The 115343-nt window shown below is 41.4% G+C and carries 104 protein-coding genes and 1 other RNA gene (2 of these 105 running past the window's edge); 57 read left to right on the top strand and 48 right to left on the bottom strand.

The features are described 5' to 3' along the window. Together sspA and NYF15_RS19490 are read left to right on the top strand one after the other, a co-directional pair. Nucleotides 1–427: the 3' portion of a stringent starvation protein SspA gene (gene sspA, locus NYF15_RS19485; protein ID WP_062568578.1), read on the top strand. 200 nt of this gene lie to the left of the window's left edge; 427 of the gene's 627 nt are visible here — the last part of the coding sequence; its start codon lies off the left edge, out of view; its stop codon occupies nt 425–427. Then, nucleotides 427–867, top strand: a complete 441-nt coding sequence (locus NYF15_RS19490) for a ClpXP protease specificity-enhancing factor (RefSeq protein WP_062568579.1) — start codon at nt 427–429, stop codon at nt 865–867. The genes sspA and NYF15_RS19490 overlap by 1 nt, the downstream gene beginning before the upstream one ends. Before the next feature lie 59 nt (nt 868–926). On the opposite strand, the gene dolP is transcribed toward NYF15_RS19490, so the two are convergent. The 4 genes from dolP to NYF15_RS19510 are packed head-to-tail and all read right to left on the bottom strand — an operon-like array spanning nt 927 to nt 4385. Continuing rightward, entirely contained in the window at nt 927–1493 is a 567-nt protein-coding gene (gene dolP / locus NYF15_RS19495; protein ID WP_062568580.1) for a division/outer membrane stress-associated lipid-binding lipoprotein, read from the bottom strand. Further along, complete coding sequence (locus tag NYF15_RS19500; protein ID WP_130149371.1) at nt 1486–2079, bottom strand: SIS domain-containing protein; 594 nt, start codon at nt 2077–2079, stop codon at nt 1486–1488. Before NYF15_RS19500 ends, dolP begins: the two co-directional genes overlap by 8 nt. Nucleotides 2080–2111: 32 nt before the next feature. After that, the gene (locus NYF15_RS19505; RefSeq protein ID WP_237120040.1) at nt 2112–2483 is read right to left on the bottom strand and encodes a YraN family protein; all 372 of its coding nucleotides are present in this window, start codon (nt 2481–2483) and stop codon (nt 2112–2114) included. A 24-nt stretch (nt 2484–2507) separates the two neighbouring features. After that, nucleotides 2508–4385, bottom strand: a complete 1878-nt coding sequence (locus tag NYF15_RS19510; protein ID WP_371354408.1) for a penicillin-binding protein activator — start codon at nt 4383–4385, stop codon at nt 2508–2510. A 61-nt stretch (nt 4386–4446) separates the two neighbouring features. Here NYF15_RS19510 and rsmI point away from each other — a divergent pair, with 61 nt between their 5' ends. From rsmI to NYF15_RS19530, 4 genes are all read left to right on the top strand, one after another. Then, nucleotides 4447–5304 (top strand): 16S rRNA (cytidine(1402)-2'-O)-methyltransferase, encoded by an 858-nt coding sequence (gene rsmI, locus NYF15_RS19515; protein ID WP_237120038.1) that lies wholly within the window; start codon nt 4447–4449, stop codon nt 5302–5304. A gap of 42 nt (nt 5305–5346) precedes the next feature. Continuing rightward, an RNA gene (gene rnpB / locus NYF15_RS19520) (RNase P RNA component class A) lies at nt 5347–5712 on the top strand. 355 nt (nt 5713–6067) lie between these two features. Beyond that, nucleotides 6068–6310, top strand: coding sequence for a YdcH family protein (locus NYF15_RS19525; protein ID WP_371354409.1), 243 nt, complete (start codon nt 6068–6070; stop codon nt 6308–6310). Between the two features lie 169 nt (nt 6311–6479). After that, complete coding sequence (locus NYF15_RS19530; RefSeq protein WP_371354410.1) at nt 6480–9164, top strand: M14 family metallopeptidase; 2685 nt, start codon at nt 6480–6482, stop codon at nt 9162–9164. Between the two features lie 28 nt (nt 9165–9192). Here NYF15_RS19530 and NYF15_RS19535 read toward each other — a convergent pair whose 3' ends face one another. Continuing rightward, nucleotides 9193–11037 carry a metallophosphoesterase gene (locus NYF15_RS19535; protein WP_371354411.1) on the bottom strand — a complete coding sequence of 615 codons (1845 nt, stop codon included), beginning with the start codon at nt 11035–11037 and terminating at the stop codon, nt 9193–9195. A 49-nt stretch (nt 11038–11086) separates the two neighbouring features. Then, a complete protein-coding gene (locus NYF15_RS19540) occupies nt 11087–13843 on the bottom strand; it encodes a TonB-dependent receptor (RefSeq protein ID WP_371354412.1) in 2757 nt (918 codons plus the stop codon). 244 nt (nt 13844–14087) lie between these two features. Here NYF15_RS19540 and NYF15_RS19545 point away from each other — a divergent pair, with 244 nt between their 5' ends. The 4 genes from NYF15_RS19545 to NYF15_RS19560 all read left to right on the top strand — a co-directional run bounded on the left by NYF15_RS19545 (nt 14088) and on the right by NYF15_RS19560 (nt 19501). Continuing rightward, the gene (locus NYF15_RS19545; protein ID WP_371354413.1) at nt 14088–14615 is read left to right on the top strand and encodes an RNA polymerase sigma factor; all 528 of its coding nucleotides are present in this window, start codon (nt 14088–14090) and stop codon (nt 14613–14615) included. Nucleotides 14616–14660: 45 nt separating this feature from the next. After that, complete coding sequence (locus NYF15_RS19550) at nt 14661–15545, top strand: FecR family protein (protein WP_371354414.1); 885 nt, start codon at nt 14661–14663, stop codon at nt 15543–15545. 71 nt (nt 15546–15616) lie between these two features. After that, nucleotides 15617–18481, top strand: a complete 2865-nt coding sequence (locus NYF15_RS19555; protein ID WP_371354415.1) for a TonB-dependent receptor — start codon at nt 15617–15619, stop codon at nt 18479–18481. A 99-nt stretch (nt 18482–18580) separates the two neighbouring features. Continuing rightward, nucleotides 18581–19501 (top strand): NPP1 family protein, encoded by a 921-nt coding sequence (locus NYF15_RS19560; RefSeq protein ID WP_371354416.1) that lies wholly within the window; start codon nt 18581–18583, stop codon nt 19499–19501. Nucleotides 19502–19562: 61 nt separating this feature from the next. On the opposite strand, the gene NYF15_RS19565 is transcribed toward NYF15_RS19560, so the two are convergent. Both NYF15_RS19565 and NYF15_RS19570 read right to left on the bottom strand, forming a co-directional pair. Continuing rightward, nucleotides 19563–21023 carry a Gfo/Idh/MocA family protein gene (locus NYF15_RS19565; RefSeq protein WP_371354417.1) on the bottom strand — a complete coding sequence of 487 codons (1461 nt, stop codon included), beginning with the start codon at nt 21021–21023 and terminating at the stop codon, nt 19563–19565. A 181-nt stretch (nt 21024–21204) separates the two neighbouring features. Then, nucleotides 21205–22278, bottom strand: coding sequence for a mechanosensitive ion channel family protein (locus NYF15_RS19570; protein WP_371354418.1), 1074 nt, complete (start codon nt 22276–22278; stop codon nt 21205–21207). Nucleotides 22279–22402: 124 nt separating this feature from the next. Between NYF15_RS19570 and NYF15_RS19575 the strand changes: the two genes are divergently transcribed. The 3 genes from NYF15_RS19575 to NYF15_RS19585 all read left to right on the top strand — a co-directional run bounded on the left by NYF15_RS19575 (nt 22403) and on the right by NYF15_RS19585 (nt 25277). Beyond that, complete coding sequence (locus tag NYF15_RS19575) at nt 22403–23371, top strand: YihY/virulence factor BrkB family protein (RefSeq protein ID WP_130149387.1); 969 nt, start codon at nt 22403–22405, stop codon at nt 23369–23371. Nucleotides 23372–23453: 82 nt separating this feature from the next. Then, nucleotides 23454–24296: a pirin family protein gene (locus tag NYF15_RS19580; RefSeq protein ID WP_371354419.1), complete on the top strand. Its 843-nt coding sequence runs from the start codon at nt 23454–23456 to the stop codon at nt 24294–24296. 9 nt (nt 24297–24305) lie between these two features. Continuing rightward, on the top strand, nt 24306–25277 hold the full coding sequence (locus tag NYF15_RS19585) for a glutathione S-transferase family protein (protein ID WP_371354420.1): 972 nt from the start codon (nt 24306–24308) through the stop codon (nt 25275–25277). Nucleotides 25278–25308: 31 nt separating this feature from the next. Here the strand turns inward: NYF15_RS19585 and NYF15_RS19590 are convergent, their stop codons facing one another. The 4 genes from NYF15_RS19590 to NYF15_RS19605 form a co-directional block, all read right to left on the bottom strand. Continuing rightward, complete coding sequence (locus NYF15_RS19590; RefSeq protein ID WP_371354421.1) at nt 25309–25884, bottom strand: AAA family ATPase; 576 nt, start codon at nt 25882–25884, stop codon at nt 25309–25311. A 94-nt stretch (nt 25885–25978) separates the two neighbouring features. Beyond that, a complete protein-coding gene (locus NYF15_RS19595) occupies nt 25979–26236 on the bottom strand; it encodes a hypothetical protein (protein WP_062568607.1) in 258 nt (85 codons plus the stop codon). Further along, nucleotides 26233–26682: a hypothetical protein gene (locus NYF15_RS19600; protein WP_130149391.1), complete on the bottom strand. Its 450-nt coding sequence runs from the start codon at nt 26680–26682 to the stop codon at nt 26233–26235. The genes NYF15_RS19595 and NYF15_RS19600 overlap by 4 nt, the downstream gene beginning before the upstream one ends. Before the next feature lie 5 nt (nt 26683–26687). After that, the gene (locus NYF15_RS19605; RefSeq protein WP_130149392.1) at nt 26688–27029 is read right to left on the bottom strand and encodes a DUF883 domain-containing protein; all 342 of its coding nucleotides are present in this window, start codon (nt 27027–27029) and stop codon (nt 26688–26690) included. A gap of 459 nt (nt 27030–27488) precedes the next feature. On the opposite strand from NYF15_RS19605, the gene mraZ reads away from it, so the two are divergent. The 16 genes from mraZ (at nt 27489) to lpxC (ending at nt 45214) form a co-directional block, all read left to right on the top strand. Next, nucleotides 27489–27947 carry a division/cell wall cluster transcriptional repressor MraZ gene (gene mraZ / locus NYF15_RS19610; protein ID WP_036971213.1) on the top strand — a complete coding sequence of 153 codons (459 nt, stop codon included), beginning with the start codon at nt 27489–27491 and terminating at the stop codon, nt 27945–27947. Between the two features lie 30 nt (nt 27948–27977). Next, the gene (rsmH, locus tag NYF15_RS19615; protein ID WP_371354422.1) at nt 27978–28913 is read left to right on the top strand and encodes a 16S rRNA (cytosine(1402)-N(4))-methyltransferase RsmH; all 936 of its coding nucleotides are present in this window, start codon (nt 27978–27980) and stop codon (nt 28911–28913) included. Continuing rightward, nucleotides 28913–29239: a cell division protein FtsL gene (gene ftsL / locus NYF15_RS19620; protein WP_130149393.1), complete on the top strand. Its 327-nt coding sequence runs from the start codon at nt 28913–28915 to the stop codon at nt 29237–29239. The genes rsmH and ftsL overlap by 1 nt, the downstream gene beginning before the upstream one ends. Next, complete coding sequence (locus NYF15_RS19625; protein ID WP_371354423.1) at nt 29236–31053, top strand: penicillin-binding transpeptidase domain-containing protein; 1818 nt, start codon at nt 29236–29238, stop codon at nt 31051–31053. The genes ftsL and NYF15_RS19625 overlap by 4 nt, the downstream gene beginning before the upstream one ends. Next, nucleotides 31046–32524, top strand: a complete 1479-nt coding sequence (gene murE / locus NYF15_RS19630; protein WP_371354424.1) for a UDP-N-acetylmuramoyl-L-alanyl-D-glutamate--2,6-diaminopimelate ligase — start codon at nt 31046–31048, stop codon at nt 32522–32524. The genes NYF15_RS19625 and murE overlap by 8 nt, the downstream gene beginning before the upstream one ends. Further along, entirely contained in the window at nt 32521–33909 is a 1389-nt protein-coding gene (murF, locus tag NYF15_RS19635) for a UDP-N-acetylmuramoyl-tripeptide--D-alanyl-D-alanine ligase (protein ID WP_371354425.1), read from the top strand. Before murE ends, murF begins: the two co-directional genes overlap by 4 nt. Continuing rightward, entirely contained in the window at nt 33903–34985 is a 1083-nt protein-coding gene (gene mraY / locus NYF15_RS19640) for a phospho-N-acetylmuramoyl-pentapeptide-transferase (protein WP_193987822.1), read from the top strand. Before murF ends, mraY begins: the two co-directional genes overlap by 7 nt. Then, nucleotides 34986–36311, top strand: a complete 1326-nt coding sequence (gene murD / locus NYF15_RS19645; protein ID WP_371354426.1) for a UDP-N-acetylmuramoyl-L-alanine--D-glutamate ligase — start codon at nt 34986–34988, stop codon at nt 36309–36311. Beyond that, nucleotides 36308–37480 carry a cell division protein FtsW gene (ftsW, locus tag NYF15_RS19650; RefSeq protein ID WP_062568617.1) on the top strand — a complete coding sequence of 391 codons (1173 nt, stop codon included), beginning with the start codon at nt 36308–36310 and terminating at the stop codon, nt 37478–37480. Before murD ends, ftsW begins: the two co-directional genes overlap by 4 nt. Then, nucleotides 37477–38553, top strand: coding sequence for an undecaprenyldiphospho-muramoylpentapeptide beta-N-acetylglucosaminyltransferase (gene murG, locus NYF15_RS19655; protein WP_371354427.1), 1077 nt, complete (start codon nt 37477–37479; stop codon nt 38551–38553). Before ftsW ends, murG begins: the two co-directional genes overlap by 4 nt. Nucleotides 38554–38567: 14 nt before the next feature. Further along, nucleotides 38568–40004 (top strand): UDP-N-acetylmuramate--L-alanine ligase, encoded by a 1437-nt coding sequence (gene murC / locus NYF15_RS19660; RefSeq protein ID WP_371354518.1) that lies wholly within the window; start codon nt 38568–38570, stop codon nt 40002–40004. Next, nucleotides 40001–40921: a D-alanine--D-alanine ligase gene (locus NYF15_RS19665; protein ID WP_130149400.1), complete on the top strand. Its 921-nt coding sequence runs from the start codon at nt 40001–40003 to the stop codon at nt 40919–40921. Before murC ends, NYF15_RS19665 begins: the two co-directional genes overlap by 4 nt. A 1-nt stretch (nt 40922) precedes the next feature. Continuing rightward, a complete protein-coding gene (locus tag NYF15_RS19670) occupies nt 40923–41702 on the top strand; it encodes a cell division protein FtsQ/DivIB (RefSeq protein ID WP_130149401.1) in 780 nt (259 codons plus the stop codon). After that, nucleotides 41699–42931, top strand: a complete 1233-nt coding sequence (gene ftsA, locus NYF15_RS19675) for a cell division protein FtsA (RefSeq protein WP_062568622.1) — start codon at nt 41699–41701, stop codon at nt 42929–42931. Before NYF15_RS19670 ends, ftsA begins: the two co-directional genes overlap by 4 nt. 21 nt (nt 42932–42952) lie before the next feature. After that, nucleotides 42953–44200, top strand: coding sequence for a cell division protein FtsZ (ftsZ, locus tag NYF15_RS19680; protein ID WP_130149402.1), 1248 nt, complete (start codon nt 42953–42955; stop codon nt 44198–44200). 102 nt (nt 44201–44302) lie between these two features. After that, on the top strand, nt 44303–45214 hold the full coding sequence (gene lpxC / locus NYF15_RS19685; RefSeq protein ID WP_062568624.1) for a UDP-3-O-acyl-N-acetylglucosamine deacetylase: 912 nt from the start codon (nt 44303–44305) through the stop codon (nt 45212–45214). A 59-nt stretch (nt 45215–45273) separates the two neighbouring features. Here lpxC and yjjG read toward each other — a convergent pair whose 3' ends face one another. From yjjG to NYF15_RS19700, 3 genes are read right to left on the bottom strand one after another with little or no spacing between them, the layout of a single operon-like run. Next, nucleotides 45274–45948, bottom strand: coding sequence for a pyrimidine 5'-nucleotidase (yjjG, locus tag NYF15_RS19690; protein ID WP_371354428.1), 675 nt, complete (start codon nt 45946–45948; stop codon nt 45274–45276). Between the two features lie 11 nt (nt 45949–45959). Next, nucleotides 45960–46499 carry an inosine/xanthosine triphosphatase gene (gene yjjX / locus NYF15_RS19695; RefSeq protein ID WP_371354429.1) on the bottom strand — a complete coding sequence of 180 codons (540 nt, stop codon included), beginning with the start codon at nt 46497–46499 and terminating at the stop codon, nt 45960–45962. A 49-nt stretch (nt 46500–46548) separates the two neighbouring features. Beyond that, nucleotides 46549–47448 carry a phosphoribulokinase gene (locus NYF15_RS19700; RefSeq protein WP_062568627.1) on the bottom strand — a complete coding sequence of 300 codons (900 nt, stop codon included), beginning with the start codon at nt 47446–47448 and terminating at the stop codon, nt 46549–46551. A gap of 166 nt (nt 47449–47614) precedes the next feature. Between NYF15_RS19700 and NYF15_RS19705 the strand changes: the two genes are divergently transcribed. After that, nucleotides 47615–48484, top strand: a complete 870-nt coding sequence (locus NYF15_RS19705) for a hypothetical protein (protein ID WP_371354430.1) — start codon at nt 47615–47617, stop codon at nt 48482–48484. 64 nt (nt 48485–48548) lie between these two features. Then, entirely contained in the window at nt 48549–48914 is a 366-nt protein-coding gene (locus NYF15_RS19710; RefSeq protein ID WP_062568629.1) for a hypothetical protein, read from the top strand. Nucleotides 48915–48955: 41 nt separating this feature from the next. Here NYF15_RS19710 and NYF15_RS19715 read toward each other — a convergent pair whose 3' ends face one another. The 6 genes from NYF15_RS19715 to NYF15_RS19740 all read right to left on the bottom strand — a co-directional run bounded on the left by NYF15_RS19715 (nt 48956) and on the right by NYF15_RS19740 (nt 54352). Continuing rightward, nucleotides 48956–51526, bottom strand: coding sequence for a M1 family metallopeptidase (locus NYF15_RS19715; RefSeq protein WP_371354431.1), 2571 nt, complete (start codon nt 51524–51526; stop codon nt 48956–48958). A 112-nt stretch (nt 51527–51638) separates the two neighbouring features. Continuing rightward, nucleotides 51639–52316 (bottom strand): hypothetical protein, encoded by a 678-nt coding sequence (locus NYF15_RS19720; protein WP_371354432.1) that lies wholly within the window; start codon nt 52314–52316, stop codon nt 51639–51641. A gap of 102 nt (nt 52317–52418) precedes the next feature. Next, on the bottom strand, nt 52419–52769 hold the full coding sequence (locus NYF15_RS19725) for a DUF2750 domain-containing protein (RefSeq protein WP_062568632.1): 351 nt from the start codon (nt 52767–52769) through the stop codon (nt 52419–52421). A gap of 16 nt (nt 52770–52785) precedes the next feature. Then, entirely contained in the window at nt 52786–53364 is a 579-nt protein-coding gene (locus NYF15_RS19730; RefSeq protein ID WP_237120006.1) for a glutathione S-transferase family protein, read from the bottom strand. 59 nt (nt 53365–53423) lie between these two features. Then, the gene (locus NYF15_RS19735; RefSeq protein WP_062568634.1) at nt 53424–53705 is read right to left on the bottom strand and encodes a peptidylprolyl isomerase; all 282 of its coding nucleotides are present in this window, start codon (nt 53703–53705) and stop codon (nt 53424–53426) included. 77 nt (nt 53706–53782) lie between these two features. Continuing rightward, nucleotides 53783–54352, bottom strand: coding sequence for a glutathione peroxidase (locus NYF15_RS19740; RefSeq protein WP_130149410.1), 570 nt, complete (start codon nt 54350–54352; stop codon nt 53783–53785). A gap of 73 nt (nt 54353–54425) precedes the next feature. On the opposite strand from NYF15_RS19740, the gene NYF15_RS19745 reads away from it, so the two are divergent. The 3 genes from NYF15_RS19745 (at nt 54426) to NYF15_RS19755 (ending at nt 58165) form a co-directional block, all read left to right on the top strand. Continuing rightward, nucleotides 54426–54917: an N-acetyltransferase family protein gene (locus NYF15_RS19745; RefSeq protein ID WP_371354433.1), complete on the top strand. Its 492-nt coding sequence runs from the start codon at nt 54426–54428 to the stop codon at nt 54915–54917. 143 nt (nt 54918–55060) lie between these two features. Next, a complete protein-coding gene (locus tag NYF15_RS19750; RefSeq protein ID WP_130149633.1) occupies nt 55061–57016 on the top strand; it encodes an ATP-binding protein in 1956 nt (651 codons plus the stop codon). Nucleotides 57017–57037: 21 nt separating this feature from the next. Continuing rightward, nucleotides 57038–58165: a PleD family two-component system response regulator gene (locus NYF15_RS19755; protein ID WP_130149412.1), complete on the top strand. Its 1128-nt coding sequence runs from the start codon at nt 57038–57040 to the stop codon at nt 58163–58165. A gap of 18 nt (nt 58166–58183) precedes the next feature. On the opposite strand, the gene queG is transcribed toward NYF15_RS19755, so the two are convergent. The 7 genes from queG to NYF15_RS19790 form a co-directional block, all read right to left on the bottom strand. Then, complete coding sequence (queG, locus tag NYF15_RS19760) at nt 58184–59317, bottom strand: tRNA epoxyqueuosine(34) reductase QueG (RefSeq protein ID WP_371354519.1); 1134 nt, start codon at nt 59315–59317, stop codon at nt 58184–58186. Nucleotides 59318–59391: 74 nt separating this feature from the next. Then, on the bottom strand, nt 59392–60609 hold the full coding sequence (locus NYF15_RS19765) for a methyl-accepting chemotaxis protein (protein ID WP_130149635.1): 1218 nt from the start codon (nt 60607–60609) through the stop codon (nt 59392–59394). An 84-nt stretch (nt 60610–60693) separates the two neighbouring features. Next, nucleotides 60694–61392 carry a glycerophosphodiester phosphodiesterase family protein gene (locus tag NYF15_RS19770; RefSeq protein ID WP_237120004.1) on the bottom strand — a complete coding sequence of 233 codons (699 nt, stop codon included), beginning with the start codon at nt 61390–61392 and terminating at the stop codon, nt 60694–60696. Further along, nucleotides 61389–62255, bottom strand: coding sequence for a DMT family transporter (locus NYF15_RS19775; RefSeq protein WP_371354434.1), 867 nt, complete (start codon nt 62253–62255; stop codon nt 61389–61391). The genes NYF15_RS19770 and NYF15_RS19775 overlap by 4 nt, the downstream gene beginning before the upstream one ends. Before the next feature lie 87 nt (nt 62256–62342). Beyond that, nucleotides 62343–63869 (bottom strand): polyamine aminopropyltransferase, encoded by a 1527-nt coding sequence (locus tag NYF15_RS19780; protein WP_371354435.1) that lies wholly within the window; start codon nt 63867–63869, stop codon nt 62343–62345. Then, nucleotides 63859–64593, bottom strand: a complete 735-nt coding sequence (locus NYF15_RS19785) for a hypothetical protein (RefSeq protein WP_371354436.1) — start codon at nt 64591–64593, stop codon at nt 63859–63861. Before NYF15_RS19785 ends, NYF15_RS19780 begins: the two co-directional genes overlap by 11 nt. 104 nt (nt 64594–64697) lie before the next feature. Further along, a complete protein-coding gene (locus NYF15_RS19790; RefSeq protein ID WP_371354437.1) occupies nt 64698–65546 on the bottom strand; it encodes a DUF350 domain-containing protein in 849 nt (282 codons plus the stop codon). A 181-nt stretch (nt 65547–65727) separates the two neighbouring features. Here NYF15_RS19790 and rnr point away from each other — a divergent pair, with 181 nt between their 5' ends. From rnr to NYF15_RS19805, 3 genes are all read left to right on the top strand, one after another. Continuing rightward, the gene (gene rnr, locus NYF15_RS19795; protein ID WP_371354438.1) at nt 65728–68211 is read left to right on the top strand and encodes a ribonuclease R; all 2484 of its coding nucleotides are present in this window, start codon (nt 65728–65730) and stop codon (nt 68209–68211) included. Next, complete coding sequence (gene rlmB / locus NYF15_RS19800) at nt 68208–68954, top strand: 23S rRNA (guanosine(2251)-2'-O)-methyltransferase RlmB (RefSeq protein ID WP_062568643.1); 747 nt, start codon at nt 68208–68210, stop codon at nt 68952–68954. The genes rnr and rlmB overlap by 4 nt, the downstream gene beginning before the upstream one ends. Nucleotides 68955–69123: 169 nt before the next feature. Next, a complete protein-coding gene (locus NYF15_RS19805; protein WP_371354439.1) occupies nt 69124–71028 on the top strand; it encodes an alpha/beta hydrolase family protein in 1905 nt (634 codons plus the stop codon). Between the two features lie 103 nt (nt 71029–71131). Here the strand turns inward: NYF15_RS19805 and NYF15_RS19810 are convergent, their stop codons facing one another. Continuing rightward, nucleotides 71132–72058 (bottom strand): manganese-dependent inorganic pyrophosphatase, encoded by a 927-nt coding sequence (locus NYF15_RS19810; RefSeq protein WP_371354440.1) that lies wholly within the window; start codon nt 72056–72058, stop codon nt 71132–71134. Nucleotides 72059–72208: 150 nt separating this feature from the next. On the opposite strand from NYF15_RS19810, the gene NYF15_RS19815 reads away from it, so the two are divergent. Beyond that, entirely contained in the window at nt 72209–72700 is a 492-nt protein-coding gene (locus NYF15_RS19815) for a hypothetical protein (protein WP_371354441.1), read from the top strand. A gap of 11 nt (nt 72701–72711) precedes the next feature. After that, a complete protein-coding gene (gene mutM / locus NYF15_RS19820; RefSeq protein WP_130149419.1) occupies nt 72712–73521 on the top strand; it encodes a bifunctional DNA-formamidopyrimidine glycosylase/DNA-(apurinic or apyrimidinic site) lyase in 810 nt (269 codons plus the stop codon). A 46-nt stretch (nt 73522–73567) separates the two neighbouring features. On the opposite strand, the gene NYF15_RS19825 is transcribed toward mutM, so the two are convergent. The 4 genes from NYF15_RS19825 to NYF15_RS19840 are packed head-to-tail and all read right to left on the bottom strand — an operon-like array spanning nt 73568 to nt 77114. Continuing rightward, nucleotides 73568–74056 (bottom strand): DUF3299 domain-containing protein, encoded by a 489-nt coding sequence (locus NYF15_RS19825; RefSeq protein WP_371354442.1) that lies wholly within the window; start codon nt 74054–74056, stop codon nt 73568–73570. Between the two features lie 8 nt (nt 74057–74064). Continuing rightward, a complete protein-coding gene (locus NYF15_RS19830) occupies nt 74065–75339 on the bottom strand; it encodes an ABC transporter permease (protein WP_371354443.1) in 1275 nt (424 codons plus the stop codon). Further along, complete coding sequence (locus NYF15_RS19835) at nt 75326–76024, bottom strand: ABC transporter ATP-binding protein (protein WP_371354444.1); 699 nt, start codon at nt 76022–76024, stop codon at nt 75326–75328. Before NYF15_RS19835 ends, NYF15_RS19830 begins: the two co-directional genes overlap by 14 nt. A gap of 16 nt (nt 76025–76040) precedes the next feature. Continuing rightward, nucleotides 76041–77114: a CDP-glycerol glycerophosphotransferase family protein gene (locus tag NYF15_RS19840; protein WP_371354445.1), complete on the bottom strand. Its 1074-nt coding sequence runs from the start codon at nt 77112–77114 to the stop codon at nt 76041–76043. A 217-nt stretch (nt 77115–77331) separates the two neighbouring features. Here NYF15_RS19840 and NYF15_RS19845 point away from each other — a divergent pair, with 217 nt between their 5' ends. From NYF15_RS19845 to NYF15_RS19865, 5 genes are all read left to right on the top strand, one after another. After that, on the top strand, nt 77332–78438 hold the full coding sequence (locus NYF15_RS19845; RefSeq protein WP_371354446.1) for a phosphoribosylaminoimidazolesuccinocarboxamide synthase: 1107 nt from the start codon (nt 77332–77334) through the stop codon (nt 78436–78438). 171 nt (nt 78439–78609) lie between these two features. Then, complete coding sequence (locus NYF15_RS19850) at nt 78610–79263, top strand: methylamine utilization protein (protein ID WP_371354447.1); 654 nt, start codon at nt 78610–78612, stop codon at nt 79261–79263. Further along, nucleotides 79256–81571 carry an EAL domain-containing protein gene (locus NYF15_RS19855; protein ID WP_371354448.1) on the top strand — a complete coding sequence of 772 codons (2316 nt, stop codon included), beginning with the start codon at nt 79256–79258 and terminating at the stop codon, nt 81569–81571. Before NYF15_RS19850 ends, NYF15_RS19855 begins: the two co-directional genes overlap by 8 nt. Further along, complete coding sequence (locus tag NYF15_RS19860) at nt 81558–82391, top strand: DUF3034 family protein (RefSeq protein WP_130149426.1); 834 nt, start codon at nt 81558–81560, stop codon at nt 82389–82391. The genes NYF15_RS19855 and NYF15_RS19860 overlap by 14 nt, the downstream gene beginning before the upstream one ends. Then, complete coding sequence (locus NYF15_RS19865; protein ID WP_371354449.1) at nt 82391–82810, top strand: group 1 truncated hemoglobin; 420 nt, start codon at nt 82391–82393, stop codon at nt 82808–82810. Before NYF15_RS19860 ends, NYF15_RS19865 begins: the two co-directional genes overlap by 1 nt. Here NYF15_RS19865 and NYF15_RS19870 read toward each other — a convergent pair. Beyond that, nucleotides 82807–83811 carry a glycosyltransferase family 9 protein gene (locus tag NYF15_RS19870; RefSeq protein ID WP_130149428.1) on the bottom strand — a complete coding sequence of 335 codons (1005 nt, stop codon included), beginning with the start codon at nt 83809–83811 and terminating at the stop codon, nt 82807–82809. The two genes, NYF15_RS19865 and NYF15_RS19870, sit on opposite strands and share 4 nt — an antisense overlap. Nucleotides 83812–84194: 383 nt before the next feature. Here NYF15_RS19870 and NYF15_RS19875 point away from each other — a divergent pair, with 383 nt between their 5' ends. Continuing rightward, a complete protein-coding gene (locus NYF15_RS19875; RefSeq protein ID WP_371354450.1) occupies nt 84195–85034 on the top strand; it encodes a sulfurtransferase in 840 nt (279 codons plus the stop codon). On the opposite strand, the gene NYF15_RS19880 is transcribed toward NYF15_RS19875, so the two are convergent. The 3 genes from NYF15_RS19880 to NYF15_RS19890 form a co-directional block, all read right to left on the bottom strand. Further along, the gene (locus NYF15_RS19880; RefSeq protein WP_371354451.1) at nt 85009–86547 is read right to left on the bottom strand and encodes a sulfotransferase; all 1539 of its coding nucleotides are present in this window, start codon (nt 86545–86547) and stop codon (nt 85009–85011) included. The genes NYF15_RS19875 and NYF15_RS19880 overlap by 26 nt on opposite strands. Before the next feature lie 108 nt (nt 86548–86655). Beyond that, a complete protein-coding gene (locus tag NYF15_RS19885; RefSeq protein WP_371354452.1) occupies nt 86656–89088 on the bottom strand; it encodes a TonB-dependent receptor in 2433 nt (810 codons plus the stop codon). 181 nt (nt 89089–89269) lie between these two features. Further along, the gene (locus NYF15_RS19890) at nt 89270–89626 is read right to left on the bottom strand and encodes a DUF5522 domain-containing protein (RefSeq protein ID WP_371354453.1); all 357 of its coding nucleotides are present in this window, start codon (nt 89624–89626) and stop codon (nt 89270–89272) included. A 43-nt stretch (nt 89627–89669) separates the two neighbouring features. Here NYF15_RS19890 and NYF15_RS19895 point away from each other — a divergent pair, with 43 nt between their 5' ends. Next, nucleotides 89670–89993 (top strand): hypothetical protein, encoded by a 324-nt coding sequence (locus tag NYF15_RS19895; protein WP_371354454.1) that lies wholly within the window; start codon nt 89670–89672, stop codon nt 89991–89993. Between the two features lie 40 nt (nt 89994–90033). Here NYF15_RS19895 and NYF15_RS19900 read toward each other — a convergent pair whose 3' ends face one another. Next, nucleotides 90034–91002, bottom strand: coding sequence for a class 1 fructose-bisphosphatase (locus NYF15_RS19900; protein WP_371354455.1), 969 nt, complete (start codon nt 91000–91002; stop codon nt 90034–90036). Between the two features lie 161 nt (nt 91003–91163). Between NYF15_RS19900 and NYF15_RS19905 the strand changes: the two genes are divergently transcribed. Next, complete coding sequence (locus tag NYF15_RS19905; protein WP_371354456.1) at nt 91164–93593, top strand: zinc-dependent metalloprotease; 2430 nt, start codon at nt 91164–91166, stop codon at nt 93591–93593. A 104-nt stretch (nt 93594–93697) separates the two neighbouring features. Continuing rightward, nucleotides 93698–94480 (top strand): YggN family protein, encoded by a 783-nt coding sequence (locus NYF15_RS19910; RefSeq protein ID WP_062568663.1) that lies wholly within the window; start codon nt 93698–93700, stop codon nt 94478–94480. A 230-nt stretch (nt 94481–94710) separates the two neighbouring features. Here NYF15_RS19910 and NYF15_RS19915 read toward each other — a convergent pair whose 3' ends face one another. The 4 genes from NYF15_RS19915 to rsuA form a co-directional block, all read right to left on the bottom strand. Continuing rightward, nucleotides 94711–95301, bottom strand: coding sequence for an imm11 family protein (locus tag NYF15_RS19915; protein WP_371354457.1), 591 nt, complete (start codon nt 95299–95301; stop codon nt 94711–94713). 19 nt (nt 95302–95320) lie between these two features. Further along, nucleotides 95321–95917, bottom strand: coding sequence for an AHH domain-containing protein (locus tag NYF15_RS19920; RefSeq protein WP_371354458.1), 597 nt, complete (start codon nt 95915–95917; stop codon nt 95321–95323). 137 nt (nt 95918–96054) lie between these two features. Then, nucleotides 96055–97680: a methyl-accepting chemotaxis protein gene (locus NYF15_RS19925; RefSeq protein WP_371354459.1), complete on the bottom strand. Its 1626-nt coding sequence runs from the start codon at nt 97678–97680 to the stop codon at nt 96055–96057. A gap of 115 nt (nt 97681–97795) precedes the next feature. After that, nucleotides 97796–98494, bottom strand: coding sequence for a 16S rRNA pseudouridine(516) synthase RsuA (rsuA, locus tag NYF15_RS19930; RefSeq protein ID WP_130149436.1), 699 nt, complete (start codon nt 98492–98494; stop codon nt 97796–97798). Between the two features lie 58 nt (nt 98495–98552). On the opposite strand from rsuA, the gene zapE reads away from it, so the two are divergent. Continuing rightward, nucleotides 98553–99665 carry a cell division protein ZapE gene (zapE, locus tag NYF15_RS19935; RefSeq protein WP_371354460.1) on the top strand — a complete coding sequence of 371 codons (1113 nt, stop codon included), beginning with the start codon at nt 98553–98555 and terminating at the stop codon, nt 99663–99665. Between the two features lie 58 nt (nt 99666–99723). On the opposite strand, the gene NYF15_RS19940 is transcribed toward zapE, so the two are convergent. Continuing rightward, on the bottom strand, nt 99724–102744 hold the full coding sequence (locus NYF15_RS19940) for a TonB-dependent receptor domain-containing protein (protein WP_371354461.1): 3021 nt from the start codon (nt 102742–102744) through the stop codon (nt 99724–99726). A 336-nt stretch (nt 102745–103080) separates the two neighbouring features. On the opposite strand from NYF15_RS19940, the gene NYF15_RS19945 reads away from it, so the two are divergent. After that, nucleotides 103081–105210 carry a winged helix-turn-helix domain-containing protein gene (locus NYF15_RS19945; protein WP_371354462.1) on the top strand — a complete coding sequence of 710 codons (2130 nt, stop codon included), beginning with the start codon at nt 103081–103083 and terminating at the stop codon, nt 105208–105210. 2 nt (nt 105211–105212) lie between these two features. Here the strand turns inward: NYF15_RS19945 and NYF15_RS19950 are convergent, their stop codons facing one another. Both NYF15_RS19950 and NYF15_RS19955 read right to left on the bottom strand, forming a co-directional pair. Beyond that, nucleotides 105213–105542 carry a 5-carboxymethyl-2-hydroxymuconate Delta-isomerase gene (locus NYF15_RS19950; protein ID WP_130149440.1) on the bottom strand — a complete coding sequence of 110 codons (330 nt, stop codon included), beginning with the start codon at nt 105540–105542 and terminating at the stop codon, nt 105213–105215. A gap of 12 nt (nt 105543–105554) precedes the next feature. Beyond that, nucleotides 105555–106142: a hypothetical protein gene (locus NYF15_RS19955; RefSeq protein ID WP_371354463.1), complete on the bottom strand. Its 588-nt coding sequence runs from the start codon at nt 106140–106142 to the stop codon at nt 105555–105557. 103 nt (nt 106143–106245) lie between these two features. On the opposite strand from NYF15_RS19955, the gene NYF15_RS19960 reads away from it, so the two are divergent. From NYF15_RS19960 to NYF15_RS19985, 6 genes are all read left to right on the top strand, one after another. Continuing rightward, the gene (locus NYF15_RS19960) at nt 106246–106716 is read left to right on the top strand and encodes a CreA family protein (RefSeq protein WP_371354464.1); all 471 of its coding nucleotides are present in this window, start codon (nt 106246–106248) and stop codon (nt 106714–106716) included. Between the two features lie 3 nt (nt 106717–106719). Further along, complete coding sequence (locus tag NYF15_RS19965) at nt 106720–107502, top strand: hypothetical protein (protein ID WP_130149443.1); 783 nt, start codon at nt 106720–106722, stop codon at nt 107500–107502. Between the two features lie 7 nt (nt 107503–107509). Next, the gene (locus NYF15_RS19970; protein WP_130149444.1) at nt 107510–108130 is read left to right on the top strand and encodes a LysE family translocator; all 621 of its coding nucleotides are present in this window, start codon (nt 107510–107512) and stop codon (nt 108128–108130) included. Nucleotides 108131–108138: 8 nt separating this feature from the next. Next, a complete protein-coding gene (locus NYF15_RS19975; protein ID WP_130149445.1) occupies nt 108139–108654 on the top strand; it encodes a gamma-glutamylcyclotransferase family protein in 516 nt (171 codons plus the stop codon). Then, nucleotides 108651–110198: a serine hydrolase gene (locus NYF15_RS19980; protein WP_371354465.1), complete on the top strand. Its 1548-nt coding sequence runs from the start codon at nt 108651–108653 to the stop codon at nt 110196–110198. The genes NYF15_RS19975 and NYF15_RS19980 overlap by 4 nt, the downstream gene beginning before the upstream one ends. A 70-nt stretch (nt 110199–110268) precedes the next feature. Then, nucleotides 110269–111189 carry a histone deacetylase family protein gene (locus tag NYF15_RS19985; protein WP_371354466.1) on the top strand — a complete coding sequence of 307 codons (921 nt, stop codon included), beginning with the start codon at nt 110269–110271 and terminating at the stop codon, nt 111187–111189. Here NYF15_RS19985 and NYF15_RS19990 read toward each other — a convergent pair. Continuing rightward, nucleotides 111186–111479 (bottom strand): hypothetical protein, encoded by a 294-nt coding sequence (locus tag NYF15_RS19990; protein ID WP_371354467.1) that lies wholly within the window; start codon nt 111477–111479, stop codon nt 111186–111188. The genes NYF15_RS19985 and NYF15_RS19990 overlap by 4 nt on opposite strands. Nucleotides 111480–111557: 78 nt before the next feature. On the opposite strand from NYF15_RS19990, the gene NYF15_RS19995 reads away from it, so the two are divergent. Beyond that, nucleotides 111558–114056 (top strand): EAL domain-containing protein, encoded by a 2499-nt coding sequence (locus NYF15_RS19995; RefSeq protein ID WP_237119971.1) that lies wholly within the window; start codon nt 111558–111560, stop codon nt 114054–114056. A gap of 1 nt (nt 114057) precedes the next feature. Here the strand turns inward: NYF15_RS19995 and NYF15_RS20000 are convergent, their stop codons facing one another. Both NYF15_RS20000 and NYF15_RS20005 read right to left on the bottom strand, forming a co-directional pair. Next, nucleotides 114058–114867 carry a DUF2797 domain-containing protein gene (locus NYF15_RS20000; RefSeq protein ID WP_371354468.1) on the bottom strand — a complete coding sequence of 270 codons (810 nt, stop codon included), beginning with the start codon at nt 114865–114867 and terminating at the stop codon, nt 114058–114060. Between the two features lie 45 nt (nt 114868–114912). Beyond that, nucleotides 114913–115343, bottom strand: partial view of an EAL domain-containing protein gene (locus NYF15_RS20005; protein ID WP_371354469.1) — the 3' portion only. It continues 2068 nt past the right edge of the window; the window shows 431 of its 2499 coding nt (coding positions 2069–2499); the start codon falls outside the window, past its right edge; it ends in the stop codon at nt 114913–114915.

A 115343-nucleotide genomic window follows, 5' to 3' on the forward strand; every position in this document is an offset into this window, starting at 1 on the left:
TGGTTTATATCAGGCAAACATCATCATGGAATACCTTGATGAACGTTTTCCTCATCCTCCACTAATGCCAGTTTATCCGGTTATGCGTGGCCGTAGTCGTCTAATGATGCATCGCATTGATACTGACTGGTATAGCTTAGCTAACAAAATTTCAAGCGGTAGCAGTGAAGCAGCTCAAGCGCGTAAAGAGCTGACAGAAGCATTACTTGCAATTGCTCCTATCTTCTCTGAAGCTCCTTACTTCATGAGTGAAGAGTTCAGCCTAGTTGATTGTTACTTAGCACCACTACTTTGGCGTTTACCAGAACTTGGTATTGAGCTTACTGGTGCAGGCGCGAAAGAGCTTAAAGAATACATGTTGCGTTTATTTGAGCGTGAATCATTCCAAGCTTCACTCACTGAAGCTGAGCGTGAGATCCGTTTATAATGACGCCTAATCGTCCTTATTTACTACGCGCTTTCTTTGATTGGATTGTTGATAATCAATGTACACCACACTTAGTGGTGAATGCTGATTTTCCTGCTGTACAAGTACCAACACAGTTTGTTCAAGACGGCCAGATCGTTTTAAACATTAGCCCATCGGCAGTTACAAATTTTGCTATGGATAACCAACAGCTAAGCTTTAATGCACGCTTTGGTGGACAGCCTATGCAAGTATACGTACCTATGGGCGCTGTACTCGCAATTTACGCACGTGAGAATGGTGAAGGGACTGTATTTACTGCAGAAGAATTCATCGAGGACGAAGAAGAGTTTGCTCCGGTATTAGAAAGTGTTGAAACACCTGACGATATTACGCCAGATGATGAGCCGCCGACTAAACCAGAGAAGAAAAAAGGGTCTCACTTACGAGTGATTAAATAACCTTTCAGACTTACAAAAAACCCGCTTTGAAGCGGGTTTTTTATTATTAGTGGTAAAAGTTATAGGTATTCGAATACTTTAATGACTCGTTCAACACCTGAAACATTACGTGCCACTTCAACGGCTAAATTAGCTTCTGTATTGCTCACTAAGCCCATTAAAAAGACTTCGCCATTCTCTGTGACCACTTTTATATTATTGCTACTGATGTTCTCTGTGGTGAGTAATTGCGTTTTTACTTTTGATGTTAGCCATGAGTCGTGAGTTTGTGTACTCATACCAATATTTGAGCTTATACGAATTTGGTTATGAATTTTACGTATGCCATCCACGCCTTCGATAGCACGTTGTGCTTCGTTTTTCATTTCTTGGTTAGCAACTTGCCCAATCATCAGTACAATGCCATTCACACTGATTACATTTACATTGGCAAATTTGTGCAGGCGCTCATTTTCACTTATAGCAATAGAGCTTTTAATTTCAATGTTGTTGTCATCAATTTGTGAGCCTATTGTACGGCGATCATTGGCTGAGGTGACAGCACCTGCTGTGCCAGCAACGACTGCTGCAGCGCAACCCTGTAGAAGTAATACGGTACTTATGACAATAAGAGACTGTTTAAACATTGTTTTCTTCCTGTGGGAATAAGGTTAAATCAATAAGCTCACCTAGGCAGTGTAAATTAACGAGATGAGATTCAACAATTCGACTTGGGCGTTTTGAAGGGACACGGATCTCTACATCGTTAGGGCCTAATAAACCAACTAACTCTCCGCCATCGTCACCGACTAATACAATGACTTTCATATCGCGAGTTAGCGCAGCCTCTACAGCAGAAATAATTTGCTTCTCATTGCCATTCACTGCAATAGCGAGTAGTAAGTCACCTTCTTGAGCAAAAGCGCGAATTTGTCTCGCAAAAGCTTCATGTTCATCGTTATGATTGCTTTGGCCAAGGTTAACTTGCTCTTGCGCAAGCGCAACAGCGGGTAGGCAAGGGCGTTCAGTTTCATAAAAGTTAATAAGTAAGCCTGCCATATGTTGTGCAAGCATATGACAGTTAGCGGTACCGCAGCAAAGTAACTTATTTCCATTTATAAGACTTTGTGCAATGGTAAATGCTGCAGACTCAAGAGCACTTGGCAAAACTTCACCAGCGGCTATTTGGACTTGAATATTTTCGGTAAAAATCTTTTTAATAGTTTCTTGCATAACCTACCAGTAAGGCTTGTTGGCCTTTGATGTTAATATACATTTCTAAACCAGTTTATTTCACTATCTTGTTCACCTGTTATGGCGACGTAATCAATGCGCATACTCTGGTTGGGTAATTTTTTATCTGCAAGGTAATGGGCGATAGTTCGCCTAAGCCGTTGCTGCTTTTGTTGGCTAAGCGCATAATTTGCGCCACCACGAAGTTTGTTCTTTCTAAACTTCACTTCGACAAATACGAGTGTATTGCCTTCTCGCATAATGAGATCAAGCTCACCATATTGGCATAAGTAATTACACTCAATGGTTTTTAAGCCGTGCTGCTTCAGGTAGCTTTCGGCTTGCTTTTCATAATATAAACCTTTCTCGCGGCTATTTTGCCATAACTCTTTGAACCACGACATGACCTCATCCTTGAATCTTATTGGCTATTCTGCAGAGCTAATTCCTGAAGCTGATTGCATGAATAACGGTATAGGTTGCTCAGTTGCTAAATCAACAGCAATAATTTGTTTATTCTTATATTGCGCCCAATCTAAAGAGCGTGTGACATGGCCATTACTGGCAATGCTCAACTCGCCACTGATGCCATTAAAGCGCTTGCCTGCAACCATACTCAATTGTTTTACGCTTCCCAGCATACTGGTTGCGTCATAGGTCATCGCAAATAAACGCTGGTTAATATCGGCATTTTCAGGCCAAAGGCTCTCATATTGCTGACGTAAGTTATGTTGCTTTATTTGACCTTCGAGCATCCAAGGGAGTTCCGTGAAATAAAGGCCATCAAGGTCACCTTTGTCAGTTCTATCTATTTGCTTACTATGGCTTTTTGAACTAGCGTAAAGCGGAATACGTTCAGCAAAAGTACTGACATTAACATCCAAGTAAGGCTTTATTAGGCGTGTCTCGGTTGCATCTCCAAGAATGTAGATAACATCCACATCGCTACGCGATCGCGTTTCGCTCTCAACCTCTTGCCTAAATAATGACTTAACGACTTTAATGCGCTCTTTACTTTGGTCTACCTCTAATAAGCCTGTAATAGTTTTAGGCATATCATCTTTACTAGCGTAGAAGCCAACTTGTGGTTTAACCTCACTATAGCGTTGCCATTGCGTATTGAAGTATTCAACTAAGCGTTGGCCATTACTATTATTTGGTGCCAGCAGCATTGGCTTTTGGTAACCCGCAGTTAAAAAACGCTCAAGTGCTTGTTGCACTTCATGTTCCGGGTTTAAAGCAAAGAAAAAGTGCTGTTGAGAAACTCGTTCACCATCAAACGTATTTAGGTGCATAACAGGGTAATCAATAAGTGTTTGCGCTGTACTTAATTTTTCAATATTGCTTTTGAGTAAAGGGCCAATAACAAAATCAGCTTTAAATTCACTGAGTTTTAGGGCAATTTCTGCCGCTGACAGCGATTCGTCTATAAATAAGGTTTCTTCTAGCGGATTGTTATCAAGTGCAGCGAGTACACCAGCTTTGAGTGCATCGCCTAAACGTTCATTCGCACCTGACTGTGGAATGAGTACAGCAAGGCGATTAACCGTTAGTGGCTCGACTTCAATTAGTTCGGTCACTTTTTTTGGTAGCACCTCAGCAGCAGGGTGCCCTGGGTAGCGTCTCATCCAATTATTCATTGCTTGGTGCAGCTCGACAGGCGCGCCTAAGTATACTTGATGATAAAGCGCTAAATTAACCCAACCTTGTTGCACAACAGAACCGCGGTTAAAGCGCTCTAGTGCATACGATGAAAGCTGAGTAAGGCTATGCCATAAATCCTGATTTAAATTTGCAACGCTAAAGTTGTTATCATTACTAATTGTTGAAGCCGCAAAATAATAGGGCATGGCTTGTTTTGGCAAACCTTGTGATGCGTAAACTCGACCCGTTAAATACTGATGCCAAGCCTTATGTTCAGGCAGATTCAGCTCAGGCTCAAGTACTCGTAGTTGCTCAAGTGCAAGATCGCTTTTACCTTGCTGCTCTTGTGCTAACGCAATGTAAAGCTTGTTTTGAATTTGGTCTACGCTGGGAGTTGCTTCAAGCTCTAAACAGATATTCTCTAAAAGAGACCAACGCTCTTCACTAATCGCTGCATCTCGGGCTGTATAAAGTAGTTGGATTTTATCAGCACCTTGGCGATTAAGTGCCGTTTGATACATAGATTGTGCGTCGGTTAATTGTGACAGAGCACTACTCGATTGGCTCGATGGATTTTCTGTACTATTTGATGGTTTTTCGGTTGTGCTACAAGCCGATAACCCTGACAATACAATTAATAGACTAACAAGTTTAAGTCGCACAATGATTTCCCAATACGTTAACGCGATTTGCTTATATTACTGACTGACGCAGGAGACCTCAATGTTAAATGAGGACAATTCAGATAAAATCGGCACTCTTTACATTGTTGCCACGCCTATTGGTAACTTTGATGACATTAGCCAGCGTGCCATTCAAACCCTATCTGAGGTTGACTTAATAGCCGCTGAAGATACTCGCCATACGGGGAAGTTGTTAAGTCACTTTAATATCAAAGCAAAAACTTTTGCTTTACATGATCACAACGAAAAACAAAAAGCGCAGCAAATAGTTGACTGGCTTGAGCAGGGAATGAACATTGCCTTGGTATCAGATGCCGGCACACCATTAATTAGTGACCCAGGTTATGCGGTTGTTAATTTATGTCGTGAACAAGGCGCACATGTAACGCCTGTGCCAGGTGCCTGTGCTGCGATCACTGCGGTATGCTGCTCAGGCTTACCAACTGACCGTTTTCAGTTTATTGGTTTTACGCCAGCAAAAAGTAAAGCCAGACAAACTTTTTTTATTGAAGCGGTAAACTCAGGTATAACCAGCATCATGTATGAAAGTACTCACCGCATTATGGCAAGTCTTGATGATTTAGAAGAGGCGCTCGGCTCAGAGCAGCCTGTGGTGTTTGCGAAAGAGCTAACAAAAACCTTCGAAACCTTCTTTAATGGCAGTGTTGCTGAGCTAAAGCAGTTTTTAACAGATGATCCAACTAAGCAGCGCGGCGAAATTGTGCTTATGCTCCCAGGTAAGGTAAAGCAAAGTGATGATATTCCAGAAGATGCGCGCCGTATGCTTGGTTTACTCGAAGCCGAAATGCCACTGAAAAAAGCTTGTGGTGTTGTAGCTGAGTATTTTGGTTTGAAGAAAAACGCACTTTATAAAGCAATTATTGACGAAAAAGACTAATTCTTTACTGCATAGACGTGCGCGCTCAGGTATACTGCGCGCCGAGTCAGCCGAGATAATCGCTGCCTGCAACGAAAATGCGCAGGGGGAGGAAAGTCCGGGCTCCACAGGGCAGGGTGCCAGCTAACGGCTGGGGGGCGCGAGCCTACGACAAGTGCAGCAGAGAGGAGACCGCCAACTTCGGTTGGTAAGGGTGAAAGGGTGCGGTAAGAGCGCACCGGGCCACTGGTAACAGTTGGTTGCAAGGTAAACTCCACTCGGAGCAAGACCAAATAGGGTTCTATCATTTTAAATAATGAACGCGTGGCCCACGTGAGAACCGGGTAGGTTGCTTGAGCCATAGAGCAATTTATGGCCTAGACGAATGATTATCCATGACAGAACCCGGCTTATTGGCTGACTCACCAAATTAGATTAAAGCCCCGCAGCGATGCGGGGCTTTTTGTTTTTTTGGGGGGAGAAAATCCACTCCGCGCATACAAAACAGCGGCTTATTGGCTGACTCTCCAAATTAGATTAAAGCCCGTAGTGAATGCTACTGGCTTTTTGCTTTTTTAATGCCACTTGCTGACTCATTAACTAACACAAGAGCCTCGGTATATGTCGAGGTTTTTAGCTTTCTAAATCACAAGCAATTTTTAACCAGGTACTATCATTCCCTAATCGCCACCATTATTGATCTCGGACAAGGTTGCGACGTTGACTCTATTTTGCACAATGTTACAGTGAATTTGAAATCTAATTCTAGTCAAAGGAGTTGCCCATGCTAGGCGAAAAACACTCGTTATTGAATGAATTCCCAGAGTTTAATGAATTAATCCACAACCTTGCTAAAAGTGATGCGCACTTTAAAAATACCATGCAGCGATATGATGATATGGATAAAGAAATTAGAGAACTTGAGCTCAATAGTTCTCCGATCGATGACAGTGAAATGCATGAAAAGAAACATCAAAGAGCGGCGCTGAAAGATGAGCTGTATGATTTCTTGAAGACCAAAGCATAAAATCAAATCACACCTAATGCCCCTTGCACTTATGACTCTCGCTGACAAGGGGTGTTATTTCCAGTTAACCCTAATTTAGGCCTTTCTAACGCTTTTAATTCCCTTATTTTCAATAGTTTTATATGTTGGTAACTAGTTTATTTACGTTTTTTTAATGGGTGGAATTCATATGTTAGCAAAGGGAGCAATCAAAGCAGTCTCAATGTGCATGATGGCAATGTCTGTCAGTTTTAGTGCCACTGCAAGTATTAACAATACCGAAGTGATGTGGCCTGGTACTGTTTACAATACTGATATACCTACGTTTAAGCAGGTTCTTGGTTATGATGTAGGTGAGCGTATTACTAATTACAACGATATGCGCCGTTACCTCAGTGCCCTTGAAAAGGCGGCACCTAATCGTATTAAAGTGTTTAAGTACGCAAATAGCTGGGAAGGGCGTGAGCTGGTTTATGCGGTGGTTGGCACCGCTGAGCATATTAGTTCATTAGAAACCCTTTCGAATAACACACAAGCCTTGGCTGATCCGCGAATTACTTCTGAAAAAGAAGCTAAGTCGCTGATTAAAAACTTACCGACATCAGTGTGGCTTCAGTATGCGGTACATGGGAATGAAATTAGCTCAACCGATGCCGCATTATTTACAGCGTATCATTTACTAGCAGCTCCTAGTGATGCTGTTAACAGCAAAATTTTAGACAATACAGTGGTCTTTATCGACCCATTACAAAACCCAGATGGTCGTGAGCGATTTGTTACTCGTTACTATGCAACCGTCGGTCTTGAGCACAGTGCCGATCGCTTAAGTGCAGAGCATAATGAGCCGTGGCCAAGAGGGCGAACAAACCATTATTTGTTTGATATGAACCGTGATTGGTTAGCACTTACTCAGCCTGAAACAAAGGGAAGAGTGGCTGCAATCAATAAATATAAACCACAAGTGGTGGTTGATATTCATGAAATGGGCGGCGATCAATCTTACTACTTTGCACCAGCTGCTCAGCCATTTAACCCACATATGACAAAAACACAAATCGCCAACATGGATGCGATTGGCCAAAATCATGCAAAGTATTTTGATGAGTTTGGTTTTGATTATTTTACCCGTGAAATTTTTGATGCCTTTTACCCAGGCTACGGCGATAGCTGGCCAGTATTTTATGGGGCGTCTGCATCAACATATGAAGTAGGCTCAGCTCGTGGTCATGTGTTTGAGAAAAACACCGGTGAACTACTCACTTATTTTAATACCGTAAAACGTCAGTTTGTAGCGTCAATTTCAACCGCCGAAGGGGCTGCCAATCAACGTGAAAAATTACTGAGCGATTTTTATCAATATCAAGTTGATGCGATTGATTCGGGTAAAGATAGCAAAGAGCGTGTTTATATTTTACCTAAACAAAGTAATCGTGAAGGCGCTCACAGACTAGCAACGTTAATGGCTGAACATGGTGTTGAAGTTAAACAAGCAACTGAAGAGTTCAAAGTATGTGGCGTTAAGTATAAAGCGGGTAGCTATTTTATTGATACCGCACAGCCGCGTGGTGTATTTGTGCGCACCACGTTTACAGACCAAGTTGATATGGCTGAGGCATTCGTAAAAGAGCAAGAAAGACGCCGTGCTCGTAACCTTGACGATGAAATATACGATGTCACAGGTTGGTCACTGCCGATGATGTTTAATGTTGATAGCGATAGTTGTGATCGCACTGTTAGCGCAGAAAGCAAAGCGGTTCAGGCCGACGACACACTACTTGGCAAAGTAAATAACCCCGAAGCTTCTGTGGCTTATATCGTTGCTTGGGGTGATACGGCCGCAGCACGCTTTTTAACAGCAGCATTGCAAGCAGGCATTAAACTGAAAAGTGCTGACCAAGCATTTGTATTAGGTGATAAAACTAAGTACCCAGCGGGTAGTTTAGTAATCGAAAAGCGTTTAAATGACAAAGAACTACTTGCTAAAATTAGCAAAATCGCCGAGCAAACAGGTGCAATAGTTGATGGTGTTGATTCAAGTTGGGTGATTGAAGGTCCAAGCTTTGGTAGTAACAAAACAGTGCCCATGGTGGCGCCAAAAGTGGCGATGGCATGGGATGCACCCACCAGTGAGCTAAGTGCCGGTAACACCCGTTTTGTTATCGAAAGGCAGCTAGGTTACCCCGTTACGGCGATTCGTACGCCAATGCTTGCATGGGCTGATTTAAGTGATTACCAAGTGCTTATTTTACCGGAAGGTGATTACGAGCAAGTGCTCGGTAAATCAGGCGCGGCTAATTTAAAAAGCTGGGTTGAAGCAGGTGGCGTGTTGATTGCCCTTGGTAATGCAAACCGCTTTACTAGTAATGCTGATTACGGCTTATTAGAGGTTAAGCGTGAGCAAGCTTACCGAGAAGATAAAGCCGATAGCAGCGATGATAAAAGCAGTAAAGTGGCAGGGCAGTTATTTGCTTCTCGCGATGATTTAAAAGCAGCGAGCATTGAGCCACATACATCGCCAGACTATGTAGCCGGTGTACTTGCTAATGTTGAAGTAGACCAAGAGCATTGGTTAACAGCAGGGGTTGATAAAGACCTTGTTGCGGTGGCTTACGGTAATGATATTTACACGCCAATAAAACTGAACTCAGGTAAAAACTTGGCGTGGTTTACAGGTAAAGACGATGTTTTGGCAAGTGGTTATCTGTGGCAGCAAAATAAAGCACAGCTTGCGTATAAGCCATTATTAGTTCATCAACCGCAAGGTAAAGGCATGGTGATTGGCTTTACACAATCACCAACCTACCGTGCTTACCTTGAAGGTATGAATGTACTGCTAACTAATACAATTTTCCGCGCTGCAGCCCATACTCAGTAATAGCAAAGAATAATAAAACGGCATCGACTTAGATGCCGTTTTTATTTATGGAATCACAGCTTTTTGCTGGCTTATTAGTTTTTAGATTCAGATCAATGACCAAGCAGCGGTCATTTTCACCTGTAGCTAGTTTTTCAAAAATAGTGAGCGCTTTGCTAAGGCCCACTTGTAGAGTACAAACATCAACTGTTTGCGCTATTTTACTCATTTGTCTTGGTAAGCATTGTCCCATAGCATTTAAATACTGTGCTATCAGCTTATAAGTTTTGAAGTGTTCTTTTGAAATATCTTCAAATGCTAATGAACCTGCATTTCGTAGTAGGTAAAAGTCACGAATAAAATCAAATAAAGTGACTTTACTCAACAAAGCATCTGAAGCTTGCGTTATTGGAGGGGGTGTAGGGCTATCGTAAAGTGTTAATAGCTCCTGGAAGCTATATGAGAGTAGCTGGGTTTTAAAACTGTCAGGCCACTCTTTAGGTATAAATCGCCATTTTGCGAGTCCGGCTAGGTGTTGCAAAGTAAATTGTTGATAGTTTTCGCTGCCTAGAATATCCGCAAGCCATTTCTCATCAGGATTATGTTCAGCTAAGTAACTGTATTCCTTTTCATAAGCTGGAAATAATGTATCAAAGTTAGCAATAGAATCAAGTAAAACCGTATCTACTTTCGCTTCTCTCCCTGTAATACTGACAAGCTTGTAAGCAGGGCGGTAAGCGCTTATGGATGGAGCTTGAATATTATAAAGCGTGTTTTTTTTTGCTCGAATTATACTGGTGTCATTCATATGCATATGGCCGCCAATATGCAAACGTAGCCCAGTTTCAGCTAACGCACTTTGCGTCTGATTTGTGGGTTTTCGAGTTAGTTGAAAAGCGTTGTCGCCGAACAAGTCCTTGATTGATTCACTTTGCTGATCGTAAAACTCTCCCATTGGAAAGTGACTAAATGCAACCAGTGTTTTGTGCTGTTCTTTTGCTGCGCTAACAAGCTGTTTTATCCAACTTAATAAGTACGGCTTTTCCGTTAAGACCTTGTTGTATCCTGCATTGCCTGATCCCTTGAAAGTAAGTTGGTTATTCTTAAACTCAGGTAAATAAACATTGGCATCGATAGCTAAAAGCCATAACCCTGCAACAGGTTCAACAAGGTAACTCGTATCAGGGAGCATTACACAGTGCTTATTATCATCAGTGCACTGTTGGTACTGCCGCTCGGATAAAGAGGCGTGATTATTTAAAAAAGGTGTTTGCCATAGCAAGTCTTGGCTCTGTGGCTTTAAACCAAATTCAGACATCGCGTCCATGATTTCTTGATAGCCACCGTGGCTAATAGCATCATCGCAAAACAAGAAATCAGTATGAGGGGTTTTACACATAGCGTGGTCGTTACTAAAAATTGCCACCTCACGGCCTTGCTTATCTAAAAAGTCTGATTTACCAGCAGCACTTCTTATTGGCTTAACAGGATCATGATTGCCTGGAATAGCAAAAAAGCGTATTCCATAGCGTTTGCTGTAATCACTTAAAAGAGTTTTTAATCCCTTTAGGTGAACAGGTTGTCCATCGTCGGTAAAATCCCCTGGTAATGCCACTAATTTCACGCCGCGTGCGGCAATATCATCTAGCGCTGCTATCAGAGCAAAGTAGTTTTCATTAAATAATCGAGTTGAGTGAAGCTGAGATTTCATGCTGCGAATAGAGACAGACTTCGATTGGTTATCGAGCTTAATGCCAGCGAAGCCAGCTTGGCTAAAATCAGCGTAAATATCGTGAAAATGTATATCTGGTATAAAAGCGATTTGCGTGTTTAGCTCTTTGGCATAGAGTTGAAACGTCGCAAAAAGCAGTGAAAGTAGTGCAAATAATCGCATTAATATAGCCTTACTGAAAAAATCGGGGCGCACCGCCCCGATGATCCGCTTAGAAACTGCCGCGTAAGCCTAATGAGAAGCGACGACCCGAGAACTCATACATAGTTGGGAAAACGGGGGCTATTGTGTAGCCTGTTGTTTCTTCATCTGTAATATTGATGCCCTCAAGGGTAACTTTAAATGTGTCGTTTATTTTATAGCCAAATGAAACATCTGTTTGACCGTAAGCATCGCGGTAAACTGGATACATATCGCGTTCTATGTATTCAACATATTTATCTTTGTAGTTGTAAGAAATACGTGCATCAAAGCTGTCATTCTCAAAATAAAAGGTAAGGTTATAGGTTTCGTCAGCTAAGCCTTCTGGTGGTGTTGGAATCGCTAAATCAGACGAGCCAGTGAGTGAGTTATCAAGCGTAGTGTAGTTAGCATTTATACCAAAACCTTGTAACATTGGGTGGAAGCGGGAAAATGGAATTTGTGCAATAAACTCAAGACCACTCACATCATACGACCCTTCGGCATTTACTTTTTGATAAACGTCAAAATCATACACACCATCGACAGTGCCATTGTCGTTATATTTAGTTACGTCATTTACAACACCTGTTAGGGATTCACGTACTACACCTTCAATTTCTTTTTCGAAGTAAGACACTGCAAGTAAACCACCTTCTTCTAAGTACCACTCTAGACCGGTTTCCCATTGGTCTGCGTAAGTAGGTTTAAGATCAGGGTTACCGTCACGATATTTAAATTCACTTAAGCTAACTGTACGTTTGTAGGCAATATCAGTCAGTGCTGGGCGAATAAATGTTTCTGATGCAGCTGCGCGGAATAATAGGTTGTCTGTAAGCTCTAAACTAAAGTTAATGCTTGGTAGGGTCTCTTTGTAGTTACCTTCTTTTGAAATAGGTGCTGGTGTATAGCCTGTACTACCGTCATCACTTTGTACTTGGTGATACCCAGAAGAATTAACATCGGTATCGATATAACGGACACCCGCGTTTAAAGTAGCTGGTAATGTGCCAATATCAAATACAAAATCAGCCATAGCGTAAATAGCGGTGGTTTTTTCAGTTACTTCGTAGAATTGATCAGGTGCGTAGTCGACACCAAAGCCATCGTAACGTAACTCATTACGCGCGTAGTTATTTGAAATTTGACTCCAATCTTGTTTTGAAGAAACATCAGATAAATACTCACCGCCCGATACTAAATCTGATATAGGGGTTAGCTCGCTATCAGCTAGAGTACGGGTGCCTACCCATGAAGAGTCGCCCGCAGAAGGTCCTGTTATACGGTTGCTACCATAATTACGTTGCTTTGACTTATCCGTATAGCGAGCACCAAATTGTACTTTTGATAATGCAGGGAAGAAGTCTAGTTGAAAATGACGACTAAAATCGAGCTGAGCCGCATATTTGTCGTCTGAGATATCTTCTAGATTCACCTCATAATAATCAAACGTATAAGCTTGTGGTGAATTATACATGTCAAATGTATCTGGATTATCACTGGCAATCGTTTCGCCACCAGTTGATGTGTATCGGCTACGAGTTGGACGGTAAGCTGTGTGCTTTAGGTTGGTAGTTTCTGCCAGTTTATCTGCACCACTATAACCAACGACCCCGTATACTTCCCAATCGCCTAGCATCCAATCAAGGGTTAAGCTGAATTGTTGGTAATCTGTATCGCTGCTATTTTCTTTACTCAAAAATTCATGTTGAGTTGCTGCATAATTAACATCAGTGAGTACGGTGATGCCATAATTAGCTAAAGTTGTATTATCGTAACTGTTTATTTTTTCTAATGAACTGATGCTAGAAGCGGAATAAGCTGCTGCATCATATTCATCTTCATGGTTATCAAAGTTACCAAGTAATGCATCAAACGTGAGGCTAAATTCGCTGCTAGGTTTATATTGCAATGATAAAGTGGCTCCCCATTTTTCTTGTTCTGTTAAGTAAGCGCGGTCTCCTACTTTATCAAGAAAAACAACGCGGCTTGTTTCATCTTTATCAAAGCGATCATTTATAGTGATGCCTGTATCACGCTCTAAAACATCAGCCGCTTGGTCAGATTGCCATTGTGATGATCCCGATTTTTCTAGCCAACGAGACAACGGACGAAAGTTGATTCCTGAATTACTGTCAGTTCGGTTGGTGCGCTCAGAATATGCAAACGAGGCAAGTGCACCCCAGTCGCCAAAAGTATTACTCGCTAAGAATGAAAATTTGGGGTCGCTTTGCTCTGAAATATCATTATAAGCGCCTTCAACAGATGCCACAATTTGGCGTCCATCATAATCAAATGGGCGCGCAGTGGTAATTGCTACAGAACCGGCAATGCCACCTTCTTCATCTGCTGCTGTTGGTGATTTTTTTACAGTGACACTTTGAATTATCTCCGAAGCGAACATATCAAATTCAACATCACGGCCACCACTGCCAGAGGCTGTGGCAAGGTTATTAATAGAAACAAATGTAAACTCAGACGGTAAGCTTCGTACATTGACTTTTTGACCTAGGCCTTTATTACGTTCAATAGTAACACCTGGCATACGTTGTAAAGCTTCCGCTAAATTTTGCTCTGGGAAGTCCGCAATATCAGAGGCCACTATTGAATCTGAGAAGCCAATATTTGTGCGTTTTAAATCAATCGCTTTTTCTAAACTCTTTATGTAGCTGCCAGTGACAACAATTTCTTCAATCGGTTCTTGGTTTTCTTCTGCGTAAGCGGGAGTGATTAATAATGAGCCAACAGCAAGTGCTAAAGGTGATAATGAAAATGCACGGTACGTCATGTGAGTTAATTCCTGTTAATGCAATATTTGGTTTAAATTCGCCTGTAAAGACGCTGCATTAACAAAGAAGGGGACGCCTTTTTTCGTGAAGCTTTCGTGACATTTTTAAGTCGAGAATTACTTAAAACTGTAACCAAATGATCATCAAACTGTTGTCCCCTTTAGGCTAGCATTTGCGTCATACCTAGATAAATAAGCTAGCCTTCATCACTAAATTATGTCTTTACCTTCAATGACTAACGGTTTGAATAATACAGTTACAGCGCATAGCAGAACCTTATTGCAGTGCTTTATAGCCAATCAAGACGCGCTTAAAGGTTTTTTTTGCAAGGCCGTAGCAGAGCGTGCGGATGCGGACGATTTATTTCAAAAGTTACTGCTAAAAGCACTTAACTCTGAGCATTTAGATCCGATAGATAATCCACTGGCATATGGTTATCGAATGGCCCAGCACTTGGTTATTGATCATCATCGTGAGCAAAAGAGAACACCAGAAAGCTTAGAGCATGAGCCGCATTGTGAGGCGCTATCGCTTGAGTCCGCGCTTGAGTATGAGCAGCGTATTGCACTATATCAGCGCATTTTGTCACAAATGCCAGCACTGCGTAGAGACGTGTTTATTCGGCGTCGGATTAAAGGTCAAACTCGTTCTGAGATCGCAAGCAGTTTGGGGATCTCCGAAGAAGCGGTTAAGAAACATATTTCGCGGGCAATGGATATGCTAAAAAATGCTATGACTGAGTATTTTTTAGTGCATGAGTGTCCCCGTTAGGGCGATTAATCCGTCACATTAGTATTACGAGTAATTGAGATAACGATGAACTCTTCACACCAACATGATTACGAATCGGATAATGCATTAGAGAAAGCGATTTGGAATGACCCTGCATTATTAGCCGCACTTGAGCTGGTGGATACGCAACAGAATGAACAACTTGAGCAACAAGCTAAAAAGCGACGTCGTTTAATGCAATACTCTTGGGGCAGCGGTGCTGTAGCAGCGTGCTTTGCTATTTTCATGTGGACTTTAATGCCACTAAATGAACAGCGCTCGATACCAGCCTCTAATCTTGTAGCTGTGCAGCAATTTAGTAGTGATAAAGCACAACAAGTCAGCTTGTCTGACGGCACACAGGTTGCAATGAATGTACATGCTCAACTTGAATTTACTGAAAATAGGCGAACTCGAAAAGCAATATTAAGTAAAGGCGAAGCATACTTTTCTGTGCACCGTGATGAATCGCGCCCATTCACTATAGATGCAGGCAATGCCACGATTGAAGTGCTTGGTACGGCTTTTAATGTCGATAAAACATTGCGTGAAACCTTAGTCGAGGTTTTTCATGGCAAAGTTTCAGTAACCAGTTTAGATGGAAAGCAGCACGTTGAATTAGTGAAAGGGCAGCGTGCCCGAGTGAGCGATTCTGTAATACAAGTATCGCAATTTAATGCTTTACAACCTGATTGGCAGCAAGGCTGGTTGGACTTAGATAACGTGTCTATCAATGATGCTTTATTTCAGTTAAATCGTTATAGCGACAAACCGATAGTATTAAAGAGTGTACCGACTGATATACAAGTGAGTGGGCGTTTTGCGGTTAACGATATACTTGGGTCTGCAAAGCTAATTGCTCAGCTAAATACACTCGATGTCAAGCAGTATCCTGATAGTATTGAGTTAAGTAAAAAGGCTGAAAACTGACATGATTTTGTCATAAACCTTTCATCGAAAATAGGCACAATGTTTTCCTCTAGTAATGAGGATGCAAGTTAATGGGGCGTATTTTCTGCTTTGCTTTGATGCTGTTTGGTGTGTATGCCAAGCAGCTATATGCTGCACAAAGCACCCTAAAAACAGCACTTAATGCACTGGCTGAGCAGTACCAAGTTGCAATCATTTACCCAGATAAGTTAGTGAGTGACGTGGTTTTGCCGTCAGCTGAAGTTCCTGAAGCTAACAGCATTGAGACTCTCTTAGATACACTATTATTAAATAATGGCTTTATTTGGCAACAGACCCCATCGGGAATTGTGGTTTCAAAGCCAGCTCAAATACAAAGTAAAACCCAGTCACAGTTTGTAATGGAAGAAGTAACAGTGACTGGCGATAAACATAACCAAGCCTATACGCGTCTTTATGACCGAAACTACCAACAAAGTGCAGACTATGCGCAACAGCAAAAGCAAAATTACATAGGTGAAGCTGATTTTGCTAATGGCGCAATGCTGTCGCTATTACCCGCAGAAAATTTAGCCGAAGCACTGCAAGCAATTCCAGGTATGAGTATTTCCCGAGATCGCGGCGAAGCACTTAATATCAATGCAATGGGACTTGGGCCAGAGTATCAATCAACGTTATTGAATGGTCACCGGTTAGCGAATACCGAAAACGTTCGTAACTCTAACCAATATGGTCAGCAATATCGTTTTGATACTTTCAGTGCTGAGCTATTTACCAATATTGCAGTGTATAAACTGGCCGATGCGAGATTACCCAGCGGAGCGGCAGGAGCAACAGTTAACTTAATGAGTGATGATCCGTTCTCATTTGATGATGATCATTTTAAAGCAACCTTGACCAGTGCTGCACTTGCGGGAGAGCGTAATTTCCAACCAAGCTTTGGCTTAACAGCGAATACTATTTCAGCTGATGAGGAGTTAGCTGCTGTTGTTAAATTTAATTACGAGAACCGATTACAAAGGCAATTTCAATTTGAAACGTGGCACTGGGGGAATAATGAGGGAGCCCCCGCAGCTTATTATTGGCAGGGGTTAGAGAGTAATAGCTTAGTACCCACTGACACGCTAGCACTGACCATCGAAAATGAAGATAGAACACGAACGAGTTATTATGCAAATATAGCATGGCAACCACACCCGCAGTTTGAGTTAGATATGCTATGGCTTCGTTCAGATACAGATTTTACTTACGATGAACATCGCTTGTCGATTAACCCGTTAAGTAAACAGGCTAAAGCTACTTTAGATGAAAAAAACAATAGTGTTCAAAATGTGCAGTTTGATGCTGCACAAAGTAAATCCTCACGAGAAGAGTCGGGGCTTTATTACCACAATCAGACATTACAAGTTATGCCCACATGGTATTCAGAGGATGAAATAAGTTGGCGAATAAGCCCGTTTTATAGCCATAGTGAATCACTTAGTGCAACCAAAACACCGATTACGCGAACTCATGTTGATTTAAAGCCTGTGCCAGCGAGTGTCTCTATTTTGGGAAATGAACTGACCGAATATGAATTTGCTGCAAATTTATCACTTGTTGATAGTTACTCGCAGTTATCGCAGTTAAGTCGCCGCATGATAGAGGTGAATGATGAAGTAACAGAATGGGGAGTGGATAGCACGTGGCAAGTTTCATCTAGTTGGGGGTTGTCGAGTGTACAGTTTGGCGCCGTAAAGTCAGCACAGTCTCATCAATACCTACGCCAAGATATTAATTTATCTAAGGCACAATTAGCTGCTTTACCTGATCTTGATGGCCGTTGGTTGGAGCCTTTGAATAAGCCATTTAAAGCTGATTTTCTATCTCAGCCAATGCAAGCTTGGTTGATCCCAAAACGTGATCTTTTGCAGCTTTATGATATTGAATTGCCATTTGCTGAGCGACAAGCTAATGATTATTTAAATAGTTATGAAACTAAATTTACTGCCTATGAAAGCTATATCCATAGTCTATGGCAGATATCAGATCTAGAAGGCTTAACGGCTGCTTTTGGACTTAGGTATAGTGATACAAGAAGTGAAACATTAGGGTATCAGCTTAATGAGAATAACCAATTAGAAGAACTTTATGAGCAAGTTAAATTCTCTATGTGGTTACCTTCATTCAATGTTAAATGGCAATTGTCTGAGCATTGGCTTGGTCGATTAGGCTATAGCCGCTCATTGAATCGGCCCAACTATTCTGATTTTAATCCAAAACTCCATGTGAATTCAGGTGGGCTACCTTATGCCGAATTAGGAAACCCAACTCTAGAGCCTGTCGTTGCTAACACCACAAGTTTTTCGCTTAATTGGTTAGCTAAAGAGAATAACCTGCAACTCATGGCATTTAATCATCAACTCGATAATTTTATCGTTGAACAAATCAAAACCGTTACTTATCAACAGCAACAGTACCCAGCTTTACAGGCAACCAATGATGGGCAAGCAACAATAAATGGGCTGCAATTAAGTGCTGATTTGAGTCTGCCTGTGCTATCAAACTCTTTTTTACAAAGTCGTATGATAACGAGTGTAAGTCAGTTGCTGGACGCTAAATTAACGGCTAAGCAAATTTACAACCCTGAGATTGAAGGGGTCTCTGAACTAACAGCAAATCTGCGTTTCGTGATTAATGCTAAGAGATGGCAAAGTGCTGTTAATGTTAATTATCGAAACGAGTTTTTAGAGCAACGAGACTTATCGAATAATGCTGATGTATATATTGATGATTTTACCAGTGTTGATCTCAGCTACAGCTGGTTTTTCTCTGATGCGGTAGCATTGCGTTTTGATATTTTTAATGCCACAGACAAAAATCTTGTTCGAGAGGTGCAAACAAACGATGCTTCATCTCTTATGAAGGTTGAGCAATTTGGTCGCCGTTTTGTACTTAGCCTTTCATTAACTCTGTAAGAAAACTTTCATTGAATTTCTTGTCCACTAAATGGGAAATGTTTCGTCTAAATAGTGGCACTCAAGTGTCACTCATCAACAGAGAATAAGGAACATAATATGGATAAATTAATGGCATTAACAATGGCAAGCCTTTTAATAACGAATACTGCTTTTGGACAAGAATTGCCTCGTTTAGATGAAGCTGTGACTTGGTATAATCAAGCAGCAGTACGTAATTTTGCACCGGTATTTGATTTTGACTCGGACGGCTGTTATCCAGCCACACCTTTTGATAGAAATAATAATTTGGCGCAAAACAAAGGCGAAGATGCGGCATGGAAAACGCCTTGGGGAGAGTGTCGAGATACAGGATGGGAGTTATTTGCTAACACTATGCATCGTCAGTTATGCCATCAAACAGATAACCAAGACCAGTATTGTGCACACTTTTATGAGCTCTATTTTGAAAAGGATCAATCAGTTCACTGGTCATTTGCGGGTGGACATCGTCATGACGTTGAAACGGTGATCGTTTGGACTGTGAAAGAAAGTGGTAATGAGTATATTAGTCACGTAAGCACCAGTGCCCATGGTAATTATGATACGCGAGCGTTTAATGAAGTGCTCCAGCAAAACGGTCATCCTATGGTTGTTTACCATAAAGATGGAATTGGTACTCATGCACTCCGCTATGCAAATCAGCAAGACAAAGACATAGTCGAATTCTTAGGTAACTGGGGGGTGTTCTATACGCCAGTGATTGTTAGTCATTACCGTGGTACAGATACATTTTATAGCGACAGTTGGGATCGCTATTGGGCAAATAGAACTTACCGTGAAACACTTGAGGCCAGCGATTTTGGTTCAGCAAGTTTTAAAACACGTCAAGAAAATGTGCTCATAGACCAAGCAAATACAGCAAAACCAAACTCAGGTGGATGGCAACAAGTCACTTTCAATGCATTTGATGCAGCGCAAACTCGCCAAGCTGAGTTTCAAGCAAACTATGCTGATATTGCGTCGCAAATTAACGAATAATTATCTTGGTTAAGAAAGCTCGCAGCATACGCTGCGGGCTTTATATTTTAGTAAAGGTGTATTAAGACACAATCCCCAGAGGCTTGCCTGTTTGCCATGCGCCACGGGTAAAGTCTGGAATCGTTTTACTGTTACTTCTATCTGCAACCGATGCCATACTTTGCGGGAAGATTGATGACCATGCTGCGGCGTCGTATACATCTTGATCGAGTGGTTCATTATTACGTAAACAGTAGATCATGCGCCAAAGCATAATGAAGTCCATACCGCCGTGGCCGCCATTACGAACAGCTTCTTCACCCATGTGTTTCCACAGTGGATGATCAAACTCAGCACGCCATTTTTCCATATCTCGATCCCAGCTATGGAAGTTTTGCAAATGTGGCTTACGACCTTGTGAACCCGCTTTTTCCCACGCTGCGAGCTCTGCTTCATACTGCTGTTGATAAATTTTTGCAATCGCTGGTGGCACATCTTCAAGGGCAATACGATTGGGGAAACCGGCAAATGTGCCATTAGTACCTTGAATTAGGTTATGGCGGCTGTACGGGCGTGGGCTTGTGGTGTCGTGCTGAACCATGATGCTACGACCTTTCACTGTTTTAATGATGCTGGTGTTCATGTCGCCAGCAGTAAATTTAAGTGAACGACGTTCGTGGCCTGCAGGGAATTCACGCTCTGCATAGGCGGCGCGTCCAAGTGCTGGTGAACTGACTGATGTAACAAAGTCAAAGCGATCCCCTCGGTTGATATTCATATACTGAGATACAGGGCCTAAACCATGGGTTGGGTATAAGTTACCGTTTACTTTTGTATGCCAATAAGTACGCCACGAGCCAGTACTGCGGTCAATTTCTTTCATTTGCCAACGCAGGTCATGAATATAAGCGGCTTCACCGTGTAGTAACTCACCAAATACGCCTTTACGAACCATGTTTAAAACCATTAACTCGTCACGACCGTAGTTAACGTTTTCCATCATCATGCAGTTCTTTTGCGTGCGCTCTGCGGTATTTACTAGTTGCCAACACTCTTCCATCGTGGTTGCAGCAGGTACTTCAACAAAGGCATGTTTGCCACTTTCCATGGTCTCGACACTCATTGGTGTGTGCCAACGCCAAGGCGTTGAAATGATCACAATGTCGATGTCATCGCGAGCAAGCATGTCTAAATAGGCTTTATCAGAACCCGTATAGGCAGTTGGTTTCGGTAGGCCTTTTTCAACAACATAGTTAACAGACTTATCAAGCATCAGCTTATCTGTATCGCAAATAGCTTTAATTTCAACACCCTCAATATGGCAAAGGTGTTTTACATGGCCGCTACCACGTTGACCAACCCCAATAAAGCCAACACGTACCACATCCATTGCTGGCACAGCTAAGCCCATAACGCTTTTACCTTGTGCGGCAAGTGGTGTGCTTTGATTATCACCTTGTTGGCTTTTCGCACAGCCAGTCACGACTGTCGCGGCGGTAATGGCTGCGGCAGATTTTAAAAAACTACGTCTATCTATTGTCATAACGATACCTAAATCACTGAGATTATTTTAATAGTGTGTTTCAGTTGCTTCTTTTTATCGTAACTTAAAGAGAATTACAAAAGTAAACAGATAATCAAAATTACTTTAGGTTCGTAATAATGTATACATCTACCAATTTCATTATTGGTTTATTTGATGTAAAAATTCATAAGGAAAACGATTAAATTATATTACTCCCCTGTTCAGGGTCGCGAGATTGATCTGCCTGTTCGCGAATATCATCGGCATCACTGCTAACGTCATCAAGGCTATGGTCGTCGAGTGATTTTGTTGTTTTTATAGGCGCACTTTCGGTATTGCTTGGTTGATCGTTATCGCTATTTAAAATAATTCGCTCGCGGGCATCATCAGGCATGCTTATTTGCTCGGCTAAGTAAGTATTGACCAGCTCTCGCATTAATTGTGAGGCGACTTTAACAGTGCTATGTTCGCTGCTATTTACCCAAAAATATATTGTTAAGTTGAGAGTGGCAGAGCCAAGCGATTCAATTAAGATCTGACTTGGTGGATCATTAATAACAGCAGGGTTTTGATTAACCACCTTCATTGCTAATTGTTGGGCATAGCGAATGTCATTATCGTAACCAATACCAACAGTAAAATGGCCTCGCATTTTGGGGTTGGCAGTGAGGTTTTTAATCACGTTTTTATACACGGTCGCATTGGGAATTTGAATGTGGTTGCCATCAAAATCAACCAAAGTAGTAGCGCGAGCCGTAACCTTTTTAACTACCCCTAAGCGACCATCCACCTCGATAACATCATCAATACGAAACGGGCGCTGCACACTGAGCAGCATACTTGAGATAAAGTTTTCGGCAATATCTCGAAAAGCAAAACCTAAAATAAGTCCGACTAAGCCAGTTCCGCTCATAATCGCCACGGCAAAACTGGTGAGCCCTGCAAGACGCAAAAATAAGTACACACCAAATAAGATGATAATGATGCTAAAAAAACGCCGTGTTACTACATGTAATAGCTTGCTTTCACTTACAAAACCAAGTGGTTTTATTAATAAATACGATAAAGGGCGAGCTAATAAGTAACAAATAATAATCGCTATAATACCGAGTGTCAGAGCTGGTAACATTTGCCATGCAGTGTGTAAAAACTGCGTAACTTGTGAGTTTAAATCTTGCCAAGATAAACTATCGTTGACCGCCTTTGGTACTACAGGTGTATTCGATACTAGCAAGTTAGCTAATTGATTTTTAATAATTAAATAATAGCTCATTGCACCGCTCCATGGATAATTGCTTTACTCTTATAAGCTTAGTTCAATGCAAATTAGGCGCCATTACGACTGGCAAGTTGTTTGCACCTTTATGCAGTTATCGAAGCAATTTTTTAGGTCACATATGACTAAAGACAATCGCGGTTTTCAGGCTCACTCGCCGGTGGAAATTCCAATGCGAGGTTGGTGGGATATTAGCAAGCGGGTTTACCATAATTTATCACAAGATAATTTATCTTTTGTGGCGGCTGGTGTTGCATTTTATGCGCTATTGGCTATTTTTCCCGCTTTGGCTGCGATAGTGTCTGTTTATGCTTATTTTGCTTCACCAACCGACATTCATGATCAACTTGATAAAGTAATTGCCATCTTACCAACCAGTAGTCGCGATATTATTCTGATGCAAGTCAGTGAGGTGACACAGCAGTCGCAAAAAGTATTAAGTATGAGTGCAATAGGTACTTTGTTATTGACTGTTTGGAGTAGTAGCAAAGGCTGCCAAGCACTCATTACAGCTTGTAACATTACCTATCATCAATATAACAAACGACAGTTCTTTGTGGCGTTACTGGTACGTTTTCTATTTTCACTGGGCGCGATTGTTGTTGCGCTGGTGGCGTTGTTGATCATTGGTATTTTACCCATAGTACTAAACTTAGTTGGTCTAACAGAGCTTATTGATTTAATGATTAAGCTTATTACTTGGCCACTATTAGCCATTATTTTTAACTGCGCTTTAGCATTTTTATATCGGTACGCACCTCATCGCACTCCTGCAAAATGGCGTTGGATCACCCCAGGCTCAATACTTGCCACGTTACTGTGGATCGTCGCATCCATTGGCTTTTCATATTATGTCTCACAATTTGCAAGCTACAACGAGACGTATGGCTCGTTAGGTGGTGTAGTGATCATGCTGATGTGGCTTTATATCAGTGCTTATATCATTATTTTTGGGGCGGCGATTAATGCCAGTACAGAGCAACAAACACTGATTGATAGTACTGTAGGGCCAGTAAAAGAAGTTGGCGAGCGCGGAGCAACTGTAGCTGATAGGTTAACTAAGCAGCAAAATGAGCATTCTCATAAATAGAATGATTGGCGCGACTTTTACGCATGGTTGTTAGTTAAATTAGCGCCTACAATCATTTCATACAATTTACGGGAGTAAAGTTATGAAAGTGATTCAACAGTTAAATAGCCATGCCACACAAGATGGTGATGGTGTAAACATCAGCCGTATTCCGGGCTTTGATGGCAAGTATTTAGATCCTTTTTTAATGATCGATGAACTTAAGTCAGATGATCACAGTGATTTTATGGGTGGGTTTCCCGCGCATCCCCATCGTGGTATTGAAACTTTTACGTATATTATTAAAGGTGGTTTTGAGCACCAAGATCAAATGGGTAACAAAAAAGCCATTCGAGCTGGCGATGTGCAGTGGATGAGTACAGGTTTTGGTGTCATTCACAGTGAAATGCCATTAGCAGATGCCAAAGAAGGCATGCACGGCTTTCAGATTTGGCTCAATATGCCAAGTGCAGAAAAACTCAGAGCACCACGATATCAAGATACCACTGAAGCGCCAGCGCCAACGACTCAAAATGAGCAGGATGTTGAGCTTAAAGCGTTGGCAGGAAGCTGGCAATTTGCTGGTGAAGAGCAGGTATCTAGCCTACAAGATCTCGCAGCTGACGGCATGCTTGCTGATGTGACTTTACCCGCTGGTACGCAGTTTTACCATGCACCGCTTACACAAACTAAGGTGATGATTTATATCCATACCGGAGAAATTCATACTGAACAAGGCGGTCCAGTTAAAGCGGGAAGCTTACTGATTTTAGAACCTGGCAGTGACATTGAATTTAACTCGCAAACCGGTGCGGGGGTTTTGATACTTGCAGGCTCGCCACTTAAGCAACCAATCGCTCACATGGGCCCGTTTGTAATGACGACTCAAGCAGAATTACATCAGGCAGTACAAGACTATCAACAAGGTAAATTTGGCACACTATAGGAGGTTATTGTGGGATTACTAGTAAACGGCCAATGGCAAGATAAATGGTACGACACAGACAACAACCAAGGTGAATTTAAGCGAGAGGCAGCCCAGTTACGTAACTGGATCACCGCAGATGGCAGTGCAGGACCAAGTGGTGATGCTGGCTTTAAAGCAGAAAAAGATCGCTACCACCTTTATGTCTCTTTAGCCTGTCCTTGGGCGCATCGCACTTTGATTTTTCGCCATTTAAAAGGCCTGGAAGATTATATCAGTGTGTCGGTTGTAAGCCCTGATATGCTAGAGCACGGCTGGACGTTTGATAAAGACAATCACAGCACCGGTGATGCACTTTTCAATAGCGACTTTATGCATCAAATTTATACGCGTAACAAAGCCGATTATTCAGGCCGTGTGACGGTTCCTGTGCTTTGGGATAAAAAAACGCAGCGTATTGTCAGTAATGAGTCTGCTGAAATTATTCGTATGTTCAATATTGCGTTTAATACTCTTACAGGTAATGAACGCGACTTTTATCCACAGTCGCTACGCTCTGAAATTGATGAAGTTAATGAGTTTGTTTATCACAACATTAATAACGGCGTGTATCGTGCGGGCTTTGCAACGACGCAAGACGCTTACACAGAAGCCTTTGATGATCTTTTTGCCGCTTTAGATAAAATTGAGCAACGTTTAACTGCTAATCGTTATTTAGTGGGTGAGGCACTGACAGAAGCTGATTGGCGTTTATTCACCACTTTAATTCGCTTCGACAGTGTGTATGTGGGGCATTTTAAATGTAATTTGCGTACTATCGAGAGCTATCCGGCGATCAGCAACTATTTGCGTGAGTTATATCAAATTGAAGGTGTGAGTAAGACCGTTGATTTTTATCATATAAAACGTCATTACTATTTTAGCCACACCATGATTAACCCAACCCAAGTTGTGCCAAAAGGGCCTGAAATAGATTACAACCGAGCACATAATCGTGGCTAATTACGGCACGCAATAGCAGCTATTTTAGCTGCTATTGATAACCTCTCATTACGTCTTGAATGGTGTTGATGCCAAACATCACCTTTTGAATAAATGACTCTGAACTTTTCACTAAATTAAAATTTGGGTGTTGCGACCAAACGGCTTGAAGTTTGTCGTCAAGTATAATTGCTTGGTTGTCTGATTCATTTCTGACAGGGTTATTCGAGTGGATGCTTTGACCTGATTTAGCTGCGGTTTCGAAAAATATAACAGCGTCATATTGCGCGAGCTCAGTGTTTAAATCGGTGTTCAGATATACGAAAAACTCATCAGGGTTATCGGGCCAATAGGCGAGCCCATCTAAACTGCCACGATCGCAAAGCATTAAACGGTCTGGATGTTTGGTGCGTTGGATATGTTCAAGGTGCTTCTGGAGATTATAAATTGCTTGTTGTTGTGCTTTGATTAGGCTAGGTGAATCATTACGCTCTATCCCACCACTGAACAGCATGGTTGCAGATTCAGGAACAACTACAATTTGATTTGAAAATTCACGTCGTAATAAATCAATTGCCGTTGTTTTACCACCACCTGGTCCACCTGTTAACACAATCCGTTTTTTCACAGTAACCTATCCTATTAGCCATAATAGCTTTAAGTTAATAGCATAAAGTGAAAATGAGAAGTAGCAAAACAGATTTAGATGATATAAATCATGATTATAGTAATCTTAGCAACCAAGCAAACTGAGTTACTTGTTTAACCGGACCTTTCGATGGTTCATCACTTTTCATTGCTTGATAACCCATCCCTGCGGTAAAAGCGCTTGCGATACCGGCTTTGCTTACTGCAAAGCGTTTTAAACGATAATTAAAAGCTTGATGATGTTGACGCTTTAATTCATCAGCTAAATCCATTTGTTCGCTAAGTGAGCGTACATTTTTTTGAGGCTTATTAATAAAATAATCAATAATCATGATTCATCCTTATCAATATTAAGAAGCTGTTTAAAACTACGTACTGATTTATCAAACCCAATCTTGCTGCTGACATAACCTATATTTTTCCAAAGCCATGCTAAACAAAGTAATTGCAAAGCGATTAATGAGATCGCTGATAATATTAGCGATTGACTTAGGGTGAATATGCCAATGCCGATTGTGGCAAGTAAACCAGCCCATAACAGCACTAAACCACCTGCAAAACAAACCAGCATAATAATAGTGAGTGCCAACGAGCGTGTTGATAAACGCCACTCAGCGGCTGCTAATTCTTTACATATACCCGCTTGTTTTCGGTAATCGACGTATAGCTGCTTAGAGTAGTCTGAGAGTTTGGCAAGATGATCTTGCCACTGATCAGCGTTTGATTTCTGATCAGTGGCATCTTGCGTTTTCTCATCTGTAGGTTGAGAAGATTGCATAACAATTACTTACGGCGAATAAGTGCAGTTACTAGCATACCCGCTGCAAACGCAATACCTGCTGTTGCAAGTGGGTTTTCTGAGGCAAGCTGACGTGTTTTGCCGCTATATTCATTAAATTTAGCACGCGCTACAGCTTGTTTTTCAGAAAGCGTTTTAGCAGAGCTCGACGCACCTTGGCGAACACTGTGCTCGGCACTGGCTGCACGAGTCGATAAAGCATCCACAGCGTGATGTGCTGCTTCAGTTGCTTTGTCTGTGAATGGCGCTTCAACTTGAGCCGCTTTCGGATCTACATTGCTGTTGCTTGTTGCAGTTGAGTTCGATTTTGTCGTTGCGGTAGTCATAATCATTCCTTAAATATTGCCATTAGTTGGTAGTTTATATGTCGCAACCTTCATACCAAATATAAATATCCTTAAGTTTTAATGGTTTATGGTTTTTCGAATTGAATGGTTTTTGTTTTAGCGTTGTTTTCTCGTAACTCTTGCAGGGTAACTGAGTAAAAATTACAGTGCGGTAGAAATAGTGTAACTATTCACTGCTCATTCATTCATCATTTTTACCCAATAAAATAGGTAAAAAAAATTTTTTCTTTGTTTACCACTTTTTCCCACTTAATTCAGTAGCTTTGCTTGAGCCCTTATTTTTTCTGGCTTTAGAAGGCGAGTATGATGATCAGCTTACTTGACAAAATGGCTTGTCAAGCCCTAAACTGGAGCACTGTGGTAAAAAGTGGTTTTTAGTGGATCAAATTGGATCAGAAATAATCGTCAGCGATTAACAACTTAATTTTAAGGCAAGCTATGTTTCGGGGTGCGAGCTCTCTGAGTTTGGATGATAAAGGACGCTTTGCGGTACCAACCAAGTACCGAGATGCGATTTTGTCTGAAGATCAGGGCACGGTTATTTGCACTGTTGCTTTAAATGAACCTTGTTTGTGGTTGTATCCATTAGCTGAATGGTTAGAAATTGAATCGCGATTATTAAAGATCTCTAACATGAATCCACGTGCACGCCGTATGCAACGAATGTTGCTCGGTAATGCTACAGAGTATCAACTAGATAAAAATGGCCGAATCTTGCTGGCGCCGTCGTTACGGGCTCATGCAGAACTTGGAAAAAAAATCATGTTGGTTGGCTTGATGAATAAGTTTGAAATTTGGGATGAAGATCGTTGGCATGAGCAAATGCGCCAAGATACTGAAATTGAACGCCTAGGTGATTTTGAGGCAAATCCTGAGTTCGATAACTTTTCACTCTAACCACAATAATAAAAAGGCAAAAAATAGCTAATGACAGCGCAATTTGAACATGTCTCTGTACTGATGGACGAAACCATAGATGCTTTGGATATTAAACCCGAAGGCATTTACATGGATGGCACATTTGGTCGCGGTGGACATTCAGGTCAAATTCTTGCGCGTTTAAGTGAACAAGGTCGCTTACAAGCAATCGATCAAGATCCGCAAGCGATTAAAGCCGCCGAAAAATTTGCCGACGATACGCGATTTTCAATTGCCCATACCCGTTTTTCAAACTTAAAAACGGTTGCTGAAGACAACAATTTAATCGGCAAGGTTGATGGTATTTTGTTAGATATCGGTGTTTCTTCACCACAGCTAGATGATGCTGAGCGCGGCTTTAGTTTTATGAAAGATGGCCCGCTTGATATGCGTATGGATCCAACCAGTGGTCGCAGCGCGGCACAATGGCTAGCGGAAGCTGAACTTGAAGACATCACTCATGTGATCAAAACCTATGGCGAAGAAAAATTTGGTCGCCGTATTGCTCATAAAATTATTGAGACTCGTGAGCACACTGCGATTACTAGCACCAAGCAGCTTGCTGATTTGGTCGATGAAGCAGTCCCCGTAAAAGATAAACATAAGCACCCTGCAACACGCACATTCCAAGCGATCCGTATTTATATCAACAGTGAACTTGAAGAAATTCAAACTGCACTGCAAGCCGCTGTTGACGTTTTAAAACCAGGTGGGCGTTTAGTCGTTATCTCGTTCCACTCGTTAGAAGATCGCATTGTTAAGCAGTTTATTAAAAAACAGAGTAAGGGAGAGGCGATACCCAGAGGTCTGCCTTTAACGGACGCACAAATAAATAAAAACCTGACGTTAAAGGCAGTGGGTAAAGCCATTAAGCCTAGCAAAACGGAGATTGAAATGAATCCTCGTTCGCGTAGTTCGGTACTAAGGGTTGCGCAGAGATTGTAATGAAAGCAAAAGCGACGCATCGCCAACCAAACTTATTTAAAGAAATTTTTAAAGGCCTAGGAGCTAATAAGCTGACCTTGGCCTTGTTGGTTGTGATCCTTGCATCGAGCTTGGGTGTTGTTCAAGTGACACACTTAGCGCGTCAACAGTTAATTGAGCAGGATAAATTATTGCAAGAGCGTGATGAACTCGATTTAGAGTGGCGCTACTTGTTGGTAGAAGAAGAGTTTTACTCACAGCATGCGCGCATCGAAGAAGTTGCGACCATGCAGCTTGAAATGAAAAGGCCAACTAGCCAAGATGAACAGGTGGTAGTACTGCAATGAGAAGCAGAGGGAAAAAGCCAACAAATACCTTGATCACATGGCGTTTTACGCTCGTGTGTTCAGTTGTTCTACTCGTCTTTATGACGTTAGTTGCTCGTGCTGCCTATTTACAAGTGATTGAGCCTGATAAAGCCCGTTCAGAAAGTGATAAACGCACAGTGCGGGTTGAAAAACAACATGTACAACGGGGCATGATTTTCGATCGCAATGGTAAAGAGCTTGCCGTTAGTGTTCCTGTTGTTAGTGTTTATGCAGATCCAAAAGCACTTCATAAATCTTTAGTAAGCAAAGTACTTCGCCAAGCCCGTAAAAATGGTGAAGACCAAAATGCCCTTGCTGAAAACATCAATGAGCTCAATAAACGTATTGCCACGTACTATAACCACGATTTACGTTGGCGAGAGTTGGCTGATGTGCTTCGTATTGAGCCAAAGAAAATTAATGCACGCCTGCGCGATAACCCTAAACGCCGCTTTGTTTATTTAAAGCGTCAAGTGACTCCCGCTGTAGCAAATTATATTGGTGATTTACGTTTACCTGGTATCCATTTACTTGATGAATCAAAACGCTATTACCCTGCCGGTGAAGTGACAGCGCATGTTATTGGTTTTACTAACATTGATGGTCACGGTATTGAAGGCATTGAAAAACTTTACGAAAAACAACTTACAGGTGTCGAAGGGCAACGTACTATTCGTAAAGATGCGCAAGGTCGTGAAGTGGAAGTACTTGATGAGCGTGAGCGTGTTGAACCTGAAAATATACAGCTTAGTATTGATCAACGTATTCAGGCAATCGCCTATAAGGCTGTTAAGTCGGCAGTGCTGACATATAAAGCAACCTCAGGATCAGCGATGGTCGTCGATGTAAAAACAGGCGAAGTGTTAGCGATGGTTAACAGCCCTTCGTTTAACCCTAATAACCTTAACGATGCAGCACCTCATAAGCGTCGTAACCGTGCTATTACAGATTTATTTGAGCCAGGCTCAACTGTTAAGCCGCTAGCCATTTTAGCTGGTTTAGACTACGGCTCGATCCAACCGGATGACATCATTGATACTTACCCAGGCTGGATGCGCGTAGGTGGCAGCTTAGTACAAGATACACGAAACCATGGTGAAATGACTTTAAGAGAAATTTTGAAGTATTCAAGTAATATGGGTGTTACAAAAGTGAGCCAAACCGTACCGAAAGACTATTTTGTTGGTCTTTATCAAAAAGTAGGTTTCGGAAGCGACAGTGGAACAGGCATGGTCGGCGAAAGTAGCGGCTTATTTTACCCTAATCGACGTTGGTCAGATCACGAGATAGCAGCGCTTTCATTTGGCTATAACCTCGCGGTGAGCACAGCACAAATGGCCCGTTTCTACGCCATGCTTGGCTCGGGTGGTGTAATGCGTCCGTTAACAGTTTTAAAGCAAGATTCAATTCCTGAGGGTGAGCGTGTCTTTCAACAAAAAGACGTTGAGGCCGTAGTTCACATGATGGAGAGCGTATTTGAAAAAGATGGTACGGCTAGAAGCGTTAAAGTTGATGGCTATCGTGCTGCGGGTAAAACGGGAACCTCTAAAAAAGCTGCTGTGGGTGGCTATGGTGACGAATATGTCGGTTACTTTGCAGGTGTCGCACCGGCCAGTAACCCTCGTTTAGCTGTTGTAGTAATGATTAATGAACCCGGTGGAGATGTGTATTATGGCGGTGCGACGGCAGGCCCTGCGTTTGCAGAGATTGTCTCCAATGCCTTAAGAATTTTAAACGTCGCACCGGACAAAGATGCGGTTGCGTACGTAGAAGGCAAAGATAACGATGCGTGATTTAAAACCGATTCTTAATCATATTGATGTTGAAGCCAATACCTTATTGGTGAATCAACTTCGTCTTGATAGCCGAGACGTAAAACCAGGCGATGTATTTGTCGCAATTAAAGGGCACCAACTTGATGGTGGCCAATTTATTGATAAAGCTATTGAAAATGGTGCTGTGGCAATCATTGCAGACCGTTTATGTCAGTTTGAGAGCCATTTTGAACCACTTTTTTTAATTACTGATTTAGCTAAGAAATTACCTGCTTTGGCCGCTGCTTTTTATGGCCAACCTTCTAAACAACTTGAATTAGTGGGTGTCACGGGCACCAATGGTAAGTCAACAACCACAGCTATGATTGCGCATTTAGCGCAGCAGTGTCATAAGTCAGCTGCGGTCATCGGCACTCTAGGTTATGGTCACCCTGATAACTTAACGCCACTGATGAATACTACGCCTTCAAGTGTTGACTTACAGCGTATTCTATCTGAATTAGAACAACAGCATACTGACATTGTGGCAATGGAAGTTTCATCCCATGGCTTAGTTCAACAACGTGTTGATCATTGCCAGTTTAAGACGGCAGTATTTACTAATCTTTCACGGGATCATTTAGACTATCATGGCTCAATGGAAGCATATGGTGACGCTAAACTGATGTTAATGCGTGACCATAATCCTGAACTTGTCGTACTGAATCAAGATGATGCGCAAGTTGAGTTGTGGTTAGAAAAATACGACTTTAATAACCTTGTTTGTTATGGACATAAAAACTTAACACCTGAAAACGCACGTTTTGTCTATTTCAGTGAAGTAACCTATGACAACACAGGTATTGCCGCTAAGTTCGAAACCAGTTGGGGCGATGCATATATTACATGCGCTTTATTTGGTGAATTCAATCTTTATAACTTGGCTGCTGCACTCGCAACGCTTCTTGGCTTAGGGTATCCACTTAAATTATTAGCTGATGCGTGTAGTACTTTGCAACCTGTTGCAGGGCGTATGCAGGCATTTAGTGCGCCAGGCCAACCAACCTGTATTGTAGATTACGCTCACACTCCTGATGCGCTGGCACTTGCATTACAAGCATTGCAAAAACATGTTCCGGGTGGCGTGAGTTGTGTATTTGGTTGCGGCGGTGACCGCGATAAAGGCAAACGCCCAATGATGGCAAAAGCTGCAGAAGGGAATGCAGACCGTATTATTATCACCAGCGATAATCCTCGCAGTGAAGATCCTAACGAGATTATTGCTGATGTTATTGCTGGGCTTGAACATCCAGAGCAAGCTCACAGTGAAGCAGATCGCGCTCGCGCAATCAGCTACGCAATAGAACAAGCCAGTGCTGATGATGTCATTCTTATTGCAGGTAAAGGCCACGAAGATTATCAAATTATTGGCGAGCAACGTATCGATTTTTGTGATCGTCAATATGTACAACAACAATTAAAAGAAAAATCGCAAGGGGCGCAGTTATGATCCCTATGGATTTTGATTGGCTAGCAAACGTTCTAGCAACCGATTACCAAGGTGGTAATCAACAAGTTAAAAATATAAATACAGATACGCGTACTCTCTGTGAGGGTGACGTGTTTTTAGCGCTTCAAGGACCAAACTTTGATGGCCACAAATTTATAGCACAAGCCAAAGAAAAAGGGGCGATTGCCGTGATAGTGGCACACCCTGTTAATGTCGATATTGTGCAGTTTGTGGTCACTGATACACGCATTGCGCTAGGTGAAATTGGCTCAGCCGTTATGGCGCAAGTTGCACCTAAAACTATTGCGATTACGGGCAGTGTTGGTAAGACAACCGTAAAAGAAATGTGTGCGGCAATTTTGTCAGGGCACGGCGAAGTGCTTTCGACGAAAGGCAACTTTAATAATGACATTGGTGTGCCACTGACTTTATTACGCCTTGAACCACAGCATGAATATGCGGTGATTGAATTGGGCGCGAATCACATTGGTGAGATTGCTTACACCGTTGCAATGACTAAACCCGATGTTGCCGTGGTGTGTAATGTAGCAGCTTCTCACTTAGAAGGTTTTGGCTCATTACAAGGTGTAGCAACAGCAAAGGGCGAAATCTATGATGGCTTAAAGCCAGATGGTGTAGCCGTGGTTAACTGTGACAGCGATTTTGCTGATTTTTGGCTCGCCAAACTAAATGATCGCAACGTAAAACGCTTTTCTACTAGCAAGCAATTAGATTATTGGGCAGAAGATGTGGTGCTTGATGAACAGGCTCGCGCATCTTTTATGCTGTGTAATCAAGATAAAAAAGTACCTGTCATCCTTGCCCTACCTGGTAAGCACAATATTGCCAACGCACTGATTGCCACAGCCTTAACGACTGAGCTTGGCGTAAGCCTAGAAAGCATTGCATCGGCACTGGCAACCATGGGTGAAGTTAAAGGTCGTGTGAATGTACTCAAAGTCTCTGACACGCTGACTGTGATTGATGACACTTATAATGCCAATGTACAGTCTGTAAAGGCGGCGATTGATTTATTAAGTGATATGCCAGGTCGTCGCATTTTTGCACTAGGTGATATGGGCGAGCTTGGCGAAGAAGCGCGTTTTTATCATCAACAAGTCGGCGAGTACGCACAGCAAAAAGGGATTGATGAGCTATACAGCTTAGGCGTATTGAGCAAGTCAGCCAGTGATGTATTTGAAAAGCCAAACCGCCACTTCTCAAGCCGCGAACAATTACTACAACAATTGCAGAGTGTGCTTGCTCAGTCTCAGCAAAAAACCACGATAGTTGTAAAAGGGTCACGTAGTTCTCGTATGGAACTAGTCGTCGCAGATTTAGTTAATAGCCAGCAAAATGGCAACAATGGAGTATCGTCATGTTAGTTTGGCTGGCAGAGTATTTAACACAATATTACAGTGGTTTTAATGTTTTTTCGTACCTAACGCTGCGCGCGATTTTAGGTATTTTAACAGCATTACTTATATCACTTTATTTTGGTCCAATATTAATCCGTGGCTTGCAAAAGATGCAAATTGGTCAAGTCGTTCGTCATGATGGACCAGAGTCTCACCTGTCGAAAAAAGGCACGCCAACCATGGGTGGCATTTTGATTCTAGGTGCTATTTTTACCAGCACATTGCTGTGGGCTGACTTATCTAATAAGTATGTTTGGGCAACTTTATTTGTTGTGGGGTCATTAGGTATCGTTGGCTTTATTGATGATTACCGCAAGGTTATTCGTAAGGATCCAAAAGGACTGATTGCTAAATGGAAGTATTTTTGGCAGTCAGTCATTGCTTTAGTCGTGGCTAGTGCGTTGTATTTTACATCGCAGCAAGCAAGTGAAACGTCTTTGGTTGTGCCGTTTTTTAAAGATGTATTGCCGCAGCTAGGCTTGTTTTATATCGTCATGACTTACTTTGTAATCGTCGGCACATCGAATGCAGTAAACCTGACAGACGGCCTTGATGGTTTAGCAATTGTACCTACTATTTTAGTGGCTTCGGCACTTGCTATTATTGCTTACCTCACCGGCAATGTGAATTTCTCAAGCTACTTACATATTCCTCATTTACCACTGGCAAGTGAGCTGGTTGTGGTATGTACCGCGATTGTTGGTGCAGGCCTTGGTTTTTTATGGTTTAACACTTACCCAGCGCAAGTATTTATGGGCGATGTTGGCTCATTAGCGCTGGGCGGAGCACTTGGCATTATTGCGGTACTCGTTCGACAAGAACTTATTTTAATTATTATGGGTGGTGTATTTGTAATGGAAGCCTTATCAGTGATTTTACAGGTAGGCTCTTACAAATTACGCGGCCAACGTATTTTTAGAATGGCACCCATTCATCATCACTATGAGTTGAAAGGTTGGCCTGAGCCGCGCGTAATTGTGCGCTTTTGGATTATTTCAATTGTGCTAGTTCTTGCTGGCCTTGCTACATTGAAGATCAGGTAAATGACAGTTATTAACGAGATAAAAAATAAAAAAATTACAGTGCTCGGACTCGGTGTAACCGGTCTGGGCATTGTGCGTTTTTTATTATCTCAGAATATAAAGCCAATTGTTGTTGATAGCCGCACAGCGCCACCGGGTGCAGATTGGTTAAGCGAGCATGCTCGTGAGTTAACGACTCACTTTGGTGATTTAAATAATGCACAGCTGAGCAGCAATGACATTATTATCATCAGTCCAGGTTTAAGCTTAGCGACACCGGCTGTCGCAAACGCAATTGATGCTGGTGTTGAAGTGATTGGTGATGTTGAGTTGTTCGCGCGCCTAACAAATAAACCCATTGTGGCAGTGACGGGCTCAAATGGTAAGTCGACCGTTGTTACATTAGCGTTTGAAGTGCTTAAAGCTGCCGGTTATAAAGTAGGCCTTGGCGGTAACATTGGCACTGCGGTGCTTGATTTACTGTCGCAAGACTACGATGTGTATGTACTTGAGCTGTCGAGTTTTCAACTTGATACTACGCACAGCTTAAAAGCCAAAAGCGCTTGCGTACTTAATGTGAGCGAAGATCATTTAGATCGTTATTCAAGCTACCAAGCTTATATAGATTCAAAACAAAGTATTTATAACGGATCAGAGCTTGCTGTCGTCAATGCTATTGATGTGGCAACGCACACAGCAAAGCAGCCACAAGTAAGCTTTGCTCTCGCGCATGCAGACTATGCACTGATTGAACATCAAGGTGAGCACTATTTTGCAGCTCATGGGAAGCCCGTGTTACCTGCAAGCAGTTTGAAAGTAGTGGGCTCGCATAATCAACAAAATGCCTTAGCTGTAATGGCATTGCTAAGTCCTTTTGACATAACAGTAGCACATTATGAGCAAGCATTCGGCGCATTTATAGGACTTGCGCACCGTTGTCAGTTTGTTGCTGAAATTAAGGGTGTAAAGTATTTTAATGATTCAAAGGCGACCAATGTCGGCGCAACTATCGCAGCCATTGAAAGCCTAGCTGACCAAGCAAAACAGTTAGTTGTTATTGCAGGTGGTGATGCGAAAGGGGCTGATTTAGATGCTCTAAAACCGTATCTAACCAACAAAGTCAAAGCCTTAGTATGTTTTGGTAAAGACGCCAAAGCACTCGTAGCACTGAGTGATAAAGGTCATTTAACCACGAATATGCATGAAGCTGTGCAGCTAGCGAAAAAACTAAGTGTTGATGGTGATATCGTACTTTTAGCGCCAGCTTGTGCGAGTATTGATATGTATAACAACTACATGCAACGCGGTGATGACTTTACGCAATGCGTATTGGCGGAGGCAGTATGATTGCATTTGCAGATATCCGTGACGCATTAACACCTAAACAGTCCGCACAGCTTTATGATGTCCCCTTATTGTATTGCATGATAATGCTGATTGGTGTTGGTTTTGTCATGGTAACCAGTGCTTCGATGCCTACCGCTGAAAGGTTATTTGACGACCCTTACCATATTATTATTCGCCATGCGATGTTCCTTGTTATGGGGTTTATCTTATTTTGGATCACAACCAATGTACCTATGGATTGGTGGAAACGAAGTAATCCCTATTTGTTATTACTAGGCCTTGCTTTGCTTTTATTAGTTCTTGTTGTGGGTCGCGAAGTGAATGGTGCAAAACGCTGGATCCCGATTGGGCCAGTGGGTTTTCAGGTTGCAGAAGCGGCTAAGTTATACTTTTTTAGTTACATCGCTGGCTACTTGGTTCGTAAGCGAGAAGAAGTGCAAGAAAACTTAAAAGGCTTCGCAAAGCCTATGGTGGTATTTGGTGCATATGCTTTATTAATTTTATTACAACCTGACTTGGGTACCGTGGTTGTACTATTTGTTACGACGGTGGGCCTATTATTTTTAGCCGGTGCGAAGCTATGGCAGTTTTTTGTATTGATTTTAACAGGCGTTGCTGCCGTTGTCGGATTGATCATTGCTGAACCTTATCGTATGGCACGTGTTGTAGGCTTTTTAGAGCCATGGGAAGACCCGTTTGGTAAAGGATATCAACTCGTGCAGTCGCTAATGGCATATAGCCAAGGGGGCTGGTTTGGGCAAGGTTTGGGTAACAGTGTACAAAAATTGCAGTACCTACCAGAAGCACATAATGACTTTATTTTTGCTGTAATTGGCGAAGAACTCGGCTTTTTTGGGGTTATGAGTATTTTATGTGTGTTGGCTGTTTTGGTATTCAGAGCATTATTAATTGGTCAAAAGGCACTTAAATGCGGAAAAGAGTATGAAGGCTATTTTGCGTTTGCGATAGGTATTTGGTTTGCTTTTCAAACCATGGTGAATGTCGGCGCGAGTGCCGGTATTTTGCCAACCAAAGGCTTAACACTGCCATTTATTTCTTATGGTGGTTCAAGCTTATTAGTAATGACGATAGCCACAGGTGTACTTTTACGTATTGACTTTGAAACTAAAATGGCGACCAAGCAAGCGACTTCAGGAGGTAAGCGATGAGTAAAAAATTACTTGTTGTTGCCGGTGGTACTGGTGGACATATTTTTCCAGGCATTGCAGTGGCTGACTTTCTCAAACAGCAAGGCTGGCAGGTTAGCTGGATTGGTACACCTGATCGAATGGAAGCAACTGTGGTCCCTAAGCACAATATTGAAATTGATTTTATCGATGTCAAAGGGGTGCGAGGCAATGGTATTAAACGGCTAATTAAAGCACCATTTATGGTGATGAATGCGATTTTTCAAGCGCGTAAAATTCTAAAAGCACAACGCCCTGATGTGGTACTTGCAATGGGCGGTTATGTGACAGGACCAACAGGGATTGCAGCGAAAAGCTTAGGTATCCCGTTAGTGATTCATGAGCAAAATGCAGTCGCTGGTATGAGTAATCGTTGGTTAGCTAAGTTTGCCAGTAAAGTATTAGCGGCTTTTCCTTCAGCATTTGCTAAGGGGCAGTGCGAGGTAGTCGGTAATCCAGTAAGGGCAAGTGTTGCTCAAGTCAGTGCCAAACAAACAAGCACACCCATTAATATATTAGTTGTGGGGGGATCGTTGGGAGCGCAGGTGCTTAATCGCACTTTACCTGCTGTATTCAGTGCACTTTCAGCGCAAACAACGCTTAATATATGGCACCAAACCGGAAAAAATAATGAACAAAAAGTCACGGTAGACTATCAACAACTAGGTCTTGCTGAAAATACGAAAGTGGCTGAGTTTATTGATGATATGGATAGTGCGTATCAATGGGCCGATTTGGTAATTTGCCGTGCTGGTGCATTAACGGTTAGTGAGATTGCCGCAGCAGGTCGAATGGCATTATTTGTGCCGTTCCCACATGCAGTGGATGACCATCAAACTGCTAATGCTGCTTATTTAGTTAACTCAGATGCTGCACTGATGATGCAACAAAACGCGTTTTCTAAAGAGGCGGTGGTGGATTTGTTGACACCGTACTTAATTGCACCAGAAAAAATTTCCATAATGGCAAGCAAAGCAAAACAGCTTGCTATTTTAGATGCCACAGCCAAGGTTGCAAACCGCTGTGAGCAGCTAGTAGATAGAAGAGATTCGTAGTGAAAGAAAGCATGATGAAAGAAAACAACACGCGCCCTGCGATGCGTCGTATCGACACCATCCACTTTGTTGGAATTGGTGGTGCAGGGATGGGTGGTATTGCCGAAGTACTTGCTTTTGAAGGTTACCGTATTACCGGCTCTGATATTGCGCACAGTGCAATGACTGAGCGCCTAATTCATGTTGGCGCAGAAGTGTTTATTGGCCATGATGAAAACAATGTAAAAGATGCCAGCGTTGTGGTGGTATCAAGTGCAATCAATGAGCAAAATCCCGAAATTAAAGCGGCTAGAGCAGCGCGTATCCCTATTGTTCGCCGTGCAGAAATGCTTGCTGAACTAATGCGTTTTCGCCACGGTATTGCTGTGGCAGGAACACACGGTAAAACAACTACAACCAGCTTAATCGCGAGTATTTATGCGCAAGCAGGTCTTGATCCAACCTTTATAATTGGTGGTCTTTTAAATAGCGCAGGTAGTAATGCCAAAGTCGGTAAGAGTGATTTCTTGATTGCAGAAGCCGATGAAAGTGATGCATCATTTTTGCATTTACAACCTATGGTATCGGTGATCACGAATGTTGAAGAAGATCACATGGATACCTATGGTGGCAGCTTAGAGAAGATGAAAGATACCTATGTCGATTTCATCCACAACCTGCCATTTTACGGTCTCGCCGTTGTGTGTATCGATTCAGACGTTGCTGCTGAGCTTATTCCACGTTTTGGCCGCCCAGTGATCACCTATGGTGAGTCAACGGATGCAGATTATAGAATGCTTAACTTCAGTCAAACAGCTAACACATGCTCGTTCGATGTTGTGAATAAACAAGGTGAAAGCTTACCTGTAACTTTAAATATGCCTGGTAAACACAACGCTTTAAATGCAACAGCGGCTATTGCTGTTGCCAAAGATCAGCATATTGCTAACCAAGCGATTTTAGAGGCGCTTGCGCAGTTTGAAGGAGTGGGTCGTCGTTTTCAGCATTACGGCACTTTTGATAATGAACGTGGTAATGTCATGTTGGTGGACGACTATGGTCATCATCCATCAGAAGTTGCAGCAACCATTGCGGCAGTGCGCGAAGGTTGGCCTGATAAGCGTTTAGTGATGGTTTATCAGCCTCACCGCTATAGCCGTACACGTGACTTGTATGAAGATTTCGTGAAAGTATTGGCAGATGTCGATCAACTTTTATTACTTGATGTGTATTCAGCAGGTGAAGAGCCAATAGTCGGAGCCGATAGTAAGAGTTTATGTCGTAGTTTGCGTCAACGAGGCAAAGAGCCTATTCATGTTGCCAATAGCTCTGAGCTTGCAGGCGTTCTTGCTAACCTTCTGCAAGATAACGATTTAGTATTAACTCAAGGTGCTGGTAACATTGGTCAGTTAGTTAAGACGCTCGCGGCTACTAACTTATCTATTGAACAACTGAAGCAGGTAAATGTATGAGCCAGTTAAGCGACAAATTTGGCAAAGTAGCAGTGCTTTTTGGCGGCACATCTGCTGAACGAGAAGTTTCTCTAAAATCAGGCCAAGCTGTATTGAATGCTTTGCAAAGTGTGGGCGTTGATGCCATTGCTTTTGATCCAAAAGATCAGCCTTTGTGGCAATTAAAAGAGCTAAACATTGAACGTGTGTTCATTGCTCTACATGGTCGCGGTGGTGAAGACGGTACTATTCAAGGTGCTCTTGAATTTATGGGGATTCCTTATACCGGTAGTGATGTTTTAGGCTCAGCACTGGCGATGGATAAAGTACGCTGTAAACACTTGTTTAAAGCAATGGGCTTAAGTACCGCTCCTTATGCTGTTGTTGATAGCCGCTATGAGTTTGATAGCCAAGCAATTATTAATGAATTTGGCAAAGTGATGGTTAAGCCGTCACATGAAGGCTCAAGCATTGGTATGGCTGAGGCGAGTAACGCAGAGCAACTAGATACTGCGCTCAACGCTGCATTTAAGTTTGATAGTCAAGTGCTTGTTGAGCAGTGGATCTCGGGGCGTGAGTTTACCGTTGCTGTGCTTGGACACGATGTTCAGCCGGTCATTGAAATGACCACGCCAAATGGTTTTTATGACTATCAAGCTAAGTATCAGTCAAGTACAACTCAGTATCATTGCCCTGCGGATATATCTGTGCAAGAAACTGAACTGTTGCAAGATATGGCATTAAAAGCATTTGATTTAGTCGGGGCCAGCGGTTGGGGACGTGTCGATGCGATGCGCGATGAGCAAGGTAATTTTTACTTACTCGAAGTCAATACAGTTCCTGGCATGACTGAAAAATCATTGGTACCAATGGCAGCAAAAGCCAACGGAGCGAGTTTTGAGCAATTAGTTGTTCGCATTTTGGAGCAAACCCTTTAATATGCATCACTTTTTAGAAAAAGCACAACAGTTAAAGCAGCGGCTCAATTGGTCGTTGATCTTTGGCGTGAGCTTTTTTCTCATCGTGATTTTTAGTTTGGTTAAAATCACTACCGGTGTGTCAGATTGGTTGGTCGAAAATAAAGATGCGCAAATAAAGCATTTAGCTGTACAAGGTGAGCCTAAGTATACAGATGAAAAGGCAATTATTAGCGCAATAAAAAAAGCCGACTTATCGAGTTTTTTTGAATTGGATGTTAAACATGTGCAACGCTTAGTACAAAGTTTGCCTTGGGTGGCGACTGCATCGGTCAGAAAGCAGTGGCCAGACACCATTCAAGTGTATGTGGTTGAGCATGAAGCGGTTGCACATTGGAATGATGATTTATTGTTAAATCAGTCTGGTGAAGTGTTTCAAGCAAGCAGTGATAAATTACCAAGCACATTACCCAAGCTCTATGGCCCTGAGGGGAGTGAGATAGAAGCATGGACGGCATTTGGTCAATTTAAAGCGATGCTAAAAGTGAATAATTTAGAGCTAACAAGCCTCGCGCTTTCAGAGCGTTTTTCATGGCAGTTGTGGCTTGATAATGGCATTCGCCTTAATTTGGGGCGTAAAGAAAAAGCAAAGCGTGTACAACGTTTTATAGATGTGTATCCGCGCATGGAACAACGTGTAGATGCACAAATTGATGTTGTTGATTTACGGTACGATACCGGTCTTGCAGTGAGCTGGAAGCCACTGCAAGAGGAACAATTAGAAAATAAGAGTAAGGCATGACTAAGTCAGCAGAAAGAAACCTAGTGATTGGATTAGACGTTGGCACCTCAAAGGTAGTGGCCACCGTTGGTGAAATCACCGCAGATAATAAACTCAGCATTGTGGGTGTTGGCAGCCAAGTTTCGCATGGTATGGACAAAGGTGGCGTTAACGACCTTAACCTTGTTTCTGAATCGATTCGTCGCGCTATTGATGAAGCTGAACTAATGGCAGATTGCCGTATCAGCTCTGTTTATTTAGGTATTTCTGGTAAACATATTCAGTGTCAAAACGAAAGCGGCGTGGTTGCGATTAACAACACTGAAGTCACAGATGAAGATATTGAGAATGTGATTCACATTGCACGCTCAGTGCCTATTTCAGCTGAACGCAAAATGCTGCATGCGTTACCGCAAGAATACAGCATTGATATGCAAGAAGGGATTAAAAACCCATTAGGCATGAGTGGGGTACGTATGGAAGCGCGTGCGCACATCATTACTTGCTCAAATGACATGGCTAAAAACATAGAAAAATGTGTTGAGCGCTGTGGGTTAGAAGTTGATCAACTGATATTTACGGCATTAGCGTCATGCTATTCCGTTCTGACAGATGATGAAAAAGAGCTGGGCGTGGCTGTTATGGATATCGGTGGCGGAACGATGGATATCACCATTTATATTAATGGTGCACTTCGTCACTCAGCAGTTATTCCGGTTGCGGGCAATCAGGTGACTGGCGATATTGCAAAAATATTTAGAACACCTATATCGCATGCTGAATCACTCAAAGTACAATATGCGTGTGCAAGCAGCCAAATGGCAAGCAATGAAGACACCATTGAAGTGCCGAGTGTGGGTGGTCGACCTGCACGTATTATGTCGCGCCATACCTTATCTGAGGTAGTTGAGCCACGATTTAGAGAATTATTTGAGTTGGCAATGGAAGAAATACGCCGCTCAGGTTTAGAAGACCAAATTGCTGCCGGTCTTGTCATTACTGGCGGGACGGCAAAAATGACAGGTGCAATGGAAGTGGCAGAAGACATTTTCCAAATGCCTGTAAGAATTGGCAAACCAATTGGGATAGTTGGTTTGACAGATTATGTTGATGATCCTTCGTACGCAACCGCTGTTGGTTTGTTACAATACGGCCGTACAATGCAATCGATGAATGCACAAAAGTCGAAAGCAGAAGGTGATAATAATTGGTGGAACCGTATTACGAAGTGGTTCCAAGGTGAGTTTTAAGACTCAAGTCGGAGAGTAAAGATGTTTGATATAATGGAACAGCACAGCGAAGAAGCTGTCATTAAAGTAATTGGCGTGGGCGGTGGCGGCGGTAACGCTGTCGAGCACATGGTAAAACAACAAATTGAAGGTGTACGCTTCATTGCAGCGAATACGGATGCACAAGCACTGCGTAATTCATCAGCAGATGTCACTGTACAGCTAGGTACACAAATCACTTCTGGTTTAGGTGCTGGAGCCAACCCTGAAGTGGGTCGTAATTCAGCGGAAGAAGATGCTGAAACAATCCGTGCAAGCCTTGAAGGTGCTGACATGGTATTTATCGCAGCGGGCATGGGCGGTGGTACTGGTACCGGTGCGGCTCCTGTGGTTGCTAAAATTGCTAAAGAGTTAGGGATCTTAACTGTTGCAGTAGTAACACGCCCGTTTGACTTTGAAGGTAAAAAGCGTGCCGCAGCGGCTGAACAAGGTATTAATGAATTGTCAGAAACTGTTGATTCACTTATTACAATTCCGAACAATAAATTGCTTAAAGTTTTAGGCAAAGGCACTACACTATTAGATGCCTTCGCAAAAGCAAATGACGTGTTATTTGGTGCGGTTCAAGGTATTGCAGAATTAATCACACGCTCTGGTCTAATCAACGTGGATTTCGCCGACGTACGTACTGTTATGTCAGCGATGGGGACTGCGATGATGGGAACTGCGTCAGCGTCTGGTCCTGATCGTGCGCAAGAAGCAGCTGAAGCCGCTATTTCAAGCCCATTACTTGAAGATGTCGATTTAACAGGTGCTAAAGGCATTCTAGTTAATATCACAGCAGGTATGGATATTGCGATTGAAGAGTTTGAGATTGTTGGTAATCACGTTAAAGCGCTTGCGTCAGAAAACGCAACGGTGGTTGTCGGTGCGGTAATTGACCCTGAAATGAGTGATGAGTTACGCGTTACTGTCGTTGCAACTGGTTTAGGTGGCGAGCGTCGTCCACAGTTTGGTATTGTTGATAATGGCTTTAAAAAAGCATCGGGTTCAGATGTGCAAAGCACAACAAGCCAATCTACTAGCAGCATGTACGTGCCAAGCTTTGCAAGCCAAGGTAGTAGCGATGATGTAAGCGTGTCAGCAAGTGTTGATAAGCAAGAATCTGTGAAGCAAAGTACAGCAAGTAGTTCAGTATCAAGTAATACTGAAAGCAGTAAAAAGTCTGATAAGTCAGAGGGTGGCGATTATTTCGACATTCCAGCGTTTTTGAGAAAACAAGCTGACTAAGATTTTTTTACGGTATTTTGCCTGAAAAGTAAACAAATTTGGCAGTTGAGTGTATTTATGATACAATCCGCCGTCTAACTGTAACTATAAGTGAGCGAACCTATGATTAAACAGCGTACGATTGCAGAAGTAGTCAAAGCCATAGGAATTGGACTTCATAAAGGTGAGAAGGTCACTATTACTCTCCGACCTGCGAGCGCAAATACTGGGATTGTATTTCGTCGTGTGGACCTTGACCCGGTTGTTGATTTTGAAACAACACCTGAAGCCGTTGGCGATACGCAATTGTGTACCTGTTTAACAAATAAAGATGGTGTTCGCTTATCAACGACTGAGCACCTTATTGCTGCCGTTGCGGCAATGGGGATTGATAATCTAATTGTTGAATTAGATAGCTCAGAAGTGCCGATTATGGATGGTAGTGCATTACCATTCATCTACTTGTTACAAAAAGGCGGCATTAAAGAAGTAAATGCAGCTAAGCGCTTTATTCGTATTAAAGAAAAAGTACGTATTGAAGAAGGCGATAAGTGGGCTGAAATAGAACCCTATGATGGTTTTCACATCGACTTTGAAATTGCGTTTGATCACCCAGCGATCAATGAAAGCCGCCAACGTATCGGTTTAGATATTACTACGCAGAGCTTCACTGAAGAAATCAGCCGCGCACGTACTTTTGGCTTTATGAAAGATATCGAGTATATGCATGCTAATAACCTAGCATTAGGTGGTAGCATGGATAACGCAGTTGTTTTGGATGACTTTAAAGTACTAAATCCAAACGGCTTACGTTATAGCGATGAGTTTGTTAAACACAAAATCTTAGACTGTGTCGGCGACATGTTTATGACTGGCCACAACATTCTAGGTAAAATCACGGCTTATAAATCAGGCCATGATTTAAACAATAAACTACTTCGTAAAATTATGGCAACTGAGTCAGCATGGGAGTGGGCAACATTTGAGACCCCAGTGACTATGCCTGCACCTGGCCTAGAAGTAGCGACAGCTTAATCGCAAGCATATTACAGTTATAAAAAATGACGCTTTTAGCGTCATTTTTTTTGCCTTGCTTATAATCCAAGAATAACCTCAAGCTCTACTAACTGGTTGATTTGATAAGTTGGTTTAATATCTTCAGGTAATAGAACACCTGGGTGTTGCAACCAGCAAGTATCGATACCCACATTATAACCGCCTAAAATATCGCTGGCCGCTGTATCACCAACCATTAAGATTTGCTCTTTTGGCGGATTACCCATTAATTGAAACGTGTGCTGAAAAATTTCAGGAGCAGGCTTTGCTTTACCTACTAACTCTGAAATAACGAGCCAATCAAACATATCTTGTAAACCGGTATGCTCTAGGCGTTTTTGCTGTAATTTTGCAAAGCCATTAGTAATAATCCCCAGCTTTGCATGCGGCTTTAACTTTGCCAACAACTCAACAGCACCAGGCAGTGGCACACAAATTGATGCCATCGCATCTAAAAAGCCATCGTTAAGAGTTTTAGCGGGAATATTGAGCTTGTTAGCCCACTGGGTAAAACGTGTTATTTGTAGCTCACTGGCAGTGATCTCATGCTTTTGATAGGCAACCCAAAGAGGTTTATTAGTGGCTTGGTAATGCTGATAGTCTGCATCAGTAAATTCTACGCCATAATTGGCGAACATCACCTTTAACCCTTCAAATGCATTAAAACTGAATAGGGTTTCATCGGCATCGAATAATACGTGGCTATACTTCATGGTTATCCTAACTACTGATTAAATAAGCTCGGGTGTAAAAATGGCGCCATTGCGAGTGTAAGCGCTTGTGTATAGGTGCTTTCACGGGTAGCAAGGTGATTGGTTAATAAGCCAATAGCGCCCCCTTGTTGTTTGATATTAACGGTATTGAACGCATCATCCATGACGTCACCCAGTTCTTTACCGGCCAGTAAGGCATCGTAAAAAGGTTGCGGTAAGGGGAGGTTACTACTGCGACCAACACTAAATTGTTGTTTATTTGCAATAACCACAAATGCAAAGGTTGCTGCACCATAACTAAACTGTTCTGCGCCACCTTCCATTGCTGCATAAAAGTCGGCGTCAAAGTGAGCTTGGCAATACTTAACACGATTTTCAGCACCTATGCGGGTCTCATTTTCACCTAGCGGCTGATCAGGCACGCCAGATGGCGCATGTTCACCTTTGTATTCAATGATATGGTCTGGGAAATAAAGACTAAAGACATGTTTAGCTGCGTTAATTTTAACAGGGTTCTTTGAACCGACAATAACACGTAATGTTTCTTTCAAGCTGACGACTCCATCATTCCTAGTTAAGTCAGCAGTGTACCCGAGTGATTTAAATCGGCAAGTCAACTGGGGCTAAATTTTCCAGCGCACGTTTTTTCAAAATGATGTCTTTGATTAGCGGTGTTAAAACAAGTTCCATTGCTAAGCCCATTTTCCCACCTGGTACAACGAGGGTGTTTATACGTGACATAAAACTACCTTCAATCATGCGTAGATAATATGGAAAATCTACATCTTCAATGCCACGAAAACGGATAACAACAAAGCTTTCGTCTAGTGACGGAATATCTTTAGCGCTAAATGGGTTTGAAGTATCAACCGTTGGCACGCGCTGGAAGTTAATATGAGTACGTGAGAATTGTGGCGTAATGTGGTTGATGTAGTCGTCCATACTGCGCACAATTGAGCCCATGACAGCCTCGCGAGAGTGGCCTCGTTCTGAGGTATCACGGATTAGTTTTTGGATCCATTCAAGGTTGATGATAGGCACCATGCCAATAAGCAAATCAACATGCTTGGCTACATCATGGTCTTGGTCAACTGCACCACCATGTAAGCCTTCATAAAAGAGGATATCGGTATTGGCTTCTAGGTCTTGCCAAGGAGTAAAGGTTCCTGGCAACTGGTTGTAAGGAACGGCTTCATCAAAAGTGTGCAAGTAGCGTCTAATTTTTCCTTGGCCAGTTTCACCATATTGGTAGAATAATTCTTCGAGTGCACCAAAGTCGTTAGCTTCACGACCAAAATAGCTTATGTGCTTGCCCTCTTGCTGTGCTTCACGAACTTTTTTATCCATTTCAGGACGCGTATAACGATGAAAGCTATCACCCTCGATAAAGGCCGCATCAATATTTAAGCTTCTAAAGATATGCTTAATGGCATTCGTGGTGGTGGTTGTGCCTGCACCAGATGAGCCGGTAATTGCGATAATTGGGTGTTTAGCTGACATAATTGTTCTCGTTATTAGTGAAGTCGTGTTATTTGCTCAAGCACTCAGTTAAAGTAACAAAAAACAAACACGCCTTAGTTATAAAGGTCGAGTATAGTAAGGTCAAGTGACTGGCCAATTAAATAACGCTATCATGAGCGAATAAAAATTAAAACGAGAGAGCAACATGAAATTAATTTCGCCTTTATTTTTTGTACTGACAAGTACATTTTTATCAAGTGCAGTGGATGCTGCGATGCCGAAAAGCGAAATATTATTAGCCGATCTTGATACACCTTATGGCATGAAGGTGTCTCGTATTACCGATGATACAAGCTATAACAATCAACCATTTTTGATTGACCAAGGTGTTTATTATACCCATGAAGTAATTGCTGAGCAGGGGCAATCACAAACTGACTTGTATTACTTTGATTTTGCCAGTCAAAGTGCCTTTAACCTAACCAATTCTCCTGTTAGTGAATATTCACCTACTCTAATGCCTGACAAACAGGCTTTATCAGCCATCGTGGTGGAAAAGGATGGTAAGCAAAAATTGTGGCAATACCCTTTAAAATCAGACCAACAAGCGAGTCGTATTTTTGAATGGATTGAGCCTGTTGGCTACCATGCTTGGGGAGCCGACAATGATCTTGTTATGTTTATTTTGGGGGAACCACATACCTTACAATACACATCACTCGCTGCTGCTAAACCTCAAGTTATTGCCGGTGATATTGGTCGTACACTTATTTTTGATAAACACACAAACAGCTTTTTGTTTAGTTACAAAAAAGATAACCAGCATTGGTTGGCGCGCTTTTCACCTAAAACGAATGAAGTTGCTGATTTATTCCGGTTACCTGAAGCAGTACAAGATTTTACATTAGTGAATCAGCACACCGTGGCGTATGCAGTTCAAAGCCGTATTTATAAACGTGATTTGACTGATGCAGGGGGGGTATCGCAGTGGCTTGATTTAGGTCGTTATTGTGAAACCTCAATTACACGCTTAAGTTATCATAATCGTAAGCTTGCATTTGTGTGTAATAAATAAGTAACGATTTTCAACAGATTACTGTACTGTATTTATTATTGATCATTTTTAACAAGGCGCGCACTTGTCTTTATCTGCAGCACAACTTAGTGAACAGCTTATAAAATTAGGCTGTCGTAGTAACTTTAAAATAAAAAATATTAACGAGTTCATGCTTGCTCACTCCAAAGAGGCGTTTTATGTGCATGAGCAAAGTGGCCAGGCTAAATTAATTATAAGGCCTGCTTTTGAAGTGTTTAGCGCTGATTTTGAAGCTTTGGAGGGTATCTCTAGAGTTAAAGATTACTTTCATAGTAGTGAAATGACACGTTTCCCTACGCGGATTTATAAAAGTGCTCAGCCCATTCATTATGGCGTTGCTTTTAAAGTGACAACCACTCAAGCCGTTGAGCTATTTATTAAGCGGTTAAGTGCTATTTTAGCACAATGAAAAGGGCCACATATGTGGCCCTTATTTAATGTGGTTGGTTGTTAGCGTTTAAGAAAACTATTCACTGAGCTTAGCTCACGTTTCTTAAGTGCGATACAATCATTCACTCCTTCCTCTAACTTGCTCAAAGTGCGAGCATAGCCAGGTTGTTCAGTAATTTTATCTGTAAAGAAGGTTTTTGTTTTTTCTAGGCTTTTCGCATCACAGTTTGCGGTTGTGAAGAACGGCAAGTTTGGAACAAAGAAAGGCGGTAAGCTCTTAGTGATAGCATCGTAATTTTTGTAGATCCAATCAATGAACAATGCTTGGCGTTCTTTACCATAGCTTAGGCCACCTAATAGTGTTCGCATATCTGAGGCCGTTACTTCATCTGTTAGGCTATAATCTAATACCGCTTTTTGTAGCTCAGGCTTTCCGAAATACCCCATCGCAGCTAGCATCTTAGTACGTACTTGCGGGTCTTTGGTTGTTTTAAAGGTTTGCTTGTACTTTTCAAGGAGCTTTGTATCGCCGTGATAGGCTGCCAAATTTAGGTAGGTTGAAGCTAAATATGGGTCAACATTTTCAGGGTTATTCAAATAAAGCGCTGCTTGTGCTTTTGCTGTATCAATCACTTTTTGATCTTCGCCATCAAAACCTAAACGGCTAATAACCTGTGCGCGTAACTGTGATACAGCAGCATCTTCATTCACTTTTGCTGTTAGACCGTATTGCTTCGCCGCTGGTGCAATGCTGTTACGGATAAATTTAGGCCATAAATCACGGTTGCTGTCATCTTCAAATACACGTTTTTGCGACGCTAAATAACCAAGGGCTGTATTAGCAACAAGCGGGTGCGCATCGCTTACGAATGCTTCAAGAGTTTGCATTAGATTGGCAGCAGAAATAACGCCTGCATCTAATAGGGAGTCTACCGCCGAAAGAAGCGCTAGGCGCTCTCGCACGGTTAGCTTATCCGCTGCGTTGTCGAGTAGGGCACTAAACTGTGCGTCATCTAATAGCCAGCGGTAATAACCCATGGCGCCTTGATCTGGATAAATCCACTCAGGTTCAAAATCGAGGGTTAGCTGTTGTGTCTCTTTGTTCAGTAATATATTGGCTGTTTCAACTTTATCGCCTGCACCATATTTAATTGCAACCGGAACATTCCACAGTTGTGCTGGCGCATCAACACCGGCATTCACAAAGCGGCTTTGGCTAACATTAATTTTCTTACCGTCTTGGGTTACTTTGATAAGTGGGAAAGATGATTGTTCGATAAACGATTTTAGTACACTTGCAACGTCTTTATTCGAGGCTTCGCCTAATGCTTGCCAAAGGTCTGCTGCTTCTGCATTTTTATATGAGAACTTCTTCAAGTAAGCTTGAATACCTTGCTGGAATGCTTCTTCGCCAATCCAGTTCTCCACCATTGAAAGCACCGCACTGCCTTTACTGTAAGCAAGGCCAAGGCCATCCATGATGTCAGCTTCAGTTTTTATTGGCTTACGAATAGGCTTAGTACTTAAGCGTGCATCGAGTGCCATTACATGGTTTTGTGGTAAGTCTAGGTGTGACTCAAACTCAGGGTTGATTTGTGCGGTGATTTTAGCAGCCATCCAGCTTGCAAACGCTTCGTTTAACCATAAATCATTCCACCATTTCATGGTGACTAGGTTACCGTACCATTGGTGAGCTAATTCATGGGCAATGATTGATACATTGCGCTCTTTTTTACTACGTGTTGCAGTGGCAAGGTCGACCAGAAGAATATCTTCACGGTAAGTAACAAGGCCTGCATTTTCCATCGCGCCAAATGGGAATTCTGGTACTGCAACTGAATCCAGTTTTTTATAAACGTATGGGATGCCAAAGTAATCTTCCAGTGCTTTTAATACGCGCGGCATGTTTTCTTTTGCGTAATCAGCAAGGTGAATTTTACCTTGCGGTGTCAGTACACGACCAGGAATTGGCATGCCTTTAATTTCAAGCTCTTCAAATGGGCCTACAGCCATTGCTACTAAGTAAGAAGGAATAGGCGGCGTTTTATCAAAAAAGTGTGTTGTCATCTCGCCATCAACCTTGGTTTTTAATACTGGTGTGTTGGCATACACTTTTTGAGATGTTGGCGCTGTGATTGTTAGCTGGAATGGAATTTTATAACTCGGCTCGTCAAATACAGGGAATGCACGGCGGGCATCGCTCATTTCAAATTGAGTAAATAGGTAAGGTGTACCCTGATCAAGCGTTTTATATAAACCGACACTTTGACGGTTGTAAGGTGCTGTAAAATCAATTTTTAAAGTGTATTTACCAGGCTGAATTTTTTCATCACAGGTGAATTTAACTTTACCTGTTTTTAGCATTTCAGCACTGAGGTCGCAGTTCTCTGCACCTAAAATCTTGGCCATACTCACAGCGTAATCAATACCGTTTAGTTCGATATAATTCGTTGCTTTAAGTACTTCAAGGGCAATGTCGGTATGACCAGAAAAATTGTCTTTTGCAGGATCAAGCGTAAGTTTTACTTGTTGTGAGCTAGGCTTGGCAAGCTTTTCGATAACATATTCATTGGCATGGGCTGAGCTAACAGCAAGTGCAACACTCACTGTTAATAGGCTTTTTAAGAACATAAGTATCCCTGATTTTTTGTTGTTAGAAAGGCACCTGCTATGAGGGGCGAAATACCATGCTATCAGGTTTTAATTTGAACAGTAATAAATAGTTAGTAACAAAGTTTGTCAGCTAATGATGGCGGTCGATGAAGCGTTGCCAATGTAGTTGCGGGTTGATTTGTCGCACATTTTGTAGCACGGTGTTTAATAGTGGCATATCCGTAAAACGTTGCTCGTTGAAATCTTTAAAACCAAGTAAGTAGTTAAAGGCATCTTTGCTGTTTGCTTGCAGTGCATGAATACGAATTTGTTGTTCAAAGTTGAGCCGTAAGCTACTAATCGCCGTTTTCATTCCTTGTTGGTCAACACTGGGAATAGCACATTTTTGTAAATAACCAGCACGTTCACCTTCACCGGAAAACCAAATGCGTACTTTTTCGCTATAGCGGCCTGACTTAGGCGGTAAATCAAACATTAACCGTTGTTGGTTTTGTTCGCTTAAAAAATTTAAGTATTGATCAAGTCCTGCATTAAGTAATGCATTGTGGATGGGTACATAGCGTGGTTTTATCTTACCATGAGTGTGAAAATCAAAGCAGCGAACACCATCACAAGTGATAATGTTATCAAGGGTTAAATGACCAATTTCATCGCTGTAGGCACCGGTGTAATAAGCAAACAAAGGCAGCCAAAAGTGCCAGTGTTTTGCTTGCTCACGAGGAAGGCGTTGATCACTGTAAATGTAACCGTTATACAGGGTATGCAATTCCATGGCCGAAAAGGGCCGGCGACCGAGATGGGACTTCAACCTAATACCTTGATAATAAAGACGCTTTAAAGAGTATACCTGAACAACGTTTAGTTTCCAGCCTAACGGCACTACGATAGTGAAGGTAGTGCCGTGATAGGGTTAGTCACAAAGCGCTTTGGCAAGTCCCACAGGCTCGATTTCTACACATACTTGGTCATCATTCCAGTTTAAACCAACCAGTGCATCATCTTCGTTTAGGTCTTCAACCCATTCATCAAGAAACTCGTCTAAGCCAATTTCAACTGGCGTATAGTCTTGCCATTCGTCTTTGCATTGTGCTTTGGCGGCGTCTTCGGTGCCCCAAAGTAATAAGACATCAGTGTCGCTAAATTGGTTTGACTCACAGACAACAAAACCACCATCTTCGGCACCGAGTGCCCACATTGTCTCGTTGAGACGAACTTTTTCAACGAAGCTTACTAATTCTGATTCAATTTCGATATCGCTCATTTGCCTAACCCTTATCTTATTTTCGTGGATCTGTTTGTTGTACCGCCGCTTTATCGGCGAATTCATGATAAAAACCAACTAACTTTTCTAGTTGGCTAAAATCAGTTAATTCGCGGAAGCGGATCCAATCTAGCAAGCAGTATAAACTGATGTTGAGGTATTCACAGCTTTTAAATACTGGCTCAGATAAATGATTATTTAAATAGGTTAATGTTTCAGCAATTCGTTCATTCTGTAAATTAAAAAACAGTTTGTCAGTGTGTGTATCGAACCCTGAGCGTTGGCATAGTAGCATTTCTACTAATGAGTCATTACAGGCATTAATGATGGTAAGAAAGTTCTCTTGTCGCCAACTCAACAGTGGCTGATTTGTTTTTTCGAGTAGGTAGCGAATAATTGAATTTGAATCGTATAAGCTAAAGCCATTATCAATAAGGATAGGAATTTTTCTTGCAGGGCTATGAGCTATCATCGTCTGCCTATCTTGCTCAGAAAATATATCTAAATTTTTAAATACTAAAGCAAGTCCATTTAAGTCAGCCCATATTCGAATACGTCTAACAAAGGGAGAAGTTGTTGAACCAAGTAATTCCATGGTGATCTCCTGTCGAAAAAAAAAAGCCGCTGTTAGCGGCTCATTTATTAGTATTTATATCAATCTGTACGACTGGTGACTTCAAGTAAGTGATAACCGAACTGAGTCTGAACAGGGCCTTGTACTTGATTTACTGGAGCTGAGAATACCACTTTATCGAATTCTGGCACCATCATCCCAGGTCCAAACTCACCTAATGCACCGCCATCTTGACCTGATGGGCAATTTGAGTGAGCTCGTGCAAGATCTGCAAAGTCTGCACCTTGTTCTATTTGCTGTTTTAAGTCTAAACAGTGTGCTTCACTGTCTACTAAGATATGCCTCGCGCTGGCTACTGCCATAATTACTCCCCACAATGTGTGTTTTTATAAATTAAATGAATAGTCTAGTTCAATATTTAACGAACGAACAATTAAATTTATTGTGTAGCTAGCTCTGTTTCTATAGCTTTGCGCAATTTCTCTGATTGCGGTTTAGTTTTGCTGTTAAAGCGCGTCACCGTTTTTCTGTCGGCGGAAACGAGATACTTATAAAAATTCCAGTTTGGTGAGCTAGTTACCTTATTTAAATGTTGGAATACAGGGTTTGCGCCGCTGCCTCTCACTTCACTGGTCGCGAACATGTTGAATGTGACTCCGTAGTTTATGAAACATACATCGGCAGTCTCTTTTTCATCATCTTCTTCTTGGAAAAAATCATCAGACGGAAAACCCAAAATAACTAAGCCTTGGTCTTTATATTCTTTGTTTAGTGCTTCTAAGCCCTCAAACTGCGGGGTGAAACCACAGTTGCTTGCGGTATTAACGATTAGCAATGGTTTGTCTTTAAATTGGCATAGGTTTATCGTTTCTTTGGAACGAAGCTTCCGTAATTCAACATTAGTGAAATCATCACATTGTGTTTGTGTTGTGTTTGATGATGCGGGCGTTTGAGCTGCAACCTGAGTGGTTAAAAGAGTTGCACTAAGTAACAAAGCAAATTTATACATGGTTATTTCCTGCTAGTTTTTCCAATCGAATATACGCTAATATGCGCAAAAGTGATCACCAAATATTCGTTTTATGACTATTCGTACAGCAACCTATGATGATTTAGCGACAATCGTCGCAATCTATAATGAAACAATCCCAGGACGTATGGTAACAGCAGATACCGAAGAGGTAACTGTTGCAGATAAAGAAGCATGGTTCTTATCCCATTCTATTAATCGGCCTATTTTCGTATATGAACAAGAAGGGAAGGTTTTAGCATGGATAAGTTACAAGTCTTTTTATGGACGACCCGCTTACGATGGCACTGTTGAAGTGAGCATTTATATTACCGCAAGTGCACAAGGAAAAGGGCTAGGAAAACAATTGCTGACATTCGCAGAGACCCATGCCAGCACACTTAAAATAAAAGTACTTTTGGCATTTATTTTTAGTCATAACCTACCGAGTATTAAGCTCTTTAATTTATTTAACTATAAAGTGTGGGGTGAATTGCCGAATGTGGCAATTATGGATGAAAAGCCTTACAGCTTAACTATTTTGGGAAAACATTTAGATTCATAGTTTGTTCATAAACTAATAAAAAAATACGGTGTAAATTGTGCTGCATCGTTTTTTTTCGACTACGCTAATTAAGTAACATGATTAAGTGGGCGTAGTGTAAAGTGCGAAAGATATTAATTGTTGATAGTAATAGTGTTTTAGCAATGCGAGTCAAGGTGTTACTTGAGCTCATAGGTTGTAGGGTTGAGCTGATACACTTTTCAATGGTTGATAATGCTGTTTTAACTCAACAGTTTGATCTTGTTGCTGCTTCACATGGTGTACCAACAGATACTATCAAGAAGCTAATGGAAGTGTTTTCTCAAGAGCACCTTTTACTTTTGGCCCCTAAAGCACAGCGCAGTGATTTACTTGAACACTTTAGTGAGATTAATCGTTTGCTGCCCAATGCGGTGGTCATATACCCTTTCTTTGCCAACAAAGAGATCAGCGCTCTATTAGAAGGCGTGCTTGAACTTGATTCCGATAATATCTTAAAACTTCCTACGGTTTTACTTGTTGATCACTGCCCTGAGCGATTAAATAAGATCGCGCACAATTTAAAAGGTGCACATATTAAAACCTTCACCGCAGAAAATATATTCTCAGCGGTAGAGTTGGTGAACCAGCACACAATTGATTTATTAATTAGTGATTTTACCTTTGAGGATGGTACCGGTCTTGAGCTATTTAATAAATTCAAAACATTGCAACCTAATTGCCGCTGTTTACTTTATACCTCTAAGCCCGATCAAGTCTCCATGGTTGCTGCTATTCGCCAAGGTGTTGAAGATGTTCTAATTAAGCCCATAGATGACAATAGCTTACTGCAATCGGTTCATAAGCTTTGGCAAACTGAGCTACTAAAACGTCATAATGCAGAGTTAGTAGAGCGTTTACAAAACACGGTTGATGCACTCATTGAAAAAGACAGTCTTTTACGTGTTATTTTTAAGCACACACCCGATGCGATAATTCTATTTGATCGAAACGGTAAAATTATTGAGACCAATGATGCCTGTGAGTCGTTATTTGAGAAATCATTAAAAGAGTTTGAAAATTGCTCGGTGTATGACTTTTTTGACTTAGCCTCGACTAAACGTATAAAAGATAAAGTCAGTACACTTAATAAGAATCGACAATTTAGTTGTGATTTAAAGCTACTAAAGAAAAATGGTGCATCGGTTCCATTGGTAGGCTCGTTCAATGAAATTGACCATCACGGTGAAATAGCACTTGCTGTCATCTTTAAGAATGTTACGCACCTTAAGGAAAAAGAAGAGTTACTTCTTGAAGCAAAAGACACCCTAGAAGAAGAAGTTAAAGCACGCACAGCCCAGTTAGAGCACGCAAAAAATGTCGCTGAAGCTGCCAATCACAGTAAGTCAGAGTTTTTAGCTAATATGTCTCACGAGCTAAGAACACCTATGCATTCTATTCTTAGCTTCGCACGTTTTGGCTTAGAAAAGGTAGCCAATGATGATCTCAGTAAAGAGAAACTTAATAAGTATTTATCACGAATAGAGCAAAGTGGTGAACGGTTACTTTCTTTACTCAATAACTTGCTCGACCTATCTAAGCTTGATGTTGGTAAATTTCCTTTTAATCCGCAGAAGCATAGCCTGATGAATATCATAAAAACCAGTATTGATGATGTCTCGGGTACAGCGCTTGAACGTAATATCACTATTAAATTAATTGCGCCTAATCCAAACATCACACTTGAGTGTGATGAAGAGCAAATTAATCAAATTATGCGTAACTTACTTGGCAATGCGCTTAAATTTAGTGAACCCAATAGCGATATAGACATAAAGCTGGCGCTAAGCAATGGGTCGGCTGAAATTGCAGTTGTTGATCGTGGCATAGGTATACCTGACGATGAATTAGAAAAAGTATTCGCAAAGTTTGAACAAAGCAGTAAAACCAATAGCGGTGCAGGAGGCACAGGACTCGGTTTAGCGATTTGCCGTGAGTTTGTTTTGCTACATCAAGGCACTATTGTAGCAAGTAACAACGAATACGGTGGTGCCACTATTTTAGTGACCCTGCCTTTAGAAATTGACTTTCCTCAGCATTTAACAAATGAAGAGCGAGTGCAAAGTAATTATGAAGCTTAATTTAAAATGGAAGAGGGTGAGATGGCCTTAAAACGAATTTTAGCAGTTGATGATGAGCCTTTTAATTTAGAGATCATTGAAGAGATTTTAGAAGAGCTCGATTTTGAATTAAAAATGGTTAACAGTGGTCCCGAATGCTTAGCTGTAGTTGAAGAGTTTGACCCACAAGTTATTTTACTTGATGTAAGTATGCCGCAAATGAGTGGTTATGAGGTATGCCGAAAGCTTAAAGAAAATCCAAACACAGCAAACATTATTGTTATGTTTGTATCGGCAAGAGGCACAGTTGAAGAGCGTATGGAGGGATATTCGGTTGGTGCCGAAGATTATATTGTGAAGCCATTTGGGCATGAAGAATTAAAACTGAAGCTTCAGCATCTACACCAAGTACTCATTGAAAAAGAGTCCTTAGAACAACAAGTCGAGGATGCAACATCGACAGCGTTTAATGCGATGGCAAATAGCAGTGAGATGGGGCAAATTGTTAATTATATTGAACATATTGGTTCTATTGATAATGAACAAGAGCTAGGAAAGGCATTGCTCCATTGTTTAAGCTCATTCGATTTACAAAGCAATGTTGAGTTTCGTCTTGACTCAGGAGTAGAGCATTTTTCTGTAACAGGGATATGCTCACCTATTGTGGTTGAACTGTTTGAAATGCTAAAAAATAAAGGCCGCTTACATGAGTTTTCTAGCCGAATTTTAGTGAACTATGAAATGATCAGTTTATTGATCCTCAATATGCCTGAACAAGACCCTGATAAGCATGGTCGAATTCGAGATCATATTTGCTTTTTGGTGAGTGTTACCGAGCAACAGCTTAAAGCGATTATTACTAAAAAAGAGCTTATTCGTCAGCAACAGCAATTAAATGATGCGGTGGGTAAAGTACATAGTAAGTTTCGTGGCTTAATTGAGCTGTTAAATGATAACCGTCTCAATAACGAAGCTGTTTTTAAACAACTACAGGAAGACCTTGAACAGCGAATACCAACAATGGGGCTTGATGAAGACCAAGAGGTTTTCATTTATCAAAAAGTTGATGAAACGATTCAAAATTCAGTTGCACGTGAAGAGTCAGTACAAGGTGTTAAAGCGGCATTTAAAGAAATTGAAGACGATTTATCCTTGTTACTCAAAAGCTAACATTTATGAGGTAACGCGCTAAGCGTCTCGTGGTAAGCCTTTTTCTACAATACGGATAAGTCGTGCTGTTTTACGTAACTGTTGTTGGCGCTTATGGGTCTGTTGCTCAAGCGCCCATTCAATATGCTCTTTTACAAGTGGAGTTGCGCTTTTAAGCGCATCGCTCAATGTTGCCACTATTTCTTCGTTATATTCAGCATTACCCAAGCCGACAGCGAGATTTCTCTGCCATCGCTGGTGGCCTATTCGTCGGATAGGACTACCTTCTGTATTTTTTAAAAATGTTGGTTCATCCCAAGCAAAAAGAGTTAAGAGGTCTTGATCTTTTAATTGCTTTCGCGGGTGAAAATCAGCTTCATCCGTTATTTGACCATAACGATTCCATGGGCAGACGAGCTGGCAATCGTCACAACCGTACACCCGATTACCGAGTAAAGGACGATACTCTTCAGGGATCGCGCCTTGTAGCTCGATTGTTAAGTATGAAATACATTTACGAGCATCCACTACATAAGGCTCTACAATCGCGCCTGTAGGGCATAACGTCATACAAGCAACACATTTACCACAGCCTTCAAAGGTGTTTTCCTCGTCGATAGGCAGTGGAATATCAACAAATAACTCACCTAAAAAAAACCAAGAGCCTGCCTCTTTATTGATTAACAGACTATGCTTACCTCGCCAACCTAAGCCTGCTTTTTCAGCAAGTTGCCTTTCAAGTACAGGCGCAGAGTCGACAAATGGGCGAAACCCTAGCTCGCCAACATGCTGCTCAATCTTTTGGCCGAGTTTTTTTAGACGATTACGAAGTAGCTTGTGATAGTCCCGACCCAAGGCATAACGGCTGATGTACGCTTTGTTTGTTTGCTTTAAGTTTTTTGCAAAGCTGGCATCGGGGGGCAGGTAATTCATCTTAACTGAGATGACCCTTTGTGTACCTGGGACTAATTCAGCAGGGCGAGCACGCTTCATACCGTGGGCAGCCATGTACTCCATCTCACCATGATAGCCTTTATCTAGCCAGCGCTGAAGCTGTGCTTCATGCTTAGTGAGATCGATATCGGTGATCCCCACTTCGGCAAAACCAAGGTCTTTACCCCATTGTTTAATTTGCAAAGCGAGTTGTTGGTAATCGGTAGTAGGAGTTGTCACATTCAATAAAAAAAGTAGCCAAGAAGTGGCTACTTTACCATAAATAGTTAAAACAAAAGAGCTAAAAACTGGCCTTAAACAAACCGTTTTAGCTGTTGTAGTGTTTGTTGACTCAGTAAATGTGATTGCTCACAATCAGCCAGTGACTCATCTATTTGCTGCTTCGCTTGTTCACCTAATGTCACAATTTGTTCAACACTTTGATGAGTTTGTGTTTGTGTTTGTTCCAGTAAATGTACTGCACTGACTATTTGTTGTAATTGCTGCTGATTTTGCTCAAATTCGCCAAGCATATTACTAAACCCTGCAGAGGTGTCACTAATCGCTGTTTCTGCATCGCTAGAATGACTAATTAACTGCTCTGATTCTTTGTTCGTTTCATTAACTAACGAATTCATTTGATTGATGAAGTCACTTATTTGACGGGTCGCATCATTCACTTTTACTGAAAGCGTTCTCACTTCATCTGCAACCACAGCAAAGCCTCGTCCAGCTTCGCCAGCGCGTGCCGCTTCAATCGCTGCATTTAATGCAAGCAAATTAGTTTGGTCGGAAAACTCTTCAACCATTTTTAAAATAGCGCGAATATTTTCACTGTTTTCTTTTAAACCTGAAATAGTCGCTGAGAAGTTAGCTAAAATTTGGCTAATCATCGCGACCTTCTTAACAAGGGCAGAGAGCTCAGTGGCTGAATGTTTCACAAATGCCAGATGCTCACTATTAATCGTATGCACACTGTCTGTGTTAGCCGAAATATTTTCTAAACTTGAAGTAATTTGGTTACTTGAATCAGTAATTGTATGGCTAAATTTAATTTGTTGATGGCTAATCTCTGCCGTTTGTTGCATTGATTGAGTCATCTTTGAGCTGCTCTGGGCACTGGCTTGCGCACTTTGATAAGTTGTCGCGAGTAGCTCACCTAAGTGTGCCGTAAAGGTATTGTATTGCTCACTGAGATCTCTGAATTCATCGAATGTGAAATGTGGTAATTTAGCAGATAGATCAGCATCATGACTGTTTATATGCGCTAAAGTGTCACGCATGGCTTGGACTGGGCGAACTATTAAAAAGCGCATATAGAAAATAGTAAAAATAAAGCTCGCGACGATGATAAACGCCATCAGCCAAAACAAGCCCATGCTTGCTTGTTGCTCAGACAGGCTATTGTAAAGCCAGATTAAAGTGATAGCTTGGAATGCAAACACAAATCCTAAATTACCGACAATTTTACGCGTTAAGGTGTAAAAGAAAGTCTGTTCGATAAAATTATACATGCGCATATAGCTACTCATTAAGGTGTTGTGTTGATTCATTTGGACGTTTCTTAGTCTTATTCAATGCCACTCAATTCAACAGTATAGCTTACTCTTGCTGAGTTACAGTGATTGAAGTGTCATTTGTGTATGACACGGGAAATTGGTAAAAATACCATCCACGCCATAACTTAACATTAATTCAATATCTTCTACTTTATCGACCGTGTAAGCATAAACTTGAAGGCCTCGTTGTTTTGCATCTGCAACAAATTCATGGTTTATAAAGTTTTTATCTATATGAATGCTGTAGGCATGCAGTTTTTGAGCAAATTCACTGTAATTGATTGGAATTGAAGCCGTAAGAGCGCCAATTTTTACCCATGGTAACTTTTGTTTGAGCCACATGAGTTGATGATGATCAAAAGATGATACCAAAATATTGTCTCTTGATATTTTTCCAATACTAATGTTTGACTCTATCATCTCAACAAACTTATCTAAAGAAAAAGTGTGTTTTAGTTCAAGGTTTAAAAGCGTTTTATCTTCTACCCAGTCAATGGCATCTTGCAGACAGGGAACAACTTCTCCGTTACCTGCATCATATTGTTGAATTTGCTCTTTTGTGCAGGCATTTACTTTACCGCGACCAGAGGTTGTGCGATCGAGCCAAGTGTCGTGAATGATCATATAATCATCAAGGCAGCTTTGTACGTCAATTTCGATACCATCTACTGCCAAATCTACTGCGGCAATAATGGCGCTTTTGGTATTTTCTGGATAGGTACCACTGGCACCTCTGTGAGCGAATACTTTCATCATTGCTTGTGTTTCCGAGTCACTGACCATGTTTCATAAAAAGCGGCACTAATCACTAATGTACCACCAATAAGTGTGCTAATTGTAGGTTGCTCATGCAAAATTAAAAAAGCGAAAAACGTACCGTATAAAGGTTGCAAACAAGATATTAAACCAGCGGTTGAAGCGGATAAATGTTTTAAGCTTGCTGCAAACAGTGAATGCGGTGCTGCTGTAAAAATAACCCCTACGGTAATTAATAGCAGCCAATTTATTGTATCAACTTGTAATGGTGGTACTTCGACAAACGCGCACAACATAATACACGCGATCCAAGTTTGATAAAGCATGGTTTGTGGGCCGCCATATTGGCTAAAGTAACGCTTGTGAACGATATTTCGAAACGCAAAAAAGAACGCCGATAAAATACCAATGGCAATCCCTAAGGTCACATCATTACCTAAGCTGGCATCAGGAATGAGTAAGTAAATACCCAACATAACTACCAAGGCACTTGCTATATCTTTGAGCTGAGGTTTGCTGCCATGAAAAAAAGGTTCTAAAAATACCGTAATCACAGGGTAAGTAAAAAAGGCAATCATACCCACCGCAATCCCCGCCAATTGCATGCCTGCGAAGTAGGTGAGCCAATGTATTCCAACCGTGATGCCAAGTAATAAGGCAATTAGGTAATCACGGCGAGAATGAAGCTTAATGGCTTTGTGTTGAATTGTGAGTAAAATCAGTAAGGCACAGCCTGCAATCGCTGTTCTATAAACGGTAATATCTAATGCACTTAGGCTGACCAATTTGGCAAATAATGCAGTGCCACCGAATAGTAGCACTGCAATGTGTAAGTACATAAGGCTCTGTTTGTGCGCCTGCATTACAAACCTTTTGTTTGTTGTTATTAGCTCTCTTTGTAACGGTAATCCTTTACTTTGTAAACTCCCTAAATAGGCTAATCCATTCGGTTAGTTCCAATATTTCCAACCTTGCAAGTAATAGTGGAGCACATTAGGCTCATCAAGCGTCGATACTTTTTCATTGTTAGCGCTAATATCGGGGGAGAAAATAAATAGTTGAGCATCATTTTCAGGGCGGTAAAAGCGAGTGTTAACAGGCAATAACTGGTGGTTGCTACACATCAAATTACAAGCCATAACAAAGCCCCATTCACCAAAAGACGGTACGTTTAAATGATAAGGCAAAGTATGGGCGAAGCCTGCTGCGCGGAGCGTATTGTTGATAGACCAAAATGCCTGCTTCGCAAAAAACGGGCTCGTTGCTTGGGTCACAACAATGCCATTGTCAGGCAAGCTAGCTTTCACTAATTGGTAAAATTGTTTGCTGTAGAGCCGTGCTAAGTTAATCGCCTTTGGGTCAGGTAAATCAATAAAAATGATATCGAACAGCTGCTTGCCTTGCTCAATAAACACATAGGCATCTTGATGAATAACCGTCACTTTAGGGTCACTGAGTGAGTGCTTGTTAAGTGTTGTCAGGTTGTGATTAGTTTGCGCAAGCCTAGCGACTGCTGGATCCAAATCGACAAGGGTAATAGACTCTAGTTGCGGGTACTTCAAAAGCTCTCTGGCTGCTAAGCCATCGCCACCGCCTAAAATTAGAATACGTTTGGCATTACCATGGCGCACCATAGCGGGATGAATAAGCGCTTCGTGATAGCGATACTCATCAATCGATGAAAACTGTAAGCCACCGTTTAAATAAAGCCGAATATCATCTTTATGACGAGTCAGTACGATTTGCTGATAGGGCGTTTGCTCTGAGTGTACAACACGGTCATCGTAGATTTGGCTTTGCCAAAGATGGGTGAGCTGTTTACTAGCAAATAAGCAAAGCACTAATATGAGACTAACTAAAATGAGAGTGAGTCTTAGCACGTGTCGACGATGAGTACTGATATGGTCAATAAAGTACCACAGCAATAATAGCGCAATACTTAGGTTCATTAAGCCAAAGCTTAGGGCTGTTTTAAATACCCCCAACCAAGGTAAGAAGAGAAAAGGGAATAATAAAGTCGCGAGCAGGGCACCAAAGTAGTCAATTGATAGTACATTGGCAAGGTTTGCTTTTAGCGCATAATGTTTTTCCATTAAGCGGCTTAACAACGGAATTTCTAAACCAATTAAAATACCTATTAAGGTGGTGAGTAAAACACTAATCACTTGTAGTGGTAAGCCATACGCATAAGCGAAGTATAGTAATGGCACACTCAAGCCACCTAGTAACGCAAGTAGTAGCTCAAAACCAATAAAATACACCAGCAATGGCTTATCAGGCACAAAACGCGAAAAATAAGAGCCAACCCCCATTGCCGCCATATATACGCCAATTGTCAGGGAAAATTGGGTGATGCTATCACCTAAAAAATAGGCGCCGGTGGTTGCAATTAATAATTCATAAATAATAGAGCAAAGGCCAGCAACAAAAATACTAAACAGTAAAATGTGGCTTTCGCGAATTGACTTACTTACCACCTGAGCCGCCTCGTGAACGGAAACCTGCGCTGCCAATACTTTGCTCACGTAATTGTTTATCAACGTTTATATTGAAGTGGTGATATGAATAAACTTGCCAATCGTGCTCATTATCGCCTTTGCTATAAGCAATCAAAGATGCAACTAGCACAGGCACGAAAAACAACAATGCAATTGGCCAAGCTGGGATATGGGTTTCCATTGCTTTCATAGCCTTTGGGCTTAACGTGTTGATTGGTTTATAAGTAAGTTCAGAGTTTTCTCTCTTTGCGCCAAGTCGATGCAAAATAATAATTAAAGAGAAGCCTGCTATTATGCCAGTGATCCAAAGTAGAGGGTCGATGAAACTGATATTGCCTTTGATTGGAATGATGCGAAATGTATAACTGAAATGCTTAGCGCTATTATTAGGGCCAAAACTACTGCTTACATATGCACTATATTGGCCTTTTTTAGGGAAGTGCACATCATGATAAGCCCTGCTCTTATATTCTCGCCATTCACCTTCAGAGTCACGTCCAGATTCAGCCCATAGCTCATCAGAATAACTGAATAGATAGTTGCCTTCAGGGTCAAAAATTTCCATATCAATGGCTTTCCATGAATTTAAAGGCAGCCTACCTTTTATTTCTAAACGCATCATTTGGCCATCTTCAGGCACTGTAAATAGGTAGGCTTTGTCTTGTCCATCGTAGTCTTTAAAATTACCATATTGGCCACTCATTAGAGGCGTCTGTAGGTCTGATCGTATTATTAAGCAGGCCAAAAATGTGATGGCAGCAATAATACAAAGCTTATAGATGTTCATCCGTTACTCCATAAATAAGCTTAAATAGCGATGGTAATGATTACAGCAACACACACTGCAATGCTACTTTCAATAACCGCCACCGCAGTGTTGTTGTCGTGCATTGCTTGGTCGAGGGAGATTTTACTAAAGATAATTTTATCAACGAGGTAGCGCACAATTGGTAAAATTAAAAAGCCAAATAATGCGTCAATAAAGAATAAACTCAGGCTTTGTTGCCAGCTGTGGAAGCCACCAATCAGCGCATGGCATAAGATTATGGCTAATGCCAACATAGTGGCAGAAAAGCTAAGTGCGACGGCTTTATTGCCTTTTTCGAGTTGCTCATGAAGGTTGAAACTTGTCAGGCGATCATAGCCTTTGGCAAAAATGATCAGCATCAATTGCCCGAGTAAATAGAAGACGATGGCTGATAACCAGGTTCCTTCGCCTGTTAATGCGCCACCAATGATCAGTGCTGCGGCCATATAGTTAGCTGCTTGTACTAGGCCAACCGCCTCGTTTTGTTGGTTGATTAATTGCTCTTGATTGCAGAACAATCGCAGTAGTAACTTGTCATTCAAAATGCGTGAGCAAGTAAGTAGCACCATACCTAATACGCTGTAAAGTGATACATTCATCAAATCGCTTAGTAGACCTTGGCTAGGCCCCGCCAACACAAAACCATAAATAATAGTAATCGCACCTAAGTAGCCGCCAATAGATAAACCTAAAGCACTGTTGGCATTGTCGGTTAACTGGCTGGTGGTGTTATAAGGGGTCGCTAGGTTATAGGACAATTTTGCAAGGGCTATAATCGCAATGAACAGACCAATGTAGGCGCTGTTATAGGCCATCGTTGATAGGTAGTGGGTTAAGTTAATATCCATATAAATTTGTAAGTGTATTGTTATTTACCGAAAATATTAACACAGAGTGTTTGCTGCAAAGAATATTAAAGCCCCATTTTTAGCAGAATTAATCAATTTCTTAAAAGTTTCATAGCTTTTGCCTGTCTCATTGTTAGGTTATGGGTTAAAATAACAACATAACCAACTAACAAGATAGTGAATGTCAAAACAGGATCCCAATCTCAGTCGAGAGCAAGAAAAGTACGAAAACCCCGTCCCTAGCCGTGAGTTTATACTTACTCACTTAGAATCTCGCGCTAAACCAGCAAACTTCACACAACTTTGTGACGAATTACAGGTGAATGATACAGAGCGCCAAATTGCGTTCAAACGTCGTTTACGTGCTATGGAGCGCGATGGTCAACTGTATTTCAATAAGTTTAAATGCTACGCATTGATAGATGAATCAGGCCTAGTTAAAGGCAAGGTCATTGGTCATCGTGACGGATTCGGCTTTTTAGAAGTTGAAGGTGAGAGTAAAGATTGGTTTATCGCAAAGCACCAAATGAATATGGTGTTACACGGTGACATTGTGCTTGCCAAAGGCAATCGCAAAGGTTCAAGCGGCAAGTGCGAAGCACGTATCATTAAGGTATTAACCAATGAACGAGCACCGATTGTTGGCCGCTATTTTGTTGAGCATGGTATTGCTGTTGTTGTGGCAGAAGATCCACGCATAACGCAAGACATTATGATACTACCGGGTAGTGAAAATGGCGCGCGCCACAACCAAATGGTGCAGGTGAAAATTACTCAAAACCCAAGCCGACATATGAATGCAGTAGGTAAAGTAACCGAAGTTCTCGGTGAGCACTTAGCACCAGGGATGGAAATTGAAGTTGCACTACGTAATCACGATATTCCTCATGTGTGGCCAGAAGCGGTTGAAAAGCAAGTTGCTCATTTAGGGGAATTTGTTGATGAACAAGCAAAGCAAGGTCGTGTAGATTTACGTGACTTACCGCTGGTTACTATCGACGGTGAAGATGCCCGTGACTTTGATGATGCCGTTTATTGTGAGCGTAAACCATCAGGTGGTTGGCGCTTATGGGTAGCCATTGCCGATGTGTCGCATTATGTAGGTATGAACACACCTCTGAATAAAGAAGCGATTGAACGCGGTAATTCAGTCTACTTCCCTGAGCAAGTTATTCCGATGCTGCCAAAAGTGTTATCCAATGGCTTGTGCTCACTAAACCCGAAAGTTGACCGCTTATGTATGGTCGCTGAGATGACAGTGTCAGATGCGGGTAAGTTGTCTGGGTACAAATTTTACGAAGCGGTGATGAATTCACACGCTCGTTTTACCTACACTAAAGTGAATGCGATTTTACAAGGCGATGAAAAGCTGCGTGAAGAATATGCCGAGATGGTGCCGCATTTAACTGACTTACAGCAAATGTACATGGCACTCAAAGCAGCACGCCAAGAACGTGGTGCGATTGAGTTTGAAACCTTAGAAACGCGTTTTGTGTTTAATGCACACCGTAAGATTGAATCAATCGTGCCTGTGGTGCGCAATGATGCACACAAACTTATCGAAGAGTGCATGATTCTTGCGAACGTATCAGCTGCCCGTTTATTAGAAAAACACGAAGCAAGTGCGCTTTATCGTGTGCATGATGAGCCGGATGGTGAAAAGCTTGGTTTCTTCAGAAACTTTTTATCAGAGCTTGGTATTGAAACCGCGATTTCTGATGAGCCAACACCAAAAGAAATCACTCAAGTGTTAGCAAAATTAGGCGACCGTCCTGAAGCTGAGCTTATTCAAACCATGTTGCTTCGTTCGATGAAGCAAGCGGTGTATCAGCCAGATAACATTGGTCACTTTGGTTTGGCTTTGCCAGCCTATGCCCATTTTACGTCGCCTATTCGTCGTTACCCTGATTTAGTGGTGCACCGTGCAATTAAAGCCGTGCTTAAAGCGCAAGGTCAGCAAACATCGGGTGAGTACGCATACACTGACGACGAAGTTGATATTTTAGGTGAGCAGTGTTCAACCACTGAACGCCGTGCTGATGATGCAACTCGCGAAGTAGCAGATTGGCTTAAATGTGAATTTATGCAAGACCATGTTGGTGACGAATTTGGTGGCGTGATCTCATCGGTGACTAACTTTGGGTTGTTTGTGCGGTTAGACGACTTACAAATCGATGGCATGATCCACGTAACCAACTTAGGCAATGAGTATTTCCATTACGATGGTGCTAAGCATTGTTTGATTGGAGAACAAACTCACACTGTTTATCGTTTAGGCGATAAATTAACGGTTCAGGTTTCATCTGTCAGTCTTGATGAGCGTCGCATAAACTTAGTGTTAGCAGGCGAGGCACAACAAGACCGTTATGCACGTCGTCGTGGCCGTAGTGCCCCTGCAAAACCAAGTGTTCGTGCCCAGCTTAAAGCAGGTAAAATTCCTGGTAAAAAATCTGAATCAAGTCGCTTTGAAGCAAAATCAGGCGATAAAGAGAACGAAAAACGTGGCAAGTCTTCTCCTTCTAAAGGGCGCAAAAAGCCAAGTAGTAAAAAAGCTGATGCAGTAAAAGCCAGTAACAAAAAGAGTAAGAAAAAAGCCACTAAAAAGGCAAAAAGACCGGGTAAGAATGCCCGTAAACGTAATGGCCGAGGAGCAAATAATACGTGAGTAATGAATTAATTTTTGGCTTTCACTCAGTTGAAGCAATTTTAGCAAAAGAGCCTGAGCGCTTTTTAGAAATATACGCTTTAAAAGGTCGTGAAGACAAACGTTTAAATCCGGTTATTGACCAAGCACGTAAATTCGGTATTTCTGTACAGTTTATGCAGCGTAAAGCGCTTGATAATAAAGCCAATGGTGAACAACACCAGGGCATTATTGCCAATGTAAAAGCGGCGCGTATGTATAATGAAAAAGATCTAGATGAGATCATAGCCCGTGAAGAAACACCTTTCTTATTGGTGCTTGATGGTATTACTGATCCGCATAATTTAGGGGCCTGTTTACGTAGCGCTGATGCCGCGGGTGTACACGCGATTATCGTTCCTAAAGATAAATCTGCCAAACTCAACGGCACAGCACGCAAAGTAGCGTGCGGCGCAGCGGAAACAGTACCATTGGTACAAGTCACTAACCTTGCGCGTACCTTGCGTGAAATTAAAGATGCTGGTGTTTGGGTTGTGGGCACTGCCGGTGAAACTGATACTGAGTTATTTGATGCAAATCTCACTGGACCTATGGCTGTTGTTATGGGCGCAGAAGGAGATGGTATGCGCCGCCTGACTCGTGAGCATTGTGATTTACTCGTTAAAATTCCAATGGCGGGCACGGTATCAAGCTTAAATGTCTCAGTTGCGACCGGTATTTGTTTATTTGAAGTGTTACGCCAGCGTAATGCAACGCAGTTATAAAGCTGACTTACCCTACCAAATATCAATATTCTAACCACCTCTATAGAGGTGGTTATTTAATATTAAATAATCCCCCTTGAAGCGTTAATGATGAATTAACCCTGTGTTAATTGTTTTTCGTGTGTTACCCTTTTATGGTCATTTAACTGATTAATTCAAAAGGGAAAATATGTTAAAAGGAATCATGACAATCCTGCTTTTGGCAACATTTATTGTCAATGCTAAAGCCCCTGTATGGGAACAATACGCTAAACTTCCAATGGTTGAGCAGCCAAGCTTATCGCCAAATGGTGAGCTTATTGCGACACTTTATAATACTGATTCAGGCCCAACTATTAGTGTTACTAAGTTTCCTGATATTGATTTTAAGGTGTTGGCGCGGTTAAAGAAAAACAAAGACCGTGTTGATTTTATTCGCTGGTCAGGTAATCGCTACATTATCGTTTCGGCAAGTTATCCCGAATATGTAAATGGTCAGTTTTTTAGAGTATCTAGGTTGTACTCTATCAATGTAGAAACCTCTGAAACTAAAGTGCTCACATCTCCACGTTTTACAGATGATCGTTGGTATAAGTATCAGTCATTTGAGTTAGTATCATCACTCAAGGATGAAACCGATTATGCACTGATTTCCACCTACGACAAAAATGATAAAGGCTATGTTGTCTATCGTGTGCATTTAGGCACATCTGACTTTGATAAAGTTCAGGGTAACAAAAATGATATTGGTAGCTGGTATGCAGATAATAAAGGGGTTATCAGACTTGGACTAGCCATTGAAGAAAAAGACGACGTATTTACAGCATCAATTTGGTATAGAGCAAATAAAGACGCAGAGCTAAAAAAAATTCACTCACAGGTGTGGGGGGAAGATGATACTTTTTCTATTCAAGCTTTATCAAAAGATGGCTCCAAAGCGTATGTGCTTTCTAATAGGGAGCTTGGACGTGAAGCTCTTTGGCTCTATAACATAGAAGCAGGTAAGTTTGAGGAGTTGATTTTTAGTAATGATAAATATGATCTCGATGGCGCAATAACTGATAATGAGGGCGAGTTTATCGGTGTATCTTTTTTTGATGACTACTATCGCACTCACTATTTTGATGACAAAGATGGCGCACAAGAGCGTGAAGTGGCAGGCCTTTTTAAAGGAAAGCAGGCCACAATCAGTAGCCGTAGCCGAGATCATACGCGATTATTAGTGTCAGTCACTAACGATGTTACGCCGCCAACTTATTATTACTTCGACTTAAATACTCAAAAAGGAGGTGTTTGGTTATCGAAATATCCTTATTTAGTCAGAAAGTCATTTAGCCCAGTACAAAATTATAGCTTTAAAGCCAGTGATGGTCTGGAAATAACGGGTTACTTTACGCAGCCAGCAAATGTTAAAAACCCGCCATTGATCGTTATGCCGCATGGTGGTCCGCACGCCAGAGATTATAAGTATTTTGACAAAGAGCTTCAGTATCTTGTTGAATTAGGGTTTTCTGTATTGCAAGTTAACTTTAGGGGCTCTGCAGGCTTTGGTAGCGCATTTGAAACGGCTGGTTATTACCAGTGGGGTAAACGTATGCAACAAGATGTGTATGAGGCAATGGATTGGGCAATTGCGCAAGGTTTAGCTAAAAAAGATAATGCCTGTATTTTTGGCGCAAGCTACGGTGGTTATGTTGCCTTAACAGCTGCCTTTCAAGAGCCCAAGCGCTTTAAATGTGTGGTGAGTATATCAGGCGTCTCAGACCTTGAAACTTTTGTTACGAAAACAGATAGACAAGGGAAATACTTAGGTAATATCATTGATGTTAAAGATGATAAGTCTATCGATGCGTTAGCTGAGGTATCAGCAATAAGAAAAATTAACCACATTAAGGCGCCGATTCTTTTAATACATGGTAATAACGATACGCGCGTTAATTATAATCAATCGAAAGATTTCTATGACAAAGCGAGAAAACAGCTAGATATTAAATATGTTGAAATAGAGGATGGAACACACTTTTTTGACGATCAAGAAAGCCAAATAAAGTTATTCTCTGAGATAACGCCGTTTTTAAAAAAGCACCTATTATAGGTAGCCTTTAGTAATATCTAGATAAAAACTTAATAATAGAGTAATAAAAAAGCCGATGTTTGAAGTGAAGTTACATCGGCTTTTTTGTGTCTATTTCGTAAGATTAGATCTTTGCAAAAGCGTCTTGTAGTGGCGGTACTACTTGCTTCTTACGGCTTAATACGCCATCTAACCATACGCGACCATCTTCTGATTTAACATCATAGGCAGCTTCGATTACTGATACGTCATCAGACGTAATTAGCATTTCAGAGCCTTCTTTCATGATATCAGTTAACAGGAGTAATACTGAGTGGCGATCGCCTTCTTCTTTAAGCTTTGCGATATCAGCTTCAAGATCTGCTTTGATTTCATCAAATACAGCAAGGTCGATCACTTCTAGCTGGCCAATACCTACTAGCTTACCGTTCATGTTGAAGTCTTTGAAATCACGCATGACTAAGTCGCGTGCAGGTGTGCCTTCAACCGCTGATTTCACCTTGAACATTTCCATGCCAAGCTCTTTAAAATCTTCGATACCTGCGATTTCAGCAAGTGCTTCAACACACTTGATGTCAGCCGTTGTACAGGTTGGTGATTTAAAGATTACAGTGTCGCTTAAAATTGCACATAACATGATGCCTGCGATATCTTTTGGAATCTCTACATTGTAGAAGTCATACATCATTTTGATGATAGTGTTTGAACAGCCAACAGGACGGATCCAACACTCAAGCGGTGTTGATGATGTTAAATCGCCTAGTTTGTGGTGATCAACAACACCGACAACACGTGCTTCATCGATGTCATCAGGTGCTTGTGTTTTTTCTGTATGGTCAACGATATAAACGTCTTCACCTGCGTAGCTAAGCTTTAGCTCAGGGGCTTCGAAACCAAATTTATCTAGGATAAACTGTGTTTCAGGCGATACTTCACCTAAACGCGTTGGTATTGCAGGTTCTTCGATTTGGTTTTTTAAATAAGCAAGCGCAATTGCACCGCAAATTGAATCTGAATCAGGGATCTTATGACCCACTACATACATTGACATTGACGGAACTCCTTTAAATTTGGCGGATATTTTAGCAAAGTCTCTACAGATTGATACATAACAGACATGAAATTTTGTTGATCAATTACAACTGCCAATTAATGGACTTTTTAGTTACACTTTAAGGTATTGAAAAGTGAGGAAGATACGATGCGTTTGAGCCGAAAAGCATGGAATAATGTGGTGATTATTTCGATGCTGTTGATGATTTTTTTCTTTAACGGTTTGCACAAAAAGCTCAATACTCCCCCTGTGAATGAGGGCGTTCAAGCTCTACTGCCTGAGCAAAGCTTTATTTTAGCAATGGCTTTTCCTGAACTGAAAATTGAGCGCATAGGTACTTCGTGGCGGAGCCAAAAGTTACAAAGCATTACATGGCAAGCCGATGAACAGACGCTCGAACAATTAGTCGAACGTTGGCAGCGTCAGCAATTAACCATAGCAGCGCTGCCAGTGAGTAAAATTTCAAAGGCATCTGCGGATTATGTTGCCTCTGTATGGCTTGCTGGTGAGCAATTGCCAGCGGTGTATCAGTTATATAGCATTGAGCAGCAATACTATTTATTGGATAAGCGGTTACAACGGGTATTTGAGCTTGAACAAGCCGATGTCGTTAAGTTATTTCCGCTATACCCGTTTTAAGAGAGTCATAGATGCCTGAATTACCAGAAGTTGAAGTTAGCCGTTTGGGAATAACGCCGCATGTGCTTAACCAAACAGTGACTAAAGTAAATATTCATAACGCCAGCATGCGTTGGCCTGTGCCTGATGATGTTTATCAATTGCAAGGGCTTAAAGTTACCTCAGTGGAGCGAAGAGCAAAATATTTATTACTCGGTTGTGAGTTGGGTAGTGTGATTTTGCACTTAGGAATGTCGGGTAATTTACGTGTTGTGGATGCAACTGAGCCTTTAAAAAAACATGACCATATTGAGTTTATTTTAGCATCTGGTAAAGCGTTACGGCTTAATGATGCTCGTCGTTTTGGTGCTTGCTTATGGCAAGCGCCAAATGAATGCCATACCTTGCTGTCAAAGCTAGGGCCTGAGCCGTTAACAGAAGAGTTTGTTGCAGAGCGCGTTTTTGAGCAGTCACGAAACAAAAAAGTACCCATTAAACAATTTATTATGGATAACGCTGTGGTGGTTGGTGTTGGTAATATCTATGCCAATGAGTCGCTATTTAAGGCTGGAATTCATCCTAAACGAGAAGCCGGTAAGGTGTCTTTAAAGCGTTATCAGCAATTGGTGCCTATTATTAAAGAAACCCTTGCAGCGGCTATTACACAAGGTGGCACAACATTAAAAGACTTTGCCCAAAGTGACGGTAAGCCAGGGTATTTTGCGCAGCAATTATTGGTTTATGGTCGCAAAGGCGAGCCATGTGTTAATTGTAAAGAGCCATTAAAGGAAATTAGATTAGGGCAAAGAAGCACGGTTTACTGTTCTAATTGCCAAAAGTGACGCAGAAAGCAACCATCAAAAAAGCACGCCTCGGCGTGCTTTTAAATTATAGTTCAAATGGGGCGACACCGACCGCTTTCATTTTATAGCCAACTTGCGCAATTTCACCCGACCAAGTTTCTGTGCTAATCACGCCTGTAACAACGATTGCATCATATAGGCTTTCAATAGGCACACCCCCTTCAATTGTGACATGCACAATTTGATTAGGTGGTGGGGGTGGTACATGGATACAGGCACCAAAATATGGCACCAGTAAAAACTCAGTTATTACTTCGCTGTCGCCCTCTAGTGGCACTACAAAGCCAGGCAAACTAACTGATTGGCCGTTTAGTTCTTTAACAACCGGCGCATCTAAATCAGGTTGTACCCAATTTTGTTCTGAACCCTCATGGTTAGCTTGTGCTTGGGTGTCAATTTGTACATGCCCTTGTGGGATTAAGTCTTCCCAAAAAATTTCTTTAGGTTCGCCTGCATTTGCTAACGTGCAGGATAAAAGCATGGCAACAGCAATAAATTTTTGAAAAAATTGCATAAAACTCCTTAAATTTTGATACTCATGCCATCGGCAAGTGAGTAAAAATATGCGCGGGTTGCAGGTATTAACCCAACGATAAAACCTGCAAACATTATCGCAGCTAATAGCATGAGTTCATAGGCCGATAATAGCGCTATATTAAGGCTTATTCCGGCATGGCTTTGCAAGTAACCTGCGCCGAATAGCATTAAAGCATAGAACAAGGCGACACCAACAAGGCAGCCTAGCCCAGTGATGAGTAATGACTCTGCGCTTATCAATGTAAAAATATGCCAAGGCCTAGCGCCTACCGAGCGCAAAATAGCCAATTCTCTGCGACGCTGATTTAAGTTCGACAGCAAGCTGGTCAACATGCCAAGTAAACTAATAATGACCACCACAATTGAAAAAAGTAATAATATTTTTTCGACAATTGAGAGCATTTCCCACAATTCACGTAAGGTCACACCAGGCATGATGGCAAGTAATGCTTCCTCTTTGTATTGGTTAATATTACGGCGTACTTGTAGGGTGTACAGTGGCGAATCAAAACCGAGTAGAAAAGCGGTTATTTGTTTTGGTGTGCCAATGAGATCGACATCATCATGCTGGTCGTGGTCGTGGTCGTGGTCGTGGTCGTGAGCTTTTTCATGTTGATGACTATGACCACCATGAATTTCATCAATCGCTGCAAGTGGAATATGCAAGGTTTTATCAACGGGTGTACCTGTTGCTTGTAAAATACCAACAACGGTAAATGGGTTATCATCATGGTTATGAAAGCTAGTATTACCCATGCCGTGAGCAATCACGACCTTATCACCCAGTTGATAGCCAAGGGATTTGGCTACATCAGCACCAAGAACAACGTCAAATAAGTGATTAAACTCATGGCCGTTTGCAAAGCTTAATGGCTGCTTCTTACCAAAGCGATAGTGAGTAAAGTAGTCCTTGTTTGTACCAAGCACCGCAAGGCCTTTATGGCTATCACCTAACGACAGTGGAATGCTCCAGCTTACTCCCCGTTGCTTTGCAATATACTGATAACTTTGCCAACTGACGCCGTTATTAGCATGCCCAATACGAAATACAGAAGAGAGCAGCAATTGAATGTCGCCCGTGCGAGCGCCAACGATCAAATCTGTGCCAGAAATGGTATTACTAAAGCTACTTTTGGCATCGATACGAACACGCTCAATCGACATGAGCAACATCACACTAATAGCAATAGTGAATAACGTAAGCAAAGCACTGGCTTTGCGATTGAATAAGCTTTTTGCGGCAAGTTTAAGTAGTAGCATGTCTGCCTCCTTGTAGTTCAACAAGGTCAATGCTGCGTCTGAAAAGGCTGCGCAGGGTCTCATCATGACTGACAAACACGAGCGTGCTATTAGTGGCTGTGGCTTGTTCAAACAGTAACTTCACAAATGCTTGACGGTTTTGTGTGTCTAGTGCCGAGGTTGGTTCATCGGCGATAATGATTTCTGGGCTACCTATAAATGCTCTGGCTGCTGCAACACGTTGTTGTTGACCAATACTTAATTCACCGACAGCTTGATGCTGTAAGCTGCCTGTTAACCCTAACGCTGTAAGCAGTCGGCTCGCTTCTGCATTAATAGTGGCATTGTTTTGAAGCGCATGATGTTTGCGAGATGTCGAAAACTGGCAGCCTAATGTTACGTTCTCAATGGGTGATAAGTAAGACAGTAAATTAAAGTTTTGAAAAATATAACCAATATGGTCGGCACGAAAACGGTCGCGCTGGCTATTACTAAGTTGGTTTATTGCTTTGCCAAGTAACTCAATTGTGCCTTTGTTAGGAGTAGCAACACCGGCAAGCAAAGACAGCAAAGTTGATTTACCGCAGCCACTCGGGCCATGAAGAAAAACATGTTCGCCTTGATCAATCTGCAATTGTGCAATATTGATCGTTGGCGTCGTTTGTTGTGAGTGCCACTTAAATAGCACATTTGAAAGCGTGATCATAACGACCTATAAGTTGTTACCATCGCCAGTAATTTAACTTTTTACGCATTTTGAGGTTACGAATAAAATTACGTGGTTTTGGCTTAAGTGCTGGATTCGTCAATAGTAATTCATTGCTGGCAGCAAGTACACGTTGACTCGATAAGCCGTCCTGATATGGGTGTAACTGTTGGCAGAAGTGTTCAATTTTAGCCATTAGTTCATCGGGCTCTGTGAGAGCATAATCGATGGCCTGTTCGATTTTATCTGCATCTGTAATGTCAACGAGATGCTCATCGGGGTTTTGGTTGCAGAAGGTCACCACAGGCTTACGTTGTAAAATAAACATCAGTAATATCGATGAGGTATCACAGAGCATTACATCCGCTGCTTTTAGAAGCGGTAAAACATTGTCGGTTTCTACAAAGGTTAAGTTTTCATTTTGTAGCGCTTTATATTGCGCAACGAGTTCGCTTGGCATTTTAGGATGAAACTGCATTAAAATGCGCCATTTTCCTTGCTCGCTAAATGCTTTAATTTGTTCATAAAGCTTTGGAGCTAGTGAGATACGCCGAGAAAAAGTCGAGCAAATGAGTAATGTTTTACGCGGATCTTGCTTATCTTCGTAAGGGTTATTTTCGACCTCAGAAAAGTAGGGATCAAGTGTTGGCCAACCTGTTTCTTTTACTTGAAAGTAGCCATGCTTCTGAGCAAGCTCTGTAAAGGTGGTCGTAGTCGATGGCCCTTGAGTGCAATATAAATCAAAACAGTCACGAATTTTAAAATGATTATCTAGGCCATTATTAACGCGTTTTCCTGAATTAAAGCCATGAAAAACTTTGACTTTTTTACCAGGGATAAAGTTTGGAACAATATTTCCTGGTAGATAGACAATATCGGGCTGCCATTCTTTTACATCGTTTAATGACATCAAACGTTGCTCTTCTTGGTGAAGAAAATCAGGGTTAACCTCATCTCCTTCTAGAAACCACTTAACCTCACCGCCATGAGCTAAAATTTCTTGCTGTAGAGGGCGCAAGATGGCGTATGAATAATTCTGTGAAATATACATTAAGTATTTTTTTTCTGCGGTAGCTGCTAAGTAATCCAAGAAAACCTCCTATTGTGAGGGCGCTATTATAGCGAAGTTTTGTTTATGACAGCAAAATTACAGAACATTTAAAGTTTATTGATTTTGTCATGAGAATTGAAAAGCGGATCGTAGCGCAATGATTGAGCTTTCATAGCGTCTAGATTATTATAGGCGGCCATAACCCCAATCCCATACATGTGCTCATTTGAGCATGCCAAATACTTTCGGAGATAGCATGACTAGCTATAAAGTTTTAGACGTAAACGATGATTTACCGATCCGTACCAAAGGTGCGGTACACAGTGGTAAAGTGCGTTCAGTTTATTGGTTAACTGATGAAGACAGCGCTCGTTTAATTAATGAAAAAGGTTACCAAGTTCCAAAGGGAACCGAGCTAGCTATTATGGTAATTTCAGACCGTATTTCTGCGTTTGATTGTATTTGGCAAGGTGAAAATGGTTTAAATGGTGTGCCAGGTAAAGGTATTGCTTTAAACTCTGTGGCATCACATTGGTTTAAGTTATTTGACAAAGCAGGTCTTGCAGGTAATCACATTGTTGATATTCCACATCCATATGTGTGGATTGTGCGTAAAGCAAGCACTGTAAAAGTTGAAGCCATTGCTCGCCAATATATTACAGGTAGCATGTGGCGAGATTACGCTAAAGGTACACGCAATTTCTGTGGTATTGATTTGCCTGAAGGTCTAACAGCTAATCAAAAGTTAGATGATGTACTTATTACACCATCAACAAAAGGGATTATTACAGGTGTTGCCGAAATTCCTGAGGTGGACGATGTTAATATCACCCGCGAAAACATTACTAATAATCTATCAGTATTTAATTTTAAATCTGAAGACGATGTCGCTAAATATGAGCAATTGCTAGTTGAGGGCTTTAAGCTTATTAGTGATGAGTTAGCAAAGCTTGACCAAATCTTCGTAGATACCAAGTTTGAGTTTGGTTATGTAGAAGATATCGATGGCTCTGACAAGCTTATTTATATTGACGAAGTGGGCACGCCTGATTCATCACGTATTTGGGATGGCCCTGCTTATCGTGATGGTAAAATAGTTGAAAATTCAAAAGAAGGTTTCCGCCAGTTATTAATTAATAATGTGCCAGACAGCGATGTATTGTTAAATAAAGATCGCATGGGTGAGCGCGAGCAATTAGCAAAAGATTACACATTACCTGAATCTGTAATGCTTGAAGTGTCTGATACTTATGTTGGTATCGCAAGTAAAATAGTGGGCGAAAAAATAACGATACCAAGCGATCCGCGTGGTGAAGTGATTGCTATTTTAGACAGCGAATACGGTTTGATTAAACACAGTTAAACACATTTTCAGGCCTAATATTCCTTCAAGGCCTTTCTTATTTTTAAGCCAAGTTTATGTTTTAGGTACGTTTGCTTGGCTTTTTTCTTGCTTTTCCTGCTTTCAGTCATTAACTTAACACAAGATTAATCTATACTAATTAGCAGAATAAGCTAAGCAAGGAACCAACCTATGTTTTTATTTGCGCATTGTCTTCGCGCGACGTGTGGTCTTGCACTCTTTACCAGTTCAACTTTGTTTGCAGCGGATATTTCATTTGTTGTTCGTGACCAGCTAGGTAATCCGTTATCTGACGCTGTTATTGAGCAGGTTGCAATAAAAAATAATGAATCTACGCCTCTTCCAGTCGCGGTAATGGATCAAGTTAATAAACAATTTTCTCCTACGGTACTGATTGTTCAACAAGGGCAGTTAGTGGATTTTCCTAATAGTGATGATATTCGTCACCATGTTTACTCTTTTTCGCCTGCTAAAGTCTTTGATATAAAGCTGTATGCGGGGCAACCCGAAAAGCCTGAAAAATTTGATACCTCAGGTGTTGTGGTACTTGGTTGTAATATCCATGATTCAATGGTCGGCTATATTTATGTCGCTAAAAATCATCGGGCTATAAAAACAAATCAACAGGGAATGGCAACACTTAAGGACGTTATATATCCACTAAGTTTAACTATTTGGCACCCAAACCAAGTAAGCGATATTACTTTTAAGCAGTCACTCCTTGTAAATCAATCTCCTAAAAAGTTTTATGAAGTTATTGTTGAGACTGTGGAACCTGCACCACGAAATACATTTGGCGAGATGTTTAAGGTAAATAATGGTTAATAGTTTAAGAGGGCGAATTATTGCGCTATGCGTGGGTTTAGTTTTACTTACCACACTGGTGAGTTTATTAAGTTCTTGGTGGTCAACAAATCGTTTTAATAATCAAAAGTTAGTTGAAGATATCAATGTTGCTGAGAATGTGTTCAAGCAGTACCTTAGCGCCAAAGAAAGCTTATTGTTAACGGCAGCGAAAGTACTGACTGCTGATTTTGGTTTTAAACAAGCTATTGCCACGCAAGATGCCGACACAATTAGTAGCGTTTTAAATAATCACAGTCGGCGTATTAACGCAGATTTAATGATGTTAATTGATTTGTCGGGTCAACTTGTATCGGCAAATACAGAGTTAGATCATACCTCTGATGAGTTTACCCCTTTGATGCGTGAACTGCTGAAGCATGCTGAGCAATCAAATTTTATTATTATTGATAAAACTTTATATCAGGTGATCTTACTGCCAGTGAGAGCGCCTCGTACAGTGGCATACAGCCTCGTTGGGTTCAAAATTACTGACTTAGTTGCTAAAGAGTTGAAAAACCTGACTACAATGGATGTGAGTTTTATTGGTCAAGAGGATGATGTTGTTGAAACATCGCTCACGGATGACCTTTATGGAAGCTCAGTACTTGAACACTTCAATAATAAAATGACACATCGGATTTTTGGGGAAAAGCCAGTTTATCGTAATCGTTTAATTCAACTTCCCTCATTGTCAGGGCATCAGGTTACAGTATTACTTAGTGCAGACTTAACGTTAAGTTACCGAGAATTTGAGCAACTCTTTTTTACTATCATTATTTTAGCGGTTATTACGGTGTTCATTGGGGTGTTGACCAGTGGCTTTTTAGCTAAAAATTTAACGACACCTTTATTACAGCTTACATTGCTGGCGCAGCAATTTGCCCGTGGTAATTATCAAGCAGACTTTGTTGGCAAAAAGCAAAGTAGTGAGATTACAACACTTATCGATGCTTTCAATAATATGGGTAATGATATTAAAGAGCGTGAGCAGCAAATCAGCTTTCAAGCAAGTCATGACTCTTTAACTGGCTTTTTAACTCGCAGTGCCATGCTCGAAAAAATGGAGTCTTTGTTAGGACTTGGAATTGATTACACCTTAGTGGCAATTGATATCAGAGGCCTTCGACATATTAACGATAAACTGGGCCCACGCATTGGTGATGAATGCTTAAAAGCGGTGGCAGAGCGAATTTGTCAGTACTCAGAGCAGATTGGTGGAGTGAATGCTCGAATTGGTGGCGATGAGTTTTTAACTTTATTCCCCAGTCAAAAAGCAGGGCAACTAGAAAGCAGTGTGATGGAGTTAATGGCACAATTACAAGTGGGCTATTTAATTCGAGGGTTAAATATAACCTTACGTTTTAGTACTGGTGTAGTTCATTGTATGTCGCAAGGTGTGAAGCCTGATGATTTAATGCGCCGTGTATTAATTGCCGTTGATACAGCATCATCTGAACAAAAGAATGTGCACTACTATCAAGAAGGTGAGGACGAAGAGCACCTCGAACGATTGGCTATTATAGATGAACTAAAGCAAGCGTTATTTGATAATGACGGGCAGCTTTTTATGACCTATCAACCCAAGCTAAATATTAAAACGCAATGTATTGATAAAGTTGAGTCACTGATTCGTTGGCAACGTAAAGATGGTCAATGGGTTTCCCCAGAGTTATTTATCGATTTAGCAGAGCAATCCGGTGTGATTGTTGAGTTAACGGCTTGGGTAGTTAAGACGGTTGTTTCACAAGTTGCGCAGTGGCAGCAAATGGGCATTTCGATGCAGGCAGCTATTAATGTGTCGGCGCAGGATATTGCTTATCCGAGCTTCTACTCTCATTTGGCTAAACAACTCAAAACACACCAGTTAAGTGGTCATTTAATCACTATCGAGCTTACAGAGCGCGACATGATCGAAAATGAAGAGCAAGGAATAAAAGCGCTTGAAAATTTAAAAGGCTTAGGCGTTAAGATTTCTTTGGATGACTATGGTGTGGGGCAAACATCGCTTGGACGTCTGAAATCGCTGCCTATTGATGAATTAAAGCTAGATAAGTGTTTTATATTAAAGCTAGATCAATCTAAGCAAGATCAATACATAGTTCAATCGACCGTAAGCCTAGGCCATCAACTCGGCTTTTCGGTTGTAGCAGAAGGGGTTGAGAATGAAGCATCTCTTGATTTACTTACACAAATACAGTGTGACTATGCACAAGGGTATTATCTAAGCCGACCTCTCAAGTCCGAACAATTTATTCAATGGTTAGCACAATACAATGAAGCATCTTAAATGGTTTGTGGGTTTATATTGTTTAGCTAGCGCGGCTTCAAGTCTCGCTGCAACGGGAAAGTTGCTGGCAACCCCTGGGGTTTCGCAAGTCGAAGGAAGTGCTGGAGGCGGGTTAGTACCGTGGGCGCAATTAGCAGGTTATGCAAGCGCTGATGAAGTGGCAATCAACGGCTTTTGTAGTCGTGCAGATGTAACTGACTACCGCTTAGATGTGTGTGGCGTGCAGTTTAACTTATTTGATCGTGTAGAACTTAGCTATGCGCAGCAGCAATTTGATGTGCCTGCACTGGACACTCAAATTGAACAATCAATTAGTGCGGCTAAAATAAGGCTTTATGGTGATATTGTTTACAGTGAATGGCCACAAGTAAGTTTGGGAGTGCAGCATAAGGAACTACAAAACGGTGCGGTTGCTTCACTTTTAGGCGCTGAGGATACAAAAGGCACCGATGTTTATATTGCAGCAAGTAAACTCCACTTAGGGGCACTTGCTGGATATAATTGGTTTTGGAACACCACTGTGCGTTACAGCGAGGCTAACCAATTAGGCTTATTAGGATATGGGGGTAAAAACAGCGCTGAAAAATTGTTATTTGAAGCGTCCAGTGCTGTATTTTTAACGCATCAGGTGGCAGTGGGTATCGAGTACCGTGAAAAAAGTAATAATCTTGGTCTTTCGGAACAAGATTGGAAAGATATATTTATTGCTTGGTTTCCTAATAAACATATTAGTGTCACTGCTGCATGGCTTGATTTAGGGCGTATTGCGGGAGCAGATGATCAAACAGGTTGGTATTTGTCAGTGACAGGATATTGGTAATGAAATATGTTCTTTATGTTTTTGCACTTGTGGTATTGCTGAGTGGGTGTAGAGCAACAAACCAGCTTAGCCTCTATCAACAACTGGATGGACAGCAAGGTATAGAAAAGCTGGTTGATAGTTTTATTAACCAGATCGGGCACGATAGCAAGATTCTTGAGTATTTTAAGCAAGCAAATGTAGCGCACTTTCGTCAAGGCTTCATTTCACATTTATGCTCAGTGACTGATGGGCCTTGCAGCTATACAGGCGATTCGATGATTGATATTCATACCGGTATGAATATATCTGAAAAAGACTTTAACCGCGTTGTTGAGCTTTTAATAAACGCAATGGACGAGCAGCAAATACCTCAGCGGCTGCAAAACACACTTTTAGAGCGTTTAGCGCCCATGCGTTCACAAGTGATCAATATTTAAATTAGCTGATTAACTGCCTCACAAATTTGGCTAGGCTTTATGTCTCTTATGAGTTCACTGTCTATTAATTGCTGGCCGTTGGCAACCAAGGCAATGTAATTCTTTTGCTTCGGGGCAACAGTACTCCAAGGCGATGTGCCTAACCCGACTAATACCACACATGGGATGTTTGCGGCGGCTGCAATATGCATAGGGCCGGAGTCAATGGTAATAAATAAATCTAAAGACGCAACTAAGTCGAGCATTTCTAGCATAGAGGTTTGACCGGCTAGGTTCGTGATTGACGCGTTGCTATTATTAAGTTTAGCGACTAACTGCTCAGCCTCATCCTTCTCTGAAGGATCGCCAACAATATAAAAATCGCAGTCAGGGTGCTCTTCACTGAGTTTTTTCAAGGTTTGAGTCGCGAGATCTTCTGGGTAATGACGGCATCGTTTATTTTTACCACCAAAATAAATACCTAGCTTTTTCTTTTTATTCTGTTTTATGTAGTGACTCTTTTTAGCTTGCACTTCGGTATTGGGGATTTCTGAAAAAGGGTATCCATGTGTCTCGTTTATTAAACGGCAATAGCGGTAAATATAATGGTGATTTTTATTAAGCTTTAATGTGTGAGTTAGTAGTGGTGAACGTCCATTTTGTGCATAGCCAATACGATATTTAATCTTAGCTGCAAAACAAAGGAGCGCTTCTGAAAGAGAATTTCTTAGTATGATTGCTAAGTCGATATTGGCTTTTTTTAATATACTCGCTTGGCTTAAAAGTGAGCAAGGCTGATGCGTATCAAAGCGATTATCAGAAATAACCTCAATCGAGTTATCTCTAGATAGCATTTCAACAAGATGTGGGCGTGCTAACACATAGATTTTTTTGTTCGGGTAAAGTGTTTTAAGCATTTTGATTGCTGGGGTGCAATTAATTGTATCGCCAATGAACTTGGGAAGTACAACCAGTATATTCCCTTGGATTTTTTTACTATCAATTGTTTGGTTTTTGGGCATTTGAATGAGGCCGAGATGTTTTTATTTGCTATGTTCTTGAGAGATTAATCTTTAACTATTTCTTGCTAATGCTTATCTTTTTAACGTTAGATTAGTGAGTTAGCAAGGGCTTTTTTATTCTCAATAAGTTTACTTTCATCTTATTTTTTCAAAGATGATAGAGGGTATGAATGACAATGCCCAGCTCATTTTTTGAAAAATAAGGCTCAATTTTGCTGGGGTTAGACCGTTATTATCTAATCTAGTTCTTGCCCAGTTATGTATTTATTCATAGTTTATCATCATAATAAGAAAGTGCGTATGAATATGACATTAAATACAACGTATTATCTAGACTTATTTGAGCTTAAAGTAGAGTTAGTTATTCCAGTTGGAAGGTCAAAATGAAAAATATAATCACGCCAGAATGGCTCAATAAAAATTATAATAATGCAAATATCATAACTTTTGATGCGGGAATGGTGCGCCCTGGCATGCCAGGTGAGTATGCGCCTAGAGCAATGCTGCCTAATGCGCAGCGTTTTGATTTCAAAAAGACGCTGGCTGATAGTACTAACCCTATACCAAGTATGATGTGCAGTAGTGAGCAGTTTACAGAGCATATGCAGCTTGCAGGGGTTAACCAAGACTCTCTGGTTGTCATTTATGAGGATCAAGGTTTATTCAGTTCAGCGCGTGCGTGGTGGATGTTTAAAGCAATGGGCTTTGATAACGTAAAAGTTCTAAGTGGCGGTTTAGCTAAGTGGCAGGCACTTGGCTACGCAACACAAGCAAGCTATTCAGCGGCTACTGGTCAAGGCAACTTTGTTGCCAGTCCCCGCGCTGATTACTTTATCAGTGCTGAGCAAGTACTTAACTCTCTTGATGAAAAAAGCACACTAACACTCGATGCTCGCCCTTTTGAGCGATTTACCGGCGAACACGAAGAGCCGCGTGAAGGCATGCGCAGTGGTCATATTCCAAATAGTCGCAGTTTGTCACTTGCAAGTGTACTGGATAACGGTGAGCTTAAATCGCTTAGCGAGTTGCAGTCATTATTTGAACAACACATAGCACCGCATCACACCCAGTTACAGTTTAGCTGTGGTTCAGGTGTAACGGCTTGTGCAATTGCATTGTGTGCTGATGAATGCGGTTACGCTAACTTACGTGTTTACGATGGCTCATGGAGTGAGTGGGGCGCTCGTCACGACTTACCTATTGAAACAGGTCCGCATCAATAAACTCAGCGTAATTTTGCCAGTTGCCGATACTATTTTTATTCAGTGGCTGGCGAATTTGCTTTTTACTCGCCGTGGCTGATGCCGCATTGTTTTTATAAAAGCATAAGCAGCTTTCTTGCCAGCTTAAATCGCAAAAAGCATAGAGTTTCTGAGTTTGTTCGTTAGGCTCTGCCACGAGTTGTTCATAGCTTTGTAAAAAAACATTTTCAGGATACTTGTTGGCAAAATGACTGATTAATGCAGAGTAATCTTGATGGTATGAAGCAATATCTTTAAGTGTAAAGCTGTAGTGATGAAACACACTTTGCGGGCTATACATCTGCCTAAAATTGGCAATGCTGCAATCTTGCCAGTCCCGCTGCATACAAACGATTTTAGCATTAGGGAATGCCGCTAAAATAAAATCAATATAGTAAAAGTTAAATGGCTGTTTATCACAACTTCTTAGGCCATCACTTAGCTGCTCGGCTCTTTGTTGATAGCTAGTCAGTGCTGTCTTTATCTTCTCAGATTCATATGCCTTATCGAGCATTTTGCTATCAATCACACGAACTGATTGCGTGGCGTGTTGTATGAGTTGCGCAATATCGTTTAACTCACCGATGCCTTTTATCTGCTCACTTTGATTAAGGATTTTTTCAACTAAGGTTGTGCCAGAGCGGGGCATGCCAACAACAAAAACGGGCGAGAACGCAGAGTCACTACTTTCAATTGCTTGCTGTTTGCTCTGGGTAATCAGTTTTTGACAAAAGTGGCGATGCTGTGTGGTTTGATAATTAACTTTACTGGCTATCGCTTGCTTACTTAGTGCAAAGTATTTAAATGCATTTTTGTAGTCATTGAGGTGCTCATAATTAAGCGCAAGACTATGAAAATACACTTGTTGGTCAATAATGGTTTTTTCTTTATTGGCTAAAGCGTGTAGTTTTTGGATATGTTGTTTGGCATCTACATCGCTATTGAGTTCAGCTTGTGAATAGTGGGCTTGATAAAAGTAAGGTTGCTTTGTAGTTAGTTGCTGTAGCAAGCTTTTAGCTTCATTGAACAGTCCGTGAATTTTATAACACACCGCCAAATTATAGCTAATTTGTAGGTTATCTTTATTGCGTTGGGATGCTGCTTTTTGAAAGCTAAGGGCGTCGTCATAATATCCTAATCGGGTCGCAATATTAGCTAATGTATCAAAGTCTGGGGCACTAAAGTCAGCTGTTTGCAGAGCGCTTTGATAATGCACAGCTGCATTACTTACTTTGCCTAACAGTACGTATAACTTGGCAAGTGCTAAATGGTAAACCGCAAAAGAGGCTAGGCTTAGCGCTTTTTCAAGGAGTTTAATCGCTTTGTTGATATCACCTGCTGCGGTGTTAACTTCACTGAGTAAAAAGTAACAAACGTGGTCTTCAGGGTTTTGTTTTAGGCGCTGCACAAGTAGGTGATGTGCATCGTTTAGTTGCTTGTCGCTTAACAACTGTTGGATATGAGCGCGAAGCGCTTGTTGGGTATCATTTAGCATAAGCGCATAGTATACCAATTCACCATAATACTTAATTATTTTCAGGCTTATACCAATTCCAATAAAAGCCCTGCCTAAAGGTGACAAGGCTTTTATGGGTATGTTTAATTACAGCTCAAAGTTGTAGCTAAACTTCATACCGATAGTACGAGGTGTTGTGGTGTAGTGACCATAAACACGCTGTAGTTCAGGTAGTTCTTTGTTAAGCTCAGCATATTGCGACATACCAGCCCAAGACTTATCACGACGTACAGAAGTGAATGCATATTTATCGAATAAGTTGTCTACGTAAAGGGTTGCAGACCACATATCGCCAGTAATTTTGGCAGATAAGTTACTTAGTGCATAACCTGGTAATACTTCGCCGTCTGCTTTTAAGCCTACTTTGGTGATTACATCACTTTGCGCTGTGATACCGTAGTTTACGCTTAATAACTTATCACCTAAGACATCTTGCTCGTAACGAAGACCAAACGAGAATTGATGCTCAGGAGCACCTGGTAAACGGTCGCCTTTAGCACCATCATAGTAGCTTTGGTACTGCGCTAAGTCATCGCCTAACACGCCAAATAAGTACGGCGCATCTTCGGTCAATTCAGCCTTTGCATAAGCGTATGTCGCATAGGCAGCCCAGTTATCACCAATCATAGCGCGGCTTGAAAGCTCAATACCTTTTGAATTAGCAGAACCCGCATTTGAGGTAATTAACTCCTGACCATTTACCGTGCTGCTTCCCACTTGCGCATCTTTCCAATCAACATTAAATAGCGCTGCATTGAAGTGTAGGCGATTACGTAACCATGATGACTTAAAGCCTAACTCATAATTGACTGTGGTATCTGGTTTGTAATCTTCTTCATTTGGCAGAGCACAAACAATTTGTTGCTCAGGTAATACATCAGGGCAAGGTGCAATACCGTTACCACCACCAATACGAAAACCTTCACTCACAGTAAAGTAAGCAAGAATACCATTATCAAATGTGTAATTAGCATTAAACTTAAATAAGTTACCGTTATCGCTGGCACTTACATTTTCCATAGCTAGATTATCGAGTGAATCAAAGTCACCAGAATAGAGCGGTGTTGCAGAACCAGATGTTGTAGAAACATCGTATTCGTAAAAACGCGCGCCAACAGTGACATCAAGCTGATCTGTAATGCTGTAGCCAATTTCACCAAAAAGTGCTTTTTCAGTGGTTTCGCTGTCTGAAATTAGAATGTACTCAAGATCTTGTTCAACATTTGGAATGCCGCCACCCCAGTACTCAGTTAAACCCGGTGTGTATTCACGATCATCTGAGTGACTTTCTAATTTGTTATAGAAGCCACCCACAATCCAGTTAAAAGCGCTACTACTGTTTGATACTAAACGAAGTTCTTGCGTGAAAGTGTCGCGCTCTGAGGTATCGTGCGTGTAGCCAACAAATGAAGGGAAGTCGGCATAACCTGACCAAATATCATAAAGTAGATCGGTTTGATCGCGCTGACCAGATTGCTCATAGCTAGACCAACCAGATGCAGAGACCAGCTCAGCAAAACCAAGATCTGCTTTTACTTCTAAGCTTAATAAATCGTTTTCTTCTTCACCTGGCTCAAGTACACGAGCTACGTTTTCGTATTTTCCAGGAATCCCTTGTAGCGCACTACTATCAGCAAGAGAGCCGTATTGCGATGTCGAGTTGCCACCATTTTCTTGTTTTTGATAGAAGTAGTTAAGTGTTGCATCAACACCTTCGGTTGCAAGCCAACGAAGTGATAAACGTGCTGTGGTGATTTGCTCATCGTTAACATCGCTTATGCTTTTTAAGTTGGCGTTAACATCACTGCTGTCAGAAAAGTCAGGGTTCGGATTTGATACACCTGGCTTTTGAACTACATGGGTGTAATCGATGTAACCTGGATTATCGTAATAATTTAAGCTAGTACGTAATGCGAGTTTATCGTTGATTAGTGGCGTGTTGAATACCACGCCAAACTCACCACCGGTACCGTCACTTTCGTTGATGCTAAATACATCGCCTGTTACTTTACCCTCAGTAATATCAAGCTCAGGCTGTTTTAGTAAGTAACGAATTGCACCGCCTAAAGTGCCAGCACCGTATAGCGTACCCTGTGGGCCGATGAGTACTTCCATGCGATCTACATCAGTTAAACGTAAATCAATACTAAGTGGGATTTCACCAACATAAGTTGCCACTGTGCCGCTATCAGAAATACGGTCAGAGGTATTGGTGTTCAAACCACGAACGATAATCGGAGAGCCTTCACGGCCACCTTGATCAGAAATCGTTAGGCCTGGCACCCAGCGTGCAACATCTTCTAAATCACTAATATTTTGGTCGCTAATTACATCGCCATTTAGGGCCGTAATATTGAGTGGTGCATCTTGCACAGAACCTGCTCGTCGTGTTGCAGTAATTTGAATTGTTTCAATTGATTTATCGACGTCGATAGCATCTTCTGCTGCAAATGCCATATTGCTATTGATTAAAACCGCAGAAATTGCACTTGCAAGTAGAGCAGGCCTAAAGGTATTCATGTTTGATTCCGATGTAGTTACAGTAAATTTATGCTTAAAAAATAGACATATATAGTAATTTAAGCTTAAAAAGAGATTTATTTAGTGAATTTATATCCAATTATAGTGTATTTTTATTCTCGTGGTCATGCGTTATTTGCAATAAAATGCAAATTAATTGAATAAATACTCTATCTGGATATTAACTATCGGAAAAAGGGCAGTGGGTGCAGTCGTTTTTACAGCAATGTCCGCGCTTCAAAAAGAACCAGCGACTAAATACCATGTAGTTGTTTTGCATTGTGTAATCGAGATTTTCAATTAACTTACCTTGGTGATAGAAAGGGTTGGCAAAAGCGAGTTGTTGCTTAAGAGGCTGTTGGTATAGTTTGGATAAAAATAAATTTATTTCCTTAATTGTACAATCACGGCACAAACAGGATGTAGCTGCTTCATCAAGTGGTAAAATGGCGGGTAATTCATTACACCAACAAGCATTTATATTGTCGGCTTGGCAGTTAAGTGTTGCTTTGCATTGCGAGCAAGTAAGGGTTGTCATTCAGTAAAAAGATGCTTTGAGATTGAAAAGGTAAGCATAGCAAATGGATAAATTAGACGCATTAGATGAGTTTGCCCGATTTGGTGAAAACCGATTTGAGGCAATCTCTATTATTACCAGCAGCCCTGACAATCAAGGTGATGTGTATATCGTTACGCAAGACGTTTTTTGTCACGTTTTACAGCGTGTTATTGACGGCGAAATAGATATCGATGAGTTAGAACTTTGGGCAAATGTATTGGAATCTCGTCAAGACATCGATGAAAGTGCGGTTGAAGGCGCAATCTTTGCCTTAAGTAATAACGAGCAAATGGGTGAGTTGAGTAAAAGTACGCTAAAGAAGTTATTAGAACTGAGCTTAGGCTGAAAGAGTCTTATATCTTTCAGCCTAAGGTATGTACTTGTTGCTACTTATGATAGTTCAAGCAGGTTTCAACTTCGTTTTTCGAGCCTAAGATCACCGCAACACGTTGGTGGATAGCGTCAGGTTGAATATCCATGATGCGCTCTGTGCCCGTTGAGGCAATACCGCCAGCTTGTTCGATTAACATTGCCATAGGGTTTGCTTCGTATAGTAAACGTAATTTGTTAGGCTTATTTGGATCTTTCGTATCGGTCGGGTAAGTGAAAATACCACCACGACATAAAACACGGTGCACATCACCCACCATTGCAGCAATCCAGCGCATGTTGAAGTTACGACCACGAGGGCCTGTGTCACCAGCGAGTAAGTCATTGATGTAATTTTGCATCGCCGGTTGCCAATGGCGCTGATTCGAGGCATTAATAGCAAATTCGCTGGTGTCTTCAGGGACTTTTGCAAAATCTTCTGTTAATAAGAAGGTACCGTGCGTTTTATCTAAGGTGAAAAAGCGTGTGCCTTTGCCAGTTGTTAATGCCAGCACGGTAGATGGGCCATATAATACATAACCCGCTGCAACTTGGTTTTTACCCGGTTGCATAAAGATACTTGGATCAGCAGGATCCGCGCCATCAGGCGCTGCCATAATTGAGAAAATCGTACCAACCAGTGAGTTAATATCGGTATTTGAAGAGCCATCAAGCGGGTCAAAGGCAACGATGTATTTAGCATCAGGGTTACCCGCAACGGTAAAATCTTCTTCCTCAGAAGCAATGGCTTTTACGTAGCCCGATTCGAGTAAAATGTCTTTTAGAAGCTGATTGGTAAGTACATCTAATTTCTTTTGTGTTTCACCCTGAATATTTTCGTCAAGAGTTGAACCTAACACACCTGATAAGGCACCTTGACCAACACGGAATGAAATTTCTTTACATGCCGCAAGCACTGTTCTGATCAATGAGATCAGTTCACGAGGGCAACCATCTTCTAATAATACCGGTGGGAGTCTACGCATTCTATTTTCCTGATAACGTTGTAGCCAGACATTTTTAAGTGTGAGAGAGAATGTCTTAGCAAGCGCTGAATTTCGTCTTAAATAGCTGTTTTTTGTTGGCGATACTTTATACTGCCTAATACCTGTACAGTATTTAAAACGCGAATAACAAAGATAAGATTATGCAAAAAATACCATTACTACGATACCTGCTCTTAGCTGTGCTGCTTACTATAATAACTCAAGCACACGCAGCAATTAAGCCTATAAATGATTTTACTGAAAAAATGAGTCATTTTTCGGGCTATTATTCTTTCTATTATGATTCTGAAAGCGGCAAAGTGTATGTTGCAGTTGATAAACTAAAGCAACCTTTTTTACTTCAGCAAAGCTTGCCTTATGGCGTGGGCTCAAATGATATAGGCCTTGATCGAGGGCAACTTGGCAATACCTATTTAGTACAATTTGAACGTTTTGGTGATAAGGTGATGTTACGAGCATTGAATACTTATTATCGAGCGAATACGACCAACTTGGCCGAGCAGCAAAGTATCAAAGAAGCGTTTGCTTCGAGTATTCTTGCGGGCTTTAGTGTTGTTGCAGAGTCAGACTCAGCGGTGCTTGTAGACTATACTCCTTATTTATTGAGTGATGTGCACGGTGTAAGTCGTCGTTTAGCTGCAACTTCGCAGGGGAGCTTTAATTTAGATGGTAACCGAAGCGCAGTCTATTTAGCTCGTTCAAACGCATTTGTGAAAAATACAGAGTTAGAGGCAATACTCACTTTTCAAGGTAGTAACCCAGGTGAGTTTGTTCGTCAAGTGAGCGCTGATCCTCACATACTTACAGTACATATGCATCATTCTTTTATTGAACTGCCTGATGATAACTACACACCACGTCAATTCCACCCTCAATCAGGTTACTGGAGTATTGAGCATAAAGATTACGCCGCACCACTTGGTGAGTCTATGTATGTGCGTTATATCCCGCGCCACCGTTTAGCAAAAAAAGATCCGAGCCTGCCAATTAGCGAACCCGTTGAACCGATTGTTTACTATTTAGATCCGGGCGTACCTGAGCCAGTTAAAACAGCCTTGTTAGAAGGCGCTAAATGGTGGAATGATGCATTCAATGCTGCTGGCTATAAGAACGCATTTATCGTTAAAGTGTTACCTGATGATGCTGATCCTATGGATATACGCTACAACGTGATCCAATGGGTACACCGTGCAACACGTGGCTGGTCGTATGGCAGCTCAGTGATAGACCCGAGAACGGGCGAAATTATTAAAGGCCATGTAACACTGGGCTCATTACGTGTACGTCAAGATATCCTTATTGCTGAGGCATTAGCTGCCCCTTATTTTGAAGGTAATGAAGTTGCTACTCGTTTACAAGCAATGGCTCTTGATCGTATTCGTCAACTAAGCGCTCATGAAATAGGCCACACTTTAGGGATTGCACATAACTTTTCAGCGTCGGTCGCTGATAGAGCATCGGTAATGGACTATCCTCACCCGCTACTTAGTTTCAATGAGCAAGGCAAACTGGATGTGAGCCGAGGCTATGCCTCTGGTATGGGAGTGTGGGACACACAAGTGATAAAATATGGTTATAGCGATTTTACAAACCAAGATGAACCACAACAACTGGCCGCAATTTTAGCTGAAAATAAAAGCAAAGGGCTGGAATTTATTTCGGACAGTGATGCACGTGCTAAAGGGGGCGCTCATCCAACGGGGCATTTGTGGGATAACGGTCGTTCACCAAGTGATGAGTTAATGCGTGTACTTGATATTCGCAAACAAGCGCTGACGAGCTTTGGTATTGAAAATATCAAAACGGGGACTGCGTTATCGCAATTAGAAGAAATGCTGGTGCCACTTTATTTATTCCATCGCTATCAAGTTGAAGCTGCGGTTAAATTAATTGCCGGTGTTAATTACGAATATGAAGTACGTGATGATTCTGAGCCAAAAGGGGCGCAAGTTGTAACTAAGCAAACCCAGCAAGCGGCTGTTGATGCATTACTTGCTACACTAAAAGCTGAGAATCTTGTTTTACCTGAGTCAGTGTTAGCGCTTATTCCACCAAAAGCGTATGGGGAATCTAAATCACGCGAGAGCATTGTCGGTCGTACAGGATTAACCCTGGATGCTATGGCATTGCCTGAAGTCGCAGCTGCACATAGTTTAAGCCTATTATTTAATAGCCAGCGTGTTAATCGCCTTGCGCAGCAACAAGCGCGTAGCGATGCATTTTATAGTTTAGATTCATTATTAGCTCAAACTTATCAGCAAATTTTCGAGCAAAAAATTGCCCAAGGAATGGCGGGTAAGATTAGCCAACGAGTGCAGCTTTTAACGGCTAAGCAATTTGCTGATTTAGTAACGAGTGATAAAGTCGCGCCTGAGGTACAAGCACAGTTTCGTTATTACCTTGGCAAGCTTGCAAAGAGTTACCAGCAAGAATCAATGCTAGGAAGTGCATCAGTAGGTGATAGTGCCTTCAAGCAATATTTAAGCGAACAAATCAGCCACTTTTTAGAAAGCGGTGAGTGGCCTGCAAACTTTAAAGTATTGCCAATGCCACCGGGTTCGCCCATTTAACTCACCTTTCTTTTAAGGCGCCTAGCATAGCTAGGCGTTTTACTTGCATAAAACTGGATTTTTGCTAATCTACCGACCTCTCTTTTTGTCTTCTTGGGGTGTATATGGCGTTTTTTTCTCGCTCGCTGCTTGCAGCAGCTATTACATTCTCGAGTTTTTCAAGTTATGCCTCATTAGCTAAAAAACAATGCGAAGTTGAGCTTAGTCACGGCTTGATCATTACAGATGATGTTATTCGTATTGTTGATAAAGGCCAAACCCGTGTACAAATAAACAACAATACTCAGTTATTTATTCGTGGCTATTGGGTTGACCTTAATCCAGAAGAAAGCAAAGTCGTGGAGCAGTTTAGTTTAGGTATTCGTGACACTGTGCCTGAATTAGTTGAACTGGCCACTGATGGTGTAAATCTAGGTTTGAGTGCTATTGAGCAGGTCGTAGAGGGCATGTCCGACAAAGAACCTGAAGTACTTAAAACGCAATTACAGTATGTTGAACGTGCTCTGATGGATAAGTTTAAGCGTGGCGATGACTTTTTCTTTATCGCCCCGCAATCATTGTCGAAAATCGATGACTTTTTTACCAAAGAGATCAGCCAAAAAATTCACTCAGCAGTGCATGGCTCATTAGGGGCTATTTTAGTTTCATTAGGTGATGCGTTTAAATCACGTGAAGGAAATATCGAAGATCGCATTAACGACATGGGTCAGCGTATGGATATTATCTCTAAGGAAATAGATAAGTCACTGCAAAAGAAAGCGGAGCAGCTTGAAATGAAAGCCTCTGAATACTGTGAGTGTTTAAACTCACTAGATGTCACTGAATCTCGATTACAAAAAATAGTGCCTGGAATGGCCGATTTCGATTTGGTACAGATTAAGTCTTAATGCGAATTTAAAAACGAAAAAGCCCAAGCAGTTGCTCAATGCCTGTCGGGTAAGATAAACAACCTAAGAGTTGTCAGTAACTCATCAAAATGAACAGGTAACTTACTTGCACTATGTATCGGTGTAAACATGAAGATTGCTATTACATGCCGCATAGGTTGGCTAAAGCTTAATTGAGTAGGAAAGATATCTTCTTCTTTAGTTACATCAAGCATGATTATGCGTATTCACTATTTCGCCTCAACCTCTATAAACTCTAAACCTGTTAAGTTGTTTTCCTTAACTAATCGATAGAAGCTATTTTCAGCGTCCGTAGTAAAGTACCTAAGCGTTGTCTCTTTAGTTCTAAAGATAGCTAAGTTACTGATTTTATTTTTGTCTATTACTAAGCGTTTAAATCGCCTTGTTCTGCTAATTTGGCCGCGTCTATTATAGTTAAATTCAGTAAGTTCGTGCTCTATTGCATCCTCAAACCCTAATACATTCATAGCAAACCAAAGCTCACCATTTAAGTCGCATTCTAAATATTCAACGTTGTCGCCTAAATAAGGCTCTAAAATTGTTTTAGCTTTTTGTGATAGAACAAAAGAGGTTGCTCCCAAACCTGCAATGTCTGGAATTTCTAGATCTAAATCTTTATTTGATTCATGAATTAGCCAGTTAATACCTAAAGTGCGCCAGTTATCACGCATTGAAGAACCATCAAAGTTGAGAAGCAGGCCCTCGGTAAGCTGCATGGTTTGTTCAAAGCCTGTTTCATTTAAGTAAAGGTATTTATCTGGGTCGATAACGAAACGATAAACTTTATCTATATTTGGCATTTATATACTCTGCTACTGGTTATTCAATTAAAGACTTTAAAGGAAATTGACCATCTTCAAGGTCATCGGCTATGTCTCTTAGTGTATCTATAATACCTCTGTGCCCCAAACCTTCCATGACTGATTCTTCAATTAAAAATTCGACATTTAAGTAATATTTTTCAGTGTGTATTGTACTGTGGGCATAGGCATTGGGTAGAGACTTCAGCGGTACATGAGCTTTATGAAGTGGTAAATAAATCCCATTTGCTTCGTTATCAATATCAATTCCGAATGCTGCTAAGCGCAATCTAGCTTTACCTGCTCGTTGGTCGTTCCAAGAAACGATATGGTGAGCGGCAGTATTACCTGGGCGCTTACCTCTACCTGCCTTTTGCATGTTTTCAGCAAGTTTCTTTGAGTGGGACTTCATATGCTGCCATTGTATAGAGCGAGAGTACTTTAAGTCGTCCTCAGTAATGCGCCCTTGGCAAAATCGTACTGAATCAATAACAACATTACGATAGTAAATAGAAAAGGCTTGAGCTTTAGCTTTGGCATGAACAGGATCACCAGTAACAGTCAGAATATCTTGTTCAAGTTCTTGAACCGTTACTTCCTCGTATGGTTGGCGCATTATAAATCCTTTTAAATAATGTGTACCTATATTCTTTCAGAGTATGATAATTGAAGCAAATTTAAGTAAGATAAACGAAGGGTTTTAAAATGAAAGCCCAAGCAGTTGCTGGGCTATTTCGTTTTTACTGGTTTGAATTAGCTAAATTTAGCTGTTTCTGTCTCTAAATCAGCTGTAAGGCCTTTGATTGAATCGGTTGCCGTATGTGCCTGACTGGATACGTTAGCTGTCTGTGAGGCTGTATCTGAAATGGTCACCACACGTTTTGCTGTATCTTCACCTGCGTCTAATTGCTCTTTAGCTGCTATAGCTATTTGATGGCTCATTTGTGCGATTGCACTTAATGAACTCGCAACTCGGTTTAGTTCTTCATTGGCTTTGGTTGATTTAGCCACAGTTTGCTCACTGGTCGAAATACTGAGTGCAACAGATGACTTAGCATCTTGTGTTGCTGATTGTAATTTACCAATCATGTTGCGGATTTCTTCGGTACTGGTTTGTGTTCGTTGTGCAAGGCCGCGGACTTCATCAGCGACAACCGCAAACCCTCTACCTTGTTCGCCAGCACGAGCTGCCTCAATGGCTGCATTAAGGGCTAATAGATTCGTTTGCTCTGCAATTCCTTGAATAACACTTAGCACATTAGCGATATTATTTACTTCATCATCAAGAACTTGAATGTTATTACCAGCGCTGTCAATTTGTTGCTCTAAAAGTGCGATTGTTTGTGCTGCTTCGTTGGTTAAGTGGCTTGCGCTTTGCCCTTGGTTCTCAGCTTCTTGTACTGAGTAGGCTGCTTGTTCGGCATGCTCAACAACTGTTTGCGCTGAGGCGGTCAGTTCGGTAATGGCTGAGGCAACCATTTGTGTTTCTTCATTTAAACTACGGGTGAGTTTATCAAGCTCAACAGAGCGAGACTCGTTATCAACACTTTGATTTTTGAGGCTATCAGTTACGTCTTTAATGCCATCAACAACGCCGCGTAAGCCTTGTTGCATATAATGCATGGCCGCAATGATACTTTCACTTGGTGCATCTTGGCGGATAGTTGAGTGGAGGTTGCCACGTGAGACGTTTTTAACAATATCAATTACTTCATTGATTTCACCACCCAGTGCATTGGTCAGTGATGAGCCAAAGCGTGCAATTGCAAACGTGAGGGCTATGGCAATGAGCATAGATAAACCCAATAGCCACTTTGCTGTACTCCAGTATCGTTCATCGACTTCTTTTGCACTAATTCCTGTGCCAACATACCAGCCAAACAGCGGTGTTTTTTGTACAACAGACGTTAAGTCTACTGTTTCGCCATCACGGACGGAGTCCCAATGATAAGTAATAATTTTATTTGTGGTATTACCCACTAGTTTTTCGACCATGCGACCAATGCTGTTACCGCTGGCATCTTTAAAGTCATTAAAGCTGGTACCATGAAGCTCTGGGTCATGTGGCGTGGCAAGAAAATCTAAATTATTGTCGACGACATAAACATACTCTGAATCGTGATATTTATTTTCTCTTAAAACCTGAGTTGCCAACTCTTTAGCTTGATTTTCATCAAGCTGGCCATTTTTTACCATCAATTCGAATTGCTCAACGATATTTGTTGTGCTTTTCATTAATTGGTTAATACGCGCAATGTTATCGCTCTCACTCGCATGACGTAACGACTGTAAACCTAACAAAGCTATTGCGCAAAGCGCAATAAAAATAGCGGTAGCAAATAAGCTAATTTTTGTTTTTAAAGCTAGTCCTGATAACACAGTTAGCCTCCTTTTATTATATCCCCTCTACTTTTCTACCATGTTTATCGGCAACTTGTTAGCTTTTATTAAGTAAAAATGACAGCGTTATCATGATATTTGTTCAAGTACCTATTTAGAGCGAAAGCTCAGCAGCAGTCAAGGGGCGGTATTCACCACTCGCTAGATTTTCATCAAGATGAATATTGGCAATTTTTTCACGGTGTAGTTCAACAACTTTGTTATCAACTGCGGCCAGCATTCGTTTAACTTGATGATATTTACCTTCACAAATGGATAGGCGTAAGCTGTAGCTTGCAAGTTTTTCAACAATGGCAGGGCGAGTTAGCTCTTTTTCGTTATGAAGCTGTACACCTTGCTCTAGGGCTGCAATAGCTTCTTCATCAACCGGTTCTTGCGTTTCAACTAAATAAGTTTTGAACTTGTTGTGCTTTGGTGAAGTTATTTTGTGCGACCAGTCACCATCATTGGTGATGATCACTAAGCCTGTGGTATCTATATCTAAACGACCAGCAACATGAAAGTCGCTCATGTTTGGCTCATCGAGTAAGTCAAATACGGTCGGGTGAAGGTCATCTTTATTGGCACACACATAGCCTGCAGGCTTATGAAGCATGAAGTAGCGTTTGCCTAAAAAGACCAACGGCTCGCCTTGCCAGCGCACGTCGTCATCTTGGCTGATAGAATAATCAAATGAGGTGATCACCTCGCCATTTACAGTGGCGTATTTACGTTTGATACCAGCTTTGGTTTTACTGCGAGGTAATTCAGCAATATGGCTGATAAATTTATCTAAACGGCATGGGAATTTCATTGGGATCACATTTTTAGTCGGCTACAATGGCCGCGAGTATAGCGGATACTAGTGACCTATGACAGTACAGCAAGGACAAATATTAAGGTATTACCAAGCGCAAATAGCCAAAGGCGAACTGCATGAAGACCATGCCCAGCGCACAGCGATTAATGCGCTTGATAATCTAGCCACAGAATTAGCTGCGCCAAGACATTGGTGGCAAAGCGCTAAGTCAATAAAAGGGGTTTATTTATACGGCCCAGTTGGGCGTGGTAAATCCATGTTGATGGATGTGTTTTTCAAACTGGTCAATATTGATGCGAAACAGCGTTTGCACTTTCACCATTTTATGAAGCAAGTACATGAGCGTTTGGTTCAACTACAGGGGCAGAAAAACCCACTGACGATTATTGCTAAGGAGTGGGCACAGAACATTCGTTTGATTTGCTTTGATGAGTTCTTTGTTTCTGATATTGGCGATGCGATGATTTTAGGTGGCTTATTCAAAGCCTTGTTTGAGCACCAAGTGGTGTTAGTGGCGACGTCTAACTGTCAACCTGAGCAGTTGTATCGCAACGGTTTACAACGAGCACGATTTTTACCCACTATCGATTTGTTAAATGATCATTGTCATATTTTAAGTGTTGAAGGCAATACCGATCATCGCTTTCGCTTTGGTAAACAAACCGAACATTACTTTATTGATAACAAAAGTGCCCTAATAGAGCGCTTTTTAAACCAAGAGCAAGCAGTACAAAAGCAAACAACGATAGAGGTTTGCCATCGTCATCTTCGCTGTGAACTGCAAGCTCAAGATGCCATTATGTTTGACTTTATGGCGTTATGTTCAGGGGCTAGAAGCACAGCAGATTACATTTATTTAGCAGAGCGCTTTCAGCGTGTTTATTTGCTCAATGTGCCAGTAATGGGACGCGGAGCCACGGGTAAACAAATTGTGCATGGTATTGAGGACAGTTATCAACGTGAAAAACAGGATTTACAAGAGCACTTTTTAGATGATGAAGCACGGCGCTTTATTGCTCTAGTTGATGAGTTTTATGACAGAGGTCGATTACTGCTGATCTCCGCTGAGGCGGGCATTAGTGATATATATCAAGGACAAAAACTGGCATTTGAGTATGCGCGTACAGAGTCTCGATTAGTTGAGATGCAAAGCTGGAAAAGATAAAAGGCGCATTAAAAAATACGCCTTTGTTGTCAGTCTAGCTGGGGTTTATATGAAAATGTTAAAAACTATATTGTGCGCCTACATACACATAACGACCTTTACCCCCACCATACTCAGAGTAATAATTACCACGCCCTGAAGGATAAAAATCACCTTTATTATCAAACACGTTATTTACACCACCGAATACGCGTAGTTGGCTTTGTTTACCAAGTGACAAAGTGTAAGACGCTGAAAGGCTGTGTTTTAAGAACGAGCCATAATCTTGGTAGGCAAGTTTTTCTGGGTTACTAATACAGGTATCTTCACCAGCCTCACAGCGGGCATCATTTTCGGCTACATACTCATTGTAATCTTCTTCAAGACTCTGGCTTGCTTTAAACGAGCCTAAGAAATTTGTACGCCAGCGAATACGTAGATCATCATTACGCCAAGTAATCGACATTGATGCTTTATCTTTAGTGCGACCATAGCCTGCGTAATGACTGGTTACTAAGCTACCATCGAGGCCTTCATAGGTCTGTGAGTTTTCAATCACGTGATTATAATCAAGCTTTAACGAGAGTTGACCATAACTGTCAAAATCAAGCTTGTACTGTGCAACCACATCATAGCCTCTAGCTGTGAGCTCATCGAGGTTATATTGGCGTTGTAAAACCTTAATAATATTGCCTTCATTATTACGGGTAATATCATTACAGAAGGTGTTTTCAGCTCCCCACGCAACTTCAGAGTCGTAACATTCACGCATGATGTTTTCATTACTGATCTGCGAAATTGCATCGACAATTGCAATATCATAGTAGTCAACCGCAAGGTTGAAATTGTCTAAAAACGCAGGTGCCACTGTGATGCCAAACGTATACGTATCGGCAGTTTCTTCTTTCAAGTTTTCATTACCAGCGCCAGGTGAATAACTGTTATTTTCATCGTTAAATTCGAAATCAGGATCGGCAGCAAGTTGCGCAGCTAAAGTCGGCTCTTTGCGACAGTTATCGTGACCTGGTTTAGTTGATGTTGCAGTTAAACCATCACAAATATCATCATAGCTGTCGTAATCGCCACGCGGTGGTGACATAAGTTCAGTAATGGTTGGCGCACGTTGTGCACGTGCATAATTCGCTCTAAAAGCATAGCCTTCGATAGGCTCCCAAAAAATACCGAGTTTGTAGCTGGCAACTGTATTGACGTTTTCCATGCTGTAATTAGCCAAACGAAGTGACGTTTCAGCACTTAAGTTTTTTGCCAGTGGTGCATCTTTTAACAGTGGGATTGCAAGTTCTGCAAAGGCCTCATAGACCTCAACTTCACCGTAGAAGTTTGGTACATAGTTAAAGGTGATACCACCGGATTTCATATCATCACTGGTTTTTAGATCTTGGCTATCTTTACGGTATTCACCACCAAATACAGCCGACACTGAGCCTGCTGGTAGTTCAAATAAGTCACCAGCAATGTAACCGACTACGCCATATTGTTTAATTTCAGTATCAATAACCGGATTAGTACGTATCCATGCCGCCATGTCATCAGTGATTGACCCTTCGCCAAATAAATTGATAGGCACGCAGCCTGCTGCGCGAGCTGCTTCATCAATACATTGGATTGTGCCATCAGCAAGCTCCTCAGCTTGTAAAGCTTGGCTTAGTTTTACTGTGTTTAACTCATTGCTACGAACTTGATGTTGAGTGAAGCGACCATAGCTGGCTGATACATCCCAATCCCATTCACCATTAAAGAGTGTCCCCTGTAAACCTGCCCAGCTACGAATCGTTTTACGTGTGTTATCAGTACTGATATTACCCACTTCACTAAAACGACGATCCCAATAAATACGATCTTTATATGGGTTGGCATCTAAGATTTCTTGCGGCACATAAGGGTTATCAATTGGAATATAACCTGGTGCAACATCTGAAAGTGGATCGCCAGTGACGGGATCATAGCGAGGTACAAAAGCTCCTTCGTACTCATCCTCTGGAGACTTATTGTTAAATGAGCCACTGTCACTGTATTGTACCTGTGCGTACAGCATAACGTCATCTGTTAAGTCAAAGTCGATTTTCAGTGCCGTTGAGAAGTTATCGCTTGGCACATCCAGCATCACGTATTGGTTAGAGTTGATGCCGTAAATTTCTTCATTCCCTTTCCAGTCATCACGTAGAGTTTGACCGTCATACCAAAATTGTGTGTCGTTGTTATTATTTTCTAAGAATACACCGCCAGGAATACCATCGCTCTTACTTACCCAATCAGCTTGAGTGATGTCGCGCATACATTGGTCGCCATCGGCTGTTTGCATCACATTACACATGCGATCAGGGTCATAATCGTAGCTATCTTCAATCTGCGCACGTTTACGGTCGTAAAACGTCATGCCAAAATCACGGTCCCAGTTAGCACTGAAATATGCATAGCCGCGATCATCGGCAAATGAGGTGCCGTAATTTAAGTCAAGGGTAAACTCTTTACCGCCACCATCAGTTGTTTCACCTGTATTGGCTTTAAAGTCGAAGCCTTCTTTTTTCGATTGAGTAATTATATTTACAACACCTGCGACCGCATCTGCCCCATAGGTTGCCGATGCACCGCCACTAATTATTTCAACGCGTTCAACCATGCCGCTAGGAATGGTGTTTAAACTAACGTAATTACCACTGTAGCTGTTTGAAACAACACGACGACCATCAATCAGTGTCAGTGTACGGTTAGCGCCTAAGTCACGTAATTGAACCGTTGATAAACCAGTTGCAGAAACACTTGATTGGCTGGTGGTGTTACCAATGCTTTCACTAAGCGCAGGCATGTTATCGACTAAAATATCAGATAAATTCGTTAACCCAGTATCAAGGATTGCGTCACGGTTCATAGTAACCAGTGGCGTGGGTATCGAAAAGCTGTCTCGTTTTATACGTGAGCCCGTAACGATAATTTTTTCGGGTGTTTCGTTTTGTTCTTTGATTGCAGGGCTGGTATTAGCTGTGCGTGCAATGTCTGCTTCATTAGCAAGTGCATGTTGGCTAAAACCACTGGCAACAGCAAGCGCTATTGCACAAGGCTTAGTTAGTAGATTTCTCACAGGCGTTCCTAGTTGTACTTATTTTATTTTTAGTTGTGTGAAACCAGAGCGCTGCTCTTTTAAGGGCAGTTAAAATTTACAGTGAACAACACCCCGGTTTGTCGGTATTGACGTAAATTTTTTTATAAAAATGTGAATACAACTGCAATCTTTAGTGACTCGTTTATCTCTCTATTTTATATCTATTTAATATCTATTCGTTTAAAATCAATGTGTTGTTATTTTTGCGCTGTCAACTTATTGACAATTATAATGCTGGTTAATCATTGTTATTTGAGATAAATTGATAGCTAAATACACGTCTAGAAATCTAAAAAGAGGTTAAGTTTAGACTTAATGGAAACCACTCATCACGCCTACCGTTTGGGTCGGTGTACAATTAATCCCCTTGAAAATAAACTAGTTTGTGATGATAGTGAGCACGTTTTACAGCCTAAATTCATCGAGTTATTAGGTTGTTTAGTTGCCCGTTATCCTGAGCCAATTACTCGCGAAGAGTTAATTAATCTTGTTTGGGATGGTAACCATTTTGTTGGAGAGAAGGCGTTAACAAATGCTATTTGGCATTTACGTAAGGCGTTTAAAGAATTAGACCCAAACTCAAGTTACATTGAAACCTTGCGTAAGACAGGGTATCGATTGGTTCAATCACCTGAAAAAATTGAACAGCAGCCTAAAGAAAATACACCTAGTTTCAAACGTTCTCAACTTTATAGTGTTGCTGCTGTATTTATACTGTGCGTATTTGCTGCGTGTGTATTTTGGTATGTTTCTAGTTATCAAACAAAGCAGCACACGGCCTTTGTGATGCCGATAAATAGTATAGAAAGTGTAACAGCAAGCCCTGGACGTGAAATTTATCCTGCCGTATCAAATGATCAACATTACTTAGTTTACTCATGGCGCCTCTTAGATAAATCTGCGGATTTATATTTACGTGACCTCCATTTTCCTGAACACCCTGCAAAACAGTTAACTGACAGTGCACAGACTGAAGGGCGCTCCGTGTTTAGCCCTGACTCAAGCACCTTATATTACTATCGTTATACGCAAAGCAATGCGTGCGAAATAGTGAAACTATCACTTGTGAATGCGACGAGCGTTGTCCTGAGTGAATGTCGCCGCGAAGGTGGAACTGATCTTGATGTCAGTGCAGATGGTAAAACACTCGCTTATATCGGTGAGTATGTAACCGAAGCCGGTGAAACGGTAAGCCGCATTAAGTTACTGAACTTGGAATCAGATAACCTACACGAAACATCTATTCCTTGTGATGACTATTGCCATATTAACGATGAATCTGTGTCGTTTTCACCTGATGCAAAATATGTTGTGGTTACTCGTAATGTTGAAAACGACCAGCAAGCACTTTTTATGGTTGATGTACAAACAGGGCAAGCTAAACGACTCACTCCAAACTTTGCTTTTATTCATGGTGTTGATTGGCATCCGAATAAGAACTTACTGGTTTTTTCGGCAACTAAAGGCGGGAAGCGTTATGGTTTTTTCTTCGATATTGAACAGCAAAAGCTGATTAATACTCAAGTGGCAGGGATGAGTTCGCCAAGGTATAGTGCTGATGGCAGTGTTTATTTTCATCAATGGGATATAGACAAGGTGATTACACGGTTAAAAATTGATGAGCAAGTTGCCAGTTCACCTTTTTCTATGCTCTCTACTAATTTTAGCTCTCTTTTTCCTGAATATAACTCGGTGCAGAAAAAGCTACTGTATGTATCAAATGAGTCTGGCAGCTCTCAATTATGGATAGTGAACCCAGATGCAAGCTCGCGTAAACAGTTGACGAGCTTTCCACATGTTATTGGACAAATATTTGACCCAACGTGGTCAAAGGATGGGCGCTACATTTTGTTTTCAGTGCTGGATAAAGGGCAAAGTACGCTTTATCTATATGACTTTAAACTCGATAAGAGGCAAGCGTTAAATATTCCATTTGCCTATGCACGCAAACCAACGTGGTCTAGTGATAACCAATCTATTCTTGTGTCAGACAACGATTATGTTTATCGATTTGATTTAAAAGGTAATAACCTTGGTAAAGTGATAAGTTCTCCTGCTAAATATGCTGTTGAGTTATCATCGGGTGATATTCTTTTTACTGATAACAATAAGGCTATATGGATAAAACACCATGAAACGGGGCAGGAACAAGTACTTGTTGATGATATTCATTTAGCGAGGCATTTTTCGTGGTTATATGTAAGTAAGAACGAATACCATAATGCGCGTATTTATTATTTCAAAGTACGCGTTGGTGATTATCGTATTAGTTATTATGACGTGGTGAAAAAACAGCATTTTGATGTGATGGCATTACCCGAGCGTGCTTATAGTCGTTCATCAGGGTTGACCTATGTGGATGATGAACGCTGGCTTGTATACACAGGATACCTGTCACCTGAGATTGAAATTAAGCGTCTTCCTGCGGCATTTCTGCCGCAGTAAAATTAGCACTTACGATAAATATCAGGGCTCATATCATAAATGTTTACACTTAAACTGTAAGAACGCCGACAGTACTTGCTTAAGCAATTAAGTAGTTGTTCGCTTAGTTGCTGCTTTTGTTCAACGGTTCTGCCTTCCATGATAGATGCGGCAATATGGATGAAGCCATCTTTCCCTTCACCTAGTTCATAGTGTTGGTAGGCAATGGCACGTGTTTTAATGGTCGATAATTCGAATAAACCAGAGTCGAATACAGCTTGGTGGACTTTTTCAACCAGCACTTGAGGAAGAATAGGGAGATCTTCTGAATGTTCAATAACAATATGCGGCATGGGGGCTCTTCCTTAAAAGCGGTAACTAAAACCGATGTTTGTTTGAAATTGGTTTAATACATCACCATCGAAGTGCCAAAGGCATTGTTCGTTTTCGGATGCAGGCAAAGTACATGAGATGTTACTTGCATTATTTACAATAGTCGCCAACCAGCGAGTTTCAACATAAATACGCGCTTGGTCGCTAAATAGGTACTCTGCGCCACCGTATAAGCCTGAGGTAAAAAAAGTGTCGGAGTCAGCAAAATCAGTGCTGACGTGATTTGCGCCAATTTGAGCACCAACAAAACCAACTATATGATCAGTTAAGGGCACTTCTACGGCACTTTGAAATAGCAGGTATTGCATCTCGACTTGCTTGTTGGCTTGGTCTTTCATATCAAGTTCGGTTGCTGAATAAAAGAAACCATAACGAGCATTATCAATGGTTCTATCAAGGCTGACAGTAAAATGACTGTCATTCTCAAGCTCAATTTTTAGGTTTTCTTCGGTTTGCACCGAATTAGTAAAGTTTTTGCCGAAACCGGCGCTAATAGAGTAGCCTGCGTGAGCGGTACTACTTAAGAACATTAAACACAGTAAACCAAGCGATTTTTTCATTGTTTAGGTGCTCGTTGTTGAAGATATTTTGAGATAGTATTGAAACATAGCAAGCAAATAGTTGTAAATGGACAACTATCGCTTTTTAATAAGGATAACGAAGATGAAGACACTAAAACTTGCTGCACTGACAGCCTCAGTCATCTTGTTGAATGGTTGTTCCGATGACGCGGCTTCTGTAAGTTTAGGATTATTTACGACTAAAGATATCAAAGTGGTATCGCAACAAGATCCAATCATTAGTGGTGTTACCTGTCATATCAGCCATATTGAAGCAGATCTTGATTTTGCAGATCCTTCAGATATGTCAATTGCTTGTCGTCAAACTGGCCCCATTACTGCTGAACAGTTACAAAAAATAGACCGCAGTAAATCCGGTGATGTGGTATTTAAATCATCAAAGAGTATTTTATTTAAGTCATTGAAGGTGCGTCGTATTTACGATGCACCAACCCGTACTCTTCTGTATTTATCATATTCGACAAAAGAATCATCAGGTAGTCATCACCATGCTTTATCAACCGTTCCGCTTTATAACACGGATGCATGGCAGTGGGCGCAAGGACAAGAGTAAAATATGTTAACTCTATTTAAATCTGCTCCCTTACTTGACGAGCAGGAGCAACAGTGGCTGATAGACACATTTATATGGGCTGTTGAGCATTTTGATAGCGACTACTTTTTACACAAGACGCAGATTGTACTACCCAATGGCCAGTTTTTCCCAGACAGTGTCACAAGCGTTGAAGATATGGCTAAAACGGTATTTTCTCGCGTCGTTGGCTATGCGGGGATGAAGGCGTGGCCTGTAAATTTAGTATCACCATCACAGCTGGTCCCGCAGGTATTTCCGCATTTTGAATTTCAGGCTTCTCTAAGAGGAGAGCATGCTCAGTTAATCGTGCCTGCGAATCACTTAATTAATGTGTCGTTTAATCCAAACCAAATAAATCAGCCACAAGACTTAGTTGCGAGCTTTGCTGGAACACTGGCGACAGTATTAATTCATCATGTTGGTGTTTTACCTCCTGGCGGTAAAGAGTTTTTACCACAGGCTAGCGACGCGCTTGCTTGTTTTTTAGGGTTTGGTGTGATGATGAGCAATACTGTGTATCAGTTTAAAGGGGGCTGTGGATGTGGTTATAACCCCTATGCCAATCGCCAAGCTGCATTGACTGAACCGCAAACCTTATTTATGCATGCTTTGGTATCGCATTTTAAAGGCGATAATCAGTCTAAAAAATACCTGAAGCCTCATTTACGAGGTCAGTATAAGAAAGCGCAAAAGCAAATAAAGTTATTAGTTAATAGTAGTGCTAATCCGCTATTACTGGCGTTGGATGAACAAAAAGTAGGGTAAATAATCAGTGCCGTATTTAGATGAATTTTTATTAATTGCAGTTGCGCATTTTTTTGCTGTTGCAAGTCCAGGCCCTGACTTTGCTGTTGTGCTTAAGCAAAGTATTCAGCATGGTCGTCAAAATGCACTGTGGACAAGTGCGGGGGTGGGGGCTGCCATTTTACTTCATGTTGCCTATTGTGTATTAGGTGTTGCCCTCATTTTATCGCAATCGCCGAGCTTATTTATGGCATTAAAATATGTGGCGGGTGCTTATCTAGCTTATTTAGGCGTACAAGCTTTACGTAGTGCAAAACCGGCTGATAATACACAGCAAACGCTTGCTCAGGCTGAGCCTGAGTCGGTGTATAAAGCTTTTAGACGTGGCTTTTTTACCAATGCACTGAACCCAAAAGCAACACTGTTTTTTATGTCGCTCTTTACATTAGTTATCAGCCCTGAGACCCCAGTATTAGTGCAAGCAAGCTATGGTATGTATATGGCTTTGGCAACTTGGGTGTGGTTTTCATGTTTATCACTGGTGTTATCAAAAGCCGCTGTGCGAGAATTTTTCTTAAAAAGTGGTTTCTGGTTTGATCGAGGTATCGGCGTGATCTTAATTGCGCTGGCTATTCGTGTTGTTGTGTAAGGTGAATTATGACTATCTATAATTTTTCGTTTGGTTCAAACATGTCATCAAATCGGTTGTTGGCACGATTACCTCAAGCAAAACGTATAGGCACAGCCTTACTCAGAGGTTACGAGCTGACATTTGATATGGTCAGTACCGATGGCTCAGCGAAATGCAGTGTTCGCCAAACCTCTCAGTTAGACGCACTCGTTTATGGGGTCGTCTATGAGCTTAATGAAGATGAAAAAGCGATGCTAGATACGATTGAAGGCCCTCGTTATGACTGCGTTGATGTGTGTGTTGAATTGTTAGATGGAGAGCAATTAACAGCACATTGTTATATTGCCAATACATTAGACGCTACTCTTTTGCCATTCGACTGGTATCTACAGCATGTTCATCGCGGCGCGCTTGAAGCTGGCGTGCCAAATGATTACAGTGACTCAATACTCGCGCGCGAAAGTTGCGATGATCCAGATAAAACCCGAGCAGCGAGAGAGTTCGCTATTCACAACAATAAAAACGACCAAGGGACATTATGAAACTGTGTAAACTAGCCGTTGCTACGGCCTTATTATCAAGCTGTTCATTCTTTAGTTACGCTGATATCGACAGTGAAAAAATTGAGCAAGTAATTGAAACATCAATGGCACGTTTTGATGTGCCTGGGATGGCTGTTGCCATTGTTGAAAATGACAAAGTCGTTTTGGCAAAAGGGTTTGGTGTGACCAACCTTGATACGGGTAAAAAGGTTAATAAAGACACTTTATTTGGTATCGCCTCAAATACGAAAGCATTTACTGCAGCCGCTTTAGCGAAGCTTATAGATGAGGGAAAGTTAAGCTGGGATGATAAAGTAATTGATCATCTGTCTGAGTTTCGCCTGTATGACCCTTATGTAACACGTGAAATGACGATTCGTGATTTATTGAGTCACCGTAGTGGCCTAGGTTTAGGGCAGGGCGACTTAATGATTTGGCCTGACACCGATAAATCGATTGATGAAATCATTGCCGGTCTTAAGTACTTAAAACCAGCCAGTAGTTTTCGTAGTAAATATGCGTATAACAACTTAATGTTTGTGACTGCTGGTGAGGTTGTGGCACGTGTGTCAGGGATGAGCTGGAATGATTACATCGAGAAAAATATTCTAGAGCCACTTGATATGAAAAACTCTCGAGCTGGTTTTTCACGCATTCCAGAAAGTAATAAAAACTGGGCCACAGGGCATATTCCTATGGATGGTCAGTTACACCCGTTTTTTGTTAATTATTTAGAAGACTTTCGTGGTGCTGGTGCTATCGCTTCAAGTGTCAATGATATGAGCCAGTGGCTACGCACGCAACTTGCGCATGGCAAAATGCCAAATGGCGAACAGTTATTTACTGAGCAGCAGCAACAGCAAATGTGGCACCCGCATATTACCTCTTTAGCATCGAAAAGTGCATACGAGGCGTACCATCAACAATTTAGGGGCTATGGCTTAGGCTGGAGTATTGAAGATTTTCATGGCATTAAAAAATTAGGTCATGGTGGTGGGATTTTAGGTATGGTCTCTCAGGTGACTTTACTACCAGAAAAAAATCTTGGTATCGTTATTTTAACTAACCAGCAAGCATTTAGTGCGTTATCCGCAGTTACCTATGAAGTGCTTGAAGATGCGTTGGATTTGGAAGATAAAGATTGGGTAGAAGAGTTAGCTAAAAAGCACTTTGAAGGTAAAGAAAAAGCCTACGCAAATGCTAAACCAGAAACACCGGCAGATTACCAACCAAAGCTACCAAATATAAATTACACAGGCACACTGCATGATAACTGGTATGGTGATGTGGTAATCGAAGAGCTTAATGGGCAGTTACGTATCGACTTTACGCATACTAAACGTTTGAAAGGCCAGCTTGAGCATTACACGGGTAATACGTTTATTGTGAAGTGGGATGAAAAGCTACTTGAAGCCGATGCATTTATTGAGTTTCAAATGAGTCCCGAAAACCGCGTTGAAAGCGCCAAGATGCGAGCAGTTTCAACTGCCGTAACAGATTTTAGCTTTGATTTTAGAAACCTAGATTTACAAGCTAAAAAGTAAACCAAAGTCGCAAAGCCGCTCAAAAGCGGCTTTGTTATAATTGGCTGACAATTACTTCAAGGAGCGTGCAATGAGAACGGCTGTTATCTCTCATCCATTTTGTCGAAAACATAAAATGATTGAAGATCACCCTGAATGTCCTGCGCGTTTAGATATGATCACTGACCGCTTACTGGCAAGCGGTGTTGATATTGCAGTCACTCATTTACAAGCTCCAAAAGCCACACGTGAAGACTTTTTACGTGCCCACGATGAGTCTTTGGTGCGTCACGTAGAGCAAACTATTCCAGAGTCAGGCCTTGCAGAACTTGATGGTGATACATGGCTGTGTCCCGACTCAATGAAAGCAATTGAACGTGCCGTTGGCGCTGGGTTATTAGCTGTTGATGAAGTTCTTGCTGATAAGCTAGATGCCGCTTTTTGTTCAGTCAGGCCGCCAGGTCATCATGCAAACAGGACGACCTCTGCTGGTTTTTGTGTGTTTAATAATTTAGCAATTGCTGTGCAGTATGCCAAAAGCAAAGGGGTGAAACGCATTGCCATTGTTGATTTTGATGTTCACCACGGAAACGGCACACAAGACATCTTTTTAGACGATGACAATGTACTGTTTTGCTCTTTATTTCAGCATCCATTCTATCCTAATACAGCAGTTGAAAATAATGCGACTTTGGTTAATTCACCGCTGCCTATCGCCAGCGATGGGACTGATTTAAAAGCGGTTTATTATGAGCAGTGGTTACCTAAATTAACTGAATTTAAACCCGAGTTATTGTTTATTAGTGCGGGGTTTGATGCACATTTAGAAGATGACATGGCAAGTTTGAAATTTGTTGAAGATGACTACGCTTGGCTTACGTCACAATTAGCGGAGCTATGCCAGCAACAAGGCTGCAAAGGAATTGTGTCATTTTTAGAAGGTGGGTATGCCTTGTCAGCACTAGGGCGTAGTGCTGTGGCTCATATTAAAGCGCTGGTGGATACAGCTTAATTATCTAGCATCATAAAAGCTTGTTCTGGTGTTAATTGAGTTACTTTACTCAAGCAGCAGATACCCTCTTGTGCAAGTTGTTGCGTCACTCGTGTTGCCAGTTCAGTGCTTGTGATTGGTGTCACGTCGTTGTTATATAAATCAAAGTACCTTCCAGCTTTATTCAATAATAAAAGCCCGTTTCTTTGCTCCTTAGTTAAACCATACAAAAAATCATTTAAGTCGCTCTCACCTTCAAGGTGCGCTATTTCCTGCTCACTAAAAATGATTAAAGGAAATGAAAATTGCATTTATTGTCCTGTATCAAAGCCCGAAAGATTGAAATGATTATAATTGCTAATTCCTGTAAGAACTAGGTAAGTCTACTTATGAATCAACCAAGACGGCATCAAAAGGTCGGGGATGTTATTTCGCAAAAGCTGGTATCGTGCCCTGCACATACCCCTTTGGTTGATGCTGTGCGGTTGATGCATGTTCATAGTGTGACCGCTATTTTTGTTAAACATGATCAATCCATTGTTGGTATATGGACTGAAGCGGACTGCCTCCATGTTGATATTACAAGCTCTGAATTTAAAAATGTACCTATTCATGAAGTTATGTCAGCACCGGTGGTGTCCGTGCCTAGTCAGTGTTTACTGAGCGATGCGACACTGCGCTTTCAACAGCATGGTATTCGACACTTATTAGTAATGAATAGCGAGAAACAGCCTGTTGGTATGTTGAGCTTGTCGGATATTGTGCACAATCAAGGGCTTGATCACTACCTACAATTTCGTCCTATTCATGAACAATATCGCACTGAATTAGACATTGTTGATGCAAATTTGCCAATAGAAAGCGTAGTAGAAATTATGCGCACGAGCCGTCTAGAAAGTGTGCTTGTTTATAACCCAGCCTTAGATATTCATGGCATTATCACACAGCGAGATATTGTTGGGCTAATTATTCAAACCGAATGGCTTAACCCTTGTTGGCAATACGCAAGTTATCCATTGATAGAGATAGATAGCGACAGTAGTTTGTTCGATGCATATCGTCTTATGTCTGAACATAATGTTCGCCATTTAGCGGTCAGAGAGACTGATATTTGTGGGGTCATTTCGTTTGCTGATTTAATCACAGAAATAGAGTCAGCGTATTGCTGTGAACTTGAACGAGCGATTGAGCAGCGCGATATTGCCTTACAAAAGTCGCAACGAAATTTATTTTTAGCGAATAAAATTATTGATGCGTCATTGGATGGCATCATGCTAACTCGTAAAGATGGCACGATTATTCAAGTTAACCCTGCATTTACTCGACTCACAGGATTTGAGGAACATGAAGTGATTGGCAAGCGACCAAGCATTTTAAGCTCGTCCTCACACAGCCGTTCATTTTATCAAAAAATGTGGCATGCCATAGAGTATGAAGGGGTTTGGCAAGGAGAAATTTGCAACCGTAAAAAAAGCGGTGAAGAGTTTGTTGAATGGCTGACGATTATTCAAATTAAAGATCCTAATGTTGATGAAGTACTCTATGCGGCTATTTTTAGTGATATAACAGAGCGTAAGCGAGCAGAAGAAAAAATCTCACAACTGGCGTATTACGATGAACTTACAGGCTTGCCAAATAGACGGTTATTTCACGATAGGTTGTCAATTGCGTTAAGTGCAGCCAAGCGTAATCAAGATTTATTAGCCGTTATGTTTGTTGACTTAGACCGTTTTAAAGAGGTGAATGACAGCCTAGGTCACGATGCAGGTGACAACCTTTTACAGCAAATTGCAGAGCGCATTTCATCTGTACTACCTGAGGGAGATACCCTAGCTCGTCTAGGTGGGGATGAGTTTGTACTTTTATGCGAAGTTGAGAGGGTTGAAGCATTACTTGGATTTGCAGAGCAGGTCTTGCAACAAGTCAGTATGCCTTTGTTAATTAATGAGCAGGTGGTGGCGATAACCGCTTCCATTGGAGCCGCAGTGTTTCCAGATGATGGTATTGATAGTGCTACCTTGCTTAAACATGCTGATATTGCAATGTATCGGGCAAAAGAGGTGGGGCGAAACTCATTTCAATTATTTAAGCCGGCCATGAATGCGCGCTCTCTTGAGCGGCTTGCGATGATGAGTCGTTTGCAAACGGCCATAGAAAACGATGAGTTTGAACTGTACTATCAGCCGAAGCAACACCTTGAAAGTGGCCGAATATGTGGCGTGGAAGCCTTACTGCGTTGGCAGGAGCCAAGCTTAGGTGTTATCTCCCCAGCTAAATTCATTCCATTGGCAGAAGAACTTGGCTTAATTGTAAAGCTGGATATGTGGGTTATAGAACAAGCCTGTAAAGAGTTAGCGATATGGCAGCGAAATGATATTGAAGCAGGGCGTTTAGCGATTAATATTTCAGCCAATCATTTACGGCAAGGGCAATTGGCTTCTAATGTTGAACGCTTATTGAGAGAGTATGAGGTGGACCCATGCAAACTTGAAGTCGAACTCACTGAGAGCTGCTTCATAAGTCATTTTAGTGAAGCTAAACAAGAGTTGCTGGCACTTAAAAAGTTGGGCGTACATATTACACTTGACGACTTTGGGACAGGCTATTCAGCATTGAGTTATCTAACCAAGCTGCCTATCGATACACTTAAAATTGACGCTAGCTTTATTGCTAAAGTCCCTGATGAATATGGTAATAGTGAGATTGTTTCGGCGATTGTGACATTGGCTAAAAGCTTGAATATACACGTTGTTGCAGAAGGTGTTGAGAAAGTGGAGCAGTTAAACTACTTACAAGCGCTTAACTGCGACACGATTCAAGGCTATTATTTCTGCCGCCCCATTACGAAGCAGCAGTGGTATGACTTTTATCTTAATACTCAAAAATAGTTTAGCTTAGGGTGATTTCGTACGAAGTAAACTTTCGAATATTAATGACGCCAGTGTCAAAAATTAAGTATTGGCCCTTAATACCTTTTAAAACACCTGAGACCTCTGGAGCCTTATCAAAATTGAATGAGCTGATCTTGGTTGGATATTCGTCGACAGGGTAATCAAGAGTCACAACGTCCTCATCTAGTTTTTCGATGGCTGTTGCACCAAATAACTCGGCAAGTTCATCTAACTTTTCTTCTATTTGTGGCAGTAACTCTGTGGCAGCAGCCTTTAGGTCGAGCACGTCAGATTGCCCTTTTAGCATATTACGCCAATTGGTTTTATCAGCAATAAACTTGGCTAACGCTATTTCAACTAAACCTGATTGCAAACGAGTCTGTACTTTAAAAATAGGTAGGGCTTGAGTTGCCCCTTGGTCAATCCAGCGGGTCGGGATTTGTGTATGACGGGTAATACCCACTTTCAAGCCAGAAGTATTTGCTAAATACACATAGTGCGGGATCATGCAGTTTTCTTCGCCCCACTGTGGCTCACGACACGTGCCTTGGTCATAGTGACAAGTTTCGGGTTTCATAATACACATATCGCAGCTTGCTAGTTTGCGCATACAGACAAAACAGTGTCCTTGTGAGTAACTTTTTTTGGTTTTCTTGCCACAGTTACAACAAAAGATATTACCGGTGTACGTGAGTGTGAGTGTTTTTCCTATATAGTCGTTTAAAGGTACTAGTTCATCACCAACAGGTAGTTGATATTGTACAGGTGTACTGTGAGTCGACTTGAGTTTACGCAATGTACCTTGCATCTTTACTTGGCCCCTAAAGATGTAAAAGGGGTAGTGTAACACGCTCTATTTCGATTGTGTGCCGATAAGCTCAAGATATTCATCAACTGCCAAGGCTTTGCTGTAAAAGTAGCCTTGGCCATGATCAGCCCCCATTTTTATAAGAAGTTGCTCAGTTTCTTGATCTTCTATCCCCTCGACCGTGATATTCATGTCAAGGTTATGGGCCATATCGATCGCTGTTTTTACGATCACTTGGTGAGTATCGTTATTGGTTAAATCGAGAATAAACGATTTATCTACTTTAATTGTGCTAAACGAGTAATTAACTAAGTAATTAAGGGAAGAGTAACCAGTGCCAAAGTCATCTAAAATCACTTGGCTCCCTAATTTATTTAACTCATTAACAAAGCGTGTCATATCCTTGTGGTTTTTTATCAGTGCATATTCAGTCAGTTCAAATTTTAACTGATTGGCATAAATACCTCGTTTTAGAA

Source organism: Pseudoalteromonas sp. 68 DY56-GL68, assembly GCF_041414825.1.
Classification (GTDB): Bacteria; Pseudomonadota; Gammaproteobacteria; order Enterobacterales; family Alteromonadaceae; genus Pseudoalteromonas.

Bases quoted from the DNA above. Each gene is read 5' to 3' on its own strand.
- NYF15_RS19490 (WP_062568579.1), top strand. From the start codon at position 427: ATGACGCCTAATCGTCCTTATTTACTACGCGCTTTCTTTGATTGGATT.
- dolP (WP_062568580.1), bottom strand. From the start codon at position 1,493: ATGTTTAAACAGTCTCTTATTGTCATAAGTACCGTATTACTTCTACAG.
- NYF15_RS19500 (WP_130149371.1), bottom strand. From the start codon at position 2,079: ATGCAAGAAACTATTAAAAAGATTTTTACCGAAAATATTCAAGTCCAA.
- NYF15_RS19505 (WP_237120040.1), bottom strand. From the start codon at position 2,483: ATGTCGTGGTTCAAAGAGTTATGGCAAAATAGCCGCGAGAAAGGTTTA.
- rsmI (WP_237120038.1), top strand. From the start codon at position 4,447: ATGTTAAATGAGGACAATTCAGATAAAATCGGCACTCTTTACATTGTT.
- NYF15_RS19525 (WP_371354409.1), top strand. From the start codon at position 6,068: ATGCTAGGCGAAAAACACTCGTTATTGAATGAATTCCCAGAGTTTAAT.
- NYF15_RS19530 (WP_371354410.1), top strand. From the start codon at position 6,480: ATGTTAGCAAAGGGAGCAATCAAAGCAGTCTCAATGTGCATGATGGCA.
- NYF15_RS19535 (WP_371354411.1), bottom strand. From the start codon at position 11,037: ATGCGATTATTTGCACTACTTTCACTGCTTTTTGCGACGTTTCAACTC.
- NYF15_RS19540 (WP_371354412.1), bottom strand. From the start codon at position 13,843: ATGACGTACCGTGCATTTTCATTATCACCTTTAGCACTTGCTGTTGGC.
- NYF15_RS19550 (WP_371354414.1), top strand. From the start codon at position 14,661: ATGAACTCTTCACACCAACATGATTACGAATCGGATAATGCATTAGAG.
- NYF15_RS19555 (WP_371354415.1), top strand. From the start codon at position 15,617: ATGGGGCGTATTTTCTGCTTTGCTTTGATGCTGTTTGGTGTGTATGCC.
- NYF15_RS19560 (WP_371354416.1), top strand. From the start codon at position 18,581: ATGGATAAATTAATGGCATTAACAATGGCAAGCCTTTTAATAACGAAT.
- NYF15_RS19565 (WP_371354417.1), bottom strand. From the start codon at position 21,023: ATGACAATAGATAGACGTAGTTTTTTAAAATCTGCCGCAGCCATTACC.
- NYF15_RS19570 (WP_371354418.1), bottom strand. From the start codon at position 22,278: ATGAGCTATTATTTAATTATTAAAAATCAATTAGCTAACTTGCTAGTA.
- NYF15_RS19575 (WP_130149387.1), top strand. From the start codon at position 22,403: ATGACTAAAGACAATCGCGGTTTTCAGGCTCACTCGCCGGTGGAAATT.
- NYF15_RS19580 (WP_371354419.1), top strand. From the start codon at position 23,454: ATGAAAGTGATTCAACAGTTAAATAGCCATGCCACACAAGATGGTGAT.
- NYF15_RS19595 (WP_062568607.1), bottom strand. From the start codon at position 26,236: ATGATTATTGATTATTTTATTAATAAGCCTCAAAAAAATGTACGCTCA.
- NYF15_RS19600 (WP_130149391.1), bottom strand. From the start codon at position 26,682: ATGCAATCTTCTCAACCTACAGATGAGAAAACGCAAGATGCCACTGAT.
- NYF15_RS19605 (WP_130149392.1), bottom strand. From the start codon at position 27,029: ATGACTACCGCAACGACAAAATCGAACTCAACTGCAACAAGCAACAGC.
- mraZ (WP_036971213.1), top strand. From the start codon at position 27,489: ATGTTTCGGGGTGCGAGCTCTCTGAGTTTGGATGATAAAGGACGCTTT.
- rsmH (WP_371354422.1), top strand. From the start codon at position 27,978: ATGACAGCGCAATTTGAACATGTCTCTGTACTGATGGACGAAACCATA.
- ftsL (WP_130149393.1), top strand. From the start codon at position 28,913: ATGAAAGCAAAAGCGACGCATCGCCAACCAAACTTATTTAAAGAAATT.
- NYF15_RS19625 (WP_371354423.1), top strand. From the start codon at position 29,236: ATGAGAAGCAGAGGGAAAAAGCCAACAAATACCTTGATCACATGGCGT.
- murE (WP_371354424.1), top strand. From the start codon at position 31,046: ATGCGTGATTTAAAACCGATTCTTAATCATATTGATGTTGAAGCCAAT.
- murF (WP_371354425.1), top strand. From the start codon at position 32,521: ATGATCCCTATGGATTTTGATTGGCTAGCAAACGTTCTAGCAACCGAT.
- mraY (WP_193987822.1), top strand. From the start codon at position 33,903: ATGTTAGTTTGGCTGGCAGAGTATTTAACACAATATTACAGTGGTTTT.
- murD (WP_371354426.1), top strand. From the start codon at position 34,986: ATGACAGTTATTAACGAGATAAAAAATAAAAAAATTACAGTGCTCGGA.
- ftsW (WP_062568617.1), top strand. From the start codon at position 36,308: ATGATTGCATTTGCAGATATCCGTGACGCATTAACACCTAAACAGTCC.
- murG (WP_371354427.1), top strand. From the start codon at position 37,477: ATGAGTAAAAAATTACTTGTTGTTGCCGGTGGTACTGGTGGACATATT.
- murC (WP_371354518.1), top strand. From the start codon at position 38,568: ATGAAAGAAAACAACACGCGCCCTGCGATGCGTCGTATCGACACCATC.
- NYF15_RS19665 (WP_130149400.1), top strand. From the start codon at position 40,001: ATGAGCCAGTTAAGCGACAAATTTGGCAAAGTAGCAGTGCTTTTTGGC.
- NYF15_RS19670 (WP_130149401.1), top strand. From the start codon at position 40,923: ATGCATCACTTTTTAGAAAAAGCACAACAGTTAAAGCAGCGGCTCAAT.
- ftsA (WP_062568622.1), top strand. From the start codon at position 41,699: ATGACTAAGTCAGCAGAAAGAAACCTAGTGATTGGATTAGACGTTGGC.
- ftsZ (WP_130149402.1), top strand. From the start codon at position 42,953: ATGTTTGATATAATGGAACAGCACAGCGAAGAAGCTGTCATTAAAGTA.
- lpxC (WP_062568624.1), top strand. From the start codon at position 44,303: ATGATTAAACAGCGTACGATTGCAGAAGTAGTCAAAGCCATAGGAATT.
- yjjG (WP_371354428.1), bottom strand. From the start codon at position 45,948: ATGAAGTATAGCCACGTATTATTCGATGCCGATGAAACCCTATTCAGT.
- NYF15_RS19700 (WP_062568627.1), bottom strand. From the start codon at position 47,448: ATGTCAGCTAAACACCCAATTATCGCAATTACCGGCTCATCTGGTGCA.
- NYF15_RS19705 (WP_371354430.1), top strand. From the start codon at position 47,615: ATGAAATTAATTTCGCCTTTATTTTTTGTACTGACAAGTACATTTTTA.
- NYF15_RS19715 (WP_371354431.1), bottom strand. From the start codon at position 51,526: ATGTTCTTAAAAAGCCTATTAACAGTGAGTGTTGCACTTGCTGTTAGC.
- NYF15_RS19725 (WP_062568632.1), bottom strand. From the start codon at position 52,769: ATGAGCGATATCGAAATTGAATCAGAATTAGTAAGCTTCGTTGAAAAA.
- NYF15_RS19730 (WP_237120006.1), bottom strand. From the start codon at position 53,364: ATGGAATTACTTGGTTCAACAACTTCTCCCTTTGTTAGACGTATTCGA.
- NYF15_RS19735 (WP_062568634.1), bottom strand. From the start codon at position 53,705: ATGGCAGTAGCCAGCGCGAGGCATATCTTAGTAGACAGTGAAGCACAC.
- NYF15_RS19740 (WP_130149410.1), bottom strand. From the start codon at position 54,352: ATGTATAAATTTGCTTTGTTACTTAGTGCAACTCTTTTAACCACTCAG.
- NYF15_RS19745 (WP_371354433.1), top strand. From the start codon at position 54,426: ATGACTATTCGTACAGCAACCTATGATGATTTAGCGACAATCGTCGCA.
- NYF15_RS19750 (WP_130149633.1), top strand. From the start codon at position 55,061: ATGCGAGTCAAGGTGTTACTTGAGCTCATAGGTTGTAGGGTTGAGCTG.
- NYF15_RS19755 (WP_130149412.1), top strand. From the start codon at position 57,038: ATGGCCTTAAAACGAATTTTAGCAGTTGATGATGAGCCTTTTAATTTA.
- NYF15_RS19765 (WP_130149635.1), bottom strand. From the start codon at position 60,609: ATGAGTAGCTATATGCGCATGTATAATTTTATCGAACAGACTTTCTTT.
- NYF15_RS19770 (WP_237120004.1), bottom strand. From the start codon at position 61,392: ATGATGAAAGTATTCGCTCACAGAGGTGCCAGTGGTACCTATCCAGAA.
- NYF15_RS19775 (WP_371354434.1), bottom strand. From the start codon at position 62,255: ATGCAGGCGCACAAACAGAGCCTTATGTACTTACACATTGCAGTGCTA.
- NYF15_RS19785 (WP_371354436.1), bottom strand. From the start codon at position 64,593: ATGAGTGGCCAATATGGTAATTTTAAAGACTACGATGGACAAGACAAA.
- NYF15_RS19790 (WP_371354437.1), bottom strand. From the start codon at position 65,546: ATGGATATTAACTTAACCCACTACCTATCAACGATGGCCTATAACAGC.
- rnr (WP_371354438.1), top strand. From the start codon at position 65,728: ATGTCAAAACAGGATCCCAATCTCAGTCGAGAGCAAGAAAAGTACGAA.
- NYF15_RS19805 (WP_371354439.1), top strand. From the start codon at position 69,124: ATGTTAAAAGGAATCATGACAATCCTGCTTTTGGCAACATTTATTGTC.
- NYF15_RS19810 (WP_371354440.1), bottom strand. From the start codon at position 72,058: ATGTCAATGTATGTAGTGGGTCATAAGATCCCTGATTCAGATTCAATT.
- NYF15_RS19815 (WP_371354441.1), top strand. From the start codon at position 72,209: ATGCGTTTGAGCCGAAAAGCATGGAATAATGTGGTGATTATTTCGATG.
- mutM (WP_130149419.1), top strand. From the start codon at position 72,712: ATGCCTGAATTACCAGAAGTTGAAGTTAGCCGTTTGGGAATAACGCCG.
- NYF15_RS19825 (WP_371354442.1), bottom strand. From the start codon at position 74,056: ATGCAATTTTTTCAAAAATTTATTGCTGTTGCCATGCTTTTATCCTGC.
- NYF15_RS19830 (WP_371354443.1), bottom strand. From the start codon at position 75,339: ATGCTACTACTTAAACTTGCCGCAAAAAGCTTATTCAATCGCAAAGCC.
- NYF15_RS19835 (WP_371354444.1), bottom strand. From the start codon at position 76,024: ATGATCACGCTTTCAAATGTGCTATTTAAGTGGCACTCACAACAAACG.
- NYF15_RS19845 (WP_371354446.1), top strand. From the start codon at position 77,332: ATGACTAGCTATAAAGTTTTAGACGTAAACGATGATTTACCGATCCGT.
- NYF15_RS19850 (WP_371354447.1), top strand. From the start codon at position 78,610: ATGTTTTTATTTGCGCATTGTCTTCGCGCGACGTGTGGTCTTGCACTC.
- NYF15_RS19855 (WP_371354448.1), top strand. From the start codon at position 79,256: ATGGTTAATAGTTTAAGAGGGCGAATTATTGCGCTATGCGTGGGTTTA.
- NYF15_RS19860 (WP_130149426.1), top strand. From the start codon at position 81,558: ATGAAGCATCTTAAATGGTTTGTGGGTTTATATTGTTTAGCTAGCGCG.
- NYF15_RS19865 (WP_371354449.1), top strand. From the start codon at position 82,391: ATGAAATATGTTCTTTATGTTTTTGCACTTGTGGTATTGCTGAGTGGG.
- NYF15_RS19870 (WP_130149428.1), bottom strand. From the start codon at position 83,811: ATGCCCAAAAACCAAACAATTGATAGTAAAAAAATCCAAGGGAATATA.
- NYF15_RS19875 (WP_371354450.1), top strand. From the start codon at position 84,195: ATGAAAAATATAATCACGCCAGAATGGCTCAATAAAAATTATAATAAT.
- NYF15_RS19880 (WP_371354451.1), bottom strand. From the start codon at position 86,547: ATGCTAAATGATACCCAACAAGCGCTTCGCGCTCATATCCAACAGTTG.
- NYF15_RS19885 (WP_371354452.1), bottom strand. From the start codon at position 89,088: ATGAATACCTTTAGGCCTGCTCTACTTGCAAGTGCAATTTCTGCGGTT.
- NYF15_RS19890 (WP_371354453.1), bottom strand. From the start codon at position 89,626: ATGACAACCCTTACTTGCTCGCAATGCAAAGCAACACTTAACTGCCAA.
- NYF15_RS19895 (WP_371354454.1), top strand. From the start codon at position 89,670: ATGGATAAATTAGACGCATTAGATGAGTTTGCCCGATTTGGTGAAAAC.
- NYF15_RS19900 (WP_371354455.1), bottom strand. From the start codon at position 91,002: ATGCGTAGACTCCCACCGGTATTATTAGAAGATGGTTGCCCTCGTGAA.
- NYF15_RS19905 (WP_371354456.1), top strand. From the start codon at position 91,164: ATGCAAAAAATACCATTACTACGATACCTGCTCTTAGCTGTGCTGCTT.
- NYF15_RS19910 (WP_062568663.1), top strand. From the start codon at position 93,698: ATGGCGTTTTTTTCTCGCTCGCTGCTTGCAGCAGCTATTACATTCTCG.
- NYF15_RS19915 (WP_371354457.1), bottom strand. From the start codon at position 95,301: ATGCCAAATATAGATAAAGTTTATCGTTTCGTTATCGACCCAGATAAA.
- NYF15_RS19920 (WP_371354458.1), bottom strand. From the start codon at position 95,917: ATGCGCCAACCATACGAGGAAGTAACGGTTCAAGAACTTGAACAAGAT.
- rsuA (WP_130149436.1), bottom strand. From the start codon at position 98,494: ATGAAATTCCCATGCCGTTTAGATAAATTTATCAGCCATATTGCTGAA.
- zapE (WP_371354460.1), top strand. From the start codon at position 98,553: ATGACAGTACAGCAAGGACAAATATTAAGGTATTACCAAGCGCAAATA.
- NYF15_RS19945 (WP_371354462.1), top strand. From the start codon at position 103,081: ATGGAAACCACTCATCACGCCTACCGTTTGGGTCGGTGTACAATTAAT.
- NYF15_RS19950 (WP_130149440.1), bottom strand. From the start codon at position 105,542: ATGCCGCATATTGTTATTGAACATTCAGAAGATCTCCCTATTCTTCCT.
- NYF15_RS19955 (WP_371354463.1), bottom strand. From the start codon at position 106,142: ATGAAAAAATCGCTTGGTTTACTGTGTTTAATGTTCTTAAGTAGTACC.
- NYF15_RS19960 (WP_371354464.1), top strand. From the start codon at position 106,246: ATGAAGACACTAAAACTTGCTGCACTGACAGCCTCAGTCATCTTGTTG.
- NYF15_RS19965 (WP_130149443.1), top strand. From the start codon at position 106,720: ATGTTAACTCTATTTAAATCTGCTCCCTTACTTGACGAGCAGGAGCAA.
- NYF15_RS19975 (WP_130149445.1), top strand. From the start codon at position 108,139: ATGACTATCTATAATTTTTCGTTTGGTTCAAACATGTCATCAAATCGG.
- NYF15_RS19980 (WP_371354465.1), top strand. From the start codon at position 108,651: ATGAAACTGTGTAAACTAGCCGTTGCTACGGCCTTATTATCAAGCTGT.
- NYF15_RS19985 (WP_371354466.1), top strand. From the start codon at position 110,269: ATGAGAACGGCTGTTATCTCTCATCCATTTTGTCGAAAACATAAAATG.
- NYF15_RS19990 (WP_371354467.1), bottom strand. From the start codon at position 111,479: ATGCAATTTTCATTTCCTTTAATCATTTTTAGTGAGCAGGAAATAGCG.
- NYF15_RS19995 (WP_237119971.1), top strand. From the start codon at position 111,558: ATGAATCAACCAAGACGGCATCAAAAGGTCGGGGATGTTATTTCGCAA.
- NYF15_RS20000 (WP_371354468.1), bottom strand. From the start codon at position 114,867: ATGCAAGGTACATTGCGTAAACTCAAGTCGACTCACAGTACACCTGTA.